Raw genomic sequence first — 115,343 nt, forward strand, 5'->3', positions numbered from 1 at the left:
ACCGACGTGCTCCGGGAGGAATGGGGCTTCGACGGGGTCGTCATGAGCGACTGGGGCGCCACGAACGATCGCGCCAACGCCCTCGCGGCCGGCATGGACCTGGAGATGCCCGGCAGCGGCAAGGCGTTCGACGACGAGGTGGTCGCCGCCGTCCGGCGCGGACGCATCGACGCGGCCGACGTCGAACGCAGCGTGGGCCGGCTCGCCGACCTCGTCCGCCGGCTCGACGAGGGACCGGCCGAGGTGGCCGTCGCGGACGACCCCGACGCCCACCACGCGCTGGCCCGCCGGGTCGCGGCTGCCGGCACCGTGCTGCTCACCAACGACGGCCTGCTGCCCCTGACCGGCGGCGGGCGCCTGGCCGTCGTGGGCCGATTCGCGGCCGAGCCCCGCTACCAGGGCGCCGGCAGCTCGCAGGTGACCCCGACCCGCGTCGAGGCGGCTCTGCCGGCACTGCGCGAACGTCTGGACGCGACGACCGACGTCACGTACGCCGCCGGCTACGACGAGGCGGGTGACACCAGCGACACACTCGTCGCCGAAGCGGTCGCGGCGGCGACGGCCGCCGATGTCGTCGTCGTGTTCGCGGGGCTGCCCGGCGCCTACGAGTCCGAGGGCTTCGACCGCGACCACCTCGGGCTGCCCGACGGGCACACGCGGGTGGTGGAGGCGGTGCTCGACGCGAATCCGCGCACGGTGGTCGTGCTGTCCAACGGCGGGCCCGTGGAGTTGCCGTGGGCGGACCGACCGGCGGCACTGGTGGAGGGCTACCTCGCGGGCCAGGCCGGCGGTGCGGCGATCGTCGACGTGCTCGTCGGCGACGCCGAGCCGGGCGGACGGCTGGCCGAGAGCTTCCCGGTGACGGTCAGCGACCTGCCGGCGGACGCGAACTTCCCGGGCGGCCCCAAGCAGGTCGTCTACCGGGAGCGGTGGTACGTCGGATACCGGTTCCACGAGACGGCGGGGGTGCCGGCACGGTTCCCGTTCGGGCACGGGGGCTCGTACACGACGTTCGCGTGGAACGACCTGACCGTGGACGGTCAGGGTCAGCACGTCCGCGTGGAGATCGACGTCACGAACACCGGCGAACGGGCCGGCAGCGAGGTCGTGCAGGTCTACGTCCGCGACGTCGAGGCTTCGGTACCACGACCCGACCGGGAGTTGCGCGGGTTCACGAAGGTGCACCTGGCACCGGGCGAGACCGCGCGAGTCGGGATCGACCTGGGTCCGCGGGCGTTCGCGTTCTACGACGCCGACGCCGGGGACTGGCGCGTGGAGGCCGGGGCATTCGAGGTGCTCGTCGGCGCCTCGGCCACCGACGTCCGTGCCCGCGCCACGATCGACGTCGACGGGGAACCGGCGTCCACGTCCGACGTCGGGTCGGGGTCTCCCTGGGTGGCCGACGACGACACGTTCGCCGCGCTGCTCGGCCGCCCGGTACCGCGCCCGGACCCGGTGCTGCCGCTGCACCGCAACTCGTCGGTCGAGGACCTGTTGCACACGCCGCTCGGCCGACGGGTGCAGCCGCTGCTGGCCGGCACGGCGACCCGTCAGATGCTGGGCTCGCTGCACCAACCGGACGCGGCCACCCGCCGGATGTTCGAGACGATGGTGCGGACCTCGCCGCTGCGCGCGATGGTCCTGTTCGGTCGCGGGCGACCATCGTTCCGCTCGCTCGACCGCGTCCTGCAGGTGCTCAACCTCCGTGGCGCTCGTGACGGCCGCCGTTGACCGGCAACTCCCCGAGGGCCGCGATCACCCGAGCCGGCGCGATGGCGAGCAGTCCCTCGAACGGCTCGTCGGCCAACGGGTCCCCGGTTCGACCGGCCCACAGCACCCTATGACGCTCGCGTCGATCCACCGGCGGCCCCCAGGCATCCGGCGGCGTCGGACCGAACAGGACCACCGAGGGTGTGCCGAACGCCGTCGCGAGGTGGGCGACGCCCGTGTCACCGCACACCACCCGGTCCGCCGCCGCCACGACGGCGGCCAACCCGTCCAGATCGAGCGCTCCGGCGAGGACCGCCTCGGGTCCCAGCCCGGCGCGGCGGGCCACCTCGGTCGCCAGCTCCCGCTCCGACGGAGACCCGGTGAGCAGCACCCGACGCCCCGTCGCGGCCTCGGCGGCGGCCACCGCCGCGAAGCGGTCCGCGGGCCAGCGCCGTGCGCCGGACTTCGCGCCGGGATGGACCACCGTCGCGCCGGCCGCAGACATCGCCGTCGGTGACCTCGGCGGTGGCGTGATCGCCAGGTCGGCGGGGTCGGCCGGGCAGCCGGCTCGGCGCACCAGCCGGCACCAGCGGGCGACCTCGTGTTCGGTGGCATCCCACGCGGGCCCGTCGGCGCTCGCCGGCACGTCGGGATGGGCGAACGCGACCAGCCGGGCCGGCCGCAGCGACGTCAGCAACGCGTGGCTCTGCGGGCCGCTGCCGTGGAGGTCGACCGCCACCGCCACGCGGTCGGCGAGCTCGGCCGGCAGGGGCTCGAGCTCACCCACGTGCAGGTGGTCGTCGACGGCCTCGATCGCCGCCACGAGTGGCGCCAACCACGCCGGTGCGGCCAGCACCAGCCGGTGGGCCGGGAACCCGCGCCGCAGGCCGCGCAGCGCGGGGACCGCCGTCAGCAGGTCACCGAGCCCGAGCGCCCGCAGGACCAGCAGCAGCGGGCGTGCGTCCCGGGTGGTCATCGTGAGGCCGCCCTACGGCCACGACGGCTCGACCGAGGGGGTGATGACCAGTTCCCGCACCTCACAACCGGCCGGCTGACGCAGCGCGAACAGGACCGCCTCGGCCACGTGGGCCGGGTCGTTGAGCAGCTGGTCGGGCGCCGGCTTGAACTCGTCGGGCCGACCGTCGAAGAAGGCGGTCGCCATGCCGCCCGGGACCAGCATGGTCACGCCGACCTGACCGCCGAGCTCCAGCGCCAGCGCGCGGGTGAAACCGACCACGCCGTGCTTGGAGGCCGCGTAGGCGGTGGCCGCGGGCAGGGCACGCAGCCCCAGCGTGGAGGCGACCGTGACGACGGTGCCGCGGCGCTCGACCAGCGACGGCAGCGCTGCGCGCACGACGGCGGCGGTGCCGAACAGGTTGACCCGGACGATGCGCTCCCAGGTCTCGCCGTCGACCTCGGCGAAGTCCCTCGGGGTGTCCATCGCTGCCGCGGTGACCACGGCGTCCAGGCCGCCGGCGCGCTCCACCACCTTGCGGACGGCCTCCTCGGCGGCGCGGGTGTCGGCGAGGTCGACGGTCTCCTGCTCGAACCCGTCCGGGTTCGGGTTGACGTCGAGGACGTAGGGGACGCCGTCGGCGTCCGCGATCTTGCGGGCGACGGCGCGACCGAGGCCGGACGCGCCGCCGGTCACGAGCACGTGGCCGGGCACGCGGCGCGCCGGGCCGGCCTGGGTGTCAGCTGTCACGTCGGGTGACCTCCTGCAGGATGCGGGTGGTGGAACGTCCTTCGAGGTAGGGCAGCGTGACGACCTGGCCGCCCCAGGCGGCCAGCACGTCTGCCTCGGGGATGCGTGCACTGCCGTAGTCGCCGCCCTTGGCGAACACGTCCGGCCGCAGGCGGCGCAGCACCTCGGAGGGCGTGTCCTCGTCGAACACCACCACGGCGTCGACGCAGGCGAGCGCACGCAGCAGCTCGGCGCGGTCGGCCGCCGGCACGATCGGACGGTGGGGCCCCTTGAGGCGGCGGACCGAGGCGTCGGCGTTGAGGCAGACCACGAGGCAGTCGCCCAGCGCCCGGGCGGCCTCCAGGACCTGGACGTGGCCGACGTGCACGAGGTCGAAGCAGCCGCCGGTGGCGACCACCGTGCCGCCGTGCGCGCGCACGCGCTCGACCAGGGTGAACGCGTCGTCGCCGGCGCCCGCGGGCGCGGTCGTGCCCGAGACGCCGATGCGCACGGAGGCGGCACCGCCGGCGGCGACGAACCGGGAGGCGGCGTGGACGGCGGCCGTGACCGCCTGTGGCGGCAGCGCGCCGGTGGCGAGTTCGCCGACCAGCGCGGACGCGAAACGGTCGCCGGCCCCGCACGGGTCGCCGGAGCCCACGGCCGGCGCCGGTACGGCCAGCGGCATGCCGTCGCCGCGCGTGAAGAGCGCACCGCGACGGCCGCGGGTCACGGCGAGCCCGCCGACGCCCCACCGCCCGAGCAGCCGGTCGGCGCGGGCGGTGACCGCCTCCAGCCGGTCGCCGGCCGGCTCCGGCACGTGGTGCACGACCTCGGCCTCGTTCGGCGTCGCCACGGTCGTCACCGTCACCGGCGCGGCGCCGTGCGGATGCGGGTCCCAGACCAGGGGACCCACGGTCGCAGCGAGCGCGTCGCGGGCCGCCGGCAGGTGGCTGAGCCCGCGGCCGTAGCAGGCCACCAGCACGGCGTCGGCGCGCCGCAGGGCCTCGTCGGCGGCCGGCGTCCAGGCGCCGACGTCGGCGGCGGTGGTGCGGGCGCCGCGGTCCCAGCGGGCCAGCGACGTGCCACCGGCCCGCAGCCGGATCTTCTCACAGGTGCGGCCACGCAGCCCGAGGTCGACCAGCTCGACGCCCGCGCGGTGCAGCAGGTCCGCCAGCTCGCGGCCGCCCGGATCGTCGGCGAGCGCCGTCACGAGGGTGACGTCGTGGCCGTCGCCGGCAGCGAGCACGGCGGCCAGGCCGGCGCCACCGGGCCGCGTGTGGACCTCGCGCTCGTCGAGGACGGGCGCGGGCGCGTCGGGCGTGAAGCGGGAGGCCTCGCCCTCGACGTCGCGGTCGAGCAGGCAGTCCCCCACCACGGTCAGCCGGCTCACCGCGGCCCCCCTCCGGCGGCGGGCAGCGCGTCGCGGACGTCGACCACCACGGTGGCCTCGCGCTGGAGGACGACCCGGTCCAGGGCGGCGCACAGCGCGTGCACCAGCACGCCATGCACCTCCTGGACGGTCGCCGTCGCGGCGGCGGCCACGCAGATGGCCTCGTCGGCGCGCTCTGCCAGCGCGTTCGGGCCGGGTCCGGTCAGCGACCAGGTCTGCAGGCCGTCCGCCCGGGCGGCCTCCGCGGCGGCGAGCACGTTGGCGCTGGTCCCCGACGTCGAGATGGCCAGCAGCACGTCGCCGTGACGTCCGTGGGCATGGACCTGTCGGGCGAACACCTCCTCGTAGCCGTAGTCGTTGCCGATGGCGGTCAGGCTCGAGGTCTCCGCCGACAGGCAGAGGGCGCTCAGCGGGCGCCGGTCGTCGCGGTAGCGGCCGACCAGCTCGGCGGTGAAGTGCTGGGCGTCCGCGGCGCTGCCGCCGTTGCCGCAGGCCAGCACGCGGCCGCCGGCGAGGAGGTGTGCGGCCAGCCGGCGGCCCCAGTCCTCGATGCGTGGCAGGTCCGGCTCGACCGCGTGGAGCGCGGCGACGAGGCGGGCCGTGTGCTCACGCGCGGTGGGCAGCCGGGTCATGGCGCTCACGAGTTCACCGCCCGTGCGCGACGGACCATGCCGCTGGCCAGTGCTTGCTGGTAGGCGTCGACGACCGCGTCGGCCACCCGGTTCCAGGTGTAGCGCTGCCGGACGCGCTCGACGCCGGCGCCACCCAGCCGCTCGCGGAGGGCTGCGTCGGCGAGCAGGCGCCGCACCGCCGCCGCCACCGCCTGCGGGTCACGTGGCGGCACGTGCAGGCCGGTGACGCCGTCGACGACCGTGTCGATCATGCCACCGACGGCGGACGCGACCACCGGGACCCCGCAGGCCATGATCTCCAGCGGCACGATGCCGAAGGGCTCGTACCAGGGCACCGTCACGGCCACGTCGGCACTGCGCAGCAGCGGCGGCACCTCGTGCCGCTCCAGCGCACCGACGAAGCGCACGCGGTCGGCGACGCCGTGCTGCGTGGCGACCGCACGGAGCCGCCGCACCTCGGCGTCTGCGTCGAGGTGGTCGCGTTTCGGGCCTCCGGCCACGACCAGTTCGGTATCGGGCACACCGGTCAGGGCCCGCACCACGTCGTCGATGCCCTTGCGCGGCACGAGCCGGCTGACGACCACCACGCGGTGGGTGAACCGCGGGTCGCGTGGCGCCGCCGGGCCGTCGGGACCGAAGTTGGTGAGGTTGACGCCGCACGGGACGATGGAGACGCGGCGCATGTCGGCGCCGAGCTGGCGCAGCTCGAACGCCTCGTCCGAGCAGGTGGCGACGATCCGGTCGGCCTCGGCGACGATGCGCCGCTCGGCGGGTTCGCGGTCGGGCGGGCTGGTGTCGGCGTCGCCCTGGTGGCGGCGCTTGACGTTGCCGAGCGCGTGGTAGGTGTGCAGCACCGGGAGATCCAGCGGCGTCGCCGCGTCGAGCGCTGCGATGCCCGACATCCAGAAGTGGCTGTGCACCACCTGCGGGCGGTCCCGGCGCCAGACGCGACGCAGGTCGGCCGCGAAGCCGCCGATGTGCGGCCAGATGTCGTCCTTCGGGATCGTCGTGGGCGGCCCGGCGTCGACGTGGTCGACCACGACGTTGGGGGTGAACCGGACCCGACGCGGCGTGTGCGCGTCCGCCCGCCGGGTGTGCACGACGACGCGATGGCCGCGCCGGCCGAGCTCCGAGGCGAGTGCGGCCACGTACACGTTCTGCCCGCCGGCGTCCGCGCCGCCGAGCAGCGCGAGTGGGCTCGCGTGCTCGGACACGAGGGCGATCCTCATCCTGCCACCTCCTGCAGCAGCTGGTCCCAGTCGGCGAGGAACCTCGCGACACCGAAGCGCTCGAGGGCGGCGGCGCGGGCGGCCTTGCCCATGGCCCGGGCCCGCTCGGGTTCCTCGAGCAGCTCGCGGATCCCCGCCGCGAGCACGTCGAAGCGGTTGGAGACGATCCCGGCGTCGCGCGGGATGGCCTCGGAGGCCTCGGTCGTGTCCAGCGTCACGACCGGCATGCCCACGTGCATCGCCTCGAGCAGCGCCAGCCCGAGCGAGGTCCAGCGATACGGGTGCAGGTACAGCCGCCGGCGTCCGATCACGTCGTGCAGCTCGCCGTGCACGAGGTTGCCGTGACCCCCGAGCACCTCGGTGCCCAGGCCGTAGAGGTCGACCGGCACCATCTGCGAGAAGCGCGGCAGCAGGTCGGTACCCGTCACCCGGGCCCGGCGGGCGGGCTCGTTCGCCATGGCGGCCGCCCGCCGGAGCTCGCCGCTGTAGCGCTCCCCCGGGTCGACGATGCCGTGCTCGATCACCCGGGTTGGAGCGGCGCCGGTGTCCCACAGCAACGCGTTGAAGTGCGTGACGTGCGCGACGACCAGGTCGTGACGGTCGGCCGCGGGATGCCGCAGCTCGTTGATCCGGCCTTGGGGAGCGTTGTGCTCGACGTAGACGGCCGGCACGTCGCGGCCCGGTGCGCGCCCGCCCAGCCAGGTCTCGGTCAGCGCCGTCAGCTCCTCCGGCCGCTGCAGGACCACCACGTCGACCTCGGCCTCGGCGGCCTCGGCCGGCGTCACTTCGACGGCGTTCGGCGGCCACTCCCAGGTCGCGGCGCGACCCCGGCCGTACGGCCCGCGACCCGGCAGGACGGGCAGCAGGTAGGTGTGCCGGCCCTGCACGAAGGAGGTCGTCCACGACCCGTGCACGTGCCACAGCAGGACGATCATGCCACCACCTCCGGGAGCGCGCGGCGGCCGGGGAGGCGGGTCAGGCGCGCGACCGCCGCGACCACCTCGTCCGCCGTGACCCGGCCGAGGCACGGGTGGCCGGCCACGGGGCAGACGCCGGCCCGGCAGCCGGCGCAGGCGACGTCCTGGTCGCCGAGCAGCACGTGCGGCACACGCCAGGGACGCCAGCGCGCGGCCGGGACGGTCGGCGCGTACAGCGACACGACCGGCGTGCCGACGGCGGCGGCGAGGTGCGCCGGGCCGGTGTTGCCGACCACCACCGCGGCGGCGTCGCGCAGGATGGCGGTCATCCCGCCCCAGTCGGTCCGGCCACCGAGGTCGAGCGCCCGGCGGCCGGCGGCCGCGACGCGCGCGGTCAGCACCGCCTCGCCGGGTCCGCCGGTGACCACGACCCGCCAGCCGGCGGCTTCCAGGGCCGCGACGGCTGCGGCGTTGCGCACCGGTGACCCTGCCCGCGCCGGCACCGAGGCCCCCGGATGGACCACGACGTACGGGTCACCGACCGGCACCGGGTTGGGCGCGTCGAGGTCCCCGACCCGCAGACGCCCGTCGTCTCCGGGCGGCAACCGGTAGCCGGCCCCGGCGACCAGGTCGAGCGAGCGTTCCACCTCGTGGACGTCGTCGTCGATGCGGTGGCGCAGGTCGAGCAGCGAGCCCGGGTAGTACTCGCTGGTGGCACCGATCCAGCGCACGCCGGCTGCCCGGAGCACGAGCGCGGTGGGCAGCGGTGACTGGTGGAAGGAGGTCAGCACGAACGCCTGGTCCGCCCGCAGGCCGGCGGCGAGGTCCACGGTCTGCGTGAGCCAGGCGCGGTCCACCGCGGCCGGCTCGGGGTCGATCCACGGCAGTTCGTGGACGACGACCTCGTCGACGCCGGGCAGGGAGGCGGCGGCGAGACGCCCCCGTGGGCCGACCCACAACGCGACGTGCTCGGCCTGCGCCGCCACGGCACGCACGGCGGGGCCCGCCAGCAGCACGTCGCCGTTGTTGTCGGGGCGGACCAACAGCACCCGGCTCATGCCGCGTCCCCGGCGCCGGCGGTGGGCAGGGCGATGCCCAGGACGAGGTCCACCGCCGCGTCGAGGTCGTCGGCCACCTCCTCGGCGGCCGCGACCTCGTCGAAGCGCGTGACGGTGGTCGGCACGAGGATGCCGCGAGCGCCCGCCGCGGCCGCGGCGTCCACGTCCGCTCCGATGTCGCCGATCACCACGCACGCCGCGGGGGCGACGCCCAGCGCCCGGGCGGCCTGCTCGACCAGGCCGGCGGCGGGCTTGCGGCACGGGCAGCCGTCGTCGGGTGCGTGCGGACAGACGCACCACGGACCAAGCGGACCGAGCAGTTGTTCGATCCGGGCGTTGACGGCGTCGACCTGTTCGCGGGTCAGCAGGCCCCTGCCGATGCCGCTCTGGTTGCTGATGACGGCGATGGGGAGGCCCGCCGCACGAAGGCGGTCGAGGGCCTGCCGCGCCCCGGCGACCGGGCGCACCATCGCCGGGTCACCGTTGTAGGGCACGTCGTGCACGAGGGTCCCGTCCCGGTCGAACAGCACCGCCGCGGGACGGGAGCCCGCCCGGCCGCCGGCGCGCTCCGCGACCGCGGCGGTGGCGGGCGGGGTACGTGACGGCGACGGCGCGGGCCCGGGCCGTCGCAGGCGCCGCGGCAGGCCGACGATGCCGGCCAGCCAGTGCCAGGACGCGGCCACCGGGATGGCGACGCTGGTCGCCAGCATGCGGCTCACCTCGCGGCGGGTGCGCGGTCCCGCAGCGATGCGGCGACCCGCGAAGTCCGTGGTCAGCCCGGCCCAGATCGCGCCGGCGACGGCGGCGGCCCGGCGCCGGCGCGCGCCGACCGCCACGGCCGCCGCCGCGAGGGCGAGGCTGGTCGCCAGGTGCCACGGGCGCCGGCCAGCGGGCACGCCGGCACGCCGCCGCCAGCCCCGACCGTGGAGGGCCCGCATGAAGGGATCGTCGGCGTTGCCGCGCTGGAGACGCACGCTGACCCAGGCGTCCGCCGGCCGCACCGGATGCACCATGACGCGCCGGCCCGTCACGATCCGCCACCCGGCCGCGGTGACACGCAGACCCAGGTCGGCGTCCTCGCGGTACGCCCGCGGGAAACGTTCGTCGAACCCGCCGACGGCCGCCAGGACCTCGCGGCGGTAGGCGAGGTCCGCCGTCGCCCACCGCGCCGCCGCCAACCCGGCGACGTTGCGTTCCCAATCGCTCGGTCGACGCCCCGCCGGCAGCGGCACGTGGAGACGCCCCTGCGAGCCGCCGACGTCGGCGGCCAGCCCACGCAGGTCCTGGACCAGCGCCTCCCGCCACCCGGCCGGCGGCAGTACGTCGTCGTCCAGGAACGCCACCCACGGCGCCGTGGCCGCCCGCCAGCCGACGTTGCGGGCCGCTGCCGGACCGCGGCCGCCTCCGGAGAGGATCCGCAACCGGCCGGCGAACGCGGCCGGCGGCGGGGCCGTCAGCAGCGGCGTCGTCGGGTCCGTGCGGTCGTCGACCACCAGCACGCGGTCGGGCAGCCGTCCGGGGCCGGTGGCCAGGCCCTCGAGCACGGTCAGCAGCGACGGGCGGCCGATGGTCGGGACGACGACGTCGTAGCGGACCTCCACGGCCGTCATGCCCGTCCCCCACCCGGACGGCGTACGACGAAGGGCCCGATCGCGAGCAGGTCGATCGGCGCGGCGCCGAAGCACTCCAGCACGTCTCGCGGGCTGTCGACGATCGGGCGTCCGGCGGTGTTGAGGCTGGTGTTGATCACCACCGGCACGCCGGTGCGCTGCTCGAACGCGCTGAGCACGCGCGCCACGAGCGGCTCCGTGGCCGGGTCGACCGTCTGTGCCCGGGCGGTCTTGTCCACGTGCACCGCCGCAGGGATGCGCTCCGCCCAGCCGTTCCTGACCGTGTGGGTGAACAGCATGTAGGGGCTCGGCAGCGGACCACCGGCGAACACCTCCGCCGCTCGGTCGAGGTGGACCATCGGGGCCACGGGTCGGAACTGCTCGCGGCCCTTCACCACGTTCAGGCGCTCGGTGTTGTCCGGGTCGATCGGGCTGCACAGCAGCGAGCGGTGGCCCAACGCCCGCGGGCCGAACTCGGCGCGGCCCTGGAACCAGGCGACGATGCCGTTGGCCGCCAGGGTCTCTGCCACGGCGTCGGCGAGGTCGGCCGGCCGCTCGTACGGCAGGCGCGCGTGGCGCAGGGCCGCCTCGACCGTCGCGTCGTCGAAGCCGCTGCCCAGCGCCGCGGTCGTCATGGGCTGGATCCGGTCGCCGAGCTCGTGCGCGACGTACAGCGCGCCTCCCAGCGCGGTCCCGGCGTCACCGGAGGCGGGCTGCACCCACAGCTCTTCGAACGGGCCCTCGCGCCACAGACGTGAGTTCGCGACGCAGTTGAGCGCGACGCCGCCGGCCATGACCAGCCGCCGGTCCCCCGTGCGGGCGTGCAGCCGGGCGGCCAGTTCCAGCAGCACCTCCTCGAGGCGGGTCTGCACGGTGGCGGCCAGGTCGGCGTGCGGCCGGCTGATCTGGTCCCCGGGCGTCCAACGGGGCACGAACTGGCCGAAGTCGTAGTCCTCCGGGGCGACGAAACCGCCCTCGGGCCGCACCTGGACGTCGCCGCGTAGCCGCTCGATCCAGCGTGGCTCCCCGTAGGACGCCATCGCCATGACCTTGTACTCGTCGCTGGAGCGGGCGAAGCCCAGGTGCTCGGTCAGCGACTCGTACAGCAACCCCAGCGAGTGCGGCAGCACCTGGTCGTCGAGCACCTCGAGATCACCGCCGCGAACCCGACCGGCCAGGTAGGTCTGGCGCTCGCCGCGACCGTCCAGGCTCAGGACGCTGCACTCGCCCCGGTACGGCGCGGCGAGGTAGGCCGATGCGGCGTGTGCCACGTGGTGGGGCACGTGGCGGACCGAGCGCGGGTCCAGCCCGGGCAGCGCCGTGGCCAGGAACCGATCGGCGCGTTCGGTGTAGAGCGTGCGCAGCCCTTCCCACCCGGCGGCGGTCGGCTCGAACGAGCGGGCCGGAGCCAGCGCCGGCTCGTACGAGTAGGTTACGGCGTCGAGGTCGCCGGGATCGACCCCCGCGTGCTCCAGGCAGAAGCGGATCGCGCGCTCGGGCAGTTCCCAGGTCGAGAAGGGCACCGGTCGCTTGCCGTGCTTGCGCCGCGAGAAGCGCTCTTCCTCGGCCGCCGCGACGATGCGCCCGTCGACGACCAGTGCCGCGGCGGGGTCGTGGAACACCGCGTTCACGCCGAGCACGCTCGCCACGGGCCCTACCTCCGTCGGTGGCTCCGGGTGCCGGCCTCCATGCGCCGGTACCCGCCGGAAGACACGGCATCACGGATCCAGGGCCGGGCAACCCCGGCCCGGACTGCCCGTTTGGCCGCAAACGTCCGATTCGATCCGTCGAGGACCAGGATCAGGCGGCCAACCCTCTTCTCCCGCAACGAGCCACTCGAAGTCCCACAGTTCCCCTGCGCAAACCACGCGACCCGGAGATCCCCGCGAGCGCCCTACGAGCCGACCCGCGACTGGCGATCGTGATGACCACGCACGATCGTCGCGAGCGCGTCCTGGACACCGTCCCCCGGCTCCTGGCGCTCCCGGAACGTCCGCTGGTCGTCGTCGTCGACGACGCCTCGGCGGACGCCACGGCTGCGGCTGTCCAGCGGCGACATCCGGACGTGCGCGTGCTGAGATCGCCGCGCAACCTCGGGAGCGCGGCCCGCAATCTCGGGGTGGCGGCCGCCGAGCGCCCCTACGTCGCCTTCGCCGACGACGACTCCTGGTGGGAGCCCGGCGCCCTGTCCCGGGCGGCGGACCTCCTCGACGGCCATCCACGGGTCGGCCTGGTGGCGGCCGCGATCGGGGTCGGCCGGGACGATCGCCCGGACCCGACCAATGCCCTCCTGGCCGGCAGCCCGCTGCGCCGGCCCGGATTGCCGGGTCCCGAGGTGCTCGGCTTCGTCGCGTGCGGAGCCGTGGTGCGCAGCGAGGCCTTCCTGGCGGTCGGAGGCTTCTCCATCCACATGCACATCGGCGGCGAGGAGGAGCTGCTGGCCCTCGACCTGCGCACGGCCGGCTGGCACTGTGTCCACGCCGAGCACGTCCGCGCCCGGCACGCCCCCGACGTGAACGGCGAGCGCCCTGGCCGCCGGCAGCGCGTCACGCGCAACCGGCTGTGGACGGCCTGGCTCCGGCGACCGCTCCCGAGCGCCGTGCGGATCACCGGGGCCTGCCTGGTGGCCGCCACGCGGGACCCGGCCGCACGTGCCGGCGTCGCCGAGGCCGCACGCCGGCTGCCGCAGGTGCTGCGGGAGCGGTGCCCCGTCCCACCGGACGTGGAGGCCGACGTGCGGCGGGTCGAGCGGGCGTGACGCTCGTGGCGGGACGTGACCGTCGCGTCTCGCGGAGGAGGACGCATGAGCGACAGCACGACGACCACGGACCACGACACGATCCGCGCCTGGGCGCAGGCTCGCAACGCCGTGCCCGCGACCCCGCGTGGCACACAGGAGGACGACGGCTCGCCCGGGGTGCTCACCCTCGACGTCCAGGGCTACGGCGCAGACGAAGAGGACCTCGAGCACGTCGACTGGGACGCGTGGTTCGAGAAGTTCGAGTCCGCGAACCTGGCCTTCCTCTACCAGGAGGAGAAGGCGGACGGGGAGACCAGCACGTTCTTCAAGCTGGTGAGCCGGGAGTGACACGGCAGCGGCGGGAGGCGCCGCCTCCCGCCGCGTACCGCGTCCCTTCCGTGGCGCTACCCGAGAAGTTCGACCTCGTAACGGGTGGTCGACTGCTCGTCGCCCTCCGCGGTGGTGTCGAAGATGCGGACCTGACCGTCGGCGCCGACCAGGCCGCCCGTGCCGCCGGTCACGGCGACCGTGGCGAACGGCTGCTCGGGATCGACCTCGGCGGCGCTGAACTGCAGGGCGCCCTGCCAGGCCAGGGAGCCGGTGTCGTCGACGGTGACCACCCCGTGGCACACCAGGCTGGCCTGGAACTCCTCCTCGGTCTCGCCGGTGAATGCCGTGAACGTGCACTCGCCGTCGTTGCGCCCCACGCGCTCCGTGCGAGCTTCGTCGGCGTACAACTCGTCGACGAAGACGAAGCGGTCGCCGGCCGAGGGCAGGGTCTGCTCGGACTCGGCCTCGTCGTCGGACAACACCTCGCCGGTCGCCGTGATGTAGGTGAAGCTCGCCTCGACGGCGTACAGGGTGAGCGTGGTGCCACCGCCGTCGCCGTCCTCGGGACCGGCCAGGGCGGCGGTGCTGCCGGTGACCAGCAGTCCGCCGGCCAGGAGCGCGGGCAGGATTCGATGACGCATCTGGTCTCTCCTTCGGCTCCCGATCGGGAGCGCGTCGCTACGGGAACGGGACCTGCTCGGCGGTGGAGAGCTCTCCCCGGTGGATGCGATCGCCGCGGTGCCGATCCCCCCGGGCGCCGCGACGGCGTCCCGTCCCGGTGATCCCCCGCGGTCGTCGACCCGCGATGTCGAGTCTCGGCAGTGACCGACCGGTGGGTCAACGGGGCAGCGGTCCCCGAAATGGCCGCCCTTCCCTGGCGCACGGCGGGGGAAGGGGGTCCCACTCAGCGTTGCCGGCGCGACCGTTCGCGCGGATCGCGGCCCGCGAAGGTGCGTCGGCGAAATTCGTGTGCGCCCAGCTTCTCTTCAGGGTTCTATGGTGACACCCGTCCCGGGAGCCGGTCAGTGACGTCGGTCGATCGTCTCCTCCACCGACGACGCTCCGACGCGCGGTCCACGGCTGGCCACACCGACTCGGCCACCGTGGTGCTGCCCGTCGCCGCGTCGGCCGGCGTGTTCTCGTTCCTGCTCCTGCTGCTTCCCGACGGCGAGCCGGCGATCGTCACGGGCGCGGAGATCCGGGCGTCGCTGGAGGCCGCGATGTTCGCGGTCGTCGTGCTGACGGCCGCGCTGACCTTCCTGCGCGTCACGCAGATGCGCCGCCGCAGCGACTTCCTGCTGGGCATCGCGCTGTGCGTGCTCGCGCTCTCCATCGCCACGACGTGGTGGGTCGCCGCCTGGTTCCCGGTCACCGGCAGTCCGCGCGCCGCGGCGTGGCTGGTCGAGTTCCTGCGCTTCCAGGCGGCGCTGGCCTTCCTCGTGGCTGCGTGGACGCCGCGCGCGGGGCTCGAGCGCCCGGGCCGGAAGGTCGTGGCGGCGGTGGCGGCGGCGGCGGCCGGCGTCGCCCTCTGGGCGGTGCTCGTGCAGGCTGCCGTGCTGCCGCCGGCGTACACGCTCGTCGGGTCCGACCTGCGGCCCGCGGCGTTGACGATGGTCCTGGAACTGGGGGGCGCCGTCGCGTTCCTGGCGGCGGCCGTGGGCTTCGTGCGCGACCTGCAGCGTGAGCGGCAGGCGTTCCTGACGTGGGTGGCCGCCGCCTGTGTGCTCGCCGGCTTCTCGCGTGTGCACCTGGCCCTCGAACCGACGCACTTCTCCGACCAGATCACCGTCGGTGACGTGCTGCGCACCGTCGGGCTCGCCGTGCTGCTGATCGCGGCCGCGGCCGAGCTGGAGCGCTACGGGCACCTGCTGGCCGAGGCGCGTGCGCGCGAGGAGCGCGGCCGCCTCGCCCGGGAGCTGCACGACGGCGTCCTGCAGGAGCTGACGTTCCTGAACCGCGGCCTGTCGATGGTCGGCCTCCCCGAGGACGTCACCACCGAGGACCTCGACGACTGGCGGTCGAGCTCACGCCGCGCGCTCGAGGAGTCCCGGTCGGTCGTGACCACGTGGCTGCGGCCGCCACCCGAGGCGCTGGGCGAGCTCGTGCGCAGCATCGCGGTCGAGCTCGCCGAGCGTGGCGGGGCGCGGCTGGAGGCACGCGTCGACCCGGGGCTCGACCTGGGCCCGGGCGCGGCCGAGGCGCTGTTGCGCATCGTGCGCGAAGCGATCTCCAACGCCGTCCGTCACGGCGGCGCCGAGCACATCGAACTGGTGCTGGAGACCCGGGACGGGCTGCGACTCGTGATCCGGGACGACGGCCGGGGCTTCGATCCCGACCGCACGCCACGGGGCGTCGGTCTGGACAGCATGCGCCAGCGCGCCGAGGCGCTCGGCGGAGACTTCCGACTGGTCTCCCGTCCCGGCGTGGGCACGCGCATCGAGGTCTCCGCGTGACCCTGCCCCCCACCCGCATCGTGATCGCGGACGACCACGCGCGGGTCCGGGAGCAGACGCGACGCATCCTCGAGCCCGCCGGTTTCGAGGTGGTCGGCGAGGCCGCCGACGCCAGCCAGGCGGTCGACCAGGTCGTGTCGCTGCGGCCCGACCTCGCGCTGTTGGACGTGCGGATGCCGGGCGGCGGCCTGCGGGCCGCCGCCGAGATCGCCGTCGCCGCACCGACGGTCCTGGTCGTCATGTTCACCGTGTCCGAGTCGCGCGACGACCTGTTGGCGGCGCTGCGTGTCGGCGCGGTCGGTTACCTGTTGAAGGACACGGACCCGGCGCGGCTGCCGCTCGCGTTGAAAGGGGCCATCTCGGGTGAGGCGGCCATCCCCCGCCACCTCGTCCTGCCGGTCATCCAGGCGTTCCGCCTGCGGCCCCATCCGGCACGTCTGCGCGTGAACGGGCGCCACGACGTGGCGCTCACGGGTCGCGAGTGGGACGTCGCCGAGCTGCTGCGCGAGGGTCTCACCACCCGGGAGATCGCCGAGCGCCTGGTGGTCTCGCACGGCACCGTGCGCACCCACGTCTCCGCGCTCGTCCACAAGCTCGGGGCGAACGATCGCGAGGACCTGCGGCGTCGGCTGCGCGGCGTGTGAGGTCGGGGCGTCGAGAGATCTCGACGCCCCGCAGAGACATCTCGACGCGTTTCGGGCCCTGCGGCGCCCGGGCTGCCGTACCTTCGCCTTCGATGCGTCGGCTGCCGACGCGTCCGGACTAACGGGGGGAGGCGCAGGCTGCGAGGCCTGCGCCTCCGTGTGCTCGGGCGGGCGGCGTCAGCCGTTCTGGCGGACCTCGGCGCAGACCCGGACGAGTGACTCGAGGCGGTCCGCGATGTGCCGCTTCTCGACGAAGCCCGCGGCGCCGAGCAGCATGCCCTCGGCGGCTTCCTCGGCGTCCAGGGCCGTCAGGATGATGACGGCGGCGTCGGGGTGCGCGGCCCGGATCATCGGCAGGGCCGCGAACCCGTCGACGACCGGCATCATCAGGTCGAGCAGCACCACGTCGGGCCGGAGGCGTTCCACGGCCTCCACCCCGGCCTGCCCGTCACCGGCCTCGCCGACGAACTCGAAGTCCGGAGCCCGGCGTAGCACGAGTCGCACGATCTCGCGGAACTGCGGGTCGTCGTCGACGATCAGGATCCGGGTCGGCTCGCTCACGGGCGCTCCTCCGCCACCGCCACGCCGGCGAGCGCGGTGCCGATCACCTCGGGCAGCTCGGTCAGCGGCGCGACCTGTTCGGCCGCGCCGGCCTCGATGGCCGCGCGGGGCATGATGCCCTGCTCGGCCGTCCTCGGATCTTGCACGATGACCGTCCCTCCGTGACGACGCACCGCCAGGGCGCCTGCGGCCCCGTCGTCGCTGGCCCCGGTCAGGACCACGGCGACGACCCGCTCGGCGAACGCCTGGGCGGCGGACTCGAACAGCACGTCGATCGAGGGGCGGCTGAACTTCACGGGCTCCTCGGTGCTCAGCGACAGCCACCCCGGCTCGACCAGCAGGTGATAGTCCGGCGGCGCGACGTGCACCGTACCGGCCGCCAGCGCCATCTTGTCCTCGGCCTCCACGACCGGAAGGGTGCCGCCACGGGCGAGGATCGGGGCGAGTTCGCTGCGGATTGGCTGGCGGTGCAGGACCAGCACCACGCTGGTGTCGTCCGGCAATCGCAGCCGCGGGAGGATGGCACGCGTTGCGCTGATGCCGCCCCACGAGCCACCGATGGCGAGCAGCCGCCGGACCTGGTTCACGCCGCCATCCTCCGGTAGATCCGCACCTCGGCGTCGACGGGTTCGTAGCGGTCCTCGAGCCCGGAGCCGACCAACGACTCACGTGCGCCCAACGCCAGCATGCCCAGCGGGGCCAGGCTGTCGTCGAACAGCCGGTGCACGCGCTGCTGCAGACTGCGATCGAAGTAGATGAGCACGTTGCGACACAGGATGAGGTTGAACTCGTTGAACGTCCCGTCCGTGGCGAGGTTGTGGCGGGCGAACACCACCCCGTCGCGCAGCGTCGGATCGAGCACCGCCCAGCGACCGTCGACCTCGTAGTACTGCGACAGGCCCTCGTGACCGCCGCCCTCGAGGTAGCTGGACGAGTAGTCCCGCATCTTGTCGAGCGGCACCCGGCCCTGCTGCGCGCGGGCCAGTATCTCGTCGCTGACGTCGGTCGCGTAGATACGGACGCGGTCGGCCAGACCTTCCTCGCGCAGCAGGATGGCCAGCGAGTAGACCTCCTCCCCCGAGGCGCAGCCGGCCACCCAGACCCGCACGAACGGGTACGTCGCCAGCACCGGCAGCACACGTTCGCGCAGCGAACGGAAGAAGGGCGGATCGCGGAACATGCTGGTGACGGTCACCGAGAGGTCGACGCGCAGGCGCTCCATCGCCTGCGGGTCGTGGAGGATCGTCTCCAGCAGGCCGGCCAGGCTGACCCGGCCCTCGGCCGTCACGCGCCGCCACAGCCGTCGACGCAGCGACGCCCGCGCGTAGTTGCGGAAGTCGTAGCCGTAGACGCGCTGGATGCCCTCGAGCAGCAGATCGAGTTCGACGTCCTCCACGGTGCCGGACGCGGCCGGGGTGACGCCCCGGGAGGCTCCCTGCTCGGCCATCAGTAGAGCCAGACCCGCAGCAGCGAGAGCAACTGATCCACGTCGACCGGCTTGCTGATGAAGTCCGACGCGCCGGCGGCGATGCTCTCGGCCCGGTCCTCGCGCATCGCCTTGGCCGTGAGCGTGATGATGGGCAGGTCCTCGTAGCCGGGCTGCTGCCGCAGTCGGCGCGTGGCCTCGTGACCGTCCATCTCCGGCATCATGATGTCCATGAGCACCACGTCGTAGGGGGTGGCCGCGGCCCGGGCCCGCTCCAGCGCCTCGCGACCGTGCTCGGCCGTGTCCACGAACATGCCCTGGCTCTCCAGGGCGCGGGTGAGCGCGAAGACGTTGCGCTCGTCGTCGTCGACGACCAGCACGCGCTTGTCGCGCAGCGCCTCGTCGGCGGCGTACAACTCCTCGAGCTCCTGACGCTGGTCGTCGGGCAGGGCCGACGCGGGGCGGTGCAGGTGCAGCAGGACCTCGTCGAGCAGGCGGGCGGGCGAACCGACCGTCTTCAGCACGATGGTCTGTGCGAACCGGCGCAGCCGCGCCTCCTCGTCGCGGGTCAGGTCCTTGCCGGTGTGGATGACCACCGGCAGCGTGCGCAGGCCATCGCGGCGCCGCACCTCCTCGAGCAGCTTCATGCCGGTCTCCCCCGGCAGACCGAGGTCGAGCACCAGCAGGTCGGTGCGCCCCTCGTCGAGCACGTCGAGCGCCTCCTTGCCGGATGCGACCGCGGCGACCTCGATGCCCTCGGCGCGGGCGAGCAGTTCGCCGATCGCCTGCCGCGAGACCTCGTCGTCCTCGACCACCAGCACCCGACGGGTCGTGTCGAGGCCCAGCGACATCACCCGGGCGATCGCGATCTCCAGGGCGGCCTCGTCGGGATCGGCGTCCAGCGCGAACGCGGCGCCCGTCCGCAGCGCCGGGCGGTGGTCGGAGCCGTCGAGCACGACGCACACCGGGACGTGCCGGGTCTCGCGCCGGCGCTTCAGGAAGGTGAGGGTCGCCAGCGACTCGCCGGCCGAGCCCCCGTCGAGGAGGATGCCGCTGGGTCGGAACCCGGTCGCCAGGGCAAAGCCGGCGGCCCGATCGAGGGCGACCAGCACCCGGTGGCCGCCGGCGCGGGCCAACCGCACGACCCGCTCCGCCGCCGCCTCGTCGCTGAGCATCGCGAGCAGGCACGGGTCGCCCGGGTGCACCTCGTCGCGGTCGTCGTCGACGCCCGGCGCCGCCGCGACGACCGGTTCGACCGCCGGAAGGGGCTCGGGGGCCGCGTCCATCGGCTCGATCGGTGTCAGGCGCTCCGCGGGCGCCGCCGGCGCCGGGGCGGTCGTGCGCTGCTGCTCCGCGTAGGTGACCGGGACGTAGAGGGTGAACGTCGACCCCTCGCCGGGGGTGCTGTCGAGCGTGATGATGCCGCCGAGGAGGTTGGCCAGTTCGCGGCTGATGGACAAGCCGAGCCCGGTCCCGCCGTGGCGACGGCTGCGCGAGCCGTCCCCCTGCTGGAAGGCCTCGAACACGACCAGCCGCTGCTCGTCGCTGATGCCGATGCCGGTGTCGACCACGCGGAAGGCGACGAAGTCGCCCCCGCCGAGGCCGGCGACCACCGGATCCGTGTCCGGCGCGGTGACGACCTCCAACCGGACGCCGCCCTCGTCGGTGAACTTGATCGCGTTCGACAGCAGGTTCTTCAGGATCTGCTGCAGGCGGCGCACGTCGGTGTAGAGCTCGTCCGCCACGTCGCGCAGCTCGACCTCCAGGGTGAGCCCCTTGTCGGCCGCCACCTGCGCGAAGGTCTGGCGCAGCGGTTCCACGACCTCGGCCAGCACGACCCGCTCCGCGTCGACGTCCATGCGGCCCGCCTCGATCTTCGACAGGTCGAGGATGTCGTTGATGAGGTCGAGCAGGTCGTTGCCAGAGCGGTGGATGGTCTCCGCGAACTCCCGCTGCTCCTCGCCGGCCGCGTCGTCGTCCGCGAGCATGCGCGAGAGGATGAGCATGCTGTTCAGCGGCGTTCGCAGTTCGTGCGACATGTTGGCCAGGAACTCGGACTTGTAGCGCGACGACAGCGCCAGCTGCTCGGCCCGCTCCTCGACCTCGGCGCGTGCGCGTTCGATCTCCGCGTTGGTCAGCTCGATGGCCCGCTTCTGCGCCTCCAGCAGCTCCGCCTTCTCCTCGAGCTCCTCGTTGGTCTGCTGCAGCTCCTCCTGCTGGGCCTGCAGCTCCTCGGACTGCGCCTGCAGTTCCTGGGTCAGGCCCTGCGACTGCTCGAGCAGCTCCTCGGTACGCATCGTCGCCTCGATGGTGTTGAGGACGATGCCGAGGGTCTCCGCGAGCTGATCGAGCAGCTGCCTCGAGGTGTCCGAGAACGGATGCAGGGAGGCGAACTCCAGCACGCCCAGCAGCTCGTCCTCGAACAGGATCGGGATGACCAGCACGTTGACGGGCGCCGCCTCGCCCAGCCCGGACTGCACCACGTACTCGGCCGGTGCCTCGGTCACCAGGATGGGGATGCGCTCCAGGGCCGCCTGGCCGACCAGCCCCTCCCCCAGGACGAACCGGTTGGAGACGTTGCGGCGCTGCGTGTAGGCGTAGCTCGCGATGAGGCGCAGCTCGGCGTCCTGCGTGGCCGACTCGTCGTTGCGGTCCAGGCAGTAGAACGCACCGCTGTGCGCATCCACCAGCGGTGTCACGTGCGACATCACCTGCGTCGCCACCGCCGTGACGTCGCGCTGGCCCTGCAACATCGTCGACACCTGGGCGATGTTGGTCTTGAGCCAGTCCTGCGCCGTGTTGGCCTCGGTGGTCTCCGACAGGTTCACGATCATCTGGTTGATCGTGTCCTTGAGCTCGGCGACCTCGCCGCTGGCCTCCACCTCGATGCGCTGGCTGAGGTCACCGCGCGTCACGGCCGTCGAGACGTCGGCGATCGCGCGGACCTGGGTGGTCAGGTTCGCCGCCAGCTGGTTGACGTGGTCGGTCAGGTCGGCCCACGTGCCCGACACGCCCTGGACGCGCGCCTGCCCGCCCAGCTTGCCCTCCGTGCCCACCTCGCGGGCCACACGCGTGACCTCGTCGGCGAACCGTGACAGCTGGCCGACCATGCGGTTGATGGTCTCCTTGAGCTCGAGGATCTCGCCACGCGCGTCGACCGTGATGCGCCGCGAGAGGTCACCGTCGGCGACCGCGGTGGCGACCGCGGCGATGCTGCGCACCTGGTCGGTGAGGTTGCGCGCCATCGAGTTCACGTTGTCGGTCAGGTCCTTCCAGGTGCCCGACACCCCCTTGACCCGTGCCTGTCCGCCGAGCTTGCCGTCGGTACCGACCTCGCCGGCCACACGCGTGACCTCGTCGGCGAAGCCCGACAACTGGTCCACCATCGTGTTGATGGTGGTCTTGAGCTCCAGGATCTCGCCCCGGGCGTCGACCGTGATCTTGCGCGACAGGTCGCCCTGGGCCACGGCGGTCGTCACCTCGGCGATGTCACGCACCTGGTCGGTCAGGTTGCCCGCCATCGAGTTGACGTTGTCGGTCAGGTCCGCCCACGTGCCCGACACGCCCTCGACCCTGGCCTGGCCGCCGAGCTTGCCCTCGGCCCCCACCTCCCGGGCCACCCGCGAGACCTCGCCCGCGAACGCCGACAGCTGGCCCACCATGCGGTTGATGGTGTCCTTGAGTTGGAGGATCTCGCCGCGGGCGTCCACGGAGATGCGGCGGCTGAGGTCACCGTGCGCCACGGCCGTCGTGACGTCAGCGATGTTGCGCACCTGGTCGGTCAGATTGCGCGCCATCGAGTTGACGCTGTCGGTCAGGTCCGCCCACGTACCCGACACGCCTTCCACGCGGGCCTGCCCGCCCAGCTTGCCCTCCGTACCCACCTCGCGGGCCACGCGCGTGACCTCGTCGGCGAAGCCCGACAGCTGGTCCACCATGCGGTTCAGCGTGGTCTTGAGCTCGAGGATCTCGCCTTCGGCATCGACCGTGATCCGCTGGGAGAGGTCTCCGTGGGCCACGGCGGTGGCGACCGTGGCGATGTTGCGCACCTGGTCGGTGAGGTTGCGCGCCATCGAGTTCACGTTGTCGGTCAGGTCCTTCCAGGTGCCCGACACCCCCTTGACCCGTGCCTGTCCGCCGAGCTTGCCGTCGGTACCGACCTCGCCGGCCACACGCGTGACCTCGTCGGCGAAGCCCGACAGCTGGTCCACCATCGTGTTGATGGTGGTCTTGAGCTCCAGGATCTCGCCCCGGGCGTCGACCGTGATCTTGCGCGACAGGTCGCCCTGGGCGACGGCCGTCGTCACCTCGGCGATGTTGCGCACCTGGTCGGTCAGGTTGCGCGCCATCGAGTTGACGCTGTCGGTCAGGTCCGCCCACGTGCCGGAGGCGCCGCGGACGCGGGCCTGGCCGCCGAGCTTGCCCTCCGTGCCGACCTCGCGCGCGACCCTGGTGACCTCGTCCGCGAACGCCGACAGCTGGCCCACCATCGCGTTCACGCTGCGGCCGATGCGCAAGAACTCGCCCCGCAAGGGGCGGTCGCCGGCGTCCAGCACCAGACGCTGGGACAGGTCGCCGTCCGCAACGGCCGACAGCACGCGGGAGATCTCGCCGACGGGCTCGGCCAGATGGTCCACGAGCTGGTTGACGGCGTCGACCTGCTCGGCCCAGGCCCCCTGCACCCGCCCCAGCGACGCCCGCTCGCGCAGGCGCCCGTCACGCCCGACCCGGCGCCGGACCCGGTCGAGCTCCTCCGTCATGGCGACGTTGCGGCGCAGCAGGTCGTTGAGCGCCTTGGCCAGCTCCCCCGCCAGCCCCGCCCGGCGGATCCGAAGACGCGCGCTGAAATCGCCCTCCAGCGCCGCCTCCAGCGCGTCCAGCAACTGCTCCTGCTCGGCCGGGGTCAAGCCCGGGTCCTGTGCGGCGTCCTGCTCGCCCGTCGCCACCTGCCGCGTCGCCAACGTCGCCTCCTCGCCGGGCCGTCCGTGTCCCACGGTGGCGCGACGTTAGCCCGCCCCGCCCCGGCAGCCGCACGGTCGGCCGTCGTTCTGGCCGAGGCCTGACCCCGCGGCCGTGGTCGGTTCGGTCGACCGTGGTCGGCGGCTGCCTAGGTTCGATCGGGTACGGGCGGCGCGTGGCCGCCCCACCCCCGAAGGCCCCGTCATGCGCACCGTTCTGGATCGTCTCGGCCTGCGCACGAACCCCGTCGTCTTCGGGGTGTCCGCCGCGCTGACCGTGCTCTTCATCGTCGTGACGATCGCGTTCACGGAGACGGTCGCGTCGACGTTCGAGACCGCGTCCGTGCAGCTGCTCGAGGCGACCGGCTGGTTCTACATCCTCGGTGTGACGACGTTCCTCGGCTTCCTGCTGTGGATCGCGTTCAGCCGCTACGGCCGGATCCGGCTCGGCGCGGACGACGACCGGCCCCAGTACAGCAACCCGGTGTGGTTCGGAATGCTGTTCGCGGCCGGGATCGGGACCATCCTGATGTTCTGGGGCGTGGCCGAGCCGATCTCCCACTTCGCCGAACCGCCGCTGGGCGACGTCGAGCCCCGCTCGCTCGACGCCGCCACCGAGGCGATGAGCTTCACGCTCTACCACTTCGGGCTCCATACCTGGTCCATCTTCGGGCTGCCGGCACTCGGCTTCGCGTACATGGCCTACCGCCGTGGCCTGCCGATGCGCGTGAGCAGCGTCCTGCACCCGCTGCTCGGCGACCGCGTGCGGGGGCCCGTCGGCTGGGCGATCGACACCTTGGCCGTGCTCGGCACCCTGTTCGGTGTGGCAGTGTCGCTGGGGCTCGGGACCCTCCAGATCAACAGCGGGCTGGCCTACCTCACGCCCCTGGACGAGGGCCTGACGGTGCAGATGGGGCTCATCGCGCTCGTCACCGCCGTCGCGGTGGTCTCGGTCGCCCTCGGTTTGGACCGGGGCATCCGCCGGCTGTCCAACCTCAACATCGGGCTCGCGGTCACGCTGCTGGTCTTCGTGGTCGTCTTCGGTCCGACGCTGCTGATGCTGCGCGGCATCGTGGAGTCGACCGGCAACTACCTGACCAGCCTGCCGTTCCTCGCGTTCTGGACCGACGCGCTGGAGGACACGGGCTGGCAGCGCAACTGGACCGTCTTCTACTGGGCGTGGACGATCACGTGGGCGCCGTTCGTCGGCATCTTCATCGCACGCATCTCCAAGGGCCGCACCATCAAGGAGTTCGTCCTGGGGGTGCTGTTCCTGCCGACCGCGTTCACCATCATCTGGTTCGCGAGCTTCGGCCTGGCCGCCATCGACCTCGACCTCACCCAGGACGGGGCCATCAGCGACGCGGTCGTGGACGACGTGCCGGTGTCCCTGTTCGTCTTCCTGGAGAACTTCCCGCTCGCCGGGATCGTGTCGGGCCTCGCCGTGCTGATCGTGGTCATCTTCTTCACGACGTCGTCCGACTCCGCCTCACTCGTGGTGGACATGTTGTGCTCCAGCGACGTGGACGACGACCCACCGACGCGCCAGCGTGTGTTCTGGGCCGTCGTCGAGGGGGCGGTCGCCGCCACGCTGCTGGCCATCGGCGGCCTGGAGGCGCTGCAGGACGTGATCACGGTGCTCGGCTTCCCGTTCTTCGTCCTGGGACTCGTGATCATCTGGAGCCTGCTGCGGGCGCTGCGCAGCGAACCACTGGATCCCACCGGCCCGCGACGCCGACGGCGCGCCGACGCGCCAGATCGGGCCGGCCAGGCCTGACCGTCAGAACCCGCTGACGTCCAGCAGTGGCTCCGGATAGGCGTCGGGGTCCTCCGGGAGCGGGCCCGGCTCGCCGGCGGCCAGCAGATCGTCCCGGACCTGCGCCGGTGTCGACTGCGGTGTCGTCGCGCGCAGCAGTGCCACGGCGCCCGCCACGTGGGGGGCGGCCATGCTCGTGCCGTGCATGACGCCGTAGCCGCCACCTGCCACGGTCGAGCGGATGCACACGCCCGGGGCGGCGACGTCGACGGCCGATCCGTGGTTGGAGAAGAAGGCCAGCGTGTCGTCGACCTCCGGCAACGGCGCTTCCGGACAGTCGGGCGCGGCGGTCCCGCCCGGCTCGCCGTCGAAGTCGGCGTAGGCGGACACGGTGATCACCTCGGGGTAGCCGCCCGGGACCACGTAGCGTGCGTCGATGCTGCGGTTGCCGGCCGCGGCGACGAACGTGACCCCGCGCTGGACGCCGAGGCAGATCGCCCGGTGCAGCGGATCGGGGGGCTGGCCGTCGACGACCCCACAATCCGCCGTCACGGGCGCGTCGCGGCGCGCCTCCAGACTGAGGTTGGCGACGTCGATCGTGTCGGCGTTGTCCGCCACCCACTCCACGGCGCAGACGAGCGAGGACAGGCGGATGTCGCCCTGCAGGTCCGCCACCCGGATCGACCAGATCCGCGCGCCCGGCGCGACCCCGACCACGCCGGCGTCGTCGTCCAGCGCGGCGGCGATGCCGGCGACGTGGGTCCCGTGGTCGCCCATCGGCCGGGCCGGGAAGGCCGGTGCCGCACACCCGATGGTCTCCACGACGTGCAGGTCGGGATGGTCCGGGTCGACCCCGGCGTCGATGATCGCGACGTCCGCGTCGACCCGTTCGTCGAACCCGTCGATCGCGGCGGTCGGGCTCTCCAGGCCGCCGACCCGACGTACGCCCGTGCTCACGGTCTGCTCCTCGGCGACGAACCGGGAGGCTGCCGGCACCGCCTCGGCCTCGTCGGGCGGCACGTGGAACTCGTGATCGGCCACCAGCACCTCGACGTCGCGGTCGCGCTCCAGGGCTCGTGACTGGGTGGCGGTGAGGTCGGCGGCGAAGCCGTCCAGCGTCTCCGTGTAGACATGACCGGTCTCCACGCCGTGACGCGCGGCCACCACCGCCGCGTCGGCGCCCTCACGGACCACCACCACGTAGGGCGGTGCCGGCGCGGACGCCACCGCGGCGGTGACCCCGGGGCCGGCCGCCACGGCGCCGATCGCGGCGGTCAGCGCGACACGCGCATGCCACGTCGTCACGGACATCGCTCCCCCCGTGGTCACCTCGTCCGGTCGGCGACCAACGCTACGGCGGGCCGCCGCGCCGGGAAGAGGCAGGTGCCCTGGAGCCGCCGCAACGATGAACGCCCCCGACCGGAGTCGGGGGCGTTCAGATGCTGTCGATCGTGCGCGAGAGAGGACTTGAACCTCCACCCTCTTTCGAGGACACGGCCCTCAACCGTGCGCGTCTGCCTATTCCGCCACTCGCGCGTGACCGGGCGTGAGCCGCCCGTGGAGGCGCGAAGCGTAGCCGCTCCGCCAGGGACCCGCCAACGCGCGGACGAGTCCGCGACCGGCCCCGTGAGGCACGACGACCGGTCGTCGGCGCGTGCTGCGAAGAGGTTCTCGGGCCGCCCACCGTCAGTCGCTCGCGAGCCCGACGCGGGCCAGGTCGACGCGCCCGAACGCGTCCCAGCGCAGGCCCTCGACCTCCGGCGCAACCGCTCGGGACTGGCGGTACCACAGCAGCGGCATGACCGGCAGGTCGTCGAGGATGCGCTGCTCGGCCTCGCGCCAGAGGGCACGGGCCGCCGCCGGATCCGCCTCGGCACGGGCCTCCTCGAGCAGCGTGTCCACCTCGCCGTCGCGGTAGCCCGTCAGGTTGTCGCGGCCGGTCTCGGCGCCGTGGAACAGCGGCACCAGGTAGGCACCCGGGTCGGGCTCGTTGGTGTCCCAGCCGACCCGGAACAGCCCGGCCTCGCCGTCACGCACCCGCTCGACGAACGCCGGCAGGTCCAGCGCCTGGAGGTCGACCGCGATGCCGAGGGTCGCCTCGATGTCGGCAGCCATCCGCTCGGCGATGGCGCTGTGGGTGCGGCCGCGGTTGTGCGTCAGGGTGATCCGCGCGAGGTCCTCGGGCAGCGGCGGCTCCTCGTCCTGCGCCGACGCGGCCGCGTCGTCGGCCACCTCGCCGGCCGCGTCGTCGGCCGCAGCGCCGGCGGTTCCGTCACCGGCCGGGCGAGGTTCTGCGTCGGTGCCGCTCTGCGCGTCGCCGGCGCCGTCCTCGGGTGCCTCGCTGCCCTCCGACGGCCCGTCCGCCGCCTCGTCCGTCGCCGCGTCGGCCGCCTCGTCTGCCGGTGGCGAGCCCGGCGACCGTTCGGCGACGACCTCGGCCCACAGGGCCCGGGCCTCGTCCGGGTCGTGGCGGCAGTCGCCGCAGGCGCGCGCCTGGGAGCCCGGTACCGGTGGCGGCACGATCCCGAAGGCGGGCACGCGGGCGCCGGCGAGCACCTCGTTGGCCAGCTCCGTGCGGTCGATCGCCAGCGACAGCGCCCGGCGAACGCGGAGGTCGTCGAACGGTGGCTGGTCGACGTCGAAGCCGTAGAGGTAGGTCGTCGCCGTGATGCCGTCGAGCAGACCGGGTCCGCTGTAGCCGTCGGGCGAGGCGCCGAAGGTCTCGCGCGCCTCGTCGAGGCGATCGGTGGGGACCTCGGCGACGTGCAACTGCCCCTCGAGCAGGTCGTCCCACTGCGCGTCGCGGGTGGTGTCGTCGGGATAGACGGACAGCACCACCTCGTCGAGCAGCGGTGGCCGATGATGGTCGGCGTTCCGGGTCAGTCGCAGGAACTGGCCGGGCTCGCGCGGCTCGGTCATCGCGAACGGTCCGTTGCCGACGGGTCGGGCAGCGAAGCCATCGGGATCCCGGTCGGCGACCTCGGGCAGCGGCACCAGGCTCGGGTCGGCCAGGGTGCGCAGGAAGCCCGGCTGCGGCGAGCTGAGCCGGATCTCCAGGGTGGACTCGTCCACCGCCCGCAGCCCGGGAACGGCGCCGCCCTGCTGCTGCACCTGATCGGCGCCGACCACGGGCTCGAGCAGGTGACCCAGGTACGACGGTGGCCGGGCGGTCCCGTCGAGGAGCCGGGTGAAACTGCGCTCGAAGTCCTGGGCGGTCACGGGGGTGCCGTCGTGGAAGCGGGCCTCCCGCAGGTGGAAGACGAAGCGGCGACCATCCTCGTCGACCTCCCACCGTTCGGCCGCGGCCGGCACCACGGCGAGCGCGTCGTCCAGCCGCACGAGCGGGTCGAAGAGGGCGCCGACGACGAGGTCACCCTCGTCGTCGGCGACGAAGCGGGGATCGATGCTGGCCGGGTCCACCGTCAGCGCGATCCGCAGCGTGCCACCGACGCCGCTGGCCGCCGCCGGCGGAGCAGGAGCCGTCGCGGGCGAGGGCGCCTGGGCCGGACCGGTGGCCGGACGTCCCGTGCAGGCCGCCACCAGCATGGCGGCCAGCGCCAGCCACGCGACGGAGCGCGCGGCGGGCACCAAGGTCAGAGCAGGACGACGAGGGCGCAGTTGGTGAGGCCGAAGAGGACGGCCGTGACGATCGTCAGCCGGTCCAGGTTGCGCTCGACCACTGCGGAGCCCTGCAGGCCGCCGCCGACGCCGCCGCCGAACATGTCGGACAGTCCGCCGCCCTGCCCGCGGTGGAGCAGGATGAACAGGATCAGCACGAGCGACAGCAGCACGTGCAGGGTGACGAGGATGCCGACGAGCACGGAGGATCCCTCGGAGGACTTGGACAGCGGACGAACGGCGAGGGTAGCAGCGCCTCGCCGGCGGCCCGGGTGCCGGCGCCGCCGGCGCGGTCACTGCGCGCGCTGCAACCAGTACACCCGGAAGCCGTCCCCCGCCTGGCCGCCGGACACGACCGGGGTCGCTCCCTGCCACCGGTTCGTCAGCGCGTCGTCGACCCGGATGTCCGGACGCGGCCGCAGCCCGAGGCCGACGTGCCGCTCGACGGCGGGACAGGCGGCGGCGTCCTCACCACACGCCCGCAGCGTGCTGCGCCGGTTCTCGTAGCTGCGCTCGTCGAGTTGTGCGACGCCGACCACGCTCGGCTGGCCGACCTCGAGGTTGCTGCGTCGGTACACCCCGAACGCGCGGGCCGGCGCGGACGGCAGGGTCGCGTCGGTCGACGAGACCTGTGTGGTGGCCGACCAGACCACCGCGACGGCGTCGCGCTGGTGCTCGGCGCCGGTCAGGACGGTCGGGACCACCAGCGCCGCCGTGACGGCGACCACGACCGCGCCCGAGACGGCCCCCGACTCCACGAGCCGGCGTCGTGTCGTGACCGGCGGCTGCTCCTCGACCAGCAGCCGGACCCGGTCGACGAGCGACCCGCCGGGCGCGAGCGCCGCGCAGGGGTGGGGCGCCGACGGGCCCGCCTCGATCACCTTCAGCAGCCCGCTGGCCAGCGCACCCGGTCGTTCGGTGACCGCGACGGCGACCTGGTCGGCGGCGAGCTCGCGTTCACGGTGCAGCTGGCGGACCGCCCAGCCGCCGCCGGGCACGAAGAAGGTGAGGTCGCGGACGGCCCCGAGCAGACCCGACACGAGGTTGTCGCGGCGACGGACGTGGGCCAGCTCGTGCGCGATGACCCCTTCGAGCTCGGCCGGGTCGAGCCGCTCGACCAGGTCCTCGCCGAGCAGCACCACCGGCCGCCGCGTGCCGACCACCAGCGCACCGCCGGGACAGCTCGGCAGCAGCGCGACCGCCGGGGTCGGCACCTTGAGCCGTCCGGCCAGCCGGGCCGCGATCGCCTGTGCCGCCGGCGAGGAGCGGCCCTCGCGAAGCGCCAACAGGGCGTGCCGCCGGGCCGTGCGGAACGCACGGCTCCGCCGCCACACCCGCCGACCGGCGACGCCCGCCCACAGCCCGACCAGCAGCGGCGCCGCGATCGGCGCGAAGTGCAGGTAGCCGTCGCGCACGGGGATCGGCAGGGCGTCGGCCGCTTCGACCGGCAGCATCAGCGACGGCAGGTGCAGACTCCCCCACGTCAGCAGCACCACCCCGCCGACCGCCGTGGCCGGCGCCAACGCGGTGGCGACCCGCACCGAGGGTGCCCGCAGGCCCGTGCGCAGCAGGCTGCGCACGAGGACCATGCACCCCAGGGTCGCGAGGATCGCGCGAACCGCCACCGACTCCAGCGGCAGCGTCAGCAGGACACCGAGGTCCACTGGGCTCAGCGCTCGGCGCTGCGACGGCGCTCGACCGCCGCCCGGAGCTCGTCGAGCGTGACCCCGTCCACGTCGTCGACGACGTCGGCGAGGTAGGCGGCCGCCGGCTCGGGATACCGCTCGAAGAGCCAGGACAACACGTCCCCGACTGCCGCCTGGGCGTACTCCTCGCGGCTGATCGCCGGCCGGTACCGATGGGCCAGACCGGCCGTGTCGCGCTCCAGCAGCCCCTTGCTGGCCAGCCGGGCCATCGTCGTCATGACCGTCGTGTAGGCGATACCGCGCACCTTGGCGAGCTCGTCGTGGACGTCACGGACGGTGGCGTCACCGAGGCGCCAGGACACGTCCATGACCTCCTGCTCGAGCGGCCCGAGCAGGGTCTCGAGGGGTTCGTTGCGTCGTGTCATCCCCGCACCTCGCTTCCGAGCGGGCAGGCCCCGCCCGCATCGCCTCCGGGAGCCTAGCCCGCCCGGGGCCTCCTGGACAGGGACGGTCGACGTGCGCGGATGCCCGCCACGGAACACGCCGCCCATCGTGCGCCACGCGCCCCGTGACTGGCGAGGGACTAGACATTCTCTACCGTCTCGCGCGGCGCTCGGGGCGCGCCGCCGTGGGGAGTCCGGAGCGGCCACTCCCGTCATGAGGGGGACGAGGTGACCGACGTCGACCAGCGCGGCCGCAGGGCGGGCGATCCGCCGGCGGTCGAGCGTGGCCTCGGTCGCAACTACCGCAAGCTGTGGACCGCCTCGACGACGTCCAACCTCGGCGACGGCATCGACTCCGCCGCCATCCCGCTGCTGGCGGAAGCGCTGACCCGGGATCCGCTGCTGTTCGCCGGTGTCGCCATCGCCGGGCGGCTGCCGTGGCTGCTGTTCTCGCTCCACGCCGGCGTGATCGCCGACCGCGTCGACCGCCGACGGCTGATGTACGTCGCCAACGCGGTCCGTTTCGCGCTGATGGCCGTGCTCGGCACGGCCATCCTCCTCGACGTCGCCAGCATCTGGCTGCTGTACGCCGTGGCCATCGGGCTGGGCACGTTCGAGGTCCTCTTCGACAACGCCGCCAACGCCCTCATGCCGGCCGTCGTGCGCAGGCACCAGTTGGAGAAGGCCAACGGGCGCCTCTTCGCCGGCGAGGTCGTCGCCAACCAGTTCGTCGGCCCGGCCCTCGGCGCCTGGCTGTTCGGGATCGCGGCGGCGCTGCCGATCCTGCTCGACGCCGGCACGTTCGCGATCTCCGCGGGCCTGATCTTCGCGATGACCGGGACGTACTCACGCGACCACCGACGCTCGCGCCGGCTGTCCGCGCAGGCCGAGGCCCTCGCGCCGGCCGAGGGCGAGCTGATCGCGTCCGACCCCTCGCCCGCCAGCCCGGCCGCGACGATCACGCCGCCGGGCAAGCCGCGGGCCGTCGCGGAGATCCGCGAGGGCCTGGCCTGGTTGCGCGAACACCGCCTGCTGCGCACGTTCGCGCTGCTCACCGCCGCCATGAACGGCGCGACCATGATCTGGTACTCGATCCTGGCGCTGTTCGTCGTGGGCGACGAGTCCGTCCTGCAGTTGAGCGAGGCCGCCTTCGGCCTGTTGTTCGTCGCCGGTGCCACCGGGTCGCTGGTCGGCAGCTTCGGCGCCGAGCGGGTCGCGCGCCGGATCGGCAGCAGCAACGCGCTTCGCACCACCCTCGTCGCCGTCGGCCTCGCGCCCCTGGTGGTGGCGGTGACCGGCAACGTCGTCGTCTACCTGTTCGCGCAGGCCCTCTACGGCTTCGCGGCCGTCATGTGGAACGTCATCACGATCTCCCTGCGCCAGCGCCTCGTCCCCGACGAACTGCTCGGCCGGGTGAACAGCGTCTTCCGCTTCCTCGGCTGGGGTGCCATGCCGTTCGGCGCCCTCGTCGGCGGGCTCACGGCCAGCGCGTTCGGGCTTCGCGCCCCGTGGTTCGCCGCTGCCGGGGTGATGACCGTCGCCGTCGTCCTCGCGTTCCCGATCGTCAACGCGCGCGCCGTCGCCGCCGCCGAGCGCGAGGCCGCCGCGGCCGACGGCTAGCCTCGGCCGGCATGGACCGCGGCGACGAACCCCTCACCCTCTACACCTCCCTGCGGGGGCTGGTGGCGGTGCTGGGCACGCCGCCGCTGCTGGTCCTGCTCGGGCTCTGGGGCCTGACCGGCACCGGTGGGGGTGCGGTCGCGCTGACCTTCCTCGCCGTCGGCGTGCTCAGCGGTCTGGCCGTGCTGCTCGGCTACCCCCGCCACGTGGTCGTCTCGCGCGACGGCATCCGTCTGGTGAGCTTCCTCCGACAGCGCCGGCTGTCGTGGGACGTCGTCCGCGGCATCGAACGCACCCGACCGACGGCCGCCAGCATCCTGCGCGGCGGCCGCCCCACCCCCGGTGAGCCGACCCGGGTGTCCGGGGGACTGCTCGCCCGCGGTCGCGGGCGGCGGCAGTGGATGCTGACCGACCAGGTCGAGAGCGCCGCGGAGTACGACCACCTCTGCGCCATCGTGGCGCTCGCCCCCGGCGACGCACGCGTGCAGGCGGTCCGGCCCCACGACGAGGCCCCGCCGACGTTCCTGTACCGCCGCCGCGCCTCACGGACCTGAGGGCACGCCGCGCCCGGCACCGCCCGCCCACCTACTGCGTGCGGACTACGTGTCAACGTCCGCGCGGTCTTGCGGCGACTGGCTAGGGTCCGCGGTGGACAGGGTCCGAACGTCCGGTGAGCGGACATGTTCCGTTGGGAGACGTTCGACCGGTGCTACGTTCCTACTGCCACCGTAGTAGGCCGCTGGTCGGTCTTCCACGGCGTCACGTGAGGGACCTGAGTCACCGGACGGGAGAGCGCCCGCGAGGGCGGATCCGATGACCGCGTCCGGGACTCGCATATCCAAAACCAAGGAGCGATACATGCGGTCACCAAGCATCCGGCGATGGCGAGGCGTGGGCCTCGTCATGGCCGCTGCGCTCGTCGCCACCGCCTGCGGCGGCGGCGAGACGGCGGAAGAGCCCGAGGAGCCCGGCACCGAAGCCGAGGCCCCCGCCGAGGAAGAGGGCGAGGAGGCCGAAGGCGAGGGCGAGGAGGCCGAAGGCGAGGCTGCCACCGTCGAGGGCGGCACGATCCTGTTCGGGGACGAGCAGGAGCCGACGATCCTCAACGGCACCCTGATCGACGGCAACTCGCTGGTCACCTCGAAGGTGTTCAACAACGTCTTCCCGGGTGCCTACGTCATCCAGCCGGACTTCTCCTACGCGCCGTGGCTGATCGACGGTGAGGCGGAGTACACCGAGGACCCGTTCAGCGTCACCTACACCATCCGTGACGAGGCGGAGTGGTCCGACGGGACGCCGATCACCGTCGACGACTTCATCTTCACCCTCGAGATCTACGACGAGGACGCCCCGCACGCCGACCAGATCACCTCGCGCTCGGGCTACGAGCTGATCGAGGACTACGAAGTCGACGGTGACAAGACGATCACCTTCAACTTCTCCGAGCCGTACGCGGCCTGGCAGCTGCTGTTCAGCAACGTCTTCCCGGCCCACGTCCTCGAGGGCGAGGACTGGGAGACGGTCATGAACGACGAGCTCCCGGAGGTCTCCGGCGGCCCGTTCGTGTTCGACTCGTGGGACCGCGGCACCCAGCTGCGCCTGGTCCGCAACGACGCCTACTGGGACGGCGACGTCGCGCTCGACGAGATCGTGATGCGCTACGTCCCGGACACCACCACCCTGACCCAGCAGATGCAGGGTGGCGAGATCGACATGTACGACCCGCAGCCGCAGATCGAGCTCGTCCAGCAGCTCGACGAGGTCTCGGACCGCGTCAACTACGAGGTCGGCCTCGGCCCGGTCTGGGAGCACATCGACTTCAACACCCTCGTGGACGGCCTCGACCAGCAGTACGTGCGTCAGGCCATCGCCATGGGCATCAACCGCGAGCAGATCGTCGACACGCTCGTGCGGCCCGTGGACCCGGAGGCGGTCGTCCTGAACAACCCGTTCTGGATGGCCAACTCGGAGTACTACGAGCCCAACTACGAGCAGAACGACTACGACCCCGAGGCTGCCCGTGCCCTTCTCGAGGAGAACGGCTGCACCGAGGGTGACGACGGCATCTTCGAGTGCGACGGCACCCGCCTCTCGTTCCGCATCAGCACCACCGGCGGCAACGAGCGACGTGAGCTCACCCAGCAGCTGATCCAGGCCGACCTGCAGCAGGTCGGTATCGAGATCGACATCCAGAACGACGAGGGTGCGACCTTCTTCGAGCGTCTGAACACCCCCGACAACTGCGGCGGTGTCTGCGACTACGACATCGGTCTGTTCGCCTGGGTCGGCTCCCCCGACCCGTCCGGCAACGCCAACATCTACGGCTGCGACGGCGACACGCTGCGTCCCCAGAACTGGACCGCCTGGTGCAACCAGGAGATCACGGACCTGATGGACGAGGCCAACGCCACCGTCGACCCGGAGGCCAACGCCGAGCTGTGGAACCAGGCCGCGCAGGTCTTCGCCGACGAGGCGCCGGTCGTCCCGCTGTTCCAGCAGCCGCAGCTGTTGGCGTGGGAGAACTCCATCACCGGTCCGCAGCTGAACGCGACGAACCAGACCCAGTTCTGGAACTCCGCCAGCTGGGCGCGCACCGAGTGACCGGCGCATGACGGGAACCGGAAGCCTTCGCTAGCTTCCCGGCCGGCGTCCGTTTCGGACGAAACGGGCGCCGGCCCCCGCCCGGTCCTCGATGTCCTCCTACCGGGAAGGATTCGTCGGGTGCTCAACTATGCGCTGCGCCGCCTTCTGATCACGATCCCCATCCTCATCCTCTCGACGTTCCTCACCTTCGGGTTCGTCTCCTCCGTCGGAGACCCGCTCGCCGACCTGCGGGCGCAGCCGAACATCACGCAGGAACAGATCGACCGGGTCCGGGAGATGCGCGGCCTGGACGACCCCTTCCCCGTCCAGTACATCCGCTGGCTCGAGCAGATCCCCGGCGGCGGATTCGGCGAGTACCTGCTCTCGCCACGGCCGATCTGGCCCGACCTGCAGCGGGTGATGGGCAACACCCTCCAACTCGTCGTCGCGGCCGAGCTGATCGCGTTCGTGGTCGCCGTCGCGCTGGGCGTGCTGTCCGCCAAACGTCAGTACAGCGTCTTCGACTACTCGACGACGACACTCAGCTTCATCGGCTTCTCGATGCCGTCGTTCTGGTTCGCGCTGATCCTGCAGGTGATCGTGGTGCGGATCTACTTCGCCACGGGTGTCCGGGTCTTCCCGATCGCGAACCTGTCGTCGGCGAATCCCGGGACGGGGCTCGCCTTCTGGCTCGACCGCGCCCACCACCTGGTGCTGCCGGTCGCCTCGCTGGCGATCTTCTCCGTGGCGAGCTACAGCCGCTACATGCGTGCCTCGATGCTCGAGGTCATGTCCTCGGACTACATCCGCACCGCACGGGCCAAGGGCCTGCCGGAACGCAAGATCACCACGCGGCACATCATGCGCAACGCGCTGATCCCGACCGTCACCGTCGCCGCGCTCTCGTTCGGCACCCTGATCTCCGGCGCCATCGTGATCGAGACCGTGTTCGGGCTCGACGGGATGGGCCGCTACTTCATCAACTACCTCGGCCGCCGTGACCCCTACCCGATCATGGCCTGGCTGGTCATCGTCGGCTTCTTCCTGATGGTCGCGAACCTCGTGGCCGACCTGCTGTACGGCTACCTCGACCCGAGGATCCGCTATGAGTGACTCGTCGACGCCCCGGGACCGCGGCGGCGCGCTCCCGCAGGAGATCCCGGTCAACGGGGGCGCCGGTGGCGCGGAGATCGCGACGGACGACGCCCGGCTGCGTACCCCGGACGAGCCCGCCGTCGAGGACCCCGAGTACCACGACGGCAGCCAGATCGTCGTCCGCAGCCAGTGGCAGCTGTTCCGCCGACGCTTCTTCCGCCACAAGCTCGCCATGGGCAGCCTGCTGTTCCTCGTCGTCGTCGCGCTCGTGGCCCTGAACGCGGAACGCATCGCTCCCTATGGCTACGCCGAGATCAACGTCATCGACCGGTCGCTGTCGCCGACGTTCGAGAACTGGCACCTCTTCGGGACGGACCAGCTCGGACGCGACTACTTCAGCCGCGTCATCTACGGCACCCGGGTCTCGCTGCAGGTCGCCGGGGTCGTCGCGATCCTGACCACCCTCATCGGCACCGTGATCGGCGCGATCGCCGGGTTCTACCGCGGCTGGATCGATGCCATCCTGATGCGGCTCACCGACCTGGTCGTCATCGTGCCCCTGCTGGCCGTGCTGCTGATCGCCGCCGCGTTCCTGGGCCAGGGCCAGCCGATGCGCATCGCCATGATCATCGCGCTGTTGGTCTGGCCGACGCTCGCCCGCATTGTGCGCGGCATCTTCCTGAGCCTGCGCGAGAAGGAGTACGTCCAGGCGGCCCGCGCCTCGGGTGCGGGTGACCTGCGGATCATGTTCCGCCATATGCTGCCCAACACCATGGGCCCGATCCTGGTGAACATGACGCTGGTCCTCGCCTCGGCGATCCTCCTGGAAGCCACGCTGGCGTTCCTCGGCCAGGGCGTGAACCCGCCGACGCCGGCGCTGGGACTGCTCATCAACGAGGGCCGCAGCTCCATGCAGACCCAGTGGTGGCTGGTCGTGATGCCGGGCCTGGCCATCGTGGCCATCGCCCTGGCCATCAACTTCGTCGGCGACGGGCTGCGCGACGCGCTCGACCCGACCCAGCAGGAGAAGTGATGGGCGCCGAGCCGCAGTTCGTCGACGCACCGGCCGCGGACCCCGGTGTCCAGCCCCTGCTGTCGATCCGCGACCTGGTCACGGAATTCAAGACCCCGGACGGGATCGTCCATGCCGTCGACGGGGTCAGCTACGAGGTCTACCCCGGCGAGACCCTCGGCGTGGTCGGGGAATCCGGCTCCGGCAAGTCGGTCACGGTCATGAGCGTCCTGGGGCTCATCCCCCAGCCGCCGGGACGCATCGTGCGGGGCGAGATCCTGCTCGAGGGACGCAACCTCCTCGAGCTGTCCCCCAAGGAGATGCGCCGGGTCCGCGGCAAGGACGTCGCGATGATCTTCCAGGACCCGATGACGTCGCTCAACCCGGTGCTCACCGTCGGCGACCAGCTGGCCGAGGCCGTCCTGGTCCACGACGACGTCAGCGCCGACGTGGCCCGCAAGCGCGTCGTCGAGTTGCTCGAGCTGGTCGGCGTGCCCAACGCCGACCAGCGCTTCGACCAGTACCCGCACGAGTACTCGGGCGGTATGCGCCAGCGCGCCATGATCGCCATGGCGATGGCCAACCGACCGAAGATCCTCATCGCCGACGAGCCCACCACGGCGCTGGACGTCACCATCCAGGCCCAGGTCCTCGAGGTGCTGCACAAGGCCAAGGAAGAGACCAACGCCGGTGTGGTGCTGATCACGCACGACCTCGGCGTCATCGCGGAGATGGCCGACCGCGTCGTCGTGATGTACGGCGGGCGTGTCGTGGAGATGGGGACGGTCGACGAGATCTTCCACTCCCCCAAGCACCCCTACACGCTCGGTCTGCTGTCCAGCCTGCCGCGGCCGGACCAGGACATGGACCGTCTCGTGCCGATCCCCGGCCAGCCGCCCAGCCTCATCAACCTGCCCAGCGGCTGCTCGTTCCACCCGCGCTGCCACCTCGGCGAGGGCCGGCGCACGTGCCGCACGGAGGACCCGCCGTTGTTCCAGCTCGGGCCCATGCGGGGCTCGGCCTGCCACTTCCACCAGGAGATGGAGGACGAGATCCACCGCATCGAGGACACGACCGGGACCACCATCGAGGCGGACGACGCATGAGCGCAGCAGCCACCACCGACACCCCGCGCCCGGTTCCCGAGGACCAGCTCCACACCCGCTCGCCCCGCGGCGAGGAGATCCTGCGGGTCGAGGGGCTGACCAAGCACTTCCCGCTGCGCGGCGGGGTGTTCAACCGCCAGTACGGCGCCGTGCGCGCCGTCGACGGCGTCAGCTTCACCATCAACGCCGGCGAGACGGTCAGCCTCGTCGGCGAGTCCGGCTGCGGCAAGTCGACCACCGGGCGCTGCATCGTGCGCCTGCTCGACCCGACGGCCGGCAGGGTGTACTTCAAGGGGCACGACCTCGCGAAGATGTCGCACCGGCAGATGCGCCAGATGCGTCGCGAGATCCAGATCGTGTTCCAGGACCCCTACGCGTCGCTCAACCCGCGCATCAACGTGTCGGAGATCATCGCCGAGCCACTGCGCATCTACGGCCGCCACAAGAACGGAGGCAAGGACCGGGTCAAGGAGCTGATGCGGCTCGTCGGACTCAACCCGGAGCACGGCAACCGCTTCCCGCACGAGTTCTCCGGCGGTCAGCGCCAGCGCATCGGCATCGCCCGGGCCCTGGCGCTCAACCCGCAGCTGCTGATCCTCGACGAGCCGGTGTCGGCGCTCGACGTGTCGATCCAGGCCCAGGTCATCAACCTGCTCGAGGACCTGCAGGAGCAGCTGGGGCTGGCCTATCTGTTCATCGCCCACGACCTGTCGGTGGTGCGCCACCTCTCCGACCGCGTCGCGGTGATGTACCTCGGCCACGTCGTCGAGTTCGGCACCAAGCACCAGGTGTTCGAGCAGCCGACCCACCCCTACACGCAGGCGCTGCTGTCGGCGGTGCCGCTCACCGATCCGCGCATGCGCGGCAAGCGCGAACGCATCGTGCTCGAGGGCGACGTGCCGAGCCCCTCCAACCCGCCGTCGGGCTGCCGGTTCCGCACCCGGTGCTGGAAGGCCGAGGAGGTCTGCGCCACCGAGGTCCCCGAACTCATCGACCGTTTCGGGCACGGCCACCCCAGCGCCTGCCACTTCGCCGAGCCGAAGGCGACCATCCGCGGCTAGGCGCTTCGCTCCCCCGGGTCGGCGCACCGCAGCGCCGGGCTGGGGGGCAACGAGCGAGCGAAGCGAGCGAGCCGGGGGACCCAGCCCCTATCTCCGATGCCCCACGATGAGGGCGAAGTCCTCGCTGGACAGGCTGGCGCCGCCGACCAGCGCACCGTCGACGTCGGGCTGGCCCATCAGCTCGCGGATGTTGCCGGGCTTCACGCTGCCGCCGTACTGGATGCGGATGCCGGCCGCCGTCTGCTCGTCGTACAGCGACGCGAGCTCGGTGCGGATCGCGGCGCACAGGTCCTGGGCGTCCTGGGGGGTCGCCGTCCGGCCGGTGCCGATCGCCCAGACCGGCTCGTAGGCGACGACGAGATCGGCCGGGTCGGACACGGCGACGCCGGCGAGGCTGCCGCGGAGCTGCGACACGACCACGTCCACGGCCTGGCCGGCCTCGCGCTGCTCCAGCACCTCGCCGACGCACAGGATCGGCCGCATGCCATGGCGCTGCACGGCCGCGATCTTGGCGTTGACGATCTCGTCGGTCTCCCCGAACAGCTCCCGCCGCTCCGAGTGGCCCACGATGACGTAGCGCACGTCCAGACGCGCCAGCATCGTGGCCGAGATCTCGCCGGTGAAGGCGCCCTCGTCCTCGGTGTGGCAGTTCTGCGCGCCGAGGTGCATCGGCAGCCTGTCCGACTGCAGCAGCGTCTGCACGGACCGCAGGGCGACGAACGGCGGGCAGACGACGATCTCCTGCCCCTCGTAGTCGTCCTCACGCAGGTGGTAGGCCAGCTTCTGCACGAGCTGGATCGCCTCGAGATGATCGCGGTGCATCTTCCAGTTGCCCGCGATCACGGGTACGCGGTCGGTCACGGCTCTGGGTCCTTCGACGGCAGCTCGAACGGCGGGTGACGAGACCCTAGTGCGTCAGGCGACGTCCTCCTCGCGAACCTCGGCGTAGTGGCAGGCGCTGGGATGCCCGTGCCCGAACCGGTCGATCAGCTCCGGCACCTCCTCGGCGCACCGATCGGTCGCCTTCCAGCAGCGGGTGCGGAAGCGGCAGCCCGACGGCGGGTCGGCGGGGCTCGGGACGTCACCCTCGAGCACGATGCGCCGCTTGCGCCGCTCGGCGGCGTCGACGGCGGCGACCGGGACGGCCGACAGCAACGCCTGCGTGTAGGGGTGCGTCGCCCGCTCGTAGATGTCCGACTCGTCGCCGTACTCCACGATCTTGCCCAGGTACATCACGGCGACCCGGTCGGAGATGTGCCGGACCACCGCGAGGTCGTGCGCGATGAAGACGTACGCGAAACCGAACTCGTCCTGCAGTTCCTCGAGCAGGTTCACGACCTGGGCCTGCACGGACACGTCCAGCGCCGACACCGGCTCGTCGAGGATCAGCACCTCGGGGTTGAGCGCCAGGGCGCGGGCGATCCCGACGCGCTGACGCTGCCCGCCGGAGAACTGGTGGGGGTAGCGGTTGGCGAAGGCCGGGTCCAAGCCGACGCGCTCGAGCAGGGTCCCGAGCGTCTCGCGCCGCTTGTTCTTGGGCACCACGTCGGGGTGGATCTCCCACGCCTCGCCGATGATGTCGCCGACCGTCATGCGCGGGTTGAGCGACGCGTACGGGTCCTGGAACACGATCTGGACGTCGCGCCGCAGCCGCCGCAGCTCCTTCTTCGACATCTGGAAGATGTCCCGGTCCCGGTGGTAGGCATGACCGGCGGTCGGTTCCTCCAGGCGCAGCAGCGTGCGGGCGACGGTCGACTTGCCGCAGCCGGACTCGCCGACGAGGCCGAGCGTCTCGCCGCTGCGCAGCTCGAAGTCGACACCGTCGACGGCCTGGACGGACCCCACCTCGCGCCGGAAGACGATGCCCTGCGTGAGCGGGTAGTGCTTCACGAGACCCTCGATGCGCAGCAGGGTCTCGCCGGGGGTCCGGGAGCGGCCGAGCAGGTCACTGCCCATGCAGCACCTCCTGGAAGTAGTGGCACGCCGAGGTGCGGCGCACGGTGAGGTCACCGGCCTCGACCGGCTGGCCGTCGGTGACGTCGTAGGGCGGGGGCTCGACGGTCACGCAGTCGTCGCGGCGGTACGGGCAGCGTGGGTGGAACGGGCAGCCCGACGGGATGGCGGTCAGGCTCGGGGGCGCACCCTCGATGGGATCGAGCTCACCCTTGCGCTGGTCGAGCTGCGGGATCGAGCGCATCAGGCCTTCGGTGTAGGGATGGGCCGGACGCGCGTACAGCTGAGCGACGGTGCCCGTCTCCACGATCCGGCCCGCGTACATGACCGCCAGCCGGTCGGCGACCTCGGCGACGACCCCGAGGTCGTGCGTGATCAGGATCAGCCCCATGCCGGTCTGTTCCTGGAGTTCGGCCAGCAGGTCCATCACCTGGGCCTGGACGGTGACGTCCAGTGCGGTGGTCGGCTCGTCGGCGATCAGGACGTCGGGTTCCAACGCGAGGGCCATGGCGATCATCGCGCGCTGGCGCATGCCGCCGGAGAACTCGTGCGGGTACTGGTTGACGCGCTGGCGGGCGGACGGGATGCCGACCCGGTCCATCAGCTCGATGGCGCGGGCCTTCGCGTCGCGGCGCGACAGGCCGGCGTGCACGCGCAGCATCTCGCCGATCTGCCAGCCGACCGTGAACACCGGGTTCAGCGCGGTCAGGGCGTCCTGGAAGACCATGGCGATCCGCTGGCCGCGGACCCGACGACGCTCGTCCTCGGGCTGCTGGAGCAGGTCGTTGCCGCGGAAGCGGATCGCCCCCTTCGTGATGTGCCCGGGCGGCGTCTCGATCAGGCCCATGACGGCCTGCGCGGAGACGGACTTGCCGGACCCCGACTCGCCGAGGATCGCCAGCGTCTCGCCCGCGGCCAGCTGGTAGGTCACGCCGTTGACGGCGTTGACCGTGCCACGGGGGGTGCGGAACTCCACGTGCAGGTCCTCGACCTCCAGCACCGGCTCTGCCCGGCCGGCGTCGTGGAAGTGGGGCTCGGAGGAGGTGATCAGGTGGGACATCGCAGCGGCCTCCGTCAGCGCAGCTTCGGGTCGAGGGCGTCGCGCAGGGCGTCCCCCATCAGGATGAAGCTGAACACCGTGACCGAGAGGAACGCCCCGGGGAACAGCAGCAGGTGGGGCGCCTCGAGCAGCCGGGTCTGCGCCTGCGAGATCATCAGTCCCCAGGAGATCGCAGGCGTCTGCAGGCCCACGCCGAGGAAGGTCAGTGCCGCCTCGGCGGTGATCACGATGCCCACGAAGATCGTCGCGTAGACGACCACCGGCGTGACGGCGTTGGGCAGGATGTGCCGCCGCATGATGCGACCGTCGCTGGCGCCCAGGGCCCGCGCGGCCTGCACGTAGTCGGACCGGGCGGCCGCCAGCACCGACGAGCGCATGAGCCGCATCATCGTCGGCCACCCGAGCACGGCCAGCACCATCGCCACCTGCGGCACGCCGCGGTTGTCCAGGACCGTGAGCAGCACCAGGCCACCCAGGATCGTGGGCAGCGCGAAGAACACGTCGGTGACGCGCGCGATGACGGCGTCGATCGCGCCGCCGTAGTAGCCGGCCAGCGAGCCGAGCGTGACCGCGATGATGCTGGCGGTCAGCACCACGAGCAGGCCGACGGCGACGGAGGCCCGGGCCCCGTAGATCACCCGCGCGTAGTAGTCACGGCCCTGGATGTCGAACCCGAACCAGTGCTCGGCCGACGGCCGCTCCAGCGAGCGCGACAGGTCGGAGGCGACGGGGCTCGTGTCGGTGAACCAGCCCGGGAAGATCGCGATCAGCAGGATCAGGACGATCAGCAGCGCGGAGACGATGAACATCGGGCTGCGCCGCAGCTGGTACCAGGCGTCCGACCACAGCGAGGCCTGCTTGTCGTCGGCGACACCGGTCGTCGCCTTGGCCTCGGCGGAGGCGGACCCCGGAGCCGCGGAGGTGGACGAGGCTTGCTCACTCATAGCGGATCCTCGGGTCGAGCACGCCGTAGAGGACGTCGACGATGAGGTTGGACAGGATGAAGATCACGACGAGGGCGGTGACGATGCCGACGACGACCGGGCCCTCCTGCTGGCTGACCGCGCGGAAGATCTCGCCGCCGATGCCCGGGATGTTGAAGATCCCCTCGGTGATGATGGCGCCGCCCATCATGACCCCGAGGTCGGCACCCAGGAACGTGATGACGGGGATCAGGGAGTTGCGCAGCGCGTGACGGCCGACGACCCGGGAGCGCCGCAGGCCCTTGGACGTCGCGGTGCGCACGTAGTCGGCGCGCAGGTTCTCCACCAGGCTGGTGCGCAGCAGGCGTGCCGCGTAGGCCAGCGACGTCGCCGCGAGCACGAAGCCGGGCAGCAGATAGCTCTGCCAGCCGGCCCGGATGCCGGAGATCGGCAGCCACCCCAGCTCCAGGCCGATGACCAGCTGGGCGACGTAGCCGAGCACGAAGACGGGGATGGAGACGACCGCCGTGGTGGACACCAGCACGAGGTTGTCGACGAACGAACCGCGTCGCAGCCCGGCCAGGATGCCGGCGGTGAGCCCCAGCACGATCTCGATGACGAACGCGGTCAGTGCCAGACGCAGCGTGACCGGGAAGCGCTGCGCGAGGATGTCGGCGACCTGCCGGCCGGTGAAGGACTGGCCGAGATCGCCGGTGAAGACGCCCGCGATGTACTTGCCGTACTGGACGAGCAGCGGGTCGTTGAGGTTGTAGCGGTCGCGCAGGACCTCGAGCGTTGCCGCGGAGATCGGCCGTTCGCCGGCCAGGGCCTGGATCGGATCGCCGGGGATGGCGAACACCATCGCGAACACCAGGAAGGTGGCGCCGAAGAAGACGGGCACGGTCTGCAACAGCCGGCGGGCGACGTAACGTCCCACGACGTGCTCCTCACGTGGCGGCCCCGTCGGGCGGGGCGCGGTGCGGGCTTCGGGCTCGTCGACCCGGCAGCCGTGAGGGTGCGACCGCCCTGTGCGGCCGCACCCTCGACGACGTCGGGTCCAGGAGCGTCAGTCCTCGACCGAGACCTGCTCGACGCGCACGAAGGTGCGGCCGTCCATGATCACGTTGGACACGCGTGGCGTGTGGACCGTGGTCCGGGTCTCGTACCAGAGCGGAATGTTGGGCAGCTCTTCGAGGATGGCGTCCTCGGCCTGCTGGTACACGCCCTCGGCCTCGTCGAGGTCCGGCGTGGCGTTGGCCTCGCCGATCAGGTCGTCGACCTGCGAGCTCTCGATGCCGAAGTAGTTCGAGCTGCCGCCCGAGGTGTACAGCGGTTCGAGGGCGTACTGCGGCGAGCCGTAGGACAGGACCCAGCCGAGGCGGAACGGCCCCTCGATCTGACCACCTTCGAGCAGGTCGAGGTACTGGGCGAACTCGAGGCTCTCGAACCGGATGTTCTCGATGCCGAGGTTCTCGCGCCACTGGTTGCTGACGGCCTCGACCCACTCCTCGTGACCGGCCCCGCTGTTGAAGTAGACGACCAGCTCACCGTCGAAGCCACCGGCCTCGTCGAGCAGCTGCTGCGCCTGCTCCGGGTCGAACGTGCAGGCCTCGCACGCGTCCTCGCGGTGCGTGGCGAGGACCGGCGGGATCAGCGCGGTCGCGGGCTGACGGGCCCCGGCGAAGATCGCGTTGATGATGGCCTCGCGGTCGATCGCCATGGAGAAGGCGCGCCGCACGTCGACGTCCTCGAAGCGCTCGTCGTACATCGGGAAGCCCATGTACGTGAACGACGAGGTGTCGGTGCGGATCAGGTCCTCGCCGAAGTCGGCGTCTGCGGCACCCTCACGCTCCGGCGGGATGCCGTCGAGGATGTCGAGGTTGCCCTGCTGGACGTCGAGGTAGGCGGTGTTGATGTCCGAGTAGATCTGCCACACGATGCGGTCGGCCAGCCCCGGGTTCTCGCCCGGCCACTCGTCGTACCGCGTCATGGCGATCTGCTGGTCGCGCTCCCAGACGCCGTCCATCTGGTAGCGGCCGTTGCCGACCGGCGCCTCTTCGAAGGCGTCCATGTCGTCGTAGGCGACCTCCGGCAGCGGGTAGAACGCCGTGTAGCCGAGCATCGTCTCCAGCGGGCTGAACGGCTCGGTCAGCTCGATGGTGATGGTCGTGTCGTCGACGGCCTCGACGCCGGCCATGGCGTCGGTCTCGCCCGCCTGGACCTCTTCGTAACCGACGAAGTTCTCGAAGAAGTTCGCGTTGCGGTTGGCCGCGTCCGGGTCGACGGCGAAGTTCCAGGCGTCGACGAACGACTGCGCCGTGACCGGCGTGCCGTCGTGGAACGTGAAGTCGTCACGGATGGTGACGGTCCAGTTCTGCGCGTCGTCGGACTCGAGCGACTCGGCCATGACGGGCACCGGCTCGTAGGTCTCCGGGTCGTACTCGTAGAGACCGCTGAACAGCTGGTCCAGGACCTTCGAGCCGCAGACCTCGGTCGAGTCCTGCGGGATCAGTGACTGCGGCTCGCAGTTGTGGATGCTGAACTCGCCGCCGGCCGTCTGCTCGGCGGGCTCGGTCGCGTCGCCGTTGCCGCCGTCGTCCCCCGGGTCGGCCACCGGGTCGTCGCCCCCGCCGCCACAGGCGGTGATGAGCAGCGACGCGGCTGCGACCGCACCGAACGTGCGGGTGTACGAACGCATGCGCATGCAGCGCTCCTTGGTGTCGTGGAAGGGCGCCCACGGCCGTCCCGGCGGGGCGCGGTTGTGCGTGATGCGGCGGTCGCGCGTCGGCGCCGACCACCGTGACCCCCAGACCCTAACGTCGACCGGCCGAATGGACGGCCCAGCTGGCCGGGGCCACATGGACGGGTCGTTGGGTAGCGAACGATGCCCCGTTCTCGCCAATCGAGGGGCCGTTCGGACGCGGGCGCCGCACGGATCGCGTGACGTCGGTGCTGCCGGGAACACGCGCGTCAGGCCTGCGCACCACCGGCGATCGCGGCCCAGTCGGCATGCAGCGCCCGGTAGACCCCGTCGCGCGCGACCAGCTCGCCGTGGCGACCCTGCTGCACCAGCCGGCCGGCGTCGAACACGAGGACGCGGTCGGCCGCCTCGGCCGTGGACAGCCGGTGCGCGACCGTGACGCTGGTGCGCCCGCTGATCAGTCGCTCGATCGCCCGGCGCAGACGGACCTCCAGCGCCGGGTCCACGGCCGAGGTTGCCTCGTCGAGGACCAGCAGGTCGGGTGCCACGATCCAGGCCCGCACCAGGGCGACGAGCTGACGTTCGCCGGCCGACAGGCGCGAGCCCCGCTCCCCCACCCGTGTCGCCGGTCCGAAGGGCAGCGACGCCACCCACGCCGCCAGCCCGAGTTCCTCGAAGGCGGCGGCGACCTCGTCGTCGGTCGCGTGCGGTGCGCCGTAGCGGACGTTGTCGGCCAGCGTGGCGTCGAACAGGAACCCGTCCTGCGGCACGAACGCCACCCGCTGCCGCAGCGAGGCGAACCGGACCTGGTCCAGGGGGACGCCCGACAGCGAGATGGTGCCCTCGACCGGGTCCAGGAGCCTGGTCAGCAGCTTCACGAACGTCGACTTGCCGGACCCGGTCTCGCCGACCACGGCGACGCGTTCGCCCGGCGCGATCTCGAGGTCGAGGTCCGCGAGCACGTCGGGACCGGTCGGGTAGCGGAAGCGCACGCCGGTGAAGCGCACCGACAGCGGCCCGTCCGGCAGGTCTCGCCCCCCGGACCGGTGCCGCGCCGGGTCGCCGAGCTCCTGCGGCGTGTCGAGCACGTCGACGACCCGACGCACCCCGGCCGCGGCGGTCTGGGCCTGGTCGAGCACCTCGACGAGCAGCTGCACCGGCTCGATGAACAGGGTCACGAGGAACAGGAAGGCGACCAGCTGTCCTGCGGTGAGCCCGACGTCGGGGCCCAGCAGCACACCGCCGGCGACGACCAGGGCCGTCACCGACGCGGCGAAGAGCTCGCCGCTGGAGAACATGGCGGCGCCGAGCGCGCCGGTGCGGAACTCGGTGCGGAACTGCGCGTCCAGGGCGCGGTCGACCCGGGCCCGGCTGCGCTCCTCGGCGCCGAAGGCGCGGATCGTGGGCAGGCCGGCGATCGTCTCCGACATCGCCGCCATCGAGTCGGCGACCCGCAACCGGACCCGGTCGTAGGCCCGCGAGAGCACGCGCTGGAACAGCAGCAGCAGGATGGTGTAGAGCACCCCGGCGACCAGCACGAGCAGCGTGAGCCGCCAGTCGTACACGGCCATCAGGCCGAGCACGAGCAGGACCTGGGCGGCACCGACGAGCATGCCGACGCCGCCCCACTCGAGGAACTGGGTGATGGCCTCGATGTCGGAGGTCACGCGGGCCACGAGCACGCCGCGCCGCTCGGCCTGCACGTGCAGCACCGACAGGTCGTGGACGTGGCGGAACACCTTGACGCGCAACTGGGCCAGGCCGCGGGAGGCGGCCACGACCAGGCGGTACTGCGCGAGCCGGTTCGCGAGCATGGTCGCGAGCAGCGCCACGATCGCGACCGCACCGGCGGTCACGACGGCGGCGACGTCGATGGCGCCACCTGCCAGCACCTCGCGGTCGAGGACCTCGCGCACGGCGATCGGCACGACGAGCTGGCCGGCGGTGCCGACCACGGCCAGGACCAGCGTCAGGCGCAGGCCGTGACCGAGCACGGGCGCCTCGCGGACCGCCCGCCGGATCGCCGACAGCGCGGAGCGCGACGTCATGTCGGGTGCTCCGTCTCGTAGGCCCGCAGCAGGGCGGCGTACCCGGGCACCGTCCGCAGCAGGTCCTCGTGCGGGCCGTGGGCCACCACCCGGCCGTCGTCGACGAACACGACGTCGTCGGCCAGCATGATGCTCGAGCGGCGGTAGGCGATCATCACGATCGTCGACGGCAGGTCCGCCTCGCGCAGGGCGCGCAGGATGGCGGTCTCCACCGACGGGTCGACCGCCGAGGTGGCGTCGTCGAGCACCAGCAGCCGCGGCCGGCGCACCAGTGCGCGGGCGAGCGCGATCCGCTGACGCTGTCCGCCGGAGAGGGTCGTGCCACGCTCACCGAGGCGGGTGTGGAGGCCGGCCGGGAGGTCGTCGACGAACCCGAGCGCGTTGGCCATCCGCAGCGCCTCACGGATGCGGTCCTCGTCCGCGTCGAGGTGCAGCGCCACGTTGCCGGCGACGGTCTCGTCGAACAGGAACGCGTCCTGGGCGACGTAGGCGACCTCGCCGGGAAGGACACCGGGCGCCAGGCGTCGCAGGTCGCGCCCGTCGAGGCGGACCGTGCCGTGGTCGGGATCCCACAGGCGCGCGAGCAGCAGCGCGAGCGTGGACTTGCCCGACCCGGTGGGACCGACGACGGCGAGGGTCCGGCCCGGCTCGAGGTGCAGCTCGAGGTCGTGCAGCACCCGGACTCCCGGCTCGTAGCCGAAGGCGACGCGGTCGGCCTCCAGCCGGGCGGCCGGCGACGGCGGCGGCGTGCGGTCGTCGCCGTGGGTCAGCACGTCGTCGGCGCGGAGCACCGTCTCCACGCGCCGCCAGCCGGCGACGCTGTGGGCCGCGTCCCACATCAGGTAGCCGATCAGGCGCGTGGGCACCGCCAGCAGCGACAGCAGGTACGTGACCCGGACGAGCTCGCCCGTGGTGAGCGCGTCGCCCGCGATGCGGGCCGTGCCCACCACCAGCACGACGATCGTGCCGACGGCGGGCAGCCCCTCGGTCAGGGCGCGGTAGCCGGTCCACACGCGCCCGACCTCGACGAGCTGGTCCGCCAGGGAATCGGCGACGCGCCCGAATCGCTCCGTCTCCACCTGCTCGCGACCCAACGCCTTGACGGTGAGCGCGCCGTCGAAGCTCTCGTGCGCGACGCCGGCGACCGCGCCGCGCCGGCGCTGCGCCTCCTCCATCAGATGGAAGGTGAGCCACGCCCCGCGCAGGTCCAGACCGACGACGACGGCCAGCAGCACGACCGCGAGCCCACCGAGGTACGGGTCGGTCACCGTGATGACGGCGGCCGAACCGACCAGCAGGAACGTGACCCCGGTCGCGAACGGCAGCGGCGCCAGCATCATGGTCGCCTGCCGGCTGTCGACGTCCGAGACCGAGAGCAGGTCACCGACGCCGCGGGTGCCGAACCAGCGCAGGCTGAGCCCGAGCTGGTGCGCGATGAGCCGCTTGCGCAGGCGGGTCTGCGCCCCGAACTGCATCCGCGACGCGGCCGTGCGCCGCACGACGATGCCGACCGACTTCCAGACGGCCACACCCAGGATCAGCGCCAGCGCCGCGCCCAGCCGGCCGGCGGTCGGCGCGCCGTCGGTGAGCACGGGCACGATGACCTCGTCGGTGACCCAGCCGACCACCACCGCGCTGGCCACGATCGCCGAGGTGAACAGCACCGCGCCGACGGCCGCGAGGGTGAACACGACCGGCTGTTCGCGGACGAACCCGCCGATCAGGCGGGCGGCGTCGCCGACCACCTCGCGGGCCGAGGACGGGACCTGCTGTTCCGGGGTCGCCGCCCCCGTGCTCACCGACTCAGCGTCGCCGCAGTGCGGCGACGCCCGGCAGGTCCTTGCCCTCGAGCAGCTCGAGCGAGGCGCCACCACCGGTGGAGACGTGGTCGACCTGGTCGTCCAGGCCGAACTGCCGGATCGCGGCCGCGGAGTCGCCGCCGCCGACGACGGTGAACCCGTCTGCGGAGGCCATCGCCTGGGCGACGGTGTGCGTGCCCTCGGCGAACGAGGACCACTCGAACACGCCCATCGGCCCGTTCCAGAACACGCTGCCGGCGCGGCTGATCGCGTCGGCGTAGGCGTGGGCGGCACCGGGGCCGATGTCGAGGCCCATCTGGTCGTCGGGGATGTCGTCGACGTGCACGGTCCGTGCCGGGGCATGCTCGTCGAACTCCGGGGCGACCACCACGTCGTGGGGCAGCAGCACCTTCACGCCCCGCTCGCGGGCTGCCGCGACGAGGTCACGGACGGTGCCGACCTGGTCCGCCTCGACCCGCGAGGCCCCCACCCGATGGCCCTCGGCGACGAGGAACGTGAAGGCCATGGCGCCGCCGACGGCGACGACGTCGACCCGCTGCAGCAGGTTCTCCAGCACCGTCAGCTTGTCGCTGACCTTGGCGCCCCCGAGCACCGCCACGTAGGGGCGTGCCGGGTCCTCCAACAGCGTGCCCAGCACCTCGAGCTCGCGCGCGAGCAGCAGACCGGCGTAGCCAGGCAGTCGGGCCGGGATACCGGAGATGGAGGCGTGCGCGCGATGTGCGGCACCGAACGCGTCGTCGACGTAGACGTCCGCGAACGAGGCCAGCGCGTCGGCGAAGGCGTCGTCGTTGGCGGTCTCGCCGGCGTCGAAGCGCAGGTTCTCGAGCAGCAGCACCTGCCCGGGCCGCAGCGCCTCGGCCTTCGCGCGGGCGTCGGGTCCGACGACGTCCTCGGCGGCGACCACCTCGGCACCGAGCGCCTGGGCGAGGCGCGCGGCGACCGGCGCCATCGAGTAGGCCGGGTCGGGTGCGCCCTTCGGACGTCCGAGGTGCGAGGCCACCACCACGCGGGCGTCCTGGTCGAGCAGGCGGCGCAGGGTCGGCACCGACGACTGGATGCGCAGGTCGTCGGCGACCGCGCCATCGCGCAGCGGCACGTTGAGGTCGGCACGCACGAACACCCGCGTGTCGGCGGCGTCGAGGTCGTCCAGGGTGGGCACGCCGTCGAGCAGGGAGGTCACAGGGGCGCCTTTCGCGTCAGCCGGCCCGCGCTTCCGAGGAAGCGCGGGCCGGTGGGTCCGTCGAGGTGGCCGCTACCTACAGCTTGTCGCCCACGAAGACGACGGCCTCGGCGAGCCGGGTCGAGTAGCCCATCTCGTTGTCGTACCAGCCCATCACCTTGACCAGCTTGCCGTTGGCCATGGTGCTCTGGGCGTCGAAGATGCACGAGTGCGGGTTGCCGACGATGTCGATGGACACCAGCGGCTCCTCGCTGTACTCGAGGATGCCCTTGAGCGGCCCGTCGGCCGCCTCCTTCATGGCGGTGTTGACCTCGTCCGCCGTGACCTCGCGCTGCAGGACCAGGACGAGATCGGTGATGGAGCCGGACGGGATCGGCACGCGCAGGGCGAGCCCGTCGAGCCGGCCCTTCAGCTGCGGCAACGCCAGCGCGGCCGCCTTGGCCGCACCGGTCGTGGTCGGGACGATGGACAGCGCGGCGGCGCGAGCGCGGCGCGGGTCCTTGTGCGGGGCGTCGTGCAGACGCTGGTCGCCGGTGTAGGCGTGGACCGTGGTCATCAGGCCCTGTTCGATGCCGAAGGCCTCGTCGAGGACCTTCGCCATCGGCACGACGGAGTTGGTCGTGCACGACGCCATCGAGATGACGTCGTGGTTCTCCGGGTCGTAGACGTCCTGGTTGGCGCCCAGGACGATCGTCGCGTCCTCGTTCTTGGCAGGCGCGGAGATCACGACCTTCTTCGCCCCGGCGTCGAGATGCTTGGCGGCGTCGTCGCGCTTGGTGAAGAAGCCGGTGGACTCCACCACGACGTCGATGCCGAGGTCCTTCCACGGCAGGTTGGCGGGATCGCGCTCGGCGAGGACCTTGATCCGGTCGCCGTCGACGACGAGGTCGTCGCCGTCGATCTCCACCGTGCCGTCGAACCGTCCGTGGACGCTGTCGTACTTCAGCAGCAGCGCCAGCGTGGCGGTGTCGGTCAGGTCGTTGACCGCGACGATGTCGACGTCGAGGCCCTGCTTCTTGGTGGCCCGCAGGTAGTTGCGGCCGATGCGGCCGAAGCCGTTGATGGCGACGCGCAGGGACATCTGCTCTTCGCTCCTTGGAACCGGGAGGACATCAGGAAGGGGAGCTGGAAGCGGGGTCGCGTGCGCACCCCGCGTGGGCTCTCGACCCTATCACCGGCGCTCTGCCACGGTCAGGGGTCCGTCCGGTGGGGATCGGCCCGGCCGAGCAGGTCGGCGTGCAGCGCCTCGAGCTTGCGCAGCCGCCGGTGCACCGCGGACTTGCCGACCGGCGGATCGAGCAGCTCCCCGAGCTCCTGGAGGCTCGCGCCCGGGTTCGCGAGCCGTGCGAGCGCGACGACCCTCACGTCGTCCTCGAGGCCGTCCCAGCCGACCGCCTCGACGACCTCCTCGACGAGGCGGACCTGGGCGGTGGCGGCGTCGATGGTGCGGCGCAGGTTGGCGGCGTCGGCGTTGGCCAACCGGTTGGCGTCACCCCGCAGCTGGCGGCGCAGCCGGCGGTCGCCCCACTGCAGGAACGCGACGGTGGCACCCACCGCCGCGAGGAGGTCACCGATCGTGTCGCCGGACTTCACGACGACGCGGTGCCGCTCGCGGGTCCGGTCCTGGCCGCCGACGTGGCGGGCGGTGCCGCCCACGCACCGCTCGACGAGTCCGGCCAGGGCGGCGGCCGTCGCTTCGCTGCGGGTGGTGACCTCCAGGTGCGGCTCGCGGCCCGGGTCGGAGATCGAACCCGCCGCGAGCAGGGCGCCGCGGAGGTAGGCCACGGCGGCGGGCCGGCCCAGGTCGGGCGGCAGCCCGTCGCGGGGCCGGCCGGCGTCGTCGACCAGCGCCAGGTCGCGGGCCACGTGGTCGGCGCCCACCTCGACGCGGACACCGTAGGTCGAACGCCGTTGCACACCGCCCGGTGCCCGGACGAGCAGCTGGGGCCGCAGGCCGTAGCGGCGCTGCAGCAGGGCGAAGGTCCGGCGGGCGACGGCGCCGGAGCCGGTCGTGACCTCCAGCCGGCGCCGGACCCCGTCCTCGCCGCCGGCGACGGTCAGGCTGCCCGCCAGCCGCAGCAGCGCGGCGAGTTCGGCCCGGGTCTCCGCGTCGCCGCCCAGCGGCAGCCGGGCGAGCTCCTGCCGGACCGCCTCGGTGAACGACCCGCTCATCGGCCGGCGAGCAGGTCCGCGAACACGGCCGCCAGCGCCCGCGGGTCGTGCCCGTCCGCGCCGTCCAGCAGGTCGGTGGTGACGACGCGGGCGACCTGCCCGCGCAGCTCGTCGCCGCGCAACGGCTCGCCCACGCCCTTCGGCGGCGGACCGTCGTGGGCCACGCACACGTCGATGCGCAGGTTCGGCACGTGGGCACGCAGGGCGTCGAGGTGGTCGCGCAGCCCCAGTCCCTCGGTCTCCCCCGGCTGCTCCCGCAGGTTGGCCACCAGGACGACCGGCGCGGCCGTCGTCGCGAGCGCGGCGGCGACGCCGTCCACGAGCAGGTTGGGCAGCAGGCTGGTGAACAGCGACCCCGGCCCGAGCACGACCAGCTCGGCGGCGGCGATGGCCGGTCCGACGTCGGGGGCCGCCAGCGGTGCGTCCGGCTCCAGCCACACCCGCCGCAGCCGGGGGGTCGAGGCGACCGCCGCCTGCCCACGCACCTCGACGTCGTCCGTGCTGCCGTGCAGGACGACCGGTGTGGTGGTGCACGGCAACACGCGGCCCGGCACCTCGAGGACGCGGCAGAGTTCGTCGAGCGCGGCCTGCAGGTCGCCGCCGACGAGGTCCTGCAGCGCCACCAGCACGAGGTTGCCGAGGCTGTGGCCGCCCAGCTCGCCCCGCGGGAAGCGGTACTGCAACAGGCGTGCCAGCTGCCGCTGCCGCGCCATGGCGGTCACCGCCATGCGCAGGTCGCCCGGCGGCAGCACGCCGAGATCGCGCCGCAACCGCCCGGAGGAGCCACCGTCGTCGGCGACGGTCACGACGGCCGTGACCTCGTCGACCACCTCGGGCAGCGCCGCGAGGGTCCGCGCGAGGCCGTGGCCCCCGCCGATGGCGACGGCGGACGTCCGACGTGTGGGCGCGCTCACTCCTCGCCCAGGTCCCGGTGCTGCACGTTGACCGACAGGTCCGTCGTGGACCGCAGGTGCGCGCCGACCTCCTCGCTGATCGCGACCGAACGGTGCTTGCCACCGGTGCACCCGATCGCGATGGTCAGGTAGCGCTTGCCCTCCTGCACGTAGCCGGGCACGACGACGTCCAGCAACTGCTTGAGCGCGGTCATGAACGGGCCGCTCTCCGGCTGGCCGAACACGTAGTCGCGCACCGGCTCGTCACGGCCCGTGTAGGGCCGCAGCTCCTCGACCCAGTGGGGGTTGGGCAGGAAGCGGACGTCGAACAGCAGGTCGGCGTCACGCGGGGTGCCGCGCTTGAAGCCGAACGACACGACCTCGATGCGCAGCTTGGCGGCCTCGTGGCCCTGCAGCAGCTCCAGCAACCGGGCGCGCAGTTCGTGCACGTTGAGCCCGCTGGTGTCGATGATCAGGTCCGCCATGCCCCGCAGGTCGCTGAGCTGGGCACGCTCGGTCCGGATGCCGGCCAGGACGCCCGCGCCGTCGGCGGCCGGGTGACGGCGGCGGGTCTCCTCGAAGCGGCGCACCAGGACGTCGTCGTCCGCGTCGAGGAACAGCACCCGCACGTCGGCCTCGCTCGCCCGCAGCTCGCGGATGGTGTCGACCAGCGCAGCGAAGAACTCGCGGCCGCGGACGTCGACGACCAGGGCGAGGCGGCCGACCGACGACCCGGGCGCGAAGGCGAGTTCGGTGACGCGCGAGATCAGCGTCGGCGGCAGGTTGTCGATGACGAACCAGCCGAGGTCCTCGACGACGTTGGACGCCGTCGAACGGCCGGCGCCGGACAGGCCGGTGATGATCATGATCTCCGGCCGGTCGACCGTCTCCTCGTCGATGATGCGGTCGAACTGGCGCCCCTCGTCGCCGGGGGCCGCCGCGTGGGCCGGGCGGCCCTGGCCGGTCGAGGTGCCACCCGTGGGCTTCGCGTCGTCGGTCACGTGGACTCCTCGGTGACGGTCCCGTGCAGGTGGTCGTGGACGGCGGTGGCGATCCTACGGGACACCCCGGGCACGGCCATCAGCTCCTCGACGCTGGCACGCTTCATCGCGGCCACGGAGCCGAACTGGCGGAACAGCGCCTTGCGGCGGGTCGGGCCCACCCCCGCGACGCCGTCCAGGGCCGAGGAGGCCACGAGCTTGCTGCGGCGGTTGCGCTGGTAGGTGATCGCGAACCGGTGGGCCTCGTCGCGCACCCGCTGGACGAGGTAGAGGGCCTCGCTGCCGCGCGGCAGCACGACCGGCCGGGCCCGGCCCGGCAACCACAGCTCCTCGAACTTCTTCGCCAGGCCCACGAAGGCGACGTCGGCGGTGGCCAACTCACCGGCGCCCTCGAGGGCCGCGTTCAACTGGCCGACCCCACCGTCGATGATCACGAGGTTGGGCGGGTACGCGAAGCGTCGGGCGACCGGGTCGACGGCGTCGGCGGTCGCGTCGATGGCCGTCACCTCGCCGCCGGGGTCGCCGACCGGGTCCTCGACGACGTCGTCGGCGGTGCGGGTCTGCGCGAGGCGGGCGAAGCGTCGGCGGATCACCTCGCGCATGGAGGCGAAGTCGTCGTTGCGGTCGATCGAGAGCTTGAACCGCCGGTAGTCGGACTTCTTCGGCAGCCCGTCCTCGAACACCACCATGGAGCCCACCACCTCGGTGCCGCCGAGGTGGGAGATGTCGAAGCACTCGATGCGCAGCGGTGCCTCGTCGAGGTCCAACGCCTCCTGCAGTTCCTTCAGGGCCCGGCTGCGGCTCTCGAAGTCGCTGGCGCGCTTGAGGCGGGCGCGCTGGAACGCCTCGCGCGCGTTCTCCCCGACCGTCTCCAGGAACGCGACCTTGTCGCCGCGCTGCGGGACGACGAACCGGACCTTCTGGATGGGCCGGCCGCGCGAGCCGGCCCGCGTGTGGCGGCGCTGCTCGGCCAGCAGGGTGCTGAGCGCGTCGGCGTCCTCGGGCTCGACCGGGACCACGACCTGTGGCGGGATGTCGTCGTCGCGATCGGCGTACAACTGCAGCACGAAGGAGGTCAGCAGCTGTGCGGTCGTCAGCGGCTCGACCTTGTCGACGGTCCAGCCCTTGCGCCCCACCAGCCGGCCGCGGCGGACGAAGAAGGCCTGCACCGCGGCCTCCAGTTCGTCCTCGTGCACGGCGATGGCGTCGAAGTCCTCGGCCCGCGCGGACACGACCTGCTGCTTCTCCAGGGCCTTGCGGACCGCGGTCAGCTGGTCCCGGAAGCGCGCGGCCGCCTCGTAGTTCTGCTCCGCCGCGGCGGCCTGCATGTCGTGCTCGAGCTGGCGCAGGACCGGTCCGGTCTCGCCGTCGAGAAAGCGCCCGAGCCGCTCGACGAGGTCGTGGTGGTCGTCGAAGGAGATCTTGCCGACGCACGGGGCGGCGCAGCGGTCGATGTGGTAGAGCAGACAGGGCTTGCCGGTACGGGCGGCGCGGTCGTAGATGCCCTGCGAACAGGTCCGCACCGGGAAGGTGCGCAGCAGCAGGTCGAGGGTCTCCCGGATCGCGTAGGCGTGGGCGTACGGGCCGAACCGCAGGTCGCCCTTGGCGACCTTGCCGCGCTGCACCCGGGCCCGTGGTACCTCGTCGGAGGTCGTGAGCACGAGGTACGGGTACGACTTGTCGTCGCGGTAGCGCACGTTGTAGCGCGGCCGGTGGCGCTGGATGAGCGTGTACTCGAGATGGAGTGCCTCGACCTCGCTGTCGACGACGATCCACTCGACCGAGCGGGCCGCCTCGAGCATCGCGCGGGTGCGCGGCGCGATGTTGTGCCAGGCCTGGAAGTAGTTGCCCAGCCGCTGCCGCAGCGACTTCGCCTTGCCGACGTAGACCACCCGGCCGTGGGCGTCCTTGAACTGGTAGCAGCCCGGCGCCTCGGGGACGGTGCCGGGTTCGGGACGGAAGGCGAGAGCCGGGTTGCGCACGTCGATGGCCAGGCGTGGGGACGGGACGGACGGCCGCGGACGGCGCGCCGCATCGGGCCTTCGAGGGTAGCCCTGACCGGATGCCGCCCCCGTCAGGTTCGCCGCGCCGCGCCCGGCTCCTAGGCTCCTCGTGCACGCCCCCGCTAGGAGGACCGGTGCTGGTCGCGCAGACGGCCGCTGAGCTCGCCGAGGTGTGTGGTGTCGGCGAGGACGCGGAGATCGACTTCACCTGCGAGGTGCTGTACCGCCTGACGGGCAACGACCTCGTGGCCCGCGGCGGCGGGCTGGTCACGACCGCGCTGCGGGTGCTGCTGATCCTCGTGGTCGCCTTCGTGGCGACCAAGCTGCTGCGTACGGCGATCAGCCGCTTCGCCAGCACGATGGAACGGCGCATCCAGGCCCGGATCGAGCGGGGCGAGCAGCGCGGCACGCTCGACGTCGCGCGCTACCGCATGCGCCGGTTCCAGCGGCTGCACGCCATCACCGGGGTCATGCGCGGCGTCGCCGGCGTCGTGGTGTGGGTCATCGCCGTGTTCGCCGTGCTGTCGGCGCTGCAGATCAACCTCCAGCCGATCCTCGCCGGGGCCGGACTGGCCGGCATCGTGATCGGCTTCGGCGCGCAGCAGCTGGTGCGTGACGTCCTGGCCGGCATCGCGATGCTGATCGAGGACCAGTACGGCGTCGGCGACTGGATCGAGATCGACGGCCGGATCGGCCAGGTCGAGCGGGTCGGTCTGCGTGCCACCTCGATCCGCGACCTGGACGGAATCGTCTGGCACACGCTCAACGGCCACGTCCAGCAGGTCGGCAACCTCTCCCAGGAGTGGAGCCGGTCGCTGCTCGACGTCCCGCTCGCGCTCGACAGCGACGTGCCGGCGGCCAAGGCGATCATCCACAAGGTCGCGTCCGACCTCGCGGCGGACGCGGTCTGGGGCGACGACATCATCGGCCCGCCGGAGATCTGGGGCGTGCAGGACTTCGGCCCCGCAGGGCTCTCCATCCGGCTGGTCATCCCGACCAAGCCGATGGCGAACTGGGACATCAACCGCCAGCTTCGCGAGCGGCTCCACCGCGCCTTCGCGCAGGCCAACATCCGCATGCAGGGACAGCTGGTCGAGGTCGGCGGCATGGCCACCGGCTACCCGCTCTTCACCCGCATGCAGGAGGCCGACGGCGACCGTCAGTCACGACCCCGCCGCCGTGGTCTGGTCCCGCCCGACGTCGGGCCGCTGGACGCGCCCCCGCAGGTCGCCGCGGCCGAGCCCACCGCCGACACCGGCGAGCACGCCCGCGACCAGACCACGGAGTTGCGCCTGGAACGCGGGCGCGAGCCACGGCCCGACTGACCGGATCACCGGCGTGATGGCCCGGTCACCGGCGGGCGACCGGGTCCGTCGCCGACGCGAGCGTCGCGGCGGTAGTGGACGACCCGCAGGCCGGGGACCGGCTCGGTCTCGCCGGTGACCACGAAGCCCAGCGACTCGTACAACCGCCTCGCCGGCAGGTTCGCCGCCCCGGTCGCGACCTCGGCCCGGCGGTGCGGCACGACGGCGAGCACGAAGCCGACCAGGCGCCGCCCGAGCCCCTGGCGGGCACGGTCGGGACGCACGGCGAGCCGGTCGATGTCCAGCACCGTGTCGCGGACGCGGTAGCCGAGGGCCGCCACGGGCCCGGTCGCGTCCTCGATGCCCAGCACCACCAGGTCGGCGGCGATCAGCTCGGCGACCGTCTCGTGCAGGGGCGGGATGGCGCTCGACCCGACCAGCGCCGCCTCCTGGGCGTACGCCAGCCGCTGCAGGTCGACCAGCCGTGCCGCCACCTCGGGTGCGTCGTGGCGCAGCCGGCGGACCTGCGGCCGCGTGGCAGGGGCCGGCGTCCCCGAGTCGGTGGGCCGGCCCAGCGGGCCGAGCCACGGATGGCCGGCGGGCAGGTGCCGGGCCAGCCAGCCGCGCCGGCGGACGTCCAGGGCCGGCAGCACCGCGGCGAAGTCCGCTTCGTCCTTCGGGCGCGGCGTCCGGGCCTTCATCAGCAGCTGCAGCTCCGGGGCGAGCACCGGGATGCCGCCCACGTCGACCACCGCCTCGGTGAGGGACCGTCGCACGGCCGGGTCGCGCCGGGACACCCAGGACGGCCCGTCGGCCTCGTTCACGTGCAGCTGGAACCGCCACGACGCGCTACCGGGGCGTCGGGCCCACACGTCGTGGACACCGACGGGCAGCCACTCCCCCGGCGCCCACGGTCGCAGCGTGCCGGGCGGGTCCGCCGCCCACAGCTCCCAGCCGCGCAGGTAGCGCTGCACGGCCGCCTGGTCGCGGCGCAGCACCCCGACGTCGAGGTCGTCGTGGCGGCGCGTGCGTCGCCCGACGACCAGGTCCAGCGCCCAGCCGCCCGCGATCCACCAGGGGAAGGACGCACCGGCGAACACCGCCGCCGCCTGCGTGGGCGACAGCGGCTGCCAGTCGTCGAGGTCCATGCCGCCTCCCGCTCCGTCGCGCAGCGGGGCAGCCTAGGACGGGCGTGACCCTCGTCGACGCGTGGTCAACCCGGCAGCAGGTCGCGCAGGAACTTGCCCGTGTAGCTGGCCGGCGCGGCGGCGACCTCCTCGGGCGTGCCCGCCACGACGATCGTGCCGCCGCCGTTCCCGCCCTCGGGCCCGAGGTCCAGGAGGTGGTCGGCGGTCTTGATCACGTCGAGGTTGTGCTCGATCACGATGACCGTGTTGCCCTTGTCGACGAGGCGGTGCAGCACGTCGAGCAGGCGGCGGATGTCCTCGAAGTGCAGGCCGGTGGTCGGCTCGTCGAGGATGTAGACGGTCTGGCCGTTGTAGCGCTTGCGCAGTTCCGTCGCGAGCTTGACCCGCTGGGCCTCGCCGCCCGACAGCGTGGTGGCGGGCTGGCCGAGCCGCACGTAGCCGAGCCCCACGTCGTGCAGCGTCTGCATGTAGCCGGCGATGCCCGGGATGTTGGCGAAGAACGCCAGTGCCTCGTCGACCGACAGCTCGAGCACTTCGGCGATCGTCTTGCCCTTGTAGTGCACCTCGAGGGTCTCGCGGTTGTAGCGCCGGCCCTTGCAGACCTCGCAGGGCACGTAGACGTCGGGCAGGAAGTGCATCTCGATCTTGAGCGTGCCGTCGCCGCGGCAGGCCTCGCAGCGGCCACCCTTGACGTTGAACGAGAACCGGCCCGGCTGGTAGCCGCGGACCTTGGCCTCCGGGGTCGAGGCGAACAGCTGCCGGATGCGGTCGAACACGCCGGTGTAGGTCGCGGGGTTTGACCGGGGAGTCCGGCCGATCGGCGACTGGTCGACCACGACCGCCTTGTCCACGTGCTCGAGACCCGTGACCCGCCGGTGCTTGCCCGGCAGGGCGCGGGAGCCGTACACGTGGCGCATCAGCACGCGGGACAGGATCTCGTTTACCAGCGTGGACTTGCCGGACCCGGACACGCCGGTCACGCAGGTGAAGGCCCCCAGCGGGAACGCGGCCGACACGTCGCGCAGGTTGTGCTCGACGGCGCCCTCGATGGTGATGGCCTTGCCGTTGCCGCGGCGACGCTCGTCCGGCACGGCGATCTTGCGCTCGCCCGCCAGGTAGGCGCCGGTCAGCGACTTGCGGGTCAGGCGCTTGAGGCCCTCCACCGACCCGGAGTGCACGATCTCGCCGCCGTGCTCACCGGCGCCGGGGCCGATGTCGACGACGTGGTCCGCCGCGTCGATGGTGGCCTCGTCGTGCTCGACGACGATCAGGGTGTTGCCGAGGTCGCGCAGCCGGATCAGCGTCTCGATCAGCCGCTCGTTGTCGCGCTGGTGCAGCCCGATCGAGGGCTCGTCCAGCACGTACAGCACCCCGACCAGGCCGGCGCCGATCTGGGTGGCCAGCCGGATCCGTTGGGCCTCGCCGCCGGACAGCGAGCCCGCGGGCCGGTCGAGGGTGAGGTACTCCAGACCGACGTCGAGCAGGAACTGCAGCCGCGCGCGGATCTCCTTGATGACCCGGGCACCGATCAGCGTCTCGCGCTCGCTGAGCTGCAGCCCCTGGATGAAGGCGTCGGCCTCCGCGACCGAGGCGGCGGTCAGCTCGGCGATGGAGCGGCCACCGACGGTCACGGCCAGGATCAGTGGCTTGAGGCGCTTGCCGTCACACGCCGGGCACGGCACTTCGCGCATGTACTGCTCGACCTGCTGGCGCACGTGGTCGGAGTCGGTCTCCGCGTGGCGGCGCAGCAGCGAGGGGATGACACCCTCGACCTGGGCCTTGTAGGACCGCCGGCGGCCGTAGCGGTTGGTGTAGCTGACGTGGACGCGCCCGTCGACACCGTTGAGGACGGCGTCCTTCACCTCGGCGGCGAGGTCCTGCCAGGGCGTGGACGGCTCCCCGCCGGCGTGCCGGACGGTCGCGCGCAGCAGCTGCTGGTAGTAGTTGGACTGTGCGCCGGTCCCCCACGGCAGCACGACGCCCTCGTCGACCGACAGCGTCGGGTCGCCGATGACCAGCTCCGGGTCGACGGTCAGCTGCGTGCCGAGACCCGAGCAGGATTCGCACGCCCCGTAGGGCGAGTTGAACGAGAAGTTGCGCGGGGCGAGCTGCTCGAAGCTCAGACCGCAGTGGGCGCAGGCGAGGTGCTCGGAGAACACCAGCGTCTCCGCCCGCGGCTCGGGCAGGCCACGCTCACGGGCCTCCTCGAGGGTGTCGCGGGTCGGCAGCACCTCGATCATGGCGATGCCGTCCGCCAACTGCAGGGCGGTCTCGATCGAGTCGGCGAGGCGGCGGCGCAGGTCGGACTTCTGCACCAGCCGGTCGACCACGACCTCGATGGAGTGCTTCTTGTTCTTCTCCAGCCGCGGCACCTCGTCGATGGGGTGGACCTCGCCGTCGACACGGACCCGGGCGTACCCGTCGGTCGACAGCTGCTGGAACAGCGCGGCGTACTCGCCCTTGCGGCCGCGCACGACCGGAGCGAGCACCTGGAAGCGCGTGCCGGCGGGCAGCTCGTGGACCTGGTCCACGATCTGCTCGGCGGTCTGCCGCGCGATCGGGCGGCCGCAGTTCGGGCAGTGGGGTTGGCCGATCCGGGCGTACAGGAGCCGCAGGTAGTCGTAGATCTCCGTGATCGTGCCGACCGTCGACCGCGGGTTGCGCGAGGTCGACTTCTGGTCGATCGAGATCGCCGGCGAGAGGCCCTCGATGAAGTCGACGTCCGGCTTGTCCATCTGCCCGAGGAACTGCCGGGCGTAGGCGGACAGCGACTCCACGTAGCGGCGCTGGCCCTCGGCGTAGATGGTGTCGAAGGCGAGGCTGGACTTGCCGGAGCCGGACAGACCCGTGAACACCACCAGCGCGTCGCGCGGGATCTCGAGGTCGACGTCCTTGAGATTGTGCTCGCGAGCACCGCGGACCACGATCTTGTCGTGCGCGTCACGGCGGCGAGTGGCCACGGGCGACCCCCTGCGGCAGGACGGGTGGGACGGCGGGTGCGCCGGCCACGCGGAAGGATGCATTCGGGCGGACGTGCCCGGCGCCACGGGAACCCGTCGAGCAGGACCCGGACGCCGGTGAGGGTACTGACCACCGACCGTACCGCTACGGGCACCCTGAGTCGAACATTCGTTCGGCCGGCGTCGGGGGTGGCGGAGGCCGTTCCCGACCCTCGGTCCTGCTCCCTGACCGGCGACGATCCCTAGGCTGCGAGGCGAACCGCCTCGCCGCATCCCGCTCGACGGAGGCCCGCCGTGCGCATCGCCGTCTTCAGTGCCCGCTCCTACGACCGTCGCTTCCTCGAGGAGGCCAACGAGCGGCACGGCCACGACCTGCACTTCCTCGAGGCCCGCTTGGACGACACGACGGCGGCGCTCGCGGACGGCTTCGACGGGGTGTGCGTCTTCGTCAACGACACCGTCGACGCGCCCGCCATCGAGCAGTTGGCGGCCGGTGGGACGCGGCTGCTCACCCTGCGGTCGGCCGGCTACAACCACGTCGACCTCGCGGCTGCCGAGCGCCACGGCATCACCGTGGCCCGGGTGCCCGCCTACTCGCCGTACGCGGTCGCCGAGCACACCGTCGCCCTCATGCTGTCCGTCGAGCGCAAGATCCACCGGGCCCACAACCGCGTCCGCGAGGGCAACTTCGCCCTGGACGGACTGCTCGGGTTCGACCTGCGCAACAAGCGCATCGGCATCATCGGCACCGGCAAGATCGGCATGATCGTCGCCCGCATCATGCGCGGGTTCGGGTGCTCGATCCGCGCGTACGACCCCTTCCCCAGCGACGACGTGCGTGACCTCGGCGTCCGCTACGAGGACCTGGACACCCTGCTCGGCGAGTGCGACGTGATCACGCTGCACTGCCCGCTGACGCCCGACACCTACCACATCATCGACGACGCGGCCCTACGCAAGACCAAGCCGGGCGTGATGATCGTCAACACCTCCCGGGGGGCGCTCATCGACACGCCGGCGGTGATCGAGGCGCTGAAGGACGGCCGCATCGGGCACCTGGCGCTGGACGTGTACGAGGAGGAGGGCGACCTGTTCTTCGAGGACCTCTCGGACACGGTCATCCGTGACGACGTGTTCTCGCGGCTGCTCACCTTCCCGAACGTGCTGATCACCGCCCACCAGGCCTTCTTCACCGAGGAGGCGCTGCGCAACATCGCGGAGACGACACTGGGCAACGCGACGGCGTTCGCCGAGGGCCGGCGCTCCGGCAACGAACTGCAGGCCGAGGCCGTGCGCGGCTGACCGAGGTCGTTCGCGCCACCGACCCGGAGGACACGATGAGCGACGAGTACACCGGCCACGTCGAGCCCGACGGCGACTGGCAGGACCGCACCGACGGGCACCTGTTCGTGCGCAAGCTCAGCGTGGAGGAGTTCGACAACAACTGCTACGTGGTGGCGTGCACCCGGACGCGTGAGGCACTGCTGGTCGACGTGGCGGCGCGCCCCCAGCGCCTGCTCGAGGCCCTGGAGGGCTTCTCCCCCGTCGCCGCCGTCCAGACCCACGGGCACTGGGACCACGTGCGGGCGTGGGAGGGCGTCCGCGACGCCGGCATCGAGGTGTGGGGTCACCCCGGCGACGCGCCGCTCTTCCCCCACGACGTGGACCGGGAACTGTCGGACGGCGAGCGCCTGGCCGTCGGCGACGTCGAGGTCGAGGTGCTCCACCTGCCCGGCCACACCGAGGGCTCGCTGCTCTACCTGGCCCACGGCGAGGAGCGCCCGCACCTGTTCAGCGGCGACACCCTGTTCCCCGGCGGGCCGGGCAACACCTTCGGCAACGTGGACAACCACCGCCGGGTCATGGACGGGCTGGAGACGCAGGTCTTCGCCCGCCTGCCGGACGCCACCTGGGTCTACCCCGGCCACGGCGACGACACCACGCTCGGCACGGAGCGTCCCCACCTGCAGGAGTGGCGCGAGCGAGGCTGGTGAGCCAGGGCGTCCCGGTCTCCCCGGTGCCCCTGGGGCGACGCCCCGGTCAGGCGGTGGCGTCGCCGCGGCGGGAGGCGTGGAGCCAGCCCGGGTCGAGGTCGAGGAGCAGGTCCTCGGCGGTCAGTTCGAAGATGATCGGGTCGTTGGCCACCAGGCTCCGGCGCGGCCGCCGTCGGCCGCCGCGTGCGTATCCGTGGCGTTCGTGCTGGCGCATGATCGGGTCTCCTCGTCGCCGGCGGGGTCACCGCCCGGCGTCGGTCCGGATGTGTGGATCGAGATGAGTTGCAGATCGAAACTCGCTGACCCGACTCTACGTGAGTGGGTTGCAAAACACAACCCATATCCTGACCTCGTGGTACGGTCGTCCCATGGCGAAGACGGACCTCACCCGGCACTGCACGGTCGCGCGCACCCTCGAGGTCATCGGCGATCGCTGGACGGTGCTCGTCCTGCGCGATGCGTTCTACGGCGTGCGCCGGTTCGAGGACTGGGTCGCCGATCTCGGCATCGCGCGCAACATCCTGACGGACCGGCTCGGCAAGCTCGTCGATCACGGCGTGCTGGAGAAGCAGCCCTACGCCGAGCGGCCGGTCCGCTACGAGTACCGGCTGACCGAGAAGGGCAAGGACCTGCTCCCGGTGGTGCTGTCGCTGGCCGCCTGGGGCAGCCGCTGGGAGACCGAGGACCGTCCCGAGGCGGCCCGCATCGTGCACACGAGCTGCGACCACGACGCCGATCCGACCGTGGTGTGCGGCCACTGCGGCGACCCGCTGCGCCGCCGCGAGATCCGTGTCGAGCCGAACCCGGTGCGGCGCACGACCCCGGCCGACGTGACGGCCCCCTGACCGCCGCGCCGACGGGGTCACGCGGCGCCGACCGGCTCGTCATGCCGCGCCGGCCGCGATCACACCGCGTCGCGCGCTTCCTCGACGTCGAGGTCGCCGCCCCGCAGGACGAGCAGCAGCACCACGCTGGCCAGCACGTGCACCAGCAGCAGCGACCGCGTCAGGCCGGCGCGCTGCGCGACCCAGGCGAACGCCCCGGCCAGCGGCAGCAGCCCCAGCAGTGACGTCACGCCGGCCAGCGTCCCGGCCCGGTCCGGCAGCGCGGCGAGGGCCCGGCCACGCAGGATCGGCCAGAGCGGTGCCAGCACCAGGTCGCGTGGGACGACCAGCGCCAGCTTGTTCCACGTCCCCGGGGTCAGCAGCCACACCGGGTACAACACCAGGCCGGCGAGGCCGCACGCGAGCACGATCGTGCGTCCGTCGTGACGTCGCAGCCACCGGTCGAGCAGCACCAGACCGACGAACGACGCCGCGGTCCCGGTGACCGCGTGGACCGCGACGAACGTCTGCGACGCACCGACGACGTCGACCAGCCAGACCGGTTCGAACAGCTCGGCGAGGTCGAGGACCTCGAACAGCACCAGCGCTGCCAGCCACGGCCGCGCCCGCCGGTCGCGCAGCACACGGACCACGTCCTGCAGGGCCTGGCGCACGCCCGGCGACGTGCCCGAACGTGGCGGCGGCGGCAGGACCGCGTCGTGCAGTGCCAGCGCGTACCAGAGGGCCGCCCCACCGGCGAGCACCAGCAGCAGCCGGTGGTCGACGCCGAACCGCCCGGCGAGCGCCACCGCGGCCGGCGCCAGCAGCGCGCCGACGGTGTCGATGGCGGTCGAGCGGCTGGCGATCCGCTCGACGTCGGCGGGGTGGCTCTCCACCAGCACGACGTCCGCGGTCGCCGTCAGGGGACCGGACGCCGCGCCCACGACGGCGAAGCCGGCCAGGAGCCAACCGAAGTTCGGCGCACCGGCCGCCAGGAGCAGGCCGGCGCCCCAGCCGGCCGCTCCCCACACCAGCAGCGGTCGCCGCCGCACGAGGTCGATCGCGCCACCAGTCAGCGGCTCGACCACGGCCGCGACCGAGTACAGGGCCTGGAAGCACCAGCCGAGCTGGACCACGCTCAGCCCGAGCCGGTGGCGCAGCGTCGGGCCCAGGACGATCAGCAGCCCGCTGCCGACCTCGTCGGCGAAGCGGGCGAACAGCAGCAGGACGGTCGAGCGCTCGTCGAGTTCGGCGCGCCGGCGCAGCGCACGCAGGCGCAACACCTCGAGGAACCACGGGATCATCGCTTCCTCCAGCGATCGAACGGATCGGTCGGTGGAAGCGATGGCGGCGGGGCACGCGGACGCGCGCACCGCGGAACGGGCTCAGATCAACGGGGCACGAGGCTGGCGGACACGACGGCTCCTTCGACGTCGGTGAGCATACGCGCGGTCGCCGGGACGGCGCGGAGAAAATCGGCCAGCCCGCACCGGATGCCGAGCGTCACGCGGTTGCGGCGAAGTCCTCGACGCGCCCGTCGGCGTGGCGGGCGAATCGGCGCAGGTCGGGGCCGTGGTTGGGGTCGTCCGCCGGCCAGGGCCAGCCGCCGAAGTAGGTCTCCTGGTAGTCGTGATAGGCCTTCTGGATCTCCGCCTTCGTGGTCATCACGAACGGGCCGTACTGCACGATCGGCTCGCCGATCGGGCGGCCCTGCAGGACCAGCACCTCGGCGCCGTCGCCGGTGTCGCGCAGGGTGATCGGCACGTCCGGGCGCACGACCGCCGCGTGGCCGCCCTCGACCTCGGCGTCGCCGATCCGTACCGACCCGCCGGCGAAGACGTAGACGGTGCGGATGGTCTGCTCGTGCGCGGCGGGGGCCAGTCGCCAGGCACCGTCGGGCGAGATCGCGGCGTGGTAGATGCCCACGTCGGTGTCGCGGCGCGACGCCCACGAGTGCGGCGGCGGTGCGGGCGCACGACGGCCCGGGACGAGCTCACCGGCGACCACGGTCACCTCGGTGGGCCGGCCGGCGTCGTCCAGGAAGGTGTGCCGCGGGATCTCGTGGCTCCACAGCATCGAGAAGTGCGGCGGCACCATCTTGTCGCTGGCCGGCAGGTTGATCCAGATCTGGAACAGCTCGGTCTCGTTGTGCCGGTCGCGGTTGAGCAGCGGGAACATCTCCGCGTGCACGATGCCGGAGCCGGCCGTCATCCACTGGACGTCGCCGCGGCCGAAGCGGGCGGCGGCACCGAGCGAGTCCGAGTGGTCCATGAACCCGCGGCGCATGAACGAGATGGTCTCGAAGCCCCGGTGCGGGTGCTGCGGGAACCCCGGCACCAGCGAGCCGTGGTACATCGACCAGCCGTCGCGGCCCGAGAAGTCCATGCCGAGGTTGCGCCCCACGAGCGGCGCACAGGGCCCGAGTTCGTCGTCGCCCTCGGGATAGTCGTCGTCGTGGTGGACGCAGAACAGGAACGGGTCCACCGTCTGCCAGACGCGGTCGAGCGCGACCGTCTGCAGGACCACGTCGTCGGGAAGGTTCACGGGGCGACTCCTCCGGGCCAGGACGCCAGCGTACGGTAGTTCGCTGTGCAATCAATCCCGGACCGGTGGACGCCGTACTGGGTCGGCGCGCGTACGAGCGATCCCTTCCAACACCCGGGCCGCTCGTCCGTCTTCCTCCGTGCCGACCGACGAGGCGAGCATGCTGGAACTGGAACCCGAAGCCGTACACGCCCGGCAGGAGCAGTTGCTGCGCGATCTGCAGGCGAGCAGGCTGCCGCGACGGCGGCGTGCCCGTGGGGCACCGACCTGGGCCGCGCGAGCCCGTGCCGCGCTCCGGCGCCGGACGTCGCCACGTGGCGCGATCACCCTGAGGAGGAACTGACCATGGACGCGACACCCACCGGGGTGATCAGCAACGTCGCCTTGCTGGACCTCACCAGCCTGCACGAACGCGAGGAGCTGGAAGCGATCGCCCGCATCGACGACGTGGCGGTGATCCTCGTGCGCGAGTCGCTCGCCGGCGCACTGGCCAGGATCCCCACGACCAACGTCGCGAGCATCGTGCCCATCGCGGACGGCGCCCGCACGCAGGTGCACACGGGCGGGGTGGTGATGAGCGGCGAGGCGCTGGCGGCTCCGGACAACGAGGACGCCGTGCTCGTCGTCACGGGCAGTCTGCTGCTGTCGAGCCCCGTACCGGCCGTCACCTACCGCGGCATCGTCGTGACCGGTGTGGTGCTCGCACCCTTCGGCAGCGAGACGGCACTGGGCAGCGGCCTGACCCGGGTGACCGGCGCGGTGCAGTACTTCCGCCACGTCGAGGGGCAGCGCTTCCGGACGCTCTCGGGACAGTCCCGCATCAGCGGCGCGTTCCTGGCGAATGCCGGTGGCGACCCCGGTGACGTCCTCTTCGTCGCCGGCCAGACGATCGTGACGGGTGAGGTCGACGCCGTCGGCTTCCAGCTGGTCGTCGCCGCGGGTCAGCTGCTGCTGCCACGTGCGAGCGAGGCGGTGCTCGCGCCGGTGCTGACCGCCGAGGGTCAGCTCGTCTGGTACGGCGGGAGCCGACCGCGCTTCTTCCTCGGCAACGAGTCGTTCGGACGCGACTTCTTCGAAGCCCTCGACGACGGCACCGCCCTGGTCCTCGTCGGCGACGTCGAGTTCGCCGACGACGTCACGCCGGAGGTCCTGCGGGGCAGGATCGAGGAGATCACGCTCGTCGGCCGACTGTCCGCGCCCGATGGGGCCGTCGGGGTCGTCCAGGCCCTCTGCAGGGAGAAGCACGGCACGATCGTCCCACGACGGAGTGCCGGTGCCCCCGGGTGACGAGGACGCCTTCCGCCAGGTCTTCGAGACCCATCGACACGCGCTCCACGGCTTCCTGCTCGGCCGCACGTCCGATCCGGAAATGGCGCGGGACCTGCTGCAGGAGACGTTCCTGCGCCTGTGGCACCGCTTCGACGAGGTCGGTGACCTGGAGGAGGATCGCCTGCGCGGATGGCTGATCACCGTCGCCCGCAACCTCGTCGTCGACGGCTACCGCGCCGCCGCGACGCGTCGCGCCACGGTCACGGCCCTGGGGCGGCAACCGGCCCCGGCGGCCGAGGACCTCGCCGACCGCGCGTCCCGGCGCGACGAGGTGGCCCGCGTGCACCAGGCCATCGCGACCCTCCCGGACGAACAGCGGCAGATCCTGACGATGGCGACCGTCGGCAGCATGACCAGCCAGCAGATCGGTGAGGCGCTCGACCTCCCGGCCGGCACGGTGCGCTACAAGCTCCACCAGGCCCGAGAACGCCTGGCCCTGAACCTCGAGGACTGACGATGGACGAGCGAAGGCAAGCCCACCTCGACCGGCTGTTGACCACGTGGGCGGCCGCGCAGCGCCTCGGCGACGACGAGGCCGACCGGCTCGTCGGCCAGATCGTGGCGCAGCCACGTCCCACGCTGGCGCCCGCCTGGTGGGCCGACTTCAGCGGGCAGGTCAGCGCCGCGATGGTGCGAGCGATGGCGCGCCCGTCCCCCGGCGGCTGGGCCGTGCAGGCACCGTCGGTCAGCTGATGGGCGGCCCTGCCCGGACCCGAACGGAGGCACCGCGGCGACCATGACCGAGAACGAGGCCCGCACACGGTGGAACACGCGCCATGCCGCACGTGCACGCCACCCCGACGCGGCGCGCTTCCTGACCGCCAGGGAGGATCTGCTGCCGCGTTCGGGCCGCGCCCTGGACGTCGCCGGTGGGACCGGCCGTAACGCCGTCCGGCTCGCCCGACGGGGGTTGCGGACGACCCTGGTGGACGTCTCCGACGAGGCCTGCCGGCAGGCGCGCGAGGCGGCGGCCGCCGTCGGCGTCGCGCTCGAGGTGGTGCGTGCCGACGTCACCACCGACGGCCTGCCCGCGGGCCCGTGGGACGTGGTGCTGTGCCACCATTTCCTCGACCTCGCCGTGTGGCGGTCCGGCGCGCAGGCGCTCTCCCCCGGCGGGCTGCTGCTGGCCTGCCAGCCCACGGTCCGCAACCTGGAGCGCCACGAACGGCCCGCCCGCCGGTGGCTGCTGGACGAGGGCCAGCTGGCGGCCGAGGTGGCCGGGTGGTGCGACGTCGAGGTGATCGAGCTGGACGAGGGTTGGACGGACGAGGGCCGCCACGAGGCACGGCTGGTCGTGCGCCGGACGGACCCGCACCCCTCCGGGCGAGACGCCGTTCAGCGCGCCACGCTGGCCAGCGGGACGGTGTAGCTGAAGGTCGAGCCCTTGCCGGCCTCGCTCTCCACCCAGATCAGCCCGCCCTGGCCCTCCACGAGCGCCTTGGCGGTGTGCAGCCCGAGTCCCGTCCCGCGGGTCTGGCGGTCGGCGCGCTCACGCAGCCGCGAGAACGGCAGGAAGAGGGCCGCCTGCTCCTCGCGACCGATACCGACGCCGTCGTCGCGCACGCGCACGACCTGGCGATCGGTGTCCTGCTCGACCGAGACCCGGACGACCGAGGTGTCCGGCGAGAACTTGACCGCGTTCGTCAGCAGGTTCGTCAGCACCTGCAGCTGGCGATCGGCGTCGGCCTGCACCGGCGCGAGGTCACGGGGCGCGTCGACCACGATGGCACGCTGCGTGGCGTCGCGCACGTGCGCGACGGCCTGCTGGACGACGGGGAGCAGCGCCATCGGCCGCAGCTCGTAGGTGAATCTGCCGGAATCGATGCGCGCCACGGTGAGGATGTCGGCGGTCAGCCGCTCGATGCGGTGGATGCTCTCCAGGGCGGTGCCGAGGTGGTCCTGGATCGTGTCGGGTGGCAGCTCGTGCCAGCGGGAACGCACCAGTTCGAGCAGCGCGGCGACCACCGTCGCCGGGCTCTGGATGTCGTGCACCACCATGGACACGAACTCGTTGCGGACGGCGTCCAGGTCGCGCAGGTGCTCGAGCAGCGCCTCGAGCTCGCGCTGACGCCGCCGCAACTGGTCGATCTCCACGCGCCCGGCGCCCGCCTCCTGCTGCAACAGCGCCACCAGGCGCTCGGTGGCGTCCGGACCGTCGACGCGCTGCAGCACCTCGCTGGGCAGCACGTGGTTGTGCCGCTGTAGAACCGCGCGGAACGCCTCGGCCGACTCCGACCGGTCGAACGCGTGCATCGGATAGGCACAGAACAGCACGAAGGGGTGGTCGGCGGCGAGGTCGTTCCAGGCGTCCTCGAGTTCCACCACCGCCGGGACGTGCCCGCGGTCCCACAGCAGCGCCACCATCTCGCCGAAGACGCGCACCCGGCGCCCCTCGCCAGCGGCCCGCGTCAGGACGTCCCCCACGATGCGCCGGAACGCGTCGCGGTCGAGGCGGCCGTCCAGCAGGAACCGGTCGATCAGGTCCGAGGCGTCGGCATGGACGAGCGCGCCCGCGCGGACGGCGCCGACCACGTCGACCCCCGCCTCGCGCAGGGCGGCGTCGAACCGGTCCCGGTGCTCGGGCGTGGCGACGACCACCCCGGCGTCACCGGCCAGCAGGCCGGGCGCGAGGAACGCGGCCACGGCCTGCGCGAGGTAGGCCTCGTCGTCGTAGAAGCCCACGAGATGGTCGCCCGCCGACGTGTCGACGACCGACCGTGCGAGGCTCGAGGCCGCCAGCAGCGGCGTCTGCTCCACGTACCTGCACCTTCTTGCTTGCCACCCGACTGCACCGAGCGACGCTATCAGTGCCCCGGGGGACACAGGACAGGCGTCCTGGTCGGAGGACCGGTCCGAACCAGGACGGTGCGGTCAGAGGATGCCGCGCGCCCCGACCGTCGCGGTCAGCACTGCCCCGAACGCCAGCACCAGGGCCACGACCAGGCCACGTCCGGCGGCCTGGTGGGCCGCGACGGCCATGCGCTGGCGACGCCCGCGCTTCACCCCGAGGTGGGCAGCCACCAGTGCCAGGACGGCCAACACCGGGTGCACGTAGCGCAGCAGGGCCGAGGGGTGCTCCCAGTACTGGCCCATGCCGTAGACCGCCAGACCGAGCAGTACCTGCAGGTCGAGCATCACGGCCGCGAAGGCGTACGGACCGGGCGTGAACTCCCGGGCGTCGCGCGCCCGGCCGAAGGCCACACCGGCCACCACCAGCACGATCACGGCCACCAGATAGCCCGTGCCCTGGTGGATCGCGGCCAAGACATCCACGGTGCTGCCTCCTGATCGGCGGGCAGCCTAGCCCTAGCGGGCCGGCGTCCCCGTGGAACCCTGTCGTTGGAAGCCGGTCCATCCGGGTCGGCAGGAGCATCGAACGTTTGCATGAGGCAGAGAATCGGCGTGCGGAGCGGCCAGTGGACCCGTTGAACCTGCTCGAACCACCCCTTCGGGCAGACGCGGCCGCTCGTCTCGAGGCGGTCGAGGGGCGTCTGCACGCGGCCGTCGCCGCCCGCGATCCCCTCGCGGACCGCAGCAGTCGTCACCTGCTCACCGCCGGCGGCAAGCGGTTCCGACCCCTGGTCACGGTCCTGGTGGCCACCGCGCTCGGGGCGCCGGGGCGCGACCGGCTCACCGCCGCCGCCTGCGCGAGCGAACTGCTGCACCTGAGCACGCTGTACCACGACGACGTGATCGACGGCGCCGACGTCCGCCGTGGCGTACCCAGCGCCAACGCCCGCTGGGGCGAGCGTCTGGCCGTTCTCGCGGGCGACCGCCTGACCGCGCTGGCGTTCGAGGCCGCCGCCGACGCTGGTGACGAGGTACCCGGGCTGCTGGCGCGCACCTACCGTCGGCTCGTCGAAGGCGAGCGCCTGGAGGCCAGCCTCGTCGGACGCATCGACGTCGGGGTGACGGGCTACCTCGAGGTCGTCGACGGCAAGACGGCCAGCCTGATCGCCGCCGCCGCCCGCGCCGGCGCGGCCATGGCGGGAGCGGCGCCGGCGATGCGAACGCGCGCCGAGGCCTGGGGCCGCACCCTCGGCGTCGCCTTCCAGCTCGCCGACGACCTGCTCGACCTGACCGCCAGCGCCGAGGTCGCCGGCAAGCCCGTGGGCCACGACCTCGAGCTGGGCGTGTACACCTGGCCCGTCCTCGACGCCATCGGCTCCCCCGCGGGCGTGCGACTGCAGACGGTGCTGCGAGACCCGCCCCCGCACCCGCGGCCGGCCGTCGAGGAAGCCATGCAGATCGTGCACGGCTGCGGCGCCGTCACACGCGCCGGCCGACTGGTCGAACGCTTCCTCGACCGCGCCGACGACCACCTCGGCGCGCTCCCACCGGGTCCGGCCCGCACGTCGCTGCGCACGCTCGGACGGGCGTTGGTCCCCCCGCCCGCCGCGGTCCCGTCCGCCCGGGTGCCCGAGGCGGTGGGCGCATGACCGGCCGCGACAGCAGCAACGTCTGGCCGGAGGTCACGGCCGTCATCCGCCACCACTCCACGACCTTCTGGCTCGGCAGCTGCCTGATGACCGGCGAGCGGCGGCGCGCCACCCGTGCAGTCTACGCCGCCTGTCGGATCGGGGACGACGCCGCCGACCTCGCGCCGCGCCCACGGGAGGCCGTCGCCGTCTGGCAGACCCGCATCGAACAGGCCTACCTCGGCCGGCCCGTCGAGCCCTGGGAGCGGGCCCTGGCCTGGGCGGTGCGTCGATTCCCGGTGCCACGCGCCGCCTTCCACGCCCTCGCCGACGGCTTCCGCGCCGACTTCGGCAGCGTGCGCCTGGCCACCTTCGCCGACCTCGACCGGTACTGCTTCCAGGTCGCCGGGGCCGTCGGCCTCATGATCGCCCCGATCTGCGGGGCGCACGGCCCGGCCGCCGAGCACGCCGCCGATCAGCTCGGCCGCGCGATGCAGTTGACGAACTGCCTCCGTGACGTCGGCGAGGACCTCGCCCGGGACCGTGTCTACCTGCCGGCGGACCTCCTGGCCGCCTACGGTGTCACGCTCGACGACCTACGGAGCGACGTGCGCGGACCCCGCTACCGGCGGCTGATGGAGCACCTCGCCCACGAGGCCGAGCAGCGCTTCGAGATCGGACTCGACGGCCTGCACCACCTGCGCCACCACCGCACCGCCGTCGCCTATGCGGCCGTCCAGTACCGCGCCATCCTCGACGAGTTGCGCGCCGGTGGCTGGGACAACCTGCGGCAGCGCGCCAGCGTGCCGCCGGCCCGCCGTGCCCGCCTGCTCGCCGAGGCCCGCAGCGCCACCCGGGCCGCCGGCACCGCCCCCGCCGCCCCGTCCCCGCAACCCCTGGCGGGCACCGGCACGGGAGGCGCGGGGTGACGTACCTGCAGTTCCTCCTCGTCTTCCTGCTCCCGCCCCTGCTGCTGCTGGCCGTCCCGGTCGTCCGGACCCTGCGGGAGCGGCCCTGGCTGGGTGCCGGCCTGCTGACGCTGGTCGTGATCGCGTACGTGTGGACCACGCCCTGGGACAACTACCTGGTCGCGAGCGAGGTGTGGGGCTACGGCGACGGCCGCGTCCTGGGCACGATCTGGTACGTCCCGATCGAGGAGTACCTCTTCTTCGGCCTGCAGACGCTGATGACCGGCGGCTGGACCATCCTGCTCATGCGCCGCGCCGACCTGCTCGCGCCGCCGCCGCCCCGTGAGCGGGCGAGCCGCTCGACCGTGCTCGCGTGGGTCGCCGGCACCGTCACCGCCGGCGCGCTCGTCCTCTACGAACCGACCCGCTATCTCGGCCTCATCCTGGCCTGGATCGGCCCGCCGCTGGGCCTGCAGTGGTGGTACGGCGGCCGCTGGCTGGCTGACCGCCTGCGCGTGCTGTGGCCCGCCGTCGCCGTGCCGACGGTGTACCTGTGGCTGGCCGACGGCTACGCGATCGCCAACGGCATCTGGTCCATCAGCGAGCGCTACACCACCGGGCTGGCCTTCGGCCCGCTGCCGGTGGAGGAAGCCACGTTCTTCCTCGTCACCAACCTCGTCGTCGTGCAGGGCATGGTCCTGTTCGCCTCCGTCAGGTCCGAGGTGCTCGCATGGGCCCGTTGACGCTCCTGCGGCGCCTGGTCGTCGCGTTCCTCGCCGGCCGGATCGCGGTCAACGTCGTGAACTGGCGCACCTTCCCCCGCATACGCGCCGCGGTGCGCGGCGACCTCGAACGGGTCTCCGTGCTCGTGCCCGCCCGCGACGAGGCCGGCAACCTGCCGCTGACGCTGCCGGGTCTGGCGCGGCAGGGAGCCGGTGAGGTGCTGGTGCTGGACGACCACTCCGAGGACGGCACCGCCGAGGTGGCCGCGGCCGTCGAGGGCGTCAAGGTCCTGACGGGTGCGCCGCTGCCCGACGGCTGGCTCGGCAAGGCGTGGGCACTGCACCAGCTGGCCGAGGCGGCCCGCGGTGACTGGCTGGTGTTCACCGACGCGGACGTGTACTGGGAACCGGGCGCCGTGGCCGGCTTCCTCGACGCGCTGGAGGCCCAGGGCGCCCGCGTCGGCTCGATCTTCCCGACCCAGGACACGGTCACCTGGGGTGAGCGGCTGACGGTGCCCGTGATCGACGAGGTGCTGCTGTCGGGCCTGCCCTACCCGCTCCTGCACGCCGACGTGTCACCGCACGCCGTGACCGCCAACGGCCAGGCGATCGCGATCCACCGCGAGGTCTACGACGCCATCGGCGGCTGGGCGGGCGTCCGCGGCCGGATCGTCGAGGACGTCGCCTTCGGCCGGCTGGCCCGCCGCGAGGGCAACGCCGTCGCCCTGGCGCTGGGCGACGGCGTGGTCCACACCCGCATGTACCGCGGCTACCGCGAGGCGCTGGCGGGGTTCGGCAAGAACCTGCTCACCGCCCACGGCCGCAGTCGCGGACTGCTGCTCGCGGACGTGGCGTGGCACGGGCTGGCCTACACGCTGCCGGCCGCGCTGGCGCCCCGGCACCCGGCCTGGCGCCTGCCGCTGGCCCTGGGGATCGCCCAGCGGGCCGTCGTCGCCGCCACGACCCGGCGCGACCCGCTGGAGGCGGTGCTCGCACCGCTGCTGCCGATCGCCGGCCTGCCGGTCGCGCTGCGGGCCCTGCAGCGACGCCAGACCTGGAAGGGCCGCAGCTTCGAGGTGGGCGGATGACGGCGGCACCCGCGACCACCTCCCACACGGGCCTGCCCTCGCCCGCCGGTCACCCCGTGCACGGCCACCTCGGGCGTTGGGGCCAGGAGCCGCTGGCCCTACTCGAGGAGGGCGCGGCGCTCGGGCCGGTGTTCGAGCTGCGCCTGCCCCGGCGGCCGGCCGTCGTCGGCGCCTCCCCGGCCTGGAACCGGTTCGTGCTCCGCGACGGCGAGACGTTCGTGGCCCGCCGGAGCATGCCGGCGCTGATCCCCCACCTCGCCGGCGGCATCATCACCACCGACGCCCCGGCCCACCGGCCACGCCGCCTCGTGCTGGAGCCGCGCTACCGCGACGTGGACAAGCTGCGCGCACGCGTCCGCGCCGCCGTCGACGCGATGGTCCCCGTCGGCGAGTTCGACGGCCTGGACTGGGCCCTCCACGCGGTGCCCGCGATGCTCAACGCCGCGCTGTTCTCCGGCCGCTTCCCGGCCGACCTGCTCGCCGAGTACCTCCGCCCGCTCGAGGAGGGCATGCCCTCGGCGCTGATCCCGCGGCCCGGGGCACGCCGCGCCGTGCGGCGCGAGCTGTCGCGCCAACTGGCGCTGCGGCGCGACGACCCGCAGGCCGACGACCTCGCGGCCGCTCTTGCCAGCGTGCCCGGCGCCGTCGAGGAGCTGCGGGTCGGGCTCGCGGCCGGCTTCGACACCAGCGCTCACACGCTGGCCTGGGCACTGTGGTACCTCGCCGCGCATCCCACCTGGCAGCCGGCCGATCGGCGTCGTCAGGCCGTCGACGAGGTACTGCGGCTGCACCCGCCGGGCTTCATCGGTGCCCGGCGGGTCGCACGGGACACCAGCTTCGAGGGTACTCCGCTGCCGGTCGGGACCATGGCGTTCTACAGCCCGATGCTCACCCACCGCCGGCCGGAGCTGTGGGAACGGCCGGACGTCTTCGACCCGACCCGGTTCGAGGTCGGGATCCGGGCCTGGACCTACATCCCGTTCAGTGCCGGGCAACGAACCTGCCTCGGAACCCACCTGGCGCGCCTGATGCTCGACGAGGCGCTCGAGGCCGTGCTGCAGCAGTCGCTGCGGGCGGTCGCGGGCGACCCGAGCCCGGTGGCCGCCGTCACCATCGCACCGCGCGGGCCGCTCCGGCTCGTGCGGGGTCACTCCCCCGCCTCTTCCGCCGCCGGCGCCTCCCGCGCCCCGCACGAAAGCGACCGACCGTGACACGTGCACTCGTCCTCGGTGCCGGCATCGGCGGCCTGTCCGCCGCCGCACGGCTCGCCCACGCCGGCTACGACGTCCAGGTCCACGAACGGCTGCCCCGCCCCGGCGGGCGCGGCAACGTCATCCAGCGCGACGGCTTCCGGATCGACACCGGTCCCAGCATCCTGCTGATGCGCGACATCGTCGAAGCCACGTTCGCCGACGTCGGGGCCGACCCCGCCGACTACGTCACGATCCGCCGTCTCGACCCCGCCTACAAGGTGTTCTTCGCCGACGGCGCGCGCATGGAGGCCCGCGTGGAACGCGAGGCCCTGAAGGCGGAGCTCGACCAGATCGAGCCGGGCGCGGGCGCCCGTTTCGACGACTTCGCGGCCATCGGCGACAAGCTCTACCGCGGCGCGCGCGAGCACTTCGTCGAGCGCAACTTCCGCTCGCTGCGCGAGATGTTCGGCATCTCGAACCTGCCCCAGTTCGTCTCGCTGCGGGTCTACGAACCGATGCACAAACTGGTCGGACGCCACTTCAAGGACCCGCGGCTCCGCCAGCTGTTCACCTTCAACGCCATGTACATCGGGATGAACCCGTTCACGGCCCCCGCCATCTACGCGCTGCTGCCCTACAACGACACCGTCGAGGGCGTGCACTTCACCGACGGCGGCATGTACGGCCTCGTGGAGGGGCTGGTACGGCTGTGCCGCGACCTCGGCGTCGACGTCGTCTGTGACCACCCCGCCACCGGCGTCATCCAGCGGGGCGGCCGCGCGGCGGGCCTGCACTTCGACGACGGCGACCTCGAAGCCGACCTGACCCTCGTCAACGCCGACTGGCCGTGGGCACAGCGGCGGCTGCTGGGCCGCGAGCCACGCCACCCGCTGGGCAAGAAGCTGCGCTACGGACCGTCCGCATTGAACTTCTACTTCGGGGTCCGCGGCGACCTCGGCGACCTGCGGGCACACAACGTCGTGTTCGGCGACGACTACGAGGGCAACTTCAGCGACGTCTTCGCCGGCCGTGTGCACGAGCGCCCGTCCTACTACGTCCACGTGCCGACCCTGGCCGACCCGTCGCTGGCGCCGGACGGACACCACATCGCCTACGTTCTGGTGCCCCACAGCAACTCCGACGCACCCATCGACTGGGAACACGAACGGGACCGTGTGCGCGACTACGTGCTGACCGACCTGGCCGCCAAGGGGGTCGACCTGCGCGACCGGATCGTGCTCGAGGAGGTCATCGACCCGCCGCGGTGGGCCGACGAGTTCTCGCTCGACCGCGGCGCGACCTTCGGGCTGTCGCACTCGGTGAGCCAGGTCGGCTACCTGCGGCCACACAACAAGGACCCACACCTGCGCGACCTGTACTACGTCGGCTCCTCCACCCACCCCGGGGCCGGCGTGCCGATGGTGATGCTCTCCGCCCGCCTGGTCACGGAACGGATCGTGGACGAGCACCCGCCCGCCCGGCTCGGGGAGACGGTGCGTGCCTGAGGGGATCCTCGACCGCAAGCGCCGCCACCTCGAGGTCTGCCTCGAGGAGACGGTCGACTTCCAGACCCGCACCACCGGGCTGGAGGACGTCGAGGTCCCCTACCACGCGCTGCCCGACCTGGACCGCGACGGGATCGACCTGGGCACCTCGCTGCTCGGCCGACGGTTGCGCGCGCCGTTCCTGATCGGAGCGATGACCGGCGGCGAGGAACGCGGCGGTCGCATCAACCGGGCCCTCGCCGAGGCGGCCCAGCGCTGCGGGGTCGGGCTGATGCTCGGCTCGCAGCGCGTCATGCTCGAGCGCCCCGAGGCACGCCACAGCTTCCAGGTGCGCGACCTGGCACCGGACGTGCTGCTGGTGGGCAACCTCGGCCTTGCCCAGTTCGTGGCCGGCTACGGCCCGGCCGAGGCCGAGCAGGCCGTCGACGAGGTCGGCGCCGACGCGCTGGCCGTGCACTGCAACCCGCTGCAGGAAGCCATCCAGGGCGGCGACGTCGACTTCCGGGGCGGTCGTGACCACCTGGCGCGCCTTGCCGAGGCGCTGCCGGTCCCGGTCGTGGTCAAGGAGGTCGGTCACGGCATCGGCCGGCGGGCCGCCCGGCAGTTGGCCGGCCTGCCGCTGGGGGCGGTCGACGTGGCCGGCGCCGGCGGCACGTCATGGGCACGGGTCGAGCAGTTCGTCGCCCACGGCGCGGTCGTGCGTCCCGACGTGGCCGAGATCGGCGTCCCGACGGCCCGGGCCCTGCTCGAGGTGGGCAGCGAACTGCCGGAGATCCCGCGCATCGCCTCCGGCGGCATCCGCAACGGCACGGACGCCGCCCGGGCGCTGCTCCTCGGCGCCTCGGCCGTGGCGGTGGCACGGCCGCTGCTCGCGCCGGCGCTGGCGGGCGCCGACGCCGTCGTCGCGTGGATCGAGGAGTTCCTCGACGAACTGCGCACCGTCATGTTCGCCGCGGGCGCCGGCGACGTGGCCGCGATGCACCGGCTGGGGTTGCACGCCGGCCCGGTCGCACCGGTGGTGCCGTAGGCGCTGTACGCGCCCGTCAGACGTTGGCGGCCTCCATGCCGGCCAACTCGCGCTTGAGGTCGGCGAGCTCGTCACGCAGTCGCGCCGCGAACTCGAACCGCAGTTCCGCCGCCGCCTCGTGCATCTCCTCCTCGAGGCGCTGGATGAGCGCACGCAGGTCCTCCTGCGGCACCTCGGAGACGTCGACCGCGTCCCGGGCGCTCGGCGAGTCGTCCGGGCGGTAGTCCTCGCCCTGCTCCTCGGCGCGCACGGCCGCGATGATGTCACCGACGCGCTTGCGCACCGTCTGCGGGTCGATGCCGTGCTCGCGGTTGTACGCCAACTGCTTCTCGCGCCGCCGCTCGGTCTCCTCCAGCGCCCGCGCCATGGCCTCGGTGACCTGGTCGGCGTACATCACGACCTGGCCGTCGACGTTGCGGGCGGCGCGACCGATCGTCTGGATCAGCGACGTCTCCGAGCGCAGGAAGCCTTCCTTGTCGGCGTCGAGGATGGCGACCAGCGACACCTCCGGCAGGTCCAGGCCCTCGCGCAGGAGGTTGATGCCGACGAGGACGTCGAACTCCCCCAGCCGCAGCGATCGCAGGATCTCCACCCGCTGGACGGTGTCGATGTCGGAGTGCAGGTACCGGACCCGGACGCCGTTCTCCAGCAGGTAGTCGGTCAGGTCCTCCGCCATCTTCTTCGTCAGCGTGGTCACGAGCACGCGCTGGTCACGCTCGGTGCGCTGGCGGATCTGCTCCATCAGGTCGTCGATCTGGCCCGTGGTGGGCCGCACGACGACCTGCGGGTCGACCAGCCCGGTCGGCCGGATGATCTGCTCCGCGATCGTGTCGGACTCGCGCCGTTCGTAGGCGCTGGGCGTCGCCGAGATGAACAGCCGCTGCCCGATGCGCTCCAGGAACTCGTCGAAGGTGAGCGGCCGGTTGTCGAAGGCGGACGGCAGCCGGAAGCCGTGCTCGACCAGGGCGTCCTTGCGGGAGCGGTCGCCCTCGTACATGCCGCCGATCTGCGGCACGGTCACGTGGGACTCGTCGAGGAAGACGACGAAGTCGTCCGGGAAGTAGTCGAGCAGCGTGTAGGGCGGCGAGCCGGGCGCCCGCCCGTCGAAATGGCGCGAGTAGTTCTCGATGCCGTTGCAGAACCCGACCTCGCGGATCATCTCCAGGTCGTAGTTGGTCCGCATGCGCAGCCGCTGGGCCTCCAGCAGTTTGCCCTGGCCCTCGAGGTCCGCCAGTCGCTGCGCCAACTCCGTCTCGATGGAGCCGAGCGCCCGCTGCAGCGCCTCGGGCGAGGAGACGTAGTGCGAGGCCGGGAAGATGCCGACCTGCTCCACCGGCCGCGACACCTCGCCCGTGAGCGGGTCGACACGTACGATCCGGTCGATCTCGTCGCCGAAGAACTCCACGCGCACGGCCCGCTCGTCGTCCGCGGGGAACACCTCGAGGGTGTCGCCGCGGACGCGGAAGGTGCCGCGGATGAGGTTGAGGTCGTTGCGGGCGTACTGCAGGTCCACGAGCTTGCGCATCGAGGCGTCCAGTCCGACCTCCTCGCCCGAACGCAACCACAGCACGTGGTCCTCGTACTCGTGCGGGGAGCCGAGGCCGTAGATGCACGACACCGAGGCGACCACGACCACGTCGCGGCGCGACAGCAGGGCCATGGTGGCCCGGTGACGAAGCCGGTCGATCTCGTCGTTGATCGACGAGTCCTTCTCGATGTAGGTGTCGCTGGAGGCGATGTAGGCCTCCGGCTGGTAGTAGTCGTAGTAGCTGACGAAGTACTCGACGGCGTTGTCCGGGAGGAAGTCGCGGAACTCGTTGGCGAGCTGCGCCGCCAGCGTCTTGTTCGGCGCCATCACCAGGCACGGCCGCTGCAGCTGCTCGAGGACCTTCGCGGCCGTGAAGGTCTTGCCGGTGCCGGTCGCGCCCAGGAGGGTGACGGCCCGCTCGCCGGCCTCGAAGGCCTCCGCGATCTGCTCGATGGCACGCGGCTGGTCACCCGAGGGGGTGAAGTCGCTGACGACCCGGAACCGTCCGTCGCCGGAGCGGCGTTCGTCGAGGTCGCGACGGCGGGCAGCGAAGGGCGTGGCGAGTTCGGACATGCGGCCGAGCGTACCTCCGGGACGCGGACCGGCCCGGACCGCATGGCGGCCGCCCTCCATCGGCCGCCCGGTCGGTCCGGGCCGGTGAGCCCCCCTGAGGTGGGCCTGCTGGCGAGGGGGACCGAACCTCCGCTGCCGGTCCACCCCACCGAGCGGTTGGTCAGGTGCCGACCATGGGCACCCCCGCGCCGGCGAGGGCGTCGGGCACGTCGGGGAGGTCCCCGGCCGAAGCCCACGCCAGCAACCGCGCACGTCGATCGGGGTCCGGCGCGCCCCCCGCGGCCGCGCCGGCCCACCCGTCCAAGGCGGTGGCGGCCCGCAGCGGGCTGCCGCCGTCCCATCCCTCGCGTAGCGAGGCGCGATCCATCCGCGCCGCACCGTCGAGGAGTTCGTCCCACTGCTCCGGGGCCGGCCAGCGGTGCAGCGGCACCGCCGCGCCGAGCGCGCCGAGCAGGGCCGCGAACTCGTCCTCGGCCCCCCGTCGCCCCGACCGGGGCACGGCCAACATGGGCACGTCGGCGGCGGCGACCGCCGCGACCGTGCTCAGCGATGCACCGGCGACGACCGCGTCCGCAGCCCTGAGCACGGCGAGCAGGTCGTGCCGGACGCCGAGTGGCTCCAGGCCGGGTGCCGGCGCGACCGTCGTCTCGCCGGCGATCAGCCACCGCCAGCCGGGCGTGGCCGCGGCGGCCGCGCGCAGGTCCGCCGGCTCGACGCCCGCGCCGCGGCGCCCCGTCACGACGACCATCGTGCGGCGGGCGTCGGAACTCCCGGCCGCGGGCAGCGGCGACGGTGCCGGGCCGAGCGGCGCCGGCAGCCAACCCACGTGCTGCACGCGTGCCTCGTCGATCGGCCCGGTCGAGCGCGGCGCGAAGGCGCGCGGGTAGGGCGCCAGCAGGCCGTGGGCGACCTCGTGGACCAGGTCGCGTTCCTCGCTCCGCTCGCCGTGCCGCAGCAGGGTGGCGACCGGGACCTCCCCCAGCGCGGCGGCCAGCACCAGCGAGTCCGGCCCGTCGACGAACAGCAGGTCGGGTCGTTCGCGCGCCACCCAGGCCAGCACCTCGGCGGGTCCGTTCACCGGCACCTGTTCGACCGCGGCATCCAGGGGGACGTCGACGCCGACAGGCCCCAGCACCGTCGCCCGCGACCGGAGGTGGGGCAGCACCGCTGCCATCCGCCCCCGCGCACCGAGCGCGTCGTCGAGTACGAACCCGACGTGTGTGCGTGGCTTCCCGAACACGACCGACCTTCCCGCCGGATCGTGTGTCGACAGCCCAGAAACGAAAAGGAACACCAGCCTGGGGGCGACCCGGCGGCTGGTGTTCTCAACCGGTTCTCGGCCCCGACCGTCGCAGGCACGACCGGATCTGTCAACCGGTTTCGGTCACCCGTCCGACAGGTGCGACGCCCTTGACGGCCTGCTAGGGCCGGTCGCGGCCGCGCGCCAGGCCGTTCTCGCCGCGCGTGACACCGGAGGAGCCGGCCTCGTGATGTGCCACCACCGCGCGGGCCACGTCGCGCAGGCGCCGGTTGGCGTCCTGGGAGGCCTTGCGCAGCAACGCGAACGCCGTGTCGGCGTCGCATCCCTCGCGGGCCATGAGCACGCCCTTGGCCTGCTCGATGACGACGCGGCTCTCCAGCGCCTCCTGCAGTTGCCCGGCGAGGCGGTTCACGCGCCGGAAGGCCCGCGCGTTGGCCAGCGTGCTGGCGGCCGGCGCGGCGATGCGCCGCGTGAGCTCGCGGTCGCGCTCGCTGAGGCCGTCGGGCTCGGCGCCGAACACGTTGAGCGCGCCGATGACGACGCCGTTGACGGTCAGCGGCACGGCGACCACGCATCGGAAGCCGAGCTCGGTCGCGCGCTCGCTGACCTCCGGCCATCGCTCGTCCACGCTGAAGTCGGACGTGTGGCGCTCCTCGCCCGACTCGAGCGCTTCGATGCACGGCCCCTGGACCAGCTCGTACTGGACGACGTCCACCAGCTCGGCGTCCTCGCTGCTGCGTGCAGCGGTCTGGTATCGACCCTGGTCGTCGACCACGGTGACGCTGACCGCCGACGACGTGCTGATGGCCCGCGACGTCAGCTCCAGGACGTGCCTGAGCAGCTCCTCGAGGGAGGCGTCCTCGATCAGGAGCGCCGTCAGCTCCTCGAGCGTCGCGAGGTACGCGCGTTCCGCGTCCCCGTCCAGGTCGGCGGCCGCCGCGCCGTCCAGCGCGGCACGGACGTCGCCGTCCAGCGACAGCGCGAACCTCAGGTCCTCGACCACGACATCACCTTCGCAGCGACCATTCCGTCCCGGAAACCGCAAAGGGCGCGGCCGCGCGCCCTTCGGAAGGATACCCGAGACCGGGCTTCTCACCCCCGTCGGTGTGCATCGGCGACCAGGTGCGCGTGCACGTCGTCGACGGCGGCGACCAGCGCGCGCAGGTCTCCGTCGTTGACGATCACGTGCGTCGCCGCGCGACGCCGTTCCTCGTCGCTGCACTGCACCGCGACCCGTGCCCGGGCGTCACCCTCGTCCAGGCCGCGCTGCTCGACCAGTCGTCGGACGCGCTCCTCCTCGGGGGCGAGCACGACGACGACGGCGTCGAACCGGCCCGCCTGGCCGGTCTCGATCAGCAGCGGATGGTCGACCACGGCGAGCGGCGGGCCCGGTCGGTCCCAGTTCGCGGCCAGCGCGGCGATCCGCTCCGCGATCCGGGCGGCGATGCGGGGATGCATGATGCGGTCGAGGTCCCGGCGCGCCTCGTCGTCGACGAACACGATGGCGGCCAGCCCCGCACGATCGAGATCGCCCCGGGCGTCGACGAGGTGTCCGCCGAACCGCTCGGCCAACTCGGCCAGCGCCGGCTCGCCCGGGGCGACGACCTCCCGGGCGACCTGGTCGGCGTCGATCACGGGGGCGCCCAGCTCGGCGAGGCGTCGGGCGACGGTCGACTTGCCGCTGCCGATGCCGCCGGTCAGGCCGACCAGGTACATGCGCTGCCTCGGGAGGTCGTGGACGTGCGTGCGCCCCGGCACGGGAGCCGGGGCGCACACGGACGGGTCGAGCGGTGGCTCAGGCCTCGTCGGTGTCCTCGTCGGCCGCCGGCTGCTCCGTCTGCTCGGGCTGCTCGGGCAGCTCGGCCTCGGCCAGCGCCATCTCCTCGGGCGTGGGCGCCGCCTCGCGGTTGAAGCCGGCCTGCGCGAACGCGGCCGCCAGGGTCCCGGTGGCCGGGGCGTCGTCGCCGCCGGACGAGTAGGCGGTCTCCACGACCGGGCCGGCGTCGTAGGGGTCCTGCGGGACGTCGGCCGCCTCCGGAGCCTGGGCCTGCTTGAGCGACAGGCTGATGCGCCGGCGGACGGTGTCGATGTCGATGACCTTGACGTCGATCTTGTCACCGACGTTGACGACGGCCTCGGGCACCTCGACGTGACGGTCGGCGAGCTCCGAGATGTGGACCAGGCCCTCGATGCCGTCGGCGACCTTCACGAAGGCACCGAAGGGCACCAGCTTGGTGACCTCGCCCTCGACGACCTCGCCGACCGCGTGCTCGCGGGCGAACTTCTGCCACGGGTCCTCCTGCGTGGCCTTCAGCGACAGCGAGACGCGCTCGCGGTCCAGGTCCACGTCGAGCACCTCGACCTCGACCTCGTCGCCGACCTCGACGACCTCCGACGGGTGGTCGATGTGCTTCCAGGACAGCTCGGAGACGTGCACCAGGCCGTCGACGCCGCCGAGGTCCACGAACGCACCGAAGTTGACGATGCTGGACACCACACCGGCGCGGACCTCGCCCTTCTGCAGCGAGGTGAGGAACTCGTTGCGGAACTCGCTCTGCGTCTCCTCGAGGAACTTGCGCCGCGACAGGACGACGTTGTTGCGGTTCTTGTCGAGCTCGATGATCTTGCACTCGAGCTGCTCGCCGACGTAGGGCGCGAGGTCGCGCACGCGGCGCATCTCCACCAGCGACGCGGGCAGGAAGCCGCGCAGCCCGATGTCGAGGATCAGACCACCCTTGACCACCTCGATGACGGTGCCCTGGACGGTGCGGTCCTCGTTGTAGATCCGCTCGATCGTGCCCCAGGCGCGCTCGTACTGGGCGCGCTTCTTGGACAGGACCAGGCGGCCCTCCTCGTCCTCGGAGCGCATGACGAGCGCCTCGACGACGTCGCCGACCTGCACGACCTCGTTGGGGTCGACGTCGAGCTTGATCGACAGCTCGCGCGACGGGATCACGCCCTCGGACTTCCAGCCGATGTCGAGCAGGACCTCGTCGGGGTCGACCTTGACGACGACGCCCTCGATGATCTTGCCCTCCTCGACGGCGCCCACGGTGCCCTCGAGTGCGGCTTCGAAGTCCTCGTCGGACAGGTCGTTGTCCACGATGACGTCACCGGTCGACGTCATGGTGTTGCCGGGGTCCTGCATGACGACGAAGGCGTCGGGCGAGGCGGCGTTCTGGTCGGGGGTCTGGGGGGCGTCGGACATCGGGGTCGGGTCTCTTTTGTTCGGTGGAGTTCTGCTGGGGAAGCGCGCGGGACGCGGGTGTCCGGCGCGACGACCCGCCGTTCCCGGGCACGTCGAAGCAACACGCCCACAGCGGGTGACCCGAGAGGGTCGCAGCCGACCGTGGCCGTGTCAATCGCACGCGCCCCTGGCGGCCGGCACCCGGACCGTGCCGGTCCGCGGCCGGCCCTACCGTGTCGCGCGACGACGGAGGCACGTGACGATGGACGACGGGCTACGCGCGGGCGAGGACGGACGCACCCGCTGCTGGTGGTGTGGCGACGATGCGATCTACGTCGCCTACCACGACGACGAATGGGGCGTGCCCGTCCACGACGACGTCCGCCTGTTCGAGAAACTGTGCCTGGAGGCGTTCCAGGCCGGTCTGTCGTGGCTCACCATCCTGCGCAAGCGAACGCGGTTCCGCGAGGTCTTCGCCGGATTCGACCCCGAGGTGGTCGCCGGCTACGGCGACGACGACGTCGCCCGTCTGCTCGCGGATCCCGGGATCGTGCGCAACCGCGCGAAGATCGAGGCCACCATCACGAACGCGCGGGCCTACCTGCAGCTCGTGGAGGACGAGGGCTCGCTGGACGCCTACGTGTGGCGCTTCGCCCCCGACGAAACGCCCGTCCCACGAAATCCGCAGGACATTCGTCCGATCTCCCCCGAGTCGACCGCGATGTCCAAGGATCTGAAGGCGCGCGGGTGGGCGTTCGTGGGCCCGACCACCGTCTACGCCTTCCAACAGGCGATGGGCCTGGTCGATGACCACCTGGTCGGGTGCTGGCGCCGTGGGGCACCGAAGCTCTGAGCAGGCCCCGCAGCACCGGTCAGGTGCGCGGCGACGCCCGGAGCCCGGCCCGACGACGACAGGAGCGATCCGTGACCGACGACGCCCGCAGCCTCGACGACCTGCTCGACGGGGAGCGCATCGCCATGCTGGTCACGCCCGACCAGCATGCGCGGCCGATGACCATCCTGGAGCGTGACGGCGCCACCCTGTGGTTCGCCACGTCGAGGGCCGCCGAATGGGTGGCCGACCTCGACACGCCGACCCCCATGACGGTGGCCGTCAGCGACCCGCAGGACAGCCTGTTCGTCTCCCTGACCGGCACCGCCCGCACGACGACCGACCCCACCGTCCTCGACCGACTGTGGAGCCCCGTGCTGGAGGCCTGGTTCGACGGCCGCGACGACCCGGACCTCGTGGCGCTGGAGGTCGAGGTGCTCGAGGGCGAGTACTGGGACGGCCCCGGCACCGGCATCGGCCGTGCCCTGCGCGGCCTGGCCGGCGTGGTCACCGGCGAGGGTCGGCGCACCATGGGCCAGCAGGGCGACGTCGTCACCTGAGCACGCCATGGCACCGAGGTGGGCGCGCGCACGGGTACGGTTCGCACGCCTGTCCTCCTGACGACCAGGACCCGATCATCGTGGTGCTCGCCCGCCTCCGTCGCGCCGTCCTGCGGACCCGACCGACACCCGCGTTCACGCTCGAGCGGCAGCCCGACGCGCTACCGAAGACGGGCCTGTTCGCCGAGCCCGTCCGGGTGGCGTCGCTGCGCGCGCTGGACCCGGAAGCCCAGGACGACGGCCGCCATCGCGTCACGTTCCTGGTCGAGGTGCGCGACGCCGAGGACAAGCGCTGCTCGGACCTCGCCGTAGAGGCCCGGGTACGGGGTCCGGAGCGCGAACGCGTCGTGTCCGGCGCCACGGACCTGATGGGACGCATCCGCTTCCGCATGACCGGACCGGCCGGCGAGTACGCCGTCGAGGTGCTGGACGTAGCAGCCGGCGGCCTCGCCTTCGATCCCGAGGCGGGCACGACCTCGACCACCACGAGGGCCGGCTGACCCGGCACCTCGACGGCCTGCCGGCCGGGCGCGGCACGGGCGCGCGTCAACCGGCGCCGGCCGCCAGCACGGAGACGTCCGCCGCGAGCAGCCGGTCGGCCTCGATCGCCCAGTACGGCGCGCCGCTGCCGACCTCGTTCAGCCAGCCCTGTCCGTAGAAGTCGCGCAGCACGTGGCTGAAGCCGCCGCCGTCGTAGGTCGCCAGGTCGACCTCCTGGGCCGTGCCGTGGACGGTGCACACGAAGCGCTCGCCGTCGGCGTAGGTGGCCGAGACGGCCGGCCGCCGCGCGAGGTGGCGTGCCCGCACGGAGCTCGGGCTGGTCCCGAAGTGCCAGCGTCCGCGGTAGAACCAGCCGTCGACGGGGCCTGTCAGCGGCCGCCCGTCGGCGGTCACGGTCGCCACCACCAGGACCCGCATGCCGTCGAGCTCACGGACCAGCCGGGCCGGGTCCACACGGGTGGCCGGCAGGTGGATGGCACGGAGGTGGTCACCCGCACGGGCGTAGGTCTGCTCCAGCAGGCCCCGCAGGCGGGCGAGGTCGTCGTCGGTCTCGCGCATGCGTACTCCGGTCGTCGTGGGAACCTCCCCACGCTACGGGCGGGGTGTGACGCGGCGTCCTCACCGGACCACGATGCCCGTGTACTCCCCTGCCGGCGTCCGGTGCCACCAGTCGCCGGTGGCGCGCCGCTCGTCGCGGGTGGTGAAGCGGTAGCGGTAGCGCCGTGCGCGCAGTGCGGTCGGGGCCTCGCCGTCGAAGGGATCGTGGCGCAGCAGTCGTCGCACCGCCGGTTCGCCGGCGAGCAGCTGGCGGAGCAGGGCCGCGAACCACGGGTGCTGGTGGGTCGGTGACGGGGTCATCGCGGCGAACCACAGCAGCCAGTCGAGCCGCAGGTGGTAGGGGGCGATCTGCCGCGGCCGCCGGGCGGGGTCGGTGGGCTTGGCGCGGAACTCGTAGGCCCGCCAGTCGCTGTCCTGGTCGGGCCGGGGGTCCCGGGTGCCCTCCAGCACGATCTCGAAACGGTCGCGGGTGATGCTGCCGAAGGCGCCATAGGTGCCGACGAGATGCAGCGGGTTGAAGGAGGCGTTCATCCGCTGCCGCCGCGACAGCAGGTTCTGCACCGGCCACCAGCTCATCGCGACCTGGGCCGCGAAGAGGGCGCCCACGGCGACTGCGAACCACGCCGGGACGGCGGCCGGCACCGCCGGCGCCAGCCCACCCAGGGGGCCGTCCGCACCGCCGACCCAGGCGTCGGGCAGCGCCGTCAGGGCGAGCACCATGGTCACGAGGTTGAGCCAGGCGAAGTTGCCGCTGAAGACCAGCCATCCCTGGGTGACCAGCACGGCGACGGCCGCCACGCCGGCCAGCGGCTGCGGGAGGAAGAGCAGGAACGGCAGCACGAGCTGGGTCACGTGGTTGGCGGCCACCTCCACCTTGTGCAGACGGCCCGGCAGATGGTGGAACCACCAGCTGAACACGCTCGGGATCGGTTGGGTCTCGTGGTGGTGGTCGAGGCAGGTCAGGGCACGCCAGCACGGGTCGCCGCGCCACTTGATGAGACCCGCGCCGAACTCCACGCGGAACAGCAGCCATCGCACCAGCAGCAGCGCGAGCCAGGGCACGGCGCTGTCGTGGCCACCGAGGAAGGCGGCCAGGAAGCCGGCCTCGAGCAGGATCGACTCCCACCCGAAGGCGTACCAGATCTGTCCGACGTTGACGTAGGACAGGTACAGGCCCCACAGCAGCAGGAACGTCCCCATCGTCGCCAGCGTCCCGGCGCGTTGCGGGAAGCCGAGGACCACCGCGACGGCCAGCGCCAGTCCGACCCACGCCAGCGCGACCGCGAAACGGTCCGAGTAGCGCCAGTGGAACAGGCTCGGCGCGCTCCGCCACGAGACGCGGGCCAGGAAGCGGCGTGCGGGCGTCAGCCCGCCGTCGCCCAACAGCGGCCGCCACTGGTGGACGACCGCTACGAACGCCAGCACGAACACCAGCCCGACGCCGCGCTGGAAGAACTCGCGGGCGAGGACGTAACCGTCGGCGGACAGACCGGACATGCGCGCATCTTGGCGCGTTGTCGTCCCGTTGGAACCGGTGGGGACACGGCCCGGCGACCGTGCCCGCCGGCCCCCGGTGCCACGCCGGCGACCATCCTCGTGGGCCCATCACCAGAGGCACGCTGCATGACCTTCTCGCTCGTCGCGACCGACCCGCGTTCCGGTGAGGTCGGCGTCGTCGCCCTCACGGCCATGCCGGGCGTCGGCAAGCTGGTCGCGCACGCCCGCCCCCGGCTGGGCGCCGCCGCCTCGCAGGCCATGATGAACCCGTACCTCGCCTTCGACGGCCTGCGTCTGCTCGCCGAGGGCGTCCCCGCCGACGAGGCCCTGGCCCGCCTGGTCGAGGGCGACCCCGGCCGGGAGGGGCGCCAGTTCGGCCTGGTCGACCTCGAGGGCCGCTCGGCCAGCCACACCGGCTCGCTGCCCGAGGACTGGAAGGGCCACCGGACCGGCCCGCACTTCGCCGCCCAGGGCAACCGCCTCGCCGGTCCCGAGGTGCTCGACGCGGCGGTCGAGACGTTCCTGGCCCGCGACGACGAGCCGCTGGTGGACCGACTGCTGGCCGCCATCGACGCGGGCGAGGACCAGGGCGGGGACACGAAGGGGCACCGCTCGGCGACCCTGGTCGTGCTGGGGCGTGAGGACTACCCGTTGTGGGACCTGCGCATCGACGACGCCGACGAGCCGCTGCGTCTGCTGCACGCGCAGTACGAGACCTTCCGCGAGGAACTGCTGCCCGAGATCGAGATGCTGCCGAAACGGGACGACCCGCTCGGTGGCTTCGACTACGAGGGCAGCGAGGGCGCCGTCTGACGCGCCGCCCGCCGCCGCCAGCGCTTCTCCACCGCGTCGACCAGCAGGACGGCCGGGCCCGCGGCAGCCGCCACCAGCCACCCGGCCGGTGGCGGGGACGCCTGCCCGAGCACGTCGGCGACCGGCCGCACCAGCAGTGAGAGCAGCCCGAGGACGAGGGCGAACGGCACCGCCACCAGCAACAGCCGGTTCGTCCGCCACGCGACCCAGCCGGGGCGGCGCGTGCTGCGGCAGGCGAACGCGTTGGCGCCCTGCCCGACGACGACGGCGAGGAACGCCGCGCCCGAGGCCGCCGCCAGCGCCGACGCCGGGAAGGCGGCGCCCGGACGCCAACCCGCGGCGAGGAACGAGACCACGAACGCGGCGATGGCCAGGAAGGCCTCCGTCGGACCCAGCACCCCGAAGGCCCGCCACGCGGTCCGCCGATCCAGGAGCCGGCCGGCGGTCGGCGGACGGCGCAGCACGGTGTCGGACGGCCGCTCGGCGCCCAGGGCGACGGCCGAGAACGTGTCGGTGCCGATGTCGAGGGCGAGGATCTGCAGGACACCCAACGCCAGCGGGAAACGCCCGCCCGACAGCGCCCACAGGACGAACGGCGTCAGCTCCGCGACGTTGTCGGTGAGGTGGTAGGTCAGGAACCGGCGCAGGTTGCCGAACGTGCCGCGCCCGAAGGCGATCGCGACCACGATCGTCGCGAAGTCGTCGTCGAGGAGCACGAGGTCCGCCGCGTCGCGGGCGACGTCCGTGCCGCTGCGACCCATCGCGATGCCGATGTCGGCCGCCTGCAGGGCCGGGCCGTCGTTGACGCCGTCACCGGTCATCGCGACGACGTGGCCGCGCGTCTGCAGCGCGCGGGCGATGCGCAGCTTGTCCTCCGGCGACACCCGGCTGACGACGACCCCGTCGCGGTCCAGCAGCCGGCCGAGCGCACCCTCGTCGGCGGGCAGCTCGTCGCCGGTCAGCACCGGCGCGTCGGCGACGGTCAGCCCGACCTCCTCGGCGATGGCGCGCGCGGTGGCCGGGTGGTCGCCGGTGATCATGGCGACGCGCACGCCGGCTTCGCGGCAGGCACGCAGCGCCTCGTGGACGTGCGGCCGTGGCGGATCCTCGATGCCGACGAGCCCGAGCAGCTCGAGGTCGCGCTCGAGCGCGTCGGCGTCGCAGTCGACGTCGGCGGGGACGGCCGGCCGGGCCGCGACCGCCAGCACCCGCAGCCCCCGGCGTGCCATCGTCTCCAGCTCGCCGGGAGCGCCGTTCACCTCGCGGCAGCGTGGCAGCACGCTGTCCGGTGCGCCCTTGACGTACACCTCGTCCCGGGTCACGACCGACATGCGCCGCCGGCGCGGGTCGAAGGGCCGTCGCACCACCTCCGGGTGCTGCGCCGTGTCGTCCGCGACCTTGACGTCGACGCGACGCGCGAGGACGTCGAGGGCCGCCTCCATCGGGTCGCCCTGCGCCGCCCACCGTCCGTCGACGAACACGACACGGCCGGTGGAGCAGCGGACCGCCGCGAGCGCGAGCCGCCGCAACGCGTCCCACGCGCTCGGGGCGTCGCTCAGCACCCGCGCCGTGGGCTCGTAGCCGGTCCCCTCGACGCGGACCCCGCCGGCCGGCGTCCAGACCCGCACCACGGACATCTCGTTGCGCGTGAGCGTGCCGGTCTTGTCGGTGCAGATGAACGTGGTCGAGCCGAGGGTCTCCACCGCCTCGAGGTGGCGGACCAGCGCCTGGCGCTCCGCCATGCGCTGGGCCGCGATCGCGAGCGACAGCGTCACGGTCGGCAGCAACCCCTCGGGCACCAGCGCGACCGTGACACCGACCGCGAACACGAAGCCCTCGCTCGCCGGTGTGCCCAGCAGGAGCATCAACGCGAAGAACGACGTGCCGACGCCGATGGCCACCAGCGAGATCGTGCGCACCACCTGCCGGAGCTGGGCGGCCAGGGGGCTCCGCCGTCGCGGGGCGGCCTGCGCGAGCTGTGCGATGCCGGCGAGTCGGGTGGCGGCGCCGATGGCCGCCACGTCCGCCTCCCCCTCCCCCTCGACCACGAACGTGCCGGCGTACAGCTCCGCGCCCGCTTCCGGGGACACCGGCACGCTCTCCCCCGTCAGGGTCGAGGTGTCGATGCCGAGGCCGTGCGAGGTGCGCAGCAACAGGTCGGCGCTGACGCGGTCGCCGGTCGCGAGCACGACCCGGTCGTCGACCACCAGTTCCTCGGCGTCGACCTCGACCCGCACACCGTCGCGCACGACGGTCGTCCGGCGCGGCAACAGCTCGCGCAGCCGTGCGGCGGATCGCTCGGCGCGGTGCTCCTGCACGAACGCGAACCCGGCGTTGACCACGACGACCACCGCGATGGCGATCCCGAGCTGTGGCGTTCCCGCGACGACCGCCAGCCCGGCCGCGACCCACAACAGGACGGCGAAGAAGCTGACCATCTGGCGCAGCAGCTGGCGCCACGCCGGTACCGGCAGCGGCGCCGGGAGCCGGTTCGGCCCGTCACGCCGGTGTCGCGCCGCCGCCTCGGCCGCGGTCAGCCCGGTCTGCGGCCGCGGCGCTGCCGGCACCTCGACCCGCCCGTGCTCGCCCATGGATGGTCTCGTTCCGGCGCAGCGCCGGAGCGCGCCTCACGATCGTCCGCCCACGCCCCCGCCGGCACCCAGGGGCGAACGCCCCGGCGGTGTGGGTCGCGGGCCACCGGGACGTCCCGCCCCTCGGGGCCGCTTTCCTCTGCCGCCCGACACCCGGGTGACGCACGCTGGTCCGGACCGCTGCAAGGTCACGCGATGAGCGTCATCACTCCCGGCCGCACCGTGCCGTGGCTCACGGCCCTGCTCGTGCGCTGGCCGGAAGGCGAGGTCACCGCGCCGTCGGAGGACCTGCTGCGCGAGCTCGCTCGGGCGGGGGTCCGGGTCCGGTGGTTCGGACGTCCCGACGAGGCCGGCCCGTCCGGGACCCTCCCGCCGGTCGACCGCGTCACGGTGAGCGCGGAACTGGCACACCTCGCCGACCAGGGCATCGGGCCCGGGCTGGTCGGCGCCGTCGGGCGCCTGCCCGGGCTGTCGCCCTCGGTCCGGCGGTTGCCGGGTGGCGCCGACGGCATCGACGAGGCGGTACGCGCCCAGCTCGAGCTGCGACGCCTGCGACGGGTACCGGACGTGGATCGCGATCCGAGCTGGACCATCGTGGTCACGGGCACCGACGACGTGCTGGAACGGGTCGAGGAGGCGCTGTGCACCCTCGCCGACGGCCGCTTCGGCACCCGCGGCGCGCTGGAGGACGCGGACGACGGTGCCGACCCCCTGGTGGTGACCGCCGGCATCTTCACCGCCGGCACCGGGGCGGGCCTGGACGCGACCCCCACCCTGCTGCCCGGCCCATGGTGGACGCGCCTCGTCCTGCCCGGCGCCGAGGCCCGCACGACGCGCCGGACCCTCGACCTGCGGGCCGGGCTGCTGCTCCGCGAGACCGACGCCGGCGCCGGCGTACGTTGCCTGCGACTGGTCAGCCTCGCCCGGCCGGGGCTGTGCCTGTTGCGTGCCGAGGGTCCGAGCTCCGCACTGGACGCCGGGACCACCCTGCGCCTGCCGCCGGACACGCCAGAGGGACGTATCCACCAGCTCGACTGGGGGTCATGGGCGCTGACACGTGGGACCGCCGGTTGGATCGGCGCCGCCGGCCGAACCGAGACGACGGAGGACGGCGACCGGCGGGTGGTCGAGCGCCGCGTCGTCCTCAGCCGCGGTGAGGATCCGCCGCCGGATCCCGACGCCGGTCGGCGCCAGCTCCAGACCACGGCCGACCTCGACTTCGAGGAACTGCTCGAGGAGCACCGGGCGCGCTGGGCGGAGCGGTGGCGCCATGCCGACGTCGTCATCGAGGACGAGCCCGCCCTGCAGCAGGCCGTGCGCTTCGGGCTGTTCCACCTCATGGCGTCGGTGGCGGATCGTGGCGAGGCCGCGGTCGGCGCGCGCGGCATGACCGGGCGCGCCTACCGCGGGCACGTCTTCTGGGACGCCGACGTCTTCGTCTTGCCGTTCCTGGCCGCGACCCATCCCCCGGCCGCCCGTGCGATGCTCGCCTACCGGCTGGCGCGCCTGCCGGCTGCGCGGGCCCTCGCGGCCGCCACCGGCCACGCCGGCGCCCGGTTCCCGTGGGAGTCGGCCGACACCGGCGACGAGGTGGCACCGACCGCGGCGATCGACTTCGCCGGTCGGCCGGTGGAGATCCGGACCGGGCAGTACCAGGAGCACGTCACCGCCGACGTGGCCTGGGCCGCCGCACACTTCGTCGAATGGACCGGCGACCGCGCGTTCGAGCGCGGAGCCGGGCGGCGACTGTGGCTGGAGACGGCCCGCTACTGGCGTACACGGCTCACGCGCGGCGAGGACGGTCGGCTGCACCTGCGCGCCGTCATGGGGCCCGACGAGTACCACTGGCCGGTCGACGACAACGCCTTCACGAACGCGATGGTGCGCTGGAACCTGCGGCGCGCCGCCGCGGCGATCGGCGCCGGCGACGTCCCGGGCCTCGTCCGCGAAGCCGTCGCCTGGCGGCGGGCGGCCCTCGAACTCGTCGACGGCTACGACCCGGCCACCGGACGCCACGAACAGTTCGACGGCTACGACCGGCTCGAGCCGCTCGTGATCACCGAGCTCGCCGACGTCCCGGTGGCGGCCGACGTCCTGCTCGGCCACGACCGCGTGCGGACCTCCCAGGTCGTCAAGCAGGCGGACGTCCTCATGCGTCACCACCTGCTGCGGCGCGAGGCACCGCCGGGATCGCTGGAGGCGGATCTCGACCACTACCTGCCGCGCACCGCCCATGGCAGCTCCCTGTCCCCCGGCGTGCACGCGGCCCTGCTGGCGCGCGCCGGTCGGCCGGACGAGGCGCTGGCGTGGCTGCGGTTGAGCGCCCGCATCGACCTCGACGACCTCACCGGCACGACCGCCGGCGGCCTGCACCTCGCCACCGCCGGCAGCGTCTGGCAGGCCCTCGTGCACGGCTTCCTCGGCGTGTGGCCGGAGAGCGACGGGACCCTTGCGGTCACGCCGCGGTTGCCCGCGGACTGGGACGCGGTCGTCGTTCACCTGCGCCATCGTGGACTGCCGGTCGAGCTGCGTGCCGGCCATCGCCGGCTGGCCATCACCACGCCCCATCCCCTGCGCATCCGCCTCGGCGGACGCCGGCACGTCACGGACCCCGGGACCACGGGCTTCCGCTGGCAGGCCGGCACCTGGCGCATCACGAGGAGGTGATGTCATGACCCGCACGCTCGTGGTCGTGGACGACGGACCCGGCCGGACCGCGACCGTCCGCGCCGCCCGCGCGGTGGCTCCGGTGCTGGGCACTCGCCTCGCTGGGGTCCATGCCCCGCCGGCCTCGTCGCCCGACGTCGAGGCCGCTCTGGCCGCACGGTTGGGCTTCCCCGTCGCGCCACTCGCCGGCGACCCGGTGGCCGGTGTGCTCGCGGCGATCGCGGACCCGGACGTGGCGTTGGCCGTGGTCGGAGGCGAGGACCATGTCGGTGCCGTTTCGACGTCCCCACGGCTGGCGCCCGAACTCGCCCGGCGCACCACGACGCCGCTGCTGGTGGTCCCGCCGCGGGCGCGGCTCGGCCTCCAGGGTCCGGTGCGCCGGGTACTGCTACCACTCGACGGCCGCGTGGAGACGACCCGACGCTGCCAGGCCCTCACCGACCGATTCACGGACGCAGGTGTCGACCTGATCGCCCTGCACGTGTTCGACCCCGCCCACACGCCACCCTTCCTCGACGAGGCCTGCCACGAGGTCGCGGCCTGGCAGCAGGAGTTCCGGGCGCGACACCTGCGGCCCGAGCACCGGCTGGAGCTGGCGCGGGGCGCGACGTGGGACAGCCTGCGCCGCTGCGCCGAGGACGTCGGCGCGGAGCTGTTGCTGCTGGGCTGGTCGCGCAGCCTGGCGCCCGGGCGGGCCGCGGTGGTGCGTTCGGCCTTGGCCGATCGCCGCATGCCGACGCTGCTCGTTCCCGACCCCGCCGATCGCGCCGCGGGGCCGGGACCTTCGCCCCTGGCCGTGGCGCCCGGGCCCGGGTGACCGTCCCCTCACCGACCGACGGGAGAGCACCGATGCGCATCCTGCAGATCGCGCCGCCGTGGTTCGCGGTGCCACCGAGCGGCTACGGCGGCACGGAGCAGGTCGTCTCGTTGCTGACGGAGGGGCTCGTGGCGGCGGGCCACCAGGTGACCCTGCTCGCGGCCGGCGGCTCGCACACCCGTGCCCGGCTGTGGCGGACGTTCGAGGCGCCGCCGAGCACGAAGCTGGGTGACCCGGTGGTCGAGCTCGCGCACGGTCTGCGGGGCCACCTGCACCGGCGCGAGTTCGACGTCGTCCACGACCACACCGTCACCGGGGCGGCGCTGGCCGCCGTCGGCGAGGGGCCGCCGGTGGTGCACACCCTCCACGGCGCCTGGACCGACGACAACGCGACCTTCTATGCCGCTCTGGCCGGGAGGGTGGCCCTCGTGGCCATCAGCGACGACCAGGCCACGCGTCGTCCCGCCGACGTCGACGTCGCCGCCGTGGTCCACAACGCGGTCGACGTGCAGGCGCATCCGTTCGTGCGCACGAAGGGCGACCACCTCGTCTTCATCGGTCGGGCCTCGCCGGACAAGGGGCCCGACCTGGCCATCGAGGTGGCACGCCGACTCGGGCGACGCCTGCGGATGGCCGTCAAGGTCAACGAGCCCGACGAGCACCGGTACTTCCGCGAGGTGCTGGTGCCGCGGCTGGCGTCGGCCGACGTCGAACTCGTGGAGATCCGCCATCCGCGCCAGAAGCTCGCGCTGCTGGCGGGCGCCCAGGCCGTGCTCTTCCCGATCCGGTGGCCCGAGCCCTTCGGACTCGTGCCCCTGGAGGCGAACGCCTGCGGCACGCCCGTGGTCGCCTTCGCGAACGGCGCCGTGCCCGAGGTCGTCGCCGACGGCCGCAGCGGCTTCCTGGTCGCCCCCGGTGACCTCGACGGGCTGTGTGTCGCCGCGACCCAGGCCGTCGAACTCGACCCGGTCGCCTGCCGGCAGCACGCACTCGACCACTTCGACGTACCCGACCTGGTCGCGGGCTACCTGCGGGTCTACGAGCGGGTCGTGGCGGACGGGCGCCCGCCGGGGGCGCACGCTCCCGGTCGGGAGGACGTCCACCTGCTGCCGTGGGGATCCGGTGAGGCGACATCGAGAGGCCGGCGGCCCAACGGCGACCGCCGCGCGGTCTTCCGGTAGCACGGGCGATCGGGCGGTCGGGCCTAGAAGGTCGGCACGTCCGCGGTGTCGCGGTCCCAGTGGATGCGCAGGTCGGTGCCGCGCACCTCGTGGTCGACGCCGCGGTCGGCGTCGACGCTGACGTCGACCCAGCCACCGGCGATCGGGACGTGACGCAGCACCAGCCGCCGGAACGGCGGCGGCCACAGCGGCGCCAGCGTCAGGCGGCCGTCGGGCACCTCCGCCCGGGGCCGCAGACAGGCGCGCAGCATGAGCAGCCCCGCCGCCGCCGACCACGCCTGCGGGCGGCAGGCGGCCGGGTACGGGACGGGGAAGTCCCCGGCGGCACGCGGCACCCCGGCGAACAGCTCCGGCAGGCGATAGCGGAAGTAAGGGGCGGCGGACACCAGTCCCTTCATCAGCGCCACGGCGGCGTCCCGTTGTCCCGTGACCGCGCAGCCCCAGATCGCGAGGGCGGTGTCGTGTGGCCAGACCGAGCCGGCGTGGTACGAGACGGGGTTGTAGCCCGCGGCGGTGGTGGCGAGCGTGCGCAGGCCCCAGCCGTTGTTCAGCGTCGGGGATGCCAGGCGCCTGGCGATCGCGGCCGCCTGCGGCACGTCCAGCAGCCCCGAGGCCAGGACGTGCCCCATGTTGCTGGCGGGGCCGTCGACGGGCCGTCCGTGCCCGTCGAGCGCGATCGCCAGGTAGGGCCCCTCATCGTCCTCGAGCCAGTACGTCTCGTGGAAACGGCGTCGCAACGCCGTCGCGTAGGCATGCCAGGAAGCGGCCCCGGGGCGGCCGAACCGGTCGAGCAGTTCGGCGCCGCGCCGGGCGGCGTCGTAGGCGTAGGCCTGCACCTCCACCAACGCGATCGGCGGGTCGGGGAGACGACCGTCGGCGTACTGCACGCCGTCGTGGCTGTCCTTCCAGCCCTGGTTCGCCAGGCCCCGCTCGCCCTGCTGTGCGTACTCGAGCAGCCCGTCGCCGTCGGGATCACCGAAGGCGCGCATCCACTCGAGCGCGGCTTCGAGGTTCGGCAGCAGGTCGGCGACCTCGTCCTCGGGCATCCCCCAGCGCCACGCCTCGTGCAACAGGACGACGAACAGTGGCGTCGCGTCGATCGTCCCGTAGTAGTTGGGCGGCAGGTCACCGCGGTGGGCGAGGCTCCCGCGCCGGATCTCGTGCAGGATCTTGCCGGGCGCTTCCTCGGTGTCCGCGTCCAGTCGGCGACCCTGCCGCCGGGCGAGGGTCCGCAGCGTGCCGGCGGCGACGTCCAGCCCGGTGGGCAGGGACATCCACGCCGTCCAGAGCGCGTCACGACCGAACAGGGTCAGGTACCAGGGACTGCCGGCCGCGGTGAACCGGTCCTCCGGGGCGCGTGGATCGCGCAGCCGCAGAGAGGCCAGGTCCTGCAGCCCCCGCCGCACCAGACGCGTCATGCGGCCTTCCGAGCAGGAGAAGTGCACCTCGGGCGGACCCGGACGAGTAGGCGGTCGCCCCATCGCGTCGCCCGGGGTGCCGCGGGGCCGCTCGGTCCCGTAGACGTCGGTCACCTCGACGTCGAGGTGGTGGCGCACCTCGGCCCCCGGGGCGAGGTGCACGCGCCAGCACAGGCCGTCGTCGAACGGCTCGACACCGTCGCTGCCCCGGATCACCGTCTGTCCCACGCCGTCGCCCTGCTCGAGCAGCAGGTGGCCAGCCATCGCCCGTGACGTCACCGGCGGCAGGGTCCGGCCGTGCTTGACGTCGAAGATGTAGGCGAAGTCGTTGCCGACCCGGAGCTCCAGCCGCACCGTCACGGGCTGCCGTCCCCGGTTCTCCAGGACGTACTCCTCGCGCAGCGAGCCGTCGACGATCCGGTGCCGGGTCACCAACAGGCTCGGGTCGACGGCGTGGTCGGCCGAGGGGGCGACGTAGGCGTGGAAGACGGCACGCGACGCGTCCACGGCGCGACCCGCGAGGGGTCGTGGACGCTCACCATCGATGCGTAGCTCCAGGCGGTCCAGCATCCGGGTGTCGCGCAGGAAGAAGCCCTGGTCCCCGCCTCGCCGGACGTCCCCGTCCGGGCCGGACACGACGAACACCTCGCCGCGGACGCAGGTGACCTCGCCGAGCGGACCGACGTGGGCGTAGTCGGTCATGCCGGACCACCGGCGCAGGGTCTGACCGACGATCGACGTCGCATGCACGAACCGCCTCGCTCGTCGCCGATCCTCCGGTACCGCCGGCGGCTGCGGCAGGGACCAAGGCCTCTTTGCGGCCGGAGGGCGGCACGGAGCATGGGTGGTGACCCTCCCGACGGTGCTCTCGACTGCTTTCGACGGGGAATCGCGAGGTGAGTGACATGCGACCACGGGACGCCTTCTTCGTGGTGCTCGGCAGCGTGCTGGCGCTGATCGGACTCGGCACGATCGCCGGGGGCGCCGCGCTCCTCTGGGCCCACAACACCCAACGCGACGCGGACGGTTGGTTCACCAGTTCCCGCTTCGAGATCAGCTCCGACGGCTACGCCCTGACGGCGGAGGACGTGGAATTCCTCGAACCGGAAGGCGCGGTCGACGCGATTCCCTTGCTCACGCCCCTCGAGACCCGGGTCGCCGTCGACGCACCGGCCGGAGACGAGGTCTTCGTCGGCATCGCCCGGACCAGCGACCTCGACGCGTACCTCGACGGGGTGCGGCACGACGAGATCGTCTCGCTGGACGCCCCGCGCGCGACGACGCGCGAGGTGCCCGGTGATGGTCCGCCGGCGGCGCCGGCCGCCCAGGACATCTGGGTGGCCAGCGAGCGGGGCAGCGGGTCGGTGGAACTCACCTGGACGCCCGAGTCCGGCCGCTGGGGCATCGCGGTGATGAACGCGGACGCGTCCGCACCCGTCGCCGTCGAGGCCCAGGGTGCCGTGCGCACCGACGTGCTGGGGCCGACGGGCTGGACGTTGATCGCCACCGGCCTGGCCGTCCTGGTGCTCGGTTCCGTGTTGATCGGCCTCGGTGTGGCGGGGGCCGGACCCGCCGCGCCCGGCGGACCCCAGGCGCCCGGCCGGCCGACCGTCGCGGCGGCCGGTGGGAGCGCCTGGCGACCGGCGGCGCCCGACGACGCGGCCGTCGGCTCCGGTGGCTCGGGCAGCAGCCCGGCTGGCGCGGGCAGCAGCCCCGCTGGCGCGGGCAGCGGCCCCGGCGGCCCGGCCGCTGGTGGTGAGCGCGCCACGGGACCCGGCCGCCATCCCCTGCGGCTGTGGGCCGAACTCGATCCCGCCCTCAGCCGGTGGCAGTGGCTGGTGAAGTGGCTGCTTGCCCTGCCGCACGTGTTCCTGCTGCTGTTCCTGTGGCTGGCCTTCGTGGTGCTGACCTTCGTGGCCGGTCTCGCGATCCTCTTCACGGGTCGCTACCCCCGGCCCATCTTCACGTTCAACGTCGGGGTCCTGCGCTGGAGTTGGCGGGTCACGGCCTACGCGTTCGGTCTGCTGTCGACCGACCGCTACCCGCCCTTCACGCTCGAGCCGACCGACTACCCGGCCGACCTGGAGCTCGCCTATCCGGAACGGCTCTCCCGAGGACTCGTGCTGGTGAAGTGGTGGCTCCTCGTGCTGCCCCACTACCTGGTGCTGGCCGTGCTGACCGGCGCCGCGACGTGGTCGCTCGGCACCACGCCCGACGGCGACGACATCACGATCGGCGGCGGCCTCGTCGGCCTGCTGGTGCTGATCGCGGTCGTCGTCCTGCTCGTGCGCGGTGCCTACCCGCGGCCGCTGTTCGACCTGGTCGTGGGCCTGCAGCGCTGGATCCACCGCGTGATCGTCTACGCGGCCCTCATGACGGACGTCTACCCGCCCTTCCGGCTCGACCAGGGCGGCGAGGAGGCGCCCGCGCCCGGCCCGCCCCCGGCGCCACCCGGACGGCCCGAGACCCGCGCACCCGTGGCGGCCGACCACTGAGCCGGTCGTCGTGCGTCCGCGCGGGCCGAGGTCCCGTCGGTGTCCGTCGACGCCGTCGAACCGGTCCGTCGCGCCACCGCCGCGGCCGAGCGCCTGCTGGACATGGCGCTGCTCGCGACCGGCGCACCTGGCAACCCGGTAGCCGGACACCACCACCGCTGCGCCCACGAGCGCGGCCTGCGCCCTGTGGCCGATGAATGCGGACACCGTCCGTCCGGACGACCTAGCCTTCCGCACCACGGGACGAGGGTGAGGGCGGCGAACGTGACGGGAGCCAGGACGCGGTGGTCGGCACTGCTGTGCGCAGCGGTGCTCGCGGTCGGATGCGGCGGTGGCGGCACGACCGGCGCCGAGCCCACGGGCGACGACGAGGAGCCGGCGGGCTCGCAGGCCGAGGAGGCCGGCGACCAGCAGACCATGCCGGACGTCGTCGGCATGCCGGTCGACGACGCCGTCGCGCAACTGGAGGAGGCCGGCTTCACGGTCAGCACGGGCCTCGTGCGTACCACGGAGATGGAGCCAGACCTCGTCTACCGCACGGAGCCGGCCCCCGGCCGGCAGGTGCAGGACGGCCAGCGGGTCACGCTGCGCGTCGCGGCCGAGCCGCGCGAGTAGCCGACGGTCAGGGGCAGCGATGCCGGGCACGGGCGACGACGAGGCACCGGTCACGCTGCACGGCGCGCGACGTCGCCGCCGGCGCTGGTCGTTCGTGGCCGTGCCGGTCACGTTGGGGCTCTTCTTCTGGTTCCTCGCCTGGGCGATCGAGCGGGCCAGGGAGTACGGCCTGCTCTGAGCCGCGTCAGAGCGCGCGGCCGGGGTTGAGGATTCCTGCCGGGTCCAGCGCCCGCTTGATGGTGCGCTGGACCTCGAGGTTCGCGGTGCCCACCTCGGCGGCGAGGAACTTGCGCTTGATGCGGCCGACGCCGTGCTCGCCGGTGATGGTGCCGCCGAGCTCGAGGGCGATCTCCACGACCTCGTCGAAGGCCTCGAGCGTCCGAGCCCGGGCGTCCTCGTCCCCGCGTGGCACGGAGAAGAGCGGATGGAGGTTGCCGTCGCCGGCGTGCCCGAAGGTGAACACGCGCACCTCGCGACGCTCGGCGACCTCCTCGATGCGGGCGATCAGCTCCGGTACGCGTGAGCGCGGCACGCCGACGTCGTCCCAGATCGCCTCGCCGAGGCGTTCGATGGCCGGCCCGGCCAGCCGCCGGGCCTGCAGCAGCGCCTCGGCCTCGGCCGGGTCGCTGGTGAAGGCCGTGTAGCTGGCACCCGCCTGGTCGCACAACGTCGCGGCGCGCTCGACCTCCTCGGCCCGGAGCGGCTCGGGGCTGTCCGACTGCGCCAGCAGCAGCGCGGCGGCGTCGCGATCGAGCCCCATGTGCTTCCAGTCGTCTACGACCCCGACGGTGGCACGGTCCATGATCTCCAGCAACGACAGCTGCAACCCCGAGCGGGCGATCGCGGCGACGGCGTCGCCCGCGGCGGCCGCGGTCGGGAAGAACGCCACCATCGTGCTGGCACCGGACGGCGCAGGCCGCAACCGCACCCGGACCCGCGTGACGATGCCCAGCGTCCCCTCGGACCCGACCAGCAGTTGGGTCAGGTCGTAGCCGGCCACGCCCTTGATGGTGCGGCGTCCGGTCTCGATCACGGTGCCGTCGGCCAACACCACCTCGAGGCCGAGCACGTAGTCGCGGGTCACGCCGTACTTCACGCAGCACAACCCGCCGGCGTTCGTCGCGACGTTCCCACCGATCGAGCAGAACGTCTGGCTCGCGGGATCGGGCGGGTAGAACAGGCCCTGGTCGCCGACCGCGGTCGACAGGTCGGCGTTGATCACCCCTGGCTCGACGACCGCCATCTGGTCCACGGGGTCGATGTCGAGGATGCGGTCCATGCGCTCGAGGCACAGGACGAGGGCGCCGTCGATGGCGGACGCGCCGCCGCACAGGCTGGAGCCGGCACCCCGAGGGACGATCGGCACCCGGTGCGCGGCGGCCACCTTCACGGCCGCAGCCACGTGCTCGGTCGTCGTGGCGAACGCCACCCCGACGGGCTGTCCGGGCTGCACCCAGTCGGTGCGGTCGTAGCGGTAGCCCTCCACGATGTCCGGATCGGTGACCAGCGCACCGTCCGGCAGCGCCTCGGCCAGTTGCTCGAGAAACGTCACGGCACTCCCCCGTCTCGGCACGGCCGAGCGTAGAAGGCCGAGTCCCTCCACGTCACCGGAAGGCTCCGCTGCCGGACCCGTGGGTCACCGCACCTCGTATCCGTGACCTGGGGCCACAGCCGTACGGTCCTCGACTGCGGTTGGGGCGGGCATCACGGGTGGCGATGGTCGGGCGCGGGTCGTGGCCTCGTTGGGACGCGGTCGGGCAGACGAACCCCCGGCGTCGGATCGCGCATTCGGACACTGGTCCGGCCCGTAGTGGGCCGCGCTCTCGCGCAGTACGGTCAGCGGCGGACGGCCGGGGGTGGGCCCGCCGTCGCGGGAGGGTTGGCAGGTGGACGCGTTCACCAACGTCCTCGAGTTCCTCGCGACCAACATCTTCAGCGAGGTCGCGATCCTCATCGGTCTCATCACGATGGTCGGCCTGCTGCTGCAGCGGGCCCCCATCGAGGACACCGTGGCCGGCTCGCTGCGGGCGGCCATCGGTGTCATCGTCCTGTTCATCGGCGTCGACGTGTTCGTCGAGGGCCTGGTCGCCTTCCAGACGATCGTCGCCAGCGCGGTGGGCCTCGAGCCGCCGACGGCGACGAACACGCTCGCCGACTTCCTCGGCCAGCACGGTGGCAGCGTCGCGCTGATCATCGCACTGGGGTTCCTGCTGCACCTGATCGTGGTGCGGGTCCTCGGCACGCGGTACGTGTACCTGACCGGCCACCTGTTGTTCTGGATCTCCGTGGTCGTGGCGGCGTCGCTGGTGCAGGTCTTCGGCGACGTCGGCCAGTGGACGCTGGTGGCGGTCGGCTCCATCGTCGTGGCCGCCTACTGGACGATCCAGCCCCTCGCACTGGCGCCGCTGATGCGTCGGGTCATCAAGAGCGACGACTGGGGGTTCGGGCACACGTCCAGCCTCGCGGCGTGGATGGCCGGCACCTTCGGGCGGTTCCTGGGTGACCGCGAGCGGCACGACACCGAGCAGCTGCGGCTGCCGAAGCAGCTGTCCTTCTTCAAGGACGTCAACGTCAGCACCGCGCTCGTCATCGCCGTCATCCTCCTGCTGGCCGCCGCATTCGCGGACCCGACCGTGCTGGCCGAGCAGGCGACCACCTACAACGAGGACATCAATCCCTGGATGTGGACGCTGATCGCCTCGCTGCGGTTCGCTGCCGGCATCGCGATCCTGCTCTTCGGCGTGCGGATGTTCCTGGCCGAGATCGTCCCGGCCTTCAAGGGCATCTCCGAGCGGCTGATCCCGGCGTCACGACCGGCACTCGACGCCCCGACGGTCTTCCCCTTCGCGCCGACGGCGGTGATGCTGGGCTTCGTGTCGAGCACCATCGTCTTCCTCGTCTTCATGGGGATCTTCGCGGCCGCCGGCTGGTTCGTGCTCGTCCCGCCGATGATCATGCTGTTCTTCCCGGGTGCGGCTGCCGCCGTGTTCGGCAACGCCGTCGCGGGCTGGCGTGGTGCGGTCCTGGGCGGGGCCATCAACGGCACCTTCCTCGCCGTCGGTCAGGCCGTCACCTGGGGGCTGCTGTCCGACACCGCGCCCGAGCTCGCGACCCTGGCCGATCCCGACTGGTACGTGATCACCTGGCTGCTGCTCGGCCTGGGCTCCCTGACCCAGGGTCTCGGCGAAGCCGGCATCTGGGTCGTCGCCGGCATCATCGTCGTCGCGTTCGCCGCCTGGATGACGGTGCTCAAGCGACGGGTGACGACGTCCGACGCGGCGCTGACCGGCGAGGCACCCTTCGCGCGACCCGACGCCGCGCCACCCACGACCGGTAGCAGCGGCGCGACGCGCCGCGACCAGAGGAGCGAACGATGAGCCGACCGGACCCGCTGAAGGTCCTGACCGTCTGCGGCGTCGGCATGGGGTCCAGCCTGATGCTGCGCATGACCGCGGAGGACGTCCTGAAGCGCATGGAGGTCCCCGCCAAGGTCGAGGCCACCGACGTGTCGAGCGCCCGCGGCATGCAGGCGGACGTCATCATCGGGCAGGGCATGCACACGGAGGCGTTCGAGGGGCGTGCCCCGGTCGTGGTCGGCATCTCGAACTTCATGGACAAGGACGGGCTGCAGCAGCAGCTGACCGAGGCATTCGAGGCGCAAGGGTGGCTGGAGCCCCAGCCGTGAGTGAACTGCTCGAGGAGGCGGTGCTCGTCGGCCGGGCCCGACGCCCGGCCGGGGGGTGGCGCGACGCCATCCGCGTCGCCTGCGACCCATTGGTCGAACGCGAGGCCGTGAGCGAGCACTACCCCCAGCGCTGCATCGAGATGGTCGAGGAGCACGGGCCCTACATCGTGCTCGCGCCGGGCATCGCGCTGGCGCACGCCCGCCCCGAGGACGGGGCGCTGCGCCTGGCCGTGGCCGCCACGACCCTCACCGAGCCGGTCGCGTTCGGTCACGAGGACAACGACCCCGTCGACCTCGTGTTCGCCTTCGGCTCTCCCGACCGTGACCAGCACGTCGGCCTGCTGTCGGCGTTGGCCACGGCGCTGCTCGGCGGGCTCGCCGACCGCCTGCGCGCGGCCGAGGACGACGAGGCGCTGCAGGCGGCCCTCGCGGAGGTGGGTGACGGTGGCTGACGCGGAGGTGGGTGACGGTGGCTGACGCGGCGGCATTCGGCAGCCGGATGCGCGAGCACCTCGAGGCGGTCGAGCAGGCCAACGGTGCCGTCCTCGACCGCGTGGCGGAGCGCCTCCTCGCGGCGATCGTGACCGACCGGCTGGTCCACGTCACGGGGACCGGGCACTCGACCGCGCTGGTGCTCGAGGCCTTCTACCGCGCCGGCGGCCTCGCCTGCGTGAATCCGATCACGCATCCGGCCCTCGACCCGCTGGCCGGCGGACAGGCCAGCACCGTGCTCGAGCGCAGCGACCGGCTCGCGCAGGTGCTGCTCGACCGCGCGGCCCCTCAGACCGGCGACATCGCGTTCGTCTACTCGAACTCGGGGGCGAACCCCGTCCCGGTGCTGCTCGCCGAAGGCCTGCGTGCCGCCGGCGTCCACGTCGTCGCCGTCTCCTCACGCCCGCAGTTGGCAGCCGCCCCGCAGCGGGCACACGCCAAGCTCGACACGGTCACGGACGTCCTGATCGACACCAACACCCCCGTCGGCGACGCCGCCTACGAGGCCGGCGACCAACGCACCGCCGCGCTGTCGTCGCTGACCTCGATCTACCTCTGGAACCTGCTGCTGGCCCGCCTCGCGGACCGGGCTGCCGCGGCCGGCGTCCGCCTGCCGCTGTGGACCAGCGCCAACACGCCAGGTGGCGACGAGCGCAACGCGGCACTGTTCGCGACCTACCGGCCGCGCATCCGCCAGCTGTGAACCGGCCGCTCAGTGCTTCTGGGCGTCGAACCAAGTCGGGCCGAAGGCGGTGTCGACCTCCAGCGGCACCGCGAGTCGGACGACCCCGCACAGTTCGTCGACCACCAGCTGCCGGGCGGCGTCCATCTCGTCCTCGGGGACCTCGAGCACGACCTCGTCGTGGACCTGTAGCAGCAGCTGTGTCCGCAGTCCCGAGCGGTCCAGCGCCCGCTGCAACGTGATCATCGCGAGCTTGATGACGTCCGCGGCGGCGCCCTGGATCGGCGCGTTCAGGGCCATGCGTTCGGCCATCTGCCGCCGGTTGCGGTTGTCCGACAACAGGTCGGGCAGATAGCGGCGGCGCCCGAACAGCGTCGTGGTGAACCCGTCGCGGCGGGCCTGGTCGACGGCCGCGTCGAGGAACGCCCGCACCTTCGGGAACCGGGCCATGTAGGCCTCGACGATCTCCACCGCCTCGTCCGGCGGGATGCCCAGCTGCTGGCCGAGCCCGAACGGGGTCAGGCCGTAGGCCAGCCCGTAGTTGACCGCCTTGGCCCGGTCGCGCAGCGCCCCGTCGACCTGTTCCAGCGGCAGGTCGAACACCTTCGCAGCGGTGGTGGCGTGGATGTCCTCGCGGGAGGCGAACGCGTCCAGCAGGCCCTCGTCGCCCGACAGGTGCGCCATGATCCGCAGCTCGATCTGGGAGTAGTCGGCCACCAGCAGCGACGCGAAGCCCGGGCCCGGCACGAACGCACGGCGGATCTCGCGACCCTCCTCGCGGCGCACCGGGATGTTCTGCAGGTTCGGGTTCGAGGACGACAGCCGGCCCGTCGCCGCGATGGTCTGCGAGAGCGTCGTGTGGATACGGCCCGAGTCGGGATCGACCAGCGGGGGCAGCGCGTCCACGTAGGTGGTCAGCAGCTTCGACGTCTCGCGCCACTCCTGCAGCGCGTCGACGATCGGGTGCATCCCCGCGAGGTTCTTCAGCGCCTGCGCGTCGGTCGAGTAACCGGTCTTTATGCGCCGGGTCTTCGGCAGCCCGAGCTCGTCGAACAGCACCGCCTGCAGTTGCGGGCCCGAGCCGAGGTTGAAGGCCCGCCCGGCATGGTCGTGGACCTCGCGCTCGAGTTCGTCGACGCGGGTCGCGAGCCGCTCGCGGATCTCGTCCAGGACGTGCAGGTCGATCGCCACGCCGGCGCGTTCCATCCGGGCCAGCACGGGCGCGAGCGGCAGTTCGATGGTCTCGTTGAGCTCCGTCTGACCACGCTCCTGCAGCTGGGCCCCGAGGTAGCTCGCGAGCTCGAAGGTCGCCTCGGCCCGCAGTGCGCGCTCCTCCCAGGGATCCTCCTCGCCGACGTCGAGGCTCAGCTGGTCGCCGTCGGCCTCGGCCTCCTCGGGGGCGATGGTGCGTTGCAGGTACTGCAGCGCGAGCCGCTCGAGGTCGAAGGTGCGCTGCTCCGGGTTCAGCAGATAGGCGCCCAGTTCCGTGTCGAGCGTCACGCCCGACACCGTCCAGCCGCGGGCGTGGGCCGCGTGGTCGAGGGTCTTCAGGTCGTGCGTCACCTTGGCGTGCGTGGGGTCGGCCAGCACGGCGGCCAAGGCGTCGAGGTCGGCGGTGTCCAGGTCGTCCATGCGTGCCGAGGCCGGGTCACGGTCGGGCGCCGCCACGGCCAGGGCGATCGGCGTGACGTGCGGCGGGCGGTCCGTCACGATCGGCACGACGGCCAGCGGCTGCGCGGCACCGTCGAGCCAGGCCTTGAGCCCGCCGGCCTCCAGCCGCTGGGGCGCGCGCTCGAACGCGGCCGCCGACGCCTCCTCCTGCTCGCCGAGCACCTCCTCGACGAACCGGTCGTACAGGGCCCGGAACTCCAACGAGCCGAACAGTTCCCGCACGGCGGCGGTGTCGATCGGGCCGAAGCGCAGGTCGGCGAGGTCGTACTCGCACGCGACGTCGCGCCGCAGACGCATGATCCGCCGGTTGGTGCGCACCTGCTGTTCGTGCTCGGCCAGCATCGCCGGCACCTTCTTGCCCGAGATCTCCTCGATGTGGGCGTAGATGCCGTCGATGTCGCCGAACTGGTTGACGAGCTTCGCGGCCGTCTTGTCCCCGACCCCGGGCACCCCGGGCAGGTTGTCGGAGTTGTCACCACGCAACGCCGCCACGTCGACGTAGCTGGCCGGCGGCACGCCGTAGCGGTCCTCGACCGCGCCGGGGGTCATCTCCGCCATCTCGCTGATGCCACGCAGCGTGTAGAGCACGGTCAGGTGCTCGTCCACCAGCTGCATCGAGTCCCGGTCGCCGGTCACGATGAAGGCGTGGAAGCCCTCCTGGATGGCGTTCTCGGCGATGGTGGCCAGGACGTCGTCCGCCTCGACACCGGGGACCTCGATGATGGGGATCTGCAGGGCGCCCAGTACCTGCTTGATGAGGTCGACCTGCGGCCGGAACTCGTCGGGGGCCGTGACCCGGTTGGCCTTGTACTCCGGGAACGCCTTCGTGCGCGCCACGTCGCGACCCTTGTCGAACGCCACCGCGATCGCGTCGGGACGGCGGTCGGCCAGCATCTTGATCAGCATCGAGGTGAAGCCGTAGACCGCGTTGGTCAGCTGTCCGGTCTGGGTGCGCAGCGTGTCCGGCAGGGCGTAGAACGCCCGGTAGGCGAGGCTGTGGCCGTCGAGCAGCAGCAGCGAGCGACGGTCGGCGTTCGGTGACGAACTCACGGCTTGGATGACCTCGTTGACGGTGGGGCGCCCGGTCGGGGCGTCGACGGCCGAGCCTACTGATCGCGCCTGTCCCGTACCGTCCTGGTCCTACCCTGTGGACTGCCAGCGCCCGCTCCCCCGCCGACTGCCGACGAGGTGTCCCCGTGAGCTTCTCGTTCTCCTCGCCCCGCCCCGACGCCGGCGACCTCCCCCTGGTCTACGAGGTCGACCAGGCCAACTTCGAAGCGCAGGTCCTCGAGCGCTCCCACGCCGTGCCGGTGGTCGTCGACTTCTGGGCCGCCTGGTGCGGCCCCTGCCGCACGCTCGGGCCGATGCTCGAGCAGGCCGTCCAGGCCCGCGGCGGTCGCGTCGTGCTGGCCAAGGTCGACGTCGACGCGAACCCCGGCCTCGCCCAGGCGTTCCGCGTCCAGGGCATCCCCCAGGTCCTCGGCTTCCGCGACGGCAAGCCGGCCGCGTCCTTCACCGGCGCTGTCCCGGCGACCGAGATCGAGCGTTTCCTCGACGGGCTGGTACCCGGCGAGGCCGACGTGCTGGTGAAGACGGCCCGGGCCCTGCCGCCCGCGCAGGCCGAGGAAAAGCTGCGCGAGGCGCTGGCCCTCGAGCCCGGCCACCGCGAGGCCGCCGTCGGGCTGGCCGAACTGCTGGTGGACCGCGAGCCGGACACGGCCCGCGAACTCGTCGCGCCCCACCGTCCCGACCCCGCCGCCGAGGCCGTGCTCACCCGCCTCGACCTCGCCGACGACACCGGAGACCTGACCGCCCTGCAGGCCGCGGTCGACCGGGGCGACGCCGACGGCGCCACCCTCGTGTCGCTCGGCCGGGCCCTGGCCGCCCGCGGCGAGTACGAGGAGGCGATCGACCGGCTGCTGGCGGCCGTCGAGCTCGGCGGCGACGACCGCGATGCCGCCCGCGAGCAGCTGGTCGCGCTGTTCGGTGTGCTCGGCGACGACGACGAACGCGTCCGCGCCGCGCGCCCCCGCCTCGCACGCGCGCTGTTCTGATTCTTCTGCCGCCGGTTCCTCGCTCCCCGTGGCCGGGGAAGCGGACCGGTGCAGAAGCGGGACGGTCACCGGCGGCGGCGCTGCGATACCGCCGCGAACGCACCAACGCCGATTCCTCGCTCCCCGTGGCCGGGGACGGACCGGTGCAGAAGCGGGACTGGTCACCGGCGGCGCGCTCCGGTACCGCCGCGAACGCGCGCAGGCGGAGAACCCCCGGCCGGGTGGATGGCGGGGACTTATGCTTCGCACGTCGAAAGGGCGTCGGATGATGGCGCGACTGCTTCGCTCGGTGGGGGTCGGGGTGCCGAGCGCCGCCGCGGCCGGGTGGCTGCTGACCCGGACGTTGCCGCCCGCCTCGTTCACGGCCTGGCTGGGTCTCGTCGTGGCCGTGGTGCTGGCCGGCGTCGCCGCGGTGTTCCTGCGGCGCAGCTTCCACGCCTTCGGTGACGTCGTGTTCGGGCAGCGGGCCACGGGCAGCGAGCCCGTCACCTGGCGCCCGGGCAGTGGCACGCACGGTGGGCAAGGCGGGCAGCAGGTCCCCTACGTGCCGTACAACCCCGACTGGGACCACGAGCGCCGGATCAAGTAGACCTCGACCTCCCCGCTCGTCGGAGTCGTCGATGTCGCTCGCCCCTCGCCCCGTGTCCGCCAGCCGGGTCCGCCTCGCCCGCGTCATGTCCGTCATGGACGCCAACAACCTCGGCAACGTCCACGGCGGCGTCGTCATGCGCGAGGTGGACAACGCCGCCGGCATCGCCGCCGCGCGCCATGCCGGCCACGCCGCCGTGACGGCCGGGATCGACGAGCTGTCGTTCAAGGCGCCCGTGCACGTCGGCGACCTGCTGATCGTCGAGGCGAGCGTGAACGCCGTCGGGCGCACCTCGATGGAGGTCGGCGTGCGCGTCGAGGCCGAGGACTGGCGCGGCGGCGAGCGGCGTCACACGACCTCCGCCTACCTGGTGTTCGTCGCGATCGACGACGACGGCAAGCCGATGGAGATCCCCCCGCTGCTGACCGAGACGGACGACGAGCGACGCCGGGAGGCGCAGGCGCAGATCCGCCGCCAAGTCCGCAAGGAGCGCATCGCCCGGTTGGGTGAGTGGCGACCGGAGCCGCCGCCGGCCTGAGCTCAGACGGTGAGCAGGCCGACCCCCAGACTCACGACCCCGGCGGCGAGGAACGTCGCGCCCGCCCACACCAGGGCGATCCAGCGGTTTGGCGCGGTGGCGCCCTTGTGCGCCGACGAGAAGAAAAACCCGCCCGACATCAGGATCGCGGCGACCAGCACGCCCGTGCGCGCGAGCCAGCCGACGAGGCCCGTCAGGCCACTTGCCTCGGCCAGGAGCAGGCACACCAGCCCGAGCGTCACCAGCACCCCGGCGTGGGCGTGGCCGGCCCGCGCGAAGGCGGTCTGGAACGGCGTGACCGGTACCGCGCCCCGCACGACGCGCAGCAGGTAGGCGCCGCCCGCCTCGATGGTGACGACGCTGAGCAGCACGATCCCGGCGGTCCGGGCGGCGGCTTCCGACAGGACGAGGGTGGGTTCCACGGCGACCACCTCGCTTTCGTAACGACGTTATGCAACACTGTTACGGAACTTCCCGCCGACGTCAAGGGAGGAAGGGATGGCGCGTCCCGCCGTGTACGACGAGGACACCCGTGCCGCGCTGTTGGAGGCGGCGGCACGGCGCCTGGCCGAGGGCGGCGCCGAGGCCGTCACGATGCGGGCGCTCGCCCGGGAGGTCGGCGCGACGACCTCGGCGATCTACGCCCTGTTCGGCTCCAAGGAGGGGCTGCTCGCCGCGGTGTACCGCGAGGCCTTCGCCGGCCTCGCCCTGGAGTTGGCACGTGTCCCGGTCGGCGACGACCCGCTGCGGGAACTGTTCGAGCTCGGGCTCGCCTATCGGCGCAGCGCCCGGGCCCGGCCGGCGCTCTACCTCGTCATGTTCGGACGCGACCCGGTCGCCGCACCGCCCAGCGAGGAGGACGAGGCCCTCGCCGCCGGCACGCTCGGCCGCCTGTCGTCGGCCGTCGCGCGGGCACAGGCCGCCGGCGCCCTGCCGGGTGACGACCCGCTGCCCTTGACCCTGCAGCTGTGGGGGGTGGTGCACGGGCTGGCGAGCCTGGAGCTGCTCGGCGCACTCGGTGACGACACGGCTGCCGACGTCACCTGGGAACAGGCGCTCCGTGCCATCGTCCGCGGACACCAACATCCCGGCGCCTGACGCCGATGCACGGACGGCGGCGGCCACGTGGCGGGAGCAGCCCCACTGGGCGTTCGAGCCGCGGTTCGGGCGCTGGCCGTCGGTGCAGGTTCCGGCCGAAGTTCGGGCGCTGGCCGCCGGTGACGGTTCCGGACCACCATCCGCGCGTGCCCCGACCCCGGGCAGCAGTGAACCGGCGGCAGGAGAGTCAGAGCACCATCTGCAGGAAGCGGCGGGTGCGCTCGTGCTGCGGGTCGACGAGGATCTGCGAGGGCGGGCCTTCCTCGACGACGATGCCGCCGTCCATGAAGACGACCCGGTCGGCGACCTCGCGGGCGAAGCCCATCTCATGGGTGACGACCATCATGGTCATCCCCTCCTGCGCGAGGCGGCGCATGACCTCCAGCACCTCGCCGACCAGCTCGGGGTCCAGGGCGGAGGTCGGCTCGTCGAAGAGCATCATGTCCGGCTCCATCGACAGCGCGCGGGCGATGGCCACGCGCTGCTGCTGGCCGCCGGACAGGTGCGCCGGGTAGGCGTCGATCTTGTCGATGAGGCCGACGCGCTCGAGGTTGCGGCGGGCGGTCTCGGTGGCTTCGCCACGCGAACGCTTGCGAACTCGGCGCTGGGCGAGCGTGAGGTTTCGCAGCACGGACAGGTGCGGGAAGAGGTTGAAGGACTGGAACACCATGCCGATGCGGCTGCGCAGGGCGTCGACGTCCGCGTCGGGGTCGGTGATGTCCTCGCCCTCGATGAAGATGTGGCCGGACGTCGGCTCCTCCAGGCGGTTCACGCAGCGCAGCAGGGTCGACTTGCCCGAACCGGACGGCCCGATGACGCAGACGACCTCGCCGTGCCCGACGGTGAAGTCGATGCCCGACAGGACCTCCAGCTCGCCGAAGCTCTTGTGGAGGTCGCGGACCTCGATCGCGTGCGTCGCCGTGGACGCGGGTGAAGTCGCCATCGCGCTGGCTGCTCCCAGGGGCTCGGCTGCTCGCCGAAGCCTACTCGCCCGACGATCCGCGCCCGGCTTCATTCGGCAGCGGGCCCGCGGGACGGGCGATCAGCCGGGACGTCCGCCCTTCCGGCACAGGGAAAGGACCGGTCCGGTGGACCGTCCAAAGCGTCACGACGCACCAACCTCGCCGTAACCGGATGGGAACACGCCGGTGGCATCGTTGGCCCCGTCATCCGCCAGTGACACCGACCACGTCGAGGTGCCGGGCCAGCCCTCTCCCGCTGTCCCCACCGGTGGTCTGCGCGCCACGGCGGGCGCCGTCCGACCTCTCCCTCGGGCCGCGCCCGCCGCGGCCGCATCCGTGCCTCGGCCGCGGCCGCATCCGTGCCCGTCCGCCCCGGAATGATGCGGGAGGCGTCAGCGCGAACGGCGGTTTCGCCGCTCGAGCACCCGCACGAGCTGGGTCAGTGGGATGGTGATGGCCGCGTAGATGGCGCCCGCGA

General features: G+C 72.9%; 99 protein-coding genes, 1 tRNA gene and 1 pseudogene (2 of these 101 running past the window's edge). 46 read left to right on the forward strand and 55 right to left on the reverse strand.

Annotated elements, in window-relative coordinates; all coding sequences use genetic code 11:
• On the forward strand, positions 1-1,731 hold the 3' portion of the coding sequence (locus ACERM0_RS01140) for a glycoside hydrolase family 3 C-terminal domain-containing protein (RefSeq protein WP_373676654.1). 624 nt of this gene lie to the left of the window's left edge; 1,731 of the gene's 2,355 nt are visible here — the last part of the coding sequence; the start codon falls outside the window, past its left edge; it ends in the stop codon at positions 1,729-1,731.
• On the opposite strand, the gene ACERM0_RS01145 is transcribed toward ACERM0_RS01140, so the two are convergent.
• From ACERM0_RS01145 to ACERM0_RS01185, 9 genes are read right to left on the reverse strand one after another with little or no spacing between them, the layout of a single operon-like run.
• Positions 1,697-2,686: a glycosyltransferase family 9 protein gene (locus ACERM0_RS01145; RefSeq protein ID WP_373676655.1), complete on the reverse strand. Its 990-nt coding sequence runs from the start codon at positions 2,684-2,686 to the stop codon at positions 1,697-1,699. The two genes, ACERM0_RS01140 and ACERM0_RS01145, sit on opposite strands and share 35 nt — an antisense overlap.
• A gap of 12 nt (positions 2,687-2,698) precedes the next feature.
• Complete coding sequence (locus ACERM0_RS01150) at positions 2,699-3,415, reverse strand: SDR family oxidoreductase (RefSeq protein ID WP_373676656.1); 717 nt, start codon at positions 3,413-3,415, stop codon at positions 2,699-2,701.
• The gene (gene rfaE2 / locus ACERM0_RS01155) at positions 3,405-4,784 is read right to left on the reverse strand and encodes a D-glycero-beta-D-manno-heptose 1-phosphate adenylyltransferase (protein WP_373676657.1); all 1,380 of its coding nucleotides are present in this window, start codon (positions 4,782-4,784) and stop codon (positions 3,405-3,407) included. The genes ACERM0_RS01150 and rfaE2 overlap by 11 nt, the downstream gene beginning before the upstream one ends.
• On the reverse strand, positions 4,781-5,416 hold the full coding sequence (locus tag ACERM0_RS01160) for an SIS domain-containing protein (RefSeq protein WP_373676947.1): 636 nt from the start codon (positions 5,414-5,416) through the stop codon (positions 4,781-4,783). Before ACERM0_RS01160 ends, rfaE2 begins: the two co-directional genes overlap by 4 nt.
• A 5-nt stretch (positions 5,417-5,421) precedes the next feature.
• A complete protein-coding gene (locus ACERM0_RS01165) occupies positions 5,422-6,645 on the reverse strand; it encodes a glycosyltransferase (protein ID WP_373676658.1) in 1,224 nt (407 codons plus the stop codon).
• Positions 6,642-7,580 (reverse strand): glycosyltransferase, encoded by a 939-nt coding sequence (locus tag ACERM0_RS01170; RefSeq protein WP_373676659.1) that lies wholly within the window; start codon positions 7,578-7,580, stop codon positions 6,642-6,644. Before ACERM0_RS01170 ends, ACERM0_RS01165 begins: the two co-directional genes overlap by 4 nt.
• On the reverse strand, positions 7,577-8,620 hold the full coding sequence (locus tag ACERM0_RS01175) for a glycosyltransferase family 9 protein (RefSeq protein WP_373676660.1): 1,044 nt from the start codon (positions 8,618-8,620) through the stop codon (positions 7,577-7,579). The genes ACERM0_RS01170 and ACERM0_RS01175 overlap by 4 nt, the downstream gene beginning before the upstream one ends.
• Positions 8,617-10,230, reverse strand: a complete 1,614-nt coding sequence (locus tag ACERM0_RS01180) for an HAD-IIIA family hydrolase (protein WP_373676661.1) — start codon at positions 10,228-10,230, stop codon at positions 8,617-8,619. Before ACERM0_RS01180 ends, ACERM0_RS01175 begins: the two co-directional genes overlap by 4 nt.
• Entirely contained in the window at positions 10,227-11,870 is a 1,644-nt protein-coding gene (locus tag ACERM0_RS01185; protein WP_373676948.1) for a carbamoyltransferase, read from the reverse strand. The genes ACERM0_RS01180 and ACERM0_RS01185 overlap by 4 nt, the downstream gene beginning before the upstream one ends.
• 272 nt (positions 11,871-12,142) lie before the next feature.
• Here ACERM0_RS01185 and ACERM0_RS01190 point away from each other — a divergent pair, with 272 nt between their 5' ends.
• Together ACERM0_RS01190 and ACERM0_RS01195 are read left to right on the forward strand one after the other, a co-directional pair.
• A complete protein-coding gene (locus tag ACERM0_RS01190) occupies positions 12,143-12,988 on the forward strand; it encodes a glycosyltransferase family 2 protein (protein WP_373676949.1) in 846 nt (281 codons plus the stop codon).
• A gap of 45 nt (positions 12,989-13,033) precedes the next feature.
• Positions 13,034-13,318, forward strand: coding sequence for a hypothetical protein (locus ACERM0_RS01195; RefSeq protein ID WP_373676662.1), 285 nt, complete (start codon positions 13,034-13,036; stop codon positions 13,316-13,318).
• 56 nt (positions 13,319-13,374) lie between these two features.
• Here the strand turns inward: ACERM0_RS01195 and ACERM0_RS01200 are convergent, their stop codons facing one another.
• Positions 13,375-13,941, reverse strand: coding sequence for a hypothetical protein (locus ACERM0_RS01200; RefSeq protein ID WP_373676663.1), 567 nt, complete (start codon positions 13,939-13,941; stop codon positions 13,375-13,377).
• Between the two features lie 462 nt (positions 13,942-14,403).
• On the opposite strand from ACERM0_RS01200, the gene ACERM0_RS01205 reads away from it, so the two are divergent.
• A complete protein-coding gene (locus ACERM0_RS01205; protein ID WP_373676664.1) occupies positions 14,404-15,753 on the forward strand; it encodes a sensor histidine kinase in 1,350 nt (449 codons plus the stop codon).
• Positions 15,750-16,397: a response regulator gene (locus ACERM0_RS01210; RefSeq protein WP_373676665.1), complete on the forward strand. Its 648-nt coding sequence runs from the start codon at positions 15,750-15,752 to the stop codon at positions 16,395-16,397. The genes ACERM0_RS01205 and ACERM0_RS01210 overlap by 4 nt, the downstream gene beginning before the upstream one ends.
• Before the next feature lie 177 nt (positions 16,398-16,574).
• Here the strand turns inward: ACERM0_RS01210 and ACERM0_RS01215 are convergent, their stop codons facing one another.
• The 4 genes from ACERM0_RS01215 to ACERM0_RS01230 are packed head-to-tail and all read right to left on the reverse strand — an operon-like array spanning position 16,575 to position 23,345.
• Positions 16,575-16,958 carry a response regulator transcription factor gene (locus tag ACERM0_RS01215; protein WP_373676666.1) on the reverse strand — a complete coding sequence of 128 codons (384 nt, stop codon included), beginning with the start codon at positions 16,956-16,958 and terminating at the stop codon, positions 16,575-16,577.
• Positions 16,955-17,545, reverse strand: a complete 591-nt coding sequence (locus tag ACERM0_RS01220; protein WP_373676667.1) for a chemotaxis protein CheB — start codon at positions 17,543-17,545, stop codon at positions 16,955-16,957. The genes ACERM0_RS01215 and ACERM0_RS01220 overlap by 4 nt, the downstream gene beginning before the upstream one ends.
• A complete protein-coding gene (locus ACERM0_RS01225; RefSeq protein WP_373676668.1) occupies positions 17,542-18,405 on the reverse strand; it encodes a protein-glutamate O-methyltransferase CheR in 864 nt (287 codons plus the stop codon). The genes ACERM0_RS01220 and ACERM0_RS01225 overlap by 4 nt, the downstream gene beginning before the upstream one ends.
• Positions 18,405-23,345 carry a HAMP domain-containing protein gene (locus ACERM0_RS01230; protein WP_373676669.1) on the reverse strand — a complete coding sequence of 1,647 codons (4,941 nt, stop codon included), beginning with the start codon at positions 23,343-23,345 and terminating at the stop codon, positions 18,405-18,407. Before ACERM0_RS01230 ends, ACERM0_RS01225 begins: the two co-directional genes overlap by 1 nt.
• 202 nt (positions 23,346-23,547) lie before the next feature.
• Between ACERM0_RS01230 and ACERM0_RS01235 the strand changes: the two genes are divergently transcribed.
• Complete coding sequence (locus tag ACERM0_RS01235; RefSeq protein WP_373676670.1) at positions 23,548-25,119, forward strand: BCCT family transporter; 1,572 nt, start codon at positions 23,548-23,550, stop codon at positions 25,117-25,119.
• A gap of 3 nt (positions 25,120-25,122) precedes the next feature.
• On the opposite strand, the gene ACERM0_RS01240 is transcribed toward ACERM0_RS01235, so the two are convergent.
• The 6 genes from ACERM0_RS01240 to ACERM0_RS01265 all read right to left on the reverse strand — a co-directional run bounded on the left by ACERM0_RS01240 (position 25,123) and on the right by ACERM0_RS01265 (position 30,787).
• Entirely contained in the window at positions 25,123-26,403 is a 1,281-nt protein-coding gene (locus tag ACERM0_RS01240) for a S8 family serine peptidase (RefSeq protein ID WP_373676671.1), read from the reverse strand.
• A gap of 147 nt (positions 26,404-26,550) precedes the next feature.
• Positions 26,551-26,634 (reverse strand) — tRNA-Leu (locus ACERM0_RS01245).
• Between the two features lie 150 nt (positions 26,635-26,784).
• Positions 26,785-28,686, reverse strand: a complete 1,902-nt coding sequence (locus tag ACERM0_RS01250) for an ABC transporter substrate-binding protein (RefSeq protein ID WP_373676672.1) — start codon at positions 28,684-28,686, stop codon at positions 26,785-26,787.
• A gap of 5 nt (positions 28,687-28,691) precedes the next feature.
• Positions 28,692-28,919 (reverse strand): preprotein translocase subunit SecG, encoded by a 228-nt coding sequence (gene secG, locus ACERM0_RS01255; protein WP_373676673.1) that lies wholly within the window; start codon positions 28,917-28,919, stop codon positions 28,692-28,694.
• A gap of 90 nt (positions 28,920-29,009) precedes the next feature.
• Positions 29,010-30,380 (reverse strand): M56 family metallopeptidase, encoded by a 1,371-nt coding sequence (locus tag ACERM0_RS01260; protein WP_373676674.1) that lies wholly within the window; start codon positions 30,378-30,380, stop codon positions 29,010-29,012.
• 5 nt (positions 30,381-30,385) lie between these two features.
• A complete protein-coding gene (locus ACERM0_RS01265) occupies positions 30,386-30,787 on the reverse strand; it encodes a BlaI/MecI/CopY family transcriptional regulator (RefSeq protein WP_373676675.1) in 402 nt (133 codons plus the stop codon).
• 246 nt (positions 30,788-31,033) lie between these two features.
• Here ACERM0_RS01265 and ACERM0_RS01270 point away from each other — a divergent pair, with 246 nt between their 5' ends.
• The 7 genes from ACERM0_RS01270 (at position 31,034) to ACERM0_RS01300 (ending at position 39,282) form a co-directional block, all read left to right on the forward strand.
• Positions 31,034-32,425, forward strand: a complete 1,392-nt coding sequence (locus tag ACERM0_RS01270; protein WP_373676676.1) for an MFS transporter — start codon at positions 31,034-31,036, stop codon at positions 32,423-32,425.
• 11 nt (positions 32,426-32,436) lie between these two features.
• Positions 32,437-32,979 (forward strand): hypothetical protein, encoded by a 543-nt coding sequence (locus ACERM0_RS01275; RefSeq protein ID WP_373676677.1) that lies wholly within the window; start codon positions 32,437-32,439, stop codon positions 32,977-32,979.
• A gap of 304 nt (positions 32,980-33,283) precedes the next feature.
• Positions 33,284-35,026, forward strand: a complete 1,743-nt coding sequence (locus ACERM0_RS01280; RefSeq protein WP_373676678.1) for an ABC transporter family substrate-binding protein — start codon at positions 33,284-33,286, stop codon at positions 35,024-35,026.
• Positions 35,027-35,146: 120 nt separating this feature from the next.
• Positions 35,147-36,121, forward strand: a complete 975-nt coding sequence (locus ACERM0_RS01285) for an ABC transporter permease (protein ID WP_373676679.1) — start codon at positions 35,147-35,149, stop codon at positions 36,119-36,121.
• A complete protein-coding gene (locus ACERM0_RS01290) occupies positions 36,114-37,136 on the forward strand; it encodes an ABC transporter permease (protein ID WP_373676680.1) in 1,023 nt (340 codons plus the stop codon). The genes ACERM0_RS01285 and ACERM0_RS01290 overlap by 8 nt, the downstream gene beginning before the upstream one ends.
• Positions 37,136-38,221 carry an ABC transporter ATP-binding protein gene (locus ACERM0_RS01295; RefSeq protein WP_373676681.1) on the forward strand — a complete coding sequence of 362 codons (1,086 nt, stop codon included), beginning with the start codon at positions 37,136-37,138 and terminating at the stop codon, positions 38,219-38,221. The genes ACERM0_RS01290 and ACERM0_RS01295 overlap by 1 nt, the downstream gene beginning before the upstream one ends.
• Entirely contained in the window at positions 38,218-39,282 is a 1,065-nt protein-coding gene (locus ACERM0_RS01300; protein WP_373676682.1) for an ABC transporter ATP-binding protein, read from the forward strand. Before ACERM0_RS01295 ends, ACERM0_RS01300 begins: the two co-directional genes overlap by 4 nt.
• 87 nt (positions 39,283-39,369) lie before the next feature.
• On the opposite strand, the gene tpiA is transcribed toward ACERM0_RS01300, so the two are convergent.
• The 14 genes from tpiA to uvrC form a co-directional block, all read right to left on the reverse strand.
• Positions 39,370-40,143 (reverse strand): triose-phosphate isomerase, encoded by a 774-nt coding sequence (gene tpiA / locus ACERM0_RS01305; RefSeq protein ID WP_373676683.1) that lies wholly within the window; start codon positions 40,141-40,143, stop codon positions 39,370-39,372.
• A gap of 54 nt (positions 40,144-40,197) precedes the next feature.
• The gene (locus ACERM0_RS01310; RefSeq protein ID WP_373676684.1) at positions 40,198-41,238 is read right to left on the reverse strand and encodes an ABC transporter ATP-binding protein; all 1,041 of its coding nucleotides are present in this window, start codon (positions 41,236-41,238) and stop codon (positions 40,198-40,200) included.
• Positions 41,228-42,295: an ABC transporter ATP-binding protein gene (locus ACERM0_RS01315; protein WP_373676685.1), complete on the reverse strand. Its 1,068-nt coding sequence runs from the start codon at positions 42,293-42,295 to the stop codon at positions 41,228-41,230. The genes ACERM0_RS01310 and ACERM0_RS01315 overlap by 11 nt, the downstream gene beginning before the upstream one ends.
• 14 nt (positions 42,296-42,309) lie before the next feature.
• Entirely contained in the window at positions 42,310-43,239 is a 930-nt protein-coding gene (locus ACERM0_RS01320) for an ABC transporter permease (RefSeq protein WP_373676686.1), read from the reverse strand.
• Entirely contained in the window at positions 43,232-44,155 is a 924-nt protein-coding gene (locus ACERM0_RS01325; protein ID WP_373676687.1) for an ABC transporter permease, read from the reverse strand. Before ACERM0_RS01325 ends, ACERM0_RS01320 begins: the two co-directional genes overlap by 8 nt.
• Before the next feature lie 129 nt (positions 44,156-44,284).
• Entirely contained in the window at positions 44,285-45,922 is a 1,638-nt protein-coding gene (locus ACERM0_RS01330; RefSeq protein ID WP_373676688.1) for an ABC transporter substrate-binding protein, read from the reverse strand.
• Positions 45,923-46,188: 266 nt separating this feature from the next.
• Complete coding sequence (locus ACERM0_RS01335; protein WP_373676689.1) at positions 46,189-47,967, reverse strand: ABC transporter ATP-binding protein; 1,779 nt, start codon at positions 47,965-47,967, stop codon at positions 46,189-46,191.
• Positions 47,964-49,766 (reverse strand): ABC transporter ATP-binding protein, encoded by a 1,803-nt coding sequence (locus tag ACERM0_RS01340; protein ID WP_373676690.1) that lies wholly within the window; start codon positions 49,764-49,766, stop codon positions 47,964-47,966. The genes ACERM0_RS01335 and ACERM0_RS01340 overlap by 4 nt, the downstream gene beginning before the upstream one ends.
• Before the next feature lie 4 nt (positions 49,767-49,770).
• Positions 49,771-50,946, reverse strand: coding sequence for a phosphoglycerate kinase (pgk, locus tag ACERM0_RS01345; protein WP_373676950.1), 1,176 nt, complete (start codon positions 50,944-50,946; stop codon positions 49,771-49,773).
• A gap of 97 nt (positions 50,947-51,043) precedes the next feature.
• Positions 51,044-52,048: a type I glyceraldehyde-3-phosphate dehydrogenase gene (gene gap, locus ACERM0_RS01350; RefSeq protein ID WP_373676691.1), complete on the reverse strand. Its 1,005-nt coding sequence runs from the start codon at positions 52,046-52,048 to the stop codon at positions 51,044-51,046.
• Positions 52,049-52,158: 110 nt separating this feature from the next.
• Positions 52,159-53,139, reverse strand: a complete 981-nt coding sequence (gene whiA / locus ACERM0_RS01355) for a DNA-binding protein WhiA (protein WP_373676692.1) — start codon at positions 53,137-53,139, stop codon at positions 52,159-52,161.
• Complete coding sequence (yvcK, locus tag ACERM0_RS01360; protein ID WP_373676693.1) at positions 53,136-54,053, reverse strand: uridine diphosphate-N-acetylglucosamine-binding protein YvcK; 918 nt, start codon at positions 54,051-54,053, stop codon at positions 53,136-53,138. Before yvcK ends, whiA begins: the two co-directional genes overlap by 4 nt.
• Entirely contained in the window at positions 54,050-55,033 is a 984-nt protein-coding gene (gene rapZ, locus ACERM0_RS01365; protein ID WP_373676694.1) for an RNase adapter RapZ, read from the reverse strand. Before rapZ ends, yvcK begins: the two co-directional genes overlap by 4 nt.
• Positions 55,030-57,015, reverse strand: a complete 1,986-nt coding sequence (uvrC, locus tag ACERM0_RS01370; protein ID WP_373676695.1) for an excinuclease ABC subunit UvrC — start codon at positions 57,013-57,015, stop codon at positions 55,030-55,032. Before uvrC ends, rapZ begins: the two co-directional genes overlap by 4 nt.
• Positions 57,016-57,170: 155 nt before the next feature.
• Between uvrC and ACERM0_RS01375 the strand changes: the two genes are divergently transcribed.
• Positions 57,171-58,361, forward strand: a complete 1,191-nt coding sequence (locus tag ACERM0_RS01375; protein WP_373676696.1) for a mechanosensitive ion channel family protein — start codon at positions 57,171-57,173, stop codon at positions 58,359-58,361.
• 5 nt (positions 58,362-58,366) lie between these two features.
• Here the strand turns inward: ACERM0_RS01375 and ACERM0_RS01380 are convergent, their stop codons facing one another.
• The gene (locus tag ACERM0_RS01380; RefSeq protein WP_373676697.1) at positions 58,367-59,488 is read right to left on the reverse strand and encodes a GNAT family N-acetyltransferase; all 1,122 of its coding nucleotides are present in this window, start codon (positions 59,486-59,488) and stop codon (positions 58,367-58,369) included.
• Between the two features lie 65 nt (positions 59,489-59,553).
• Positions 59,554-62,511, reverse strand: coding sequence for an excinuclease ABC subunit UvrA (gene uvrA / locus ACERM0_RS01385; protein ID WP_373676698.1), 2,958 nt, complete (start codon positions 62,509-62,511; stop codon positions 59,554-59,556).
• 231 nt (positions 62,512-62,742) lie between these two features.
• Here uvrA and ACERM0_RS01390 point away from each other — a divergent pair, with 231 nt between their 5' ends.
• Together ACERM0_RS01390 and ACERM0_RS01395 are read left to right on the forward strand one after the other, a co-directional pair.
• On the forward strand, positions 62,743-63,750 hold the full coding sequence (locus ACERM0_RS01390; RefSeq protein WP_373676699.1) for a 2-hydroxyacid dehydrogenase: 1,008 nt from the start codon (positions 62,743-62,745) through the stop codon (positions 63,748-63,750).
• Between the two features lie 35 nt (positions 63,751-63,785).
• On the forward strand, positions 63,786-64,442 hold the full coding sequence (locus ACERM0_RS01395; RefSeq protein WP_373676700.1) for an MBL fold metallo-hydrolase: 657 nt from the start codon (positions 63,786-63,788) through the stop codon (positions 64,440-64,442).
• Positions 64,443-64,488: 46 nt separating this feature from the next.
• On the opposite strand, the gene ACERM0_RS01400 is transcribed toward ACERM0_RS01395, so the two are convergent.
• Complete coding sequence (locus ACERM0_RS01400) at positions 64,489-64,656, reverse strand: hypothetical protein (RefSeq protein ID WP_373676701.1); 168 nt, start codon at positions 64,654-64,656, stop codon at positions 64,489-64,491.
• 154 nt (positions 64,657-64,810) lie between these two features.
• On the opposite strand from ACERM0_RS01400, the gene ACERM0_RS01405 reads away from it, so the two are divergent.
• Positions 64,811-65,287 carry a winged helix-turn-helix transcriptional regulator gene (locus tag ACERM0_RS01405; RefSeq protein WP_373676702.1) on the forward strand — a complete coding sequence of 159 codons (477 nt, stop codon included), beginning with the start codon at positions 64,811-64,813 and terminating at the stop codon, positions 65,285-65,287.
• 59 nt (positions 65,288-65,346) lie between these two features.
• On the opposite strand, the gene ACERM0_RS01410 is transcribed toward ACERM0_RS01405, so the two are convergent.
• The gene (locus tag ACERM0_RS01410) at positions 65,347-66,570 is read right to left on the reverse strand and encodes an MFS transporter (RefSeq protein ID WP_373676704.1); all 1,224 of its coding nucleotides are present in this window, start codon (positions 66,568-66,570) and stop codon (positions 65,347-65,349) included.
• A gap of 199 nt (positions 66,571-66,769) precedes the next feature.
• Positions 66,770-67,810 (reverse strand): pirin family protein, encoded by a 1,041-nt coding sequence (locus ACERM0_RS01415; protein WP_373676705.1) that lies wholly within the window; start codon positions 67,808-67,810, stop codon positions 66,770-66,772.
• Positions 67,811-68,155: 345 nt separating this feature from the next.
• Between ACERM0_RS01415 and ACERM0_RS01420 the strand changes: the two genes are divergently transcribed.
• Genes ACERM0_RS01420 through ACERM0_RS01435 form a run of 4 tightly spaced genes read left to right on the forward strand, consistent with a single transcriptional unit; the run spans position 68,156 to position 70,508 of the window.
• Positions 68,156-69,097, forward strand: a complete 942-nt coding sequence (locus tag ACERM0_RS01420) for a hypothetical protein (protein WP_373676706.1) — start codon at positions 68,156-68,158, stop codon at positions 69,095-69,097.
• Complete coding sequence (locus ACERM0_RS01425; RefSeq protein ID WP_373676707.1) at positions 69,084-69,593, forward strand: RNA polymerase sigma factor; 510 nt, start codon at positions 69,084-69,086, stop codon at positions 69,591-69,593. The genes ACERM0_RS01420 and ACERM0_RS01425 overlap by 14 nt, the downstream gene beginning before the upstream one ends.
• 2 nt (positions 69,594-69,595) lie before the next feature.
• Complete coding sequence (locus ACERM0_RS01430) at positions 69,596-69,832, forward strand: hypothetical protein (RefSeq protein WP_373676708.1); 237 nt, start codon at positions 69,596-69,598, stop codon at positions 69,830-69,832.
• 43 nt (positions 69,833-69,875) lie between these two features.
• Positions 69,876-70,508: a class I SAM-dependent methyltransferase gene (locus tag ACERM0_RS01435; RefSeq protein WP_373676709.1), complete on the forward strand. Its 633-nt coding sequence runs from the start codon at positions 69,876-69,878 to the stop codon at positions 70,506-70,508.
• Here the strand turns inward: ACERM0_RS01435 and ACERM0_RS01440 are convergent.
• Both ACERM0_RS01440 and ACERM0_RS01445 read right to left on the reverse strand, forming a co-directional pair.
• Positions 70,475-71,896, reverse strand: coding sequence for an ATP-binding protein (locus ACERM0_RS01440; RefSeq protein WP_373676710.1), 1,422 nt, complete (start codon positions 71,894-71,896; stop codon positions 70,475-70,477). The two genes, ACERM0_RS01435 and ACERM0_RS01440, sit on opposite strands and share 34 nt — an antisense overlap.
• A gap of 114 nt (positions 71,897-72,010) precedes the next feature.
• Positions 72,011-72,412, reverse strand: coding sequence for a hypothetical protein (locus ACERM0_RS01445; protein ID WP_373676711.1), 402 nt, complete (start codon positions 72,410-72,412; stop codon positions 72,011-72,013).
• A gap of 143 nt (positions 72,413-72,555) precedes the next feature.
• Between ACERM0_RS01445 and ACERM0_RS01450 the strand changes: the two genes are divergently transcribed.
• From ACERM0_RS01450 to fni, 7 genes are read left to right on the forward strand one after another with little or no spacing between them, the layout of a single operon-like run.
• A complete protein-coding gene (locus ACERM0_RS01450; RefSeq protein ID WP_373676712.1) occupies positions 72,556-73,578 on the forward strand; it encodes a polyprenyl synthetase family protein in 1,023 nt (340 codons plus the stop codon).
• On the forward strand, positions 73,575-74,486 hold the full coding sequence (locus ACERM0_RS01455) for a phytoene/squalene synthase family protein (RefSeq protein WP_373676713.1): 912 nt from the start codon (positions 73,575-73,577) through the stop codon (positions 74,484-74,486). Before ACERM0_RS01450 ends, ACERM0_RS01455 begins: the two co-directional genes overlap by 4 nt.
• Positions 74,483-75,208, forward strand: coding sequence for a lycopene cyclase domain-containing protein (locus ACERM0_RS01460; protein WP_373676714.1), 726 nt, complete (start codon positions 74,483-74,485; stop codon positions 75,206-75,208). The genes ACERM0_RS01455 and ACERM0_RS01460 overlap by 4 nt, the downstream gene beginning before the upstream one ends.
• Positions 75,196-76,275 (forward strand): glycosyltransferase family 2 protein, encoded by a 1,080-nt coding sequence (locus ACERM0_RS01465; RefSeq protein ID WP_373676715.1) that lies wholly within the window; start codon positions 75,196-75,198, stop codon positions 76,273-76,275. The genes ACERM0_RS01460 and ACERM0_RS01465 overlap by 13 nt, the downstream gene beginning before the upstream one ends.
• Positions 76,272-77,486: a cytochrome P450 gene (locus ACERM0_RS01470; protein ID WP_373676716.1), complete on the forward strand. Its 1,215-nt coding sequence runs from the start codon at positions 76,272-76,274 to the stop codon at positions 77,484-77,486. The genes ACERM0_RS01465 and ACERM0_RS01470 overlap by 4 nt, the downstream gene beginning before the upstream one ends.
• Positions 77,483-78,973 (forward strand): phytoene desaturase family protein, encoded by a 1,491-nt coding sequence (locus ACERM0_RS01475; protein WP_373676717.1) that lies wholly within the window; start codon positions 77,483-77,485, stop codon positions 78,971-78,973. The genes ACERM0_RS01470 and ACERM0_RS01475 overlap by 4 nt, the downstream gene beginning before the upstream one ends.
• Complete coding sequence (gene fni, locus ACERM0_RS01480) at positions 78,966-80,000, forward strand: type 2 isopentenyl-diphosphate Delta-isomerase (RefSeq protein WP_373676718.1); 1,035 nt, start codon at positions 78,966-78,968, stop codon at positions 79,998-80,000. Before ACERM0_RS01475 ends, fni begins: the two co-directional genes overlap by 8 nt.
• 16 nt (positions 80,001-80,016) lie before the next feature.
• On the opposite strand, the gene uvrB is transcribed toward fni, so the two are convergent.
• From uvrB to rpsA, 5 genes and pseudogenes are all read right to left on the reverse strand, one after another.
• The gene (uvrB, locus tag ACERM0_RS01485; RefSeq protein ID WP_373676719.1) at positions 80,017-82,101 is read right to left on the reverse strand and encodes an excinuclease ABC subunit UvrB; all 2,085 of its coding nucleotides are present in this window, start codon (positions 82,099-82,101) and stop codon (positions 80,017-80,019) included.
• Positions 82,102-82,261: 160 nt separating this feature from the next.
• Positions 82,262-83,341, reverse strand: coding sequence for a hypothetical protein (locus tag ACERM0_RS01490; RefSeq protein ID WP_373676720.1), 1,080 nt, complete (start codon positions 83,339-83,341; stop codon positions 82,262-82,264).
• A gap of 181 nt (positions 83,342-83,522) precedes the next feature.
• Positions 83,523-84,365, reverse strand: a complete 843-nt coding sequence (locus tag ACERM0_RS01495) for an ANTAR domain-containing protein (protein WP_373676721.1) — start codon at positions 84,363-84,365, stop codon at positions 83,523-83,525.
• An 89-nt stretch (positions 84,366-84,454) separates the two neighbouring features.
• On the reverse strand, positions 84,455-85,078 hold the full coding sequence (gene coaE, locus ACERM0_RS01500; protein WP_373676722.1) for a dephospho-CoA kinase: 624 nt from the start codon (positions 85,076-85,078) through the stop codon (positions 84,455-84,457).
• Positions 85,079-85,370: 292 nt separating this feature from the next.
• Positions 85,371-86,510: pseudogene (gene rpsA, locus ACERM0_RS01505) on the reverse strand (30S ribosomal protein S1); the annotation flags it as partial.
• Between the two features lie 301 nt (positions 86,511-86,811).
• On the opposite strand from rpsA, the gene ACERM0_RS01510 reads away from it, so the two are divergent.
• The 3 genes from ACERM0_RS01510 to ACERM0_RS01520 all read left to right on the forward strand — a co-directional run bounded on the left by ACERM0_RS01510 (position 86,812) and on the right by ACERM0_RS01520 (position 88,441).
• Positions 86,812-87,402, forward strand: coding sequence for a DNA-3-methyladenine glycosylase I (locus ACERM0_RS01510; RefSeq protein WP_373676951.1), 591 nt, complete (start codon positions 86,812-86,814; stop codon positions 87,400-87,402).
• Between the two features lie 71 nt (positions 87,403-87,473).
• On the forward strand, positions 87,474-87,941 hold the full coding sequence (locus tag ACERM0_RS01515) for a pyridoxamine 5'-phosphate oxidase family protein (RefSeq protein ID WP_373676723.1): 468 nt from the start codon (positions 87,474-87,476) through the stop codon (positions 87,939-87,941).
• Between the two features lie 80 nt (positions 87,942-88,021).
• Positions 88,022-88,441: a hypothetical protein gene (locus ACERM0_RS01520; protein ID WP_373676724.1), complete on the forward strand. Its 420-nt coding sequence runs from the start codon at positions 88,022-88,024 to the stop codon at positions 88,439-88,441.
• A 46-nt stretch (positions 88,442-88,487) separates the two neighbouring features.
• Here ACERM0_RS01520 and ACERM0_RS01525 read toward each other — a convergent pair whose 3' ends face one another.
• Both ACERM0_RS01525 and ACERM0_RS01530 read right to left on the reverse strand, forming a co-directional pair.
• Positions 88,488-89,000 (reverse strand): pyridoxamine 5'-phosphate oxidase family protein, encoded by a 513-nt coding sequence (locus tag ACERM0_RS01525; protein WP_373676725.1) that lies wholly within the window; start codon positions 88,998-89,000, stop codon positions 88,488-88,490.
• A gap of 60 nt (positions 89,001-89,060) precedes the next feature.
• Positions 89,061-90,497 (reverse strand): lipase maturation factor family protein, encoded by a 1,437-nt coding sequence (locus tag ACERM0_RS01530; protein ID WP_373676726.1) that lies wholly within the window; start codon positions 90,495-90,497, stop codon positions 89,061-89,063.
• Positions 90,498-90,623: 126 nt separating this feature from the next.
• Here ACERM0_RS01530 and ACERM0_RS01535 point away from each other — a divergent pair, with 126 nt between their 5' ends.
• On the forward strand, positions 90,624-91,310 hold the full coding sequence (locus tag ACERM0_RS01535) for a DUF1028 domain-containing protein (RefSeq protein WP_373676727.1): 687 nt from the start codon (positions 90,624-90,626) through the stop codon (positions 91,308-91,310).
• Here the strand turns inward: ACERM0_RS01535 and ACERM0_RS01540 are convergent.
• Complete coding sequence (locus ACERM0_RS01540) at positions 91,283-93,901, reverse strand: cation-translocating P-type ATPase (RefSeq protein ID WP_373676728.1); 2,619 nt, start codon at positions 93,899-93,901, stop codon at positions 91,283-91,285. The genes ACERM0_RS01535 and ACERM0_RS01540 overlap by 28 nt on opposite strands.
• Before the next feature lie 195 nt (positions 93,902-94,096).
• On the opposite strand from ACERM0_RS01540, the gene ACERM0_RS01545 reads away from it, so the two are divergent.
• Genes ACERM0_RS01545 through ACERM0_RS01555 form a run of 3 tightly spaced genes read left to right on the forward strand, consistent with a single transcriptional unit; the run spans position 94,097 to position 98,566 of the window.
• Entirely contained in the window at positions 94,097-96,568 is a 2,472-nt protein-coding gene (locus ACERM0_RS01545) for a glycosyl hydrolase family 65 protein (RefSeq protein ID WP_373676729.1), read from the forward strand.
• Positions 96,569-96,572: 4 nt separating this feature from the next.
• Complete coding sequence (locus ACERM0_RS01550; RefSeq protein WP_373676731.1) at positions 96,573-97,385, forward strand: universal stress protein; 813 nt, start codon at positions 96,573-96,575, stop codon at positions 97,383-97,385.
• A gap of 32 nt (positions 97,386-97,417) precedes the next feature.
• Entirely contained in the window at positions 97,418-98,566 is a 1,149-nt protein-coding gene (locus ACERM0_RS01555) for a glycosyltransferase family 4 protein (RefSeq protein WP_373676732.1), read from the forward strand.
• A gap of 23 nt (positions 98,567-98,589) precedes the next feature.
• Here the strand turns inward: ACERM0_RS01555 and ACERM0_RS01560 are convergent, their stop codons facing one another.
• Positions 98,590-100,734 (reverse strand): glycogen debranching N-terminal domain-containing protein, encoded by a 2,145-nt coding sequence (locus ACERM0_RS01560; RefSeq protein WP_373676733.1) that lies wholly within the window; start codon positions 100,732-100,734, stop codon positions 98,590-98,592.
• Positions 100,735-100,889: 155 nt separating this feature from the next.
• Here ACERM0_RS01560 and ACERM0_RS01565 point away from each other — a divergent pair, with 155 nt between their 5' ends.
• The 3 genes from ACERM0_RS01565 (at position 100,890) to ACERM0_RS01575 (ending at position 103,272) form a co-directional block, all read left to right on the forward strand.
• On the forward strand, positions 100,890-102,479 hold the full coding sequence (locus tag ACERM0_RS01565; protein ID WP_373676734.1) for a DUF4389 domain-containing protein: 1,590 nt from the start codon (positions 100,890-100,892) through the stop codon (positions 102,477-102,479).
• Positions 102,480-102,743: 264 nt separating this feature from the next.
• Positions 102,744-103,094 (forward strand): PASTA domain-containing protein, encoded by a 351-nt coding sequence (locus ACERM0_RS01570; RefSeq protein WP_373676735.1) that lies wholly within the window; start codon positions 102,744-102,746, stop codon positions 103,092-103,094.
• A 19-nt stretch (positions 103,095-103,113) separates the two neighbouring features.
• The gene (locus tag ACERM0_RS01575; RefSeq protein ID WP_373676736.1) at positions 103,114-103,272 is read left to right on the forward strand and encodes a hypothetical protein; all 159 of its coding nucleotides are present in this window, start codon (positions 103,114-103,116) and stop codon (positions 103,270-103,272) included.
• A gap of 6 nt (positions 103,273-103,278) precedes the next feature.
• Here ACERM0_RS01575 and ACERM0_RS01580 read toward each other — a convergent pair whose 3' ends face one another.
• Positions 103,279-104,646 (reverse strand): FAD-binding oxidoreductase, encoded by a 1,368-nt coding sequence (locus ACERM0_RS01580; protein ID WP_373676737.1) that lies wholly within the window; start codon positions 104,644-104,646, stop codon positions 103,279-103,281.
• A gap of 334 nt (positions 104,647-104,980) precedes the next feature.
• Here ACERM0_RS01580 and ACERM0_RS01585 point away from each other — a divergent pair, with 334 nt between their 5' ends.
• The 4 genes from ACERM0_RS01585 to ACERM0_RS01600 are packed head-to-tail and all read left to right on the forward strand — an operon-like array spanning position 104,981 to position 107,974.
• On the forward strand, positions 104,981-106,471 hold the full coding sequence (locus ACERM0_RS01585) for a PTS ascorbate transporter subunit IIC (protein ID WP_373676738.1): 1,491 nt from the start codon (positions 104,981-104,983) through the stop codon (positions 106,469-106,471).
• Positions 106,468-106,779, forward strand: coding sequence for a PTS sugar transporter subunit IIB (locus ACERM0_RS01590; protein ID WP_373676739.1), 312 nt, complete (start codon positions 106,468-106,470; stop codon positions 106,777-106,779). The genes ACERM0_RS01585 and ACERM0_RS01590 overlap by 4 nt, the downstream gene beginning before the upstream one ends.
• Positions 106,776-107,231, forward strand: coding sequence for a PTS sugar transporter subunit IIA (locus ACERM0_RS01595; RefSeq protein ID WP_373676740.1), 456 nt, complete (start codon positions 106,776-106,778; stop codon positions 107,229-107,231). The genes ACERM0_RS01590 and ACERM0_RS01595 overlap by 4 nt, the downstream gene beginning before the upstream one ends.
• Positions 107,232-107,248: 17 nt before the next feature.
• Entirely contained in the window at positions 107,249-107,974 is a 726-nt protein-coding gene (locus tag ACERM0_RS01600; RefSeq protein ID WP_373676741.1) for a sugar isomerase domain-containing protein, read from the forward strand.
• A gap of 9 nt (positions 107,975-107,983) precedes the next feature.
• Here the strand turns inward: ACERM0_RS01600 and polA are convergent, their stop codons facing one another.
• The gene (gene polA / locus ACERM0_RS01605; RefSeq protein WP_373676742.1) at positions 107,984-110,674 is read right to left on the reverse strand and encodes a DNA polymerase I; all 2,691 of its coding nucleotides are present in this window, start codon (positions 110,672-110,674) and stop codon (positions 107,984-107,986) included.
• A gap of 146 nt (positions 110,675-110,820) precedes the next feature.
• Between polA and ACERM0_RS01610 the strand changes: the two genes are divergently transcribed.
• The 3 genes from ACERM0_RS01610 to ACERM0_RS01620 all read left to right on the forward strand — a co-directional run bounded on the left by ACERM0_RS01610 (position 110,821) and on the right by ACERM0_RS01620 (position 112,805).
• Positions 110,821-111,678, forward strand: a complete 858-nt coding sequence (locus tag ACERM0_RS01610) for a tetratricopeptide repeat protein (RefSeq protein WP_373676743.1) — start codon at positions 110,821-110,823, stop codon at positions 111,676-111,678.
• 265 nt (positions 111,679-111,943) lie between these two features.
• Entirely contained in the window at positions 111,944-112,267 is a 324-nt protein-coding gene (locus ACERM0_RS01615) for a hypothetical protein (RefSeq protein ID WP_373676744.1), read from the forward strand.
• Positions 112,268-112,298: 31 nt separating this feature from the next.
• On the forward strand, positions 112,299-112,805 hold the full coding sequence (locus tag ACERM0_RS01620) for an acyl-CoA thioesterase (RefSeq protein WP_373676745.1): 507 nt from the start codon (positions 112,299-112,301) through the stop codon (positions 112,803-112,805).
• 2 nt (positions 112,806-112,807) lie between these two features.
• On the opposite strand, the gene ACERM0_RS01625 is transcribed toward ACERM0_RS01620, so the two are convergent.
• Positions 112,808-113,227 (reverse strand): hypothetical protein, encoded by a 420-nt coding sequence (locus ACERM0_RS01625; RefSeq protein ID WP_373676746.1) that lies wholly within the window; start codon positions 113,225-113,227, stop codon positions 112,808-112,810.
• Positions 113,228-113,303: 76 nt separating this feature from the next.
• On the opposite strand from ACERM0_RS01625, the gene ACERM0_RS01630 reads away from it, so the two are divergent.
• On the forward strand, positions 113,304-113,903 hold the full coding sequence (locus ACERM0_RS01630) for a TetR/AcrR family transcriptional regulator (RefSeq protein ID WP_373676747.1): 600 nt from the start codon (positions 113,304-113,306) through the stop codon (positions 113,901-113,903).
• A 187-nt stretch (positions 113,904-114,090) separates the two neighbouring features.
• Here ACERM0_RS01630 and ACERM0_RS01635 read toward each other — a convergent pair whose 3' ends face one another.
• Both ACERM0_RS01635 and ACERM0_RS01640 read right to left on the reverse strand, forming a co-directional pair.
• Positions 114,091-114,846, reverse strand: a complete 756-nt coding sequence (locus tag ACERM0_RS01635; protein WP_373676748.1) for an amino acid ABC transporter ATP-binding protein — start codon at positions 114,844-114,846, stop codon at positions 114,091-114,093.
• A 411-nt stretch (positions 114,847-115,257) separates the two neighbouring features.
• Positions 115,258-115,343, reverse strand: partial view of an amino acid ABC transporter permease gene (locus tag ACERM0_RS01640; RefSeq protein WP_373676749.1) — the end only. It continues 700 nt past the right edge of the window; only the last 86 of its 786 coding nucleotides appear in the window; its start codon lies beyond the right edge, outside the window — the gene reads right to left on this strand; it ends in the stop codon at positions 115,258-115,260.

The organism is Egicoccus sp. AB-alg2, assembly GCF_041821065.1.
GTDB lineage: Bacteria > Actinomycetota > Nitriliruptoria > Nitriliruptorales > Nitriliruptoraceae > Egicoccus.

Coding starts and splice junctions, on each gene's coding strand:
- ACERM0_RS01145 (WP_373676655.1), bottom strand. CDS start 2,686: ATGACCACCCGGGACGCACGCCCGCTGCTGCTGGTCCTGCGGGCGCTC.
- ACERM0_RS01160 (WP_373676947.1), bottom strand. CDS start 5,416: ATGACCCGGCTGCCCACCGCGCGTGAGCACACGGCCCGCCTCGTCGCC.
- ACERM0_RS01165 (WP_373676658.1), bottom strand. CDS start 6,645: ATGAGGATCGCCCTCGTGTCCGAGCACGCGAGCCCACTCGCGCTGCTC.
- ACERM0_RS01170 (WP_373676659.1), bottom strand. CDS start 7,580: ATGATCGTCCTGCTGTGGCACGTGCACGGGTCGTGGACGACCTCCTTC.
- ACERM0_RS01175 (WP_373676660.1), bottom strand. CDS start 8,620: ATGAGCCGGGTGCTGTTGGTCCGCCCCGACAACAACGGCGACGTGCTG.
- ACERM0_RS01180 (WP_373676661.1), bottom strand. CDS start 10,230: ATGACGGCCGTGGAGGTCCGCTACGACGTCGTCGTCCCGACCATCGGC.
- ACERM0_RS01195 (WP_373676662.1), top strand. CDS start 13,034: ATGAGCGACAGCACGACGACCACGGACCACGACACGATCCGCGCCTGG.
- ACERM0_RS01200 (WP_373676663.1), bottom strand. CDS start 13,941: ATGCGTCATCGAATCCTGCCCGCGCTCCTGGCCGGCGGACTGCTGGTC.
- ACERM0_RS01225 (WP_373676668.1), bottom strand. CDS start 18,405: ATGGCCGAGCAGGGAGCCTCCCGGGGCGTCACCCCGGCCGCGTCCGGC.
- ACERM0_RS01235 (WP_373676670.1), top strand. CDS start 23,548: ATGCGCACCGTTCTGGATCGTCTCGGCCTGCGCACGAACCCCGTCGTC.
- ACERM0_RS01265 (WP_373676675.1), bottom strand. CDS start 30,787: ATGACACGACGCAACGAACCCCTCGAGACCCTGCTCGGGCCGCTCGAG.
- ACERM0_RS01275 (WP_373676677.1), top strand. CDS start 32,437: ATGGACCGCGGCGACGAACCCCTCACCCTCTACACCTCCCTGCGGGGG.
- ACERM0_RS01280 (WP_373676678.1), top strand. CDS start 33,284: ATGCGGTCACCAAGCATCCGGCGATGGCGAGGCGTGGGCCTCGTCATG.
- ACERM0_RS01290 (WP_373676680.1), top strand. CDS start 36,114: ATGAGTGACTCGTCGACGCCCCGGGACCGCGGCGGCGCGCTCCCGCAG.
- ACERM0_RS01295 (WP_373676681.1), top strand. CDS start 37,136: ATGGGCGCCGAGCCGCAGTTCGTCGACGCACCGGCCGCGGACCCCGGT.
- ACERM0_RS01300 (WP_373676682.1), top strand. CDS start 38,218: ATGAGCGCAGCAGCCACCACCGACACCCCGCGCCCGGTTCCCGAGGAC.
- ACERM0_RS01310 (WP_373676684.1), bottom strand. CDS start 41,238: ATGGGCAGTGACCTGCTCGGCCGCTCCCGGACCCCCGGCGAGACCCTG.
- ACERM0_RS01315 (WP_373676685.1), bottom strand. CDS start 42,295: ATGTCCCACCTGATCACCTCCTCCGAGCCCCACTTCCACGACGCCGGC.
- ACERM0_RS01320 (WP_373676686.1), bottom strand. CDS start 43,239: ATGAGTGAGCAAGCCTCGTCCACCTCCGCGGCTCCGGGGTCCGCCTCC.
- ACERM0_RS01330 (WP_373676688.1), bottom strand. CDS start 45,922: ATGCGCATGCGTTCGTACACCCGCACGTTCGGTGCGGTCGCAGCCGCG.
- ACERM0_RS01335 (WP_373676689.1), bottom strand. CDS start 47,967: ATGACGTCGCGCTCCGCGCTGTCGGCGATCCGGCGGGCGGTCCGCGAG.
- gap (WP_373676691.1), bottom strand. CDS start 52,048: ATGTCCCTGCGCGTCGCCATCAACGGCTTCGGCCGCATCGGCCGCAAC.
- whiA (WP_373676692.1), bottom strand. CDS start 53,139: ATGAGCGGGTCGTTCACCGAGGCGGTCCGGCAGGAGCTCGCCCGGCTG.
- ACERM0_RS01380 (WP_373676697.1), bottom strand. CDS start 59,488: ATGGACCTCGACGACTGGCAGCCGCTGTCGCCCACGCAGGCGGCGGCG.
- uvrA (WP_373676698.1), bottom strand. CDS start 62,511: ATGCATCCTTCCGCGTGGCCGGCGCACCCGCCGTCCCACCCGTCCTGC.
- ACERM0_RS01395 (WP_373676700.1), top strand. CDS start 63,786: ATGAGCGACGAGTACACCGGCCACGTCGAGCCCGACGGCGACTGGCAG.
- ACERM0_RS01400 (WP_373676701.1), bottom strand. CDS start 64,656: ATGCGCCAGCACGAACGCCACGGATACGCACGCGGCGGCCGACGGCGG.
- ACERM0_RS01405 (WP_373676702.1), top strand. CDS start 64,811: ATGGCGAAGACGGACCTCACCCGGCACTGCACGGTCGCGCGCACCCTC.
- ACERM0_RS01410 (WP_373676704.1), bottom strand. CDS start 66,570: ATGATCCCGTGGTTCCTCGAGGTGTTGCGCCTGCGTGCGCTGCGCCGG.
- ACERM0_RS01420 (WP_373676706.1), top strand. CDS start 68,156: ATGGACGCGACACCCACCGGGGTGATCAGCAACGTCGCCTTGCTGGAC.
- ACERM0_RS01430 (WP_373676708.1), top strand. CDS start 69,596: ATGGACGAGCGAAGGCAAGCCCACCTCGACCGGCTGTTGACCACGTGG.
- ACERM0_RS01435 (WP_373676709.1), top strand. CDS start 69,876: ATGACCGAGAACGAGGCCCGCACACGGTGGAACACGCGCCATGCCGCA.
- ACERM0_RS01455 (WP_373676713.1), top strand. CDS start 73,575: ATGACCGGCCGCGACAGCAGCAACGTCTGGCCGGAGGTCACGGCCGTC.
- ACERM0_RS01465 (WP_373676715.1), top strand. CDS start 75,196: ATGGGCCCGTTGACGCTCCTGCGGCGCCTGGTCGTCGCGTTCCTCGCC.
- ACERM0_RS01470 (WP_373676716.1), top strand. CDS start 76,272: ATGACGGCGGCACCCGCGACCACCTCCCACACGGGCCTGCCCTCGCCC.
- uvrB (WP_373676719.1), bottom strand. CDS start 82,101: ATGTCCGAACTCGCCACGCCCTTCGCTGCCCGCCGTCGCGACCTCGAC.
- coaE (WP_373676722.1), bottom strand. CDS start 85,078: ATGTACCTGGTCGGCCTGACCGGCGGCATCGGCAGCGGCAAGTCGACC.
- ACERM0_RS01510 (WP_373676951.1), top strand. CDS start 86,812: ATGGACGACGGGCTACGCGCGGGCGAGGACGGACGCACCCGCTGCTGG.
- ACERM0_RS01525 (WP_373676725.1), bottom strand. CDS start 89,000: ATGCGCGAGACCGACGACGACCTCGCCCGCCTGCGGGGCCTGCTGGAG.
- ACERM0_RS01530 (WP_373676726.1), bottom strand. CDS start 90,497: ATGTCCGGTCTGTCCGCCGACGGTTACGTCCTCGCCCGCGAGTTCTTC.
- ACERM0_RS01535 (WP_373676727.1), top strand. CDS start 90,624: ATGACCTTCTCGCTCGTCGCGACCGACCCGCGTTCCGGTGAGGTCGGC.
- ACERM0_RS01540 (WP_373676728.1), bottom strand. CDS start 93,901: ATGGGCGAGCACGGGCGGGTCGAGGTGCCGGCAGCGCCGCGGCCGCAG.
- ACERM0_RS01545 (WP_373676729.1), top strand. CDS start 94,097: ATGAGCGTCATCACTCCCGGCCGCACCGTGCCGTGGCTCACGGCCCTG.
- ACERM0_RS01550 (WP_373676731.1), top strand. CDS start 96,573: ATGACCCGCACGCTCGTGGTCGTGGACGACGGACCCGGCCGGACCGCG.
- ACERM0_RS01555 (WP_373676732.1), top strand. CDS start 97,418: ATGCGCATCCTGCAGATCGCGCCGCCGTGGTTCGCGGTGCCACCGAGC.
- ACERM0_RS01565 (WP_373676734.1), top strand. CDS start 100,890: ATGCGACCACGGGACGCCTTCTTCGTGGTGCTCGGCAGCGTGCTGGCG.
- ACERM0_RS01575 (WP_373676736.1), top strand. CDS start 103,114: ATGCCGGGCACGGGCGACGACGAGGCACCGGTCACGCTGCACGGCGCG.
- ACERM0_RS01590 (WP_373676739.1), top strand. CDS start 106,468: ATGAGCCGACCGGACCCGCTGAAGGTCCTGACCGTCTGCGGCGTCGGC.
- ACERM0_RS01615 (WP_373676744.1), top strand. CDS start 111,944: ATGATGGCGCGACTGCTTCGCTCGGTGGGGGTCGGGGTGCCGAGCGCC.
- ACERM0_RS01620 (WP_373676745.1), top strand. CDS start 112,299: ATGTCGCTCGCCCCTCGCCCCGTGTCCGCCAGCCGGGTCCGCCTCGCC.
- ACERM0_RS01630 (WP_373676747.1), top strand. CDS start 113,304: ATGGCGCGTCCCGCCGTGTACGACGAGGACACCCGTGCCGCGCTGTTG.
- ACERM0_RS01635 (WP_373676748.1), bottom strand. CDS start 114,846: ATGGCGACTTCACCCGCGTCCACGGCGACGCACGCGATCGAGGTCCGC.